The following is a 115,343-nucleotide window of genomic DNA, read 5'->3' as shown; positions in this document are numbered from 1 at the left end:
TTTAGATATCTTTGTTGTATCAACATTTTCTAAACTCAATTCACCATTTAAATGAGACCGTAGTGATTTTTTTCTCAGTTTTCTTAGATCCTCATATGAATTAACAAATCCTCCAAACCATAGCTCTAATTTATATATTTCTGTATAATCAAAACAATTTGCATAAGGTGGTGAAAAAATAATTCCACTAACTGACCCATCTTCTACATATTCCCTCGAATTCAAGCATGAGTCGTTAAAAATTTGTGCCTTAAATGTTATATCATTAGAAGTAATATCATCGAATATATTAGTATAGAAAGTAAGTAGTTCACTCCTCGCATCACTTACAGTAATGATACGTGGCTTTACATACTTTCGTTTCTTTAATCCATTTCCGCCTTTTCGATAGTTTGATAATGGTTCAATACTTGAAATCCATCCCAAAATCAGCAAGTTTTTAACTTCATCGCTATATTTCCCCTCTAATATGTTTGCTTTAACATTCATTAAATAATTTTCTACATCAGAATTAAATACGTTTTGACTTATGGATAATGCCGGTAACTTATATTCTCGCTCATACTTAACACTTAATACTTCTTGTGATGCATTTTTAAACTCCAAAGCAATCTCGGCACTGTAATTACGTAGTTTACATTTTGAAAGAAAATATGAAAATGGATTCACTTCAAATCCAATGCCATTAAGTCCTAATTGATTAGCAGCTATAATTGTACTTCCGCTGCCGAGAAATGGATCCATTATTGTACCATTTTTATTTTTGTTATATTCATTTATCAATTTCCTTACTAGCTCCAGTGAAAAACCTTCTTTATACCTATACCATCTTTGTCTAGGCCTATTTAAATCATCAGAATAGTTTAACAAACTAGAATATGTTGCATTTTCACTTTCTGGATATATAACTTTGAATTTTTGCTCTAACTCTCTATACATTATTGTCCCTCTGTTCTTCTGTCGAAAATTCTACAATATCCTCAATATTGCATTCTAATGCTGCGCAGATTTTTGCAAGTGTCTCCGTAGAAACATTTTGATTTTTTCCAAGCTTTGTTATTGTTCCTTTGCTTATACCTGCTTTCTCTTTCAAATCTTGCTTTCGCATATCGCGATCAATTAATAGTTTCCATAACTTTTTATAACTTACTTGCATTTCTTCACTCCCTAACTTAACCAGCATTCTATCACAAATAATAATTATACCACTCAATTCCCACAAAGTAAATCATTTTTCCTACATTATTAGGATAATTCCCTACAATCGTGTTCTCTGTAAAATTGTGGTACCATGGATAATATTATCATTTCTGCTTCACTATCTTTCTTCCATAAATAGTAAGTGACATTCTAATTATCTATCCTGTCTACTCAACCTCTATAAAAAATCTAATCTGTCAACTCAACCCTACACACATTTTTTTCAGTTGACCTATTTCCTCATAAACAAAAATAAGGATTTCCAAGGTTAAAAGGCACTGCCAGACATCAGGCAGAAAATCATCCAACCTTGAAAACCCTTTATTTATCAGTATTTTGAGCTCTCCTATTTCTCAACCCTTGACATCAATGTCACGCACTCAACGTGAGCAGTTTGAGGAAACATATCTACTGGCTGCACTTCTATAACTTTATAACCATCTTTTTCAATAATTCCAAGATCCCTTGCTAAAGTTGAAGGATCACAAGAAACATAAACTATTCTTTTTGGTTTCATCTCACTAATAGCTTCTAGTAACTTTTCATCACAACCTTTTCTAGGTGGATCAACAACTACTACATCTGCTTTTATCCCTTTTTTAATAAGTTCTGGAATAATTTCTTCTGATTTACCGACACTAAATTCTACATTAGTTACATTATTTTCTCTTGCATTAACTTTAGCATTTTCTATAGCTTGAGGCACTACTTCTACTCCATATACCTTTTTAGCTTTTTGTGATAAAAATAATGAAATTGTTCCTGCACCACAATATGCATCGAAAACCACTTCTTTCCCATTTAAATTAGCATATTCTAAAGCTTTACTGTAAAGTATTTCTGTTTGTATTGGATTCACTTGAAAGAAAGATAATGGTGATATATTAAATTTAAATTCTCCTATGTAATCACTTATGTAATCACTTCCATATAAAGTTATACATTCTTCTCCTAAAATAACATTTGTTTTTTTAGAATTTACATTTTGAACTATACTAGTTATTCCTTCTATATTTTCGCTTATAACTTTTACAAGTTCATCTTTATGTGGAAGCTTTCTTTCGTTTGTAACTATAACAACCATAACTTCACCAGTCTTAAACCCACGTCTTATCATTATATGTCTTACTAATCCTATATTTTTATCTTCATCATAAGCTTTAATATTAAATCTTTTCATCCAATCTTTAGTAAGAAATATAACTACATCACCTATTTCATCTTGTATATAGCATTTTTGCATATCTATTATATTGTGACTTCTAGGTGCATAAAAACCTATTTTTATTTCTCCTTCTTCTTCTCCTACAGGAAGTTGTACTTTATTCCTGTATCTATAAGGACTCTCCATACCTATAGTATCATGTAATATATAATCTTGTAATTTTCCAATTCTATCTAAGACATCTTTAACTCTATTTTTCTTAAATTCTAACTGAGATTCATAAGAAAAATGTTGGATACTACATCCTCCACACTTATTGTATATAGAGCAAACCGGTTCGATTCTATTTTTAGACGATTTTATTATTTCTAAAAGTTTTCCAAAAGCAAAATTTTTCTTAATTTTTACAACTCTCATTTTCACTTCTTCCCCACGAAGAGCACCTTGAATAAAAATAGGGTAATTCTCTATTCTAGCTACTCCTTCTCCTTCATATCCTTCTCCTGTTATTTGAACGATATACTCTTTATTTTTTTCAACAGGTACAACATTCTTCATTTTTCATACTCCATTCTCTTCTTGTATTTACTGTATTACATTTTATCAAAAAATCAGTAAAAATTAAAAGCTTTTCTGAAAAACAGAAAAGCTTTTAATAAAACTTTAAATTAGCCTTGTTTAAAAGTTTCACATTTTGTATCTTGACTTGTACTTGCTTGCATTCCATTTATTTGAACACTGCTAGCATTACAGACTCTATTTTGATTGTAAGTGCAATTTGTAGCATCACATAAAACCTTAGGAGTCATTTCAATAGAGTTTTGTGTAAACAATTGTTTTATTTCTCCAGGTATATTCATATTAGGTATATTAGTTACAGAATTTTTAAAACTTCTTTCTCCAAAAGTTTCACATAAAGTTTGATTACTTGATGTAGCTCCTTCTCCATTTACTTTTATTTCTCTTGCTGAACATAATCCATTTATATTATTAACACAATTTCCTACACCACAACTTAATTTAGTATCCATTTAAAGTCCCTCCTAAAATTCTGTTTTATCCGATCTCTACCGCCACTAATACTCAATATATATTAGAGCTAAGTGGCGCTACGACCTTGGATAATGGTTTCTAAGCTTCAAGTGAAATTTAAAACTACACCTGAAACCAAGAACCCTATTTATTAATATATTTTTTGAACTTTAGAAGTTTTTTATTCACTTTTGTTAAAATTATAATCTTTTAATAACAATAATTATATGTATAAAATTAAATAATTTATATTATTAATCATATAAATTACCCTATAAAAATATCATTTCCTCTAATTAGCATTCAATTGAACTAGATTATAAAAAAAGTGCACCCTTAATATTAAGGATGCTTGGAATGGAATCAGTTACTTTTATTTTATATTTTAACCAATTAAACATAAATTAAATCAAATAAAAAATAAATAATCATTTTTTTGATCATTTATTTTTTATTTACAATATATGCTTTAAAATCATAAACAACATTGAATTATTTTATCATATAAATGATAAATCGTCTATATATTTTTTTAATATATATAAATAAAATTGCAAGCTTCAAATGAAGTTTTACCTACATCTGAAGCTTAGGCAGTAAAGTAAAGTTTTTAACTTAATTATAAATCTTCTCTTCCACTATAAACAACGCCTCTTGAAGTATCAAGAGTTATAAATGAACCATCTTTTATAGATTCTGTAGCTCCACCAGCACTGCAAATTAGAGGTATTCCTCTTGATAAACACTCAATTGCCATATGTGAAGTAAGTCCACCTTCTTCTGATACAACTCCAGCAACTCTATCTAAAACGTCCATATATCCTCTATCTAAGTTTTTGACTACTAAGATATCATCATTTTCTACTTTTTCAAAAGCTTCTTTTGCATTTTTAACTACTTTAGCAACTCCGTATCCTGGAATTGAACCTGCACCCTTACCTTGTACTAAAAAATCACCAACTATATGAACTTTAAGCATATTCGTAGTTCCTGAATAGTGAACAGGAATACCTGCAGCTACTACTACTAGATCGCCATTTTCAACATATCCAAATTCTTTTGCTTTGTTTACTGATTCTGCTATCATTTCATCAGTTGACTCGAACTTTTTAGCAACTATTGGGAATACCCCCCAATTTAAAGCTAAATTTCTTGCCACATTATCATTTGGTGTAACTGCTATAATAGGACATTCTGGTCTATATTTAGAAACCATTCTAGCTGTAGTTCCTGATTGTGTAGCAGTTATTACAGCTGAAACATTTAATTCTCTAGCAGTTGTACAAGTTGCTAAACTTATAGCATTTGCAACATTATATAGTTCTTGTTCTTTTCTCTTATTTAAAGCTGCTTCATAATCTATTTGAGCTTCTGCAGTTCTAGCTATTCTTGCCATAGTTTTAGCAGCTTCAATAGGATACTTACCATTTGCAGATTCTCCACTTAACATTACTGCATCTGTTCCATCAAATATAGCATTAGCAACGTCTGAAGCTTCCGCTCTTGTTGGCCTTGGATTTCTCATCATAGAATCAAGCATTTGAGTTGCAGTTATTACAGGCTTTCCTGCTTTATTACATTTTTCAATAATCATTTTTTGAACTACTGGAACCATTTCTATAGGAATCTCTACACCCATATCTCCTCTAGCAACCATTATACCATCTGAGAATTTGATAATTTCATCTATATTATCAACACCCTCTTGGTTTTCTATTTTAGAGAATATTTGAACATCATTACCACCATTTTGTTCTAATACTTTTCTAATTGCTAAAACGTCTGCTGCTTTTCTTATAAATGAAGCAGCTACCATATCTATACCTTGTTCACATCCAAATATCAAATCTGATTTATCTTTTTCTGTAAGAGCTGGCAAGTTTATTGATACATTAGGAACATTTATTCCTTTTTTACTTGATACAACTCCACTATTTACTACTTTACAATGTATTTTATTTCCTTCTATTTCTTTAACAGTAAGTTCAACTAAACCATCATCTATTAATATAGTATTTCCTGGCACTACATCCTTATATAAATCATCATAAGTTATTGAACATTTTGTTTCATCCCCAACAACTTCTTCTTCGCAATAAATAGTAAATGTATTTCCTTCTTGTAATTCAACTTTTCCATTAAAATCTTTAGTTCTTATTTCCGGTCCTTTTGTATCTAAAACTATTGCTATAGGTTTGTTTAATTCTTCTCTTAGTTTTTTTATCGTTTTTATTCTAACACCATGTTCTTCATGATCTCCATGAGAGAAATTTAATCTTGCTGCATTCATCCCAGCTTTAATTAATTCTGTTAAAATTTCTTCCGTTTCACTTGTAGGTCCAATTGTAAAAATCATCTTAGTTTTTTGCATTATTTGCATACTTTACTCTCCTTTTGATTGTTTTAGTAAGATACTATATTGGCTATATTATATAGCTCATCATCAAACTTTCTTTTTACAGACAGAGCCTCTTCTATATCGTCATCATATACTTTTCCATTTCTTACTCCTACAACTCTAGAAGACTTACCTTCGATTAATAATTCAACTGCTCTATTTCCCATTCTAGATGCTAAAATTCTATCAAAGGCTGTAGGACTTCCTCCTCTTTGGATATGTCCAAGTACTGTAGCTCTTGTTTCTATGCCTGTAACTTCTTGAACTCTCTTGGCTAGTTTTTCTGCTCCCCCTACTCCTTCAGCTAAAATAACTAGGTTATGAAGTTTACCTCTTAGTTTTCCTTCTAAAATTTTTCTGCATAGCTCAGCTTCATTAAATTCCTTTTCAGGAATAATTACACTCTCAGCTCCACCTGCAACTCCTGCATAAAGTGCCAAATCTCCACAATTTCTTCCCATAACTTCTACTATACTAACCCTTTCATGTGAAGAAGAAGTATCCCTTAGTTTGTTTATAGCATCTAATACTGTGTTTGTAGCAGTATCAAATCCTATTGTATAGTCTGTATAAGCTAAATCATTATCTATAGTACCTGGTAATCCTATTGTGGATATACCTAATTTAGATAACAATCTAGCTCCTTGAAATGAGCCATCTCCTCCAATTACAACTAGGCCATCAATACCAAAAGCTTTTAGAATATTTTGAGCTTTTTTTCTACCTGCTTCTGTTCTAAATTCTTCACAACGAGCTGTTCTTAAAATTGTCCCACCTCTTTGTATTATATCCGCCACACTGTGGCGTTCCATCTCAAAAATCTCTCCATTGATTAGTCCACTGTAGCCTCTTTGCACACCCATTACTTTAAGGCCTTTGTCTAAACCAACTCTTACTACTGACCTAATTGCAGCATTCATTCCAGGTGCATCTCCACCACTTGTCAAAACAGCAATTGTCTTCATATACATTCCTCCCAAAAAACCTGGGACATATTGCATCCCGTTAAATCTATAAACTAGCTATTTTAATATTATTTTAACTTAAGGATAGTATATCATTTTATTAGATTTTTTTCATCAAAATTCTTATAGAAATACAAAAATAATACCATATAAAGTGAATATTCTCTCAAAACACATACTAATATTATTTTTGTACTCTCTTATTAATATTTTGTTTAACCTTAAGATAAATATACTATAAACTTTATATTACTTTAACATTTTCTTTTCCAAACTTATCTACTAAATAATTTAATAGTTCTTCCTCTTCCTGAATCCAAAATTCTCTACCTAACATATATTTTTTTCTACCTTTTCTAGTACATAAAAATACAGGTACATTTCCTCCATTTTTCAAAATCTTATTCTTAAGTTCATTTTTAGTTTTTACAACTTCTCTTTCATCTTCCACTAGTATATATAATTTTTTATTAGAAATTTTTATTAACTTCTCTATACTATCGCATATAACCTTAGGTTGTTCATCTTCTCTTTTAGTAACTCTACCTTTTACTAAAATAATCTCATCTTCATTTATAAGTTCATTAAATCTTTCCAAAGTTTTAGGAAATACTATTATTTCAATAGTTCCATATAAATCTTCTAGCTTGACAAAAGCCATTAATGTATTTGTTCTAGTTATTTTTCTTGTTACTTCACTTATTATTCCACCTAAAATAACTTTTTGACCATCCTTCACCTTTGCATTCTGCTGCTCTACATGTTTTGCAACTTCGTCTATAAGTTCTTCTTCTAACGCCTCATCTTCTATAATGTCTATACTTTTTATAGAAGTCATATTGTTTAACATTTCTTCATAGTCTTGTAGAGGATGACCTGATAAATAAATACCAGTCATTTCTTTCTCCATAGCTAGTAAATATTTTTTATCAAACTCCTTTATATTAGGATATCTAATTTCTACTTGCTTAAATTCCTCCTGAAAACCAGCAAATAAACTTACTTGTCCTTCTATATTTCTTTTTCTTTGAGTAACAATAGAATCAATTATTTTTTCATATACAGCTAATAACTGAGAACGATAAATACAAAAACAATCAAAAGCACCAGCTTTTATTAAACTTTCTATCATTCTTTTATTTATAAATTTAGAATCTACTTTATTACAAAAATCAACAAAGCTTGTAAATTTACCTTTTTGAATTCTGCATTTAACTATATTATCAATAACGTTATCTCCTGCATTCTTAATGGCAGTCAATCCAAATCTAATTTTATTATCTTCTACAGTGAATTTTGCAAAACTTTCATTTATGTCTGGAGGTAGAAGATCAATATTCATATTTTTTGCTGCTCTAGTATAAATAGCTACCTTTTCACTATTGCCTTTTACACTATTTAGCATAGCTGCCATATATTCTGTTGGATAATAGCATACTAAATATGCTGTCTGATATGCTATAACAGCATAAGCCGCTGCATGAGATTTATTAAAAGCATATGACGCAAAATCCATCATAGAGTCATATATTTTATTTGCAGACTTCTCACTTATACCATTTCTTACACATCCGGGAACTTCAATATTTCCATTTTTATCTACAATACCATATATAAAATTCTTTCTTTCCTCTTCCATAACCTTATGTTTTTTCTTAGACATAGCACGTCTAACAAGGTCACTTCTCCCCATAGAATATCCAGCTAAATCTCTAACTATTTGCATGACCTGTTCTTGATAAACCATACACCCATAAGTAACTTTAAGTATATCTTCAAGTTCAGGAGTTTCATATTCTATATTAGTAGGATTATTTTTATTTTTTATATATGTTGGTATCTCTGCCATAGGACCTGGTCTATAAAGACTTATCCCAGCTATTATATCTTCTAAGCTCTCAGGTTTTAACTCCTTCATAAAACTGGTCATTCCAGCGGACTCTAACTGGAATACACCTATGGTCTTACCTTTTCCAAGCATAGTATAAACATTTTTATCTTCAAAATCTATTTTATCCAGGTCTATTTTCATCCCGGTATCTTGTTTTATAAGTTCTACTGCATCTCTCATAACAGTTAATGTTCTAAGACCTAAAAAATCCATTTTTAAAAGACCAAGTTCTTCTAAAGTTGTCATAGTAAATTGAGCAACTATAGCCTCTTCATTTTTCAAAAGAGGAACATAATTTACAAGAGGTTCAGAAGCTATAACAACTCCTGCAGCATGGGTTGAAGTATGCCTTGGAAGTCCTTCTAAGTCTTTAGCTACATCTATAAGTTCTTTTACCCTTGTATCTGTATCATACTCGTTTTTCAGTTCAGGGTTCATCTCTAAGGCTTTTTCTATAGTTATTCCTAATACTGTAGGTATCATTTTTGCTATTCTATCAACTTCTACATAAGAATAATTCATAGCCCTTCCAACATCTCTTATACACGCTCTTGCAGCCATAGTACCAAAAGTTACAATTTGTGATACATTCTCTTTACCATACTTTTCAACAACATAGTCTATGACTTCCCCACGTCTCTCATAGCAAAAATCACTATCAATATCAGGCATAGATACACGGTCAGGATTTAAAAACCGTTCAAATATTAAATTGTATTTTATAGGATCAATTTTAGTTATACCTAAAGTATAAGCAACTAATGACCCTGCCGCACTTCCTCTACCTGGTCCTGTAATTATTCCATTTTCATTGGAAAACCTAAAAAAGTCCCATACAATTAAAAAATAATCCACATATCCCATTTGGTTTATAACATTTAATTCATATTCTAATCTTTCTTCTAAAGATTTATCTATTTGTGAATATCTCTCTTTTAACCCTTTATAACACAACTCTCTTAAATAATCATAATGTTTAGTACCTTCTGGCAAAGGGAAATTAGGTAATTTTGACTCATGGAATTTGTAATCAAAGTTACACTCTTCAGCTATTTTCACTGTATTCTTTAAAGCTTCTGGAGCATAAGAAAACAGCTCATACATCTCTTCGGTAGATCTTAAATAAAATTGTTCAGGTTCGTATCTCATCCTATCTTCTTCATCTATAGTTTTTCCTGTTTGTATGCAAAGAAGTACATCATGAGATTTATCATCTTCTTTTTTAATATAATGAACGTCATTAGTAGCTACTAGTGGAATATCTAATTCTTTTGATAAATCAACAATCATTTCATTAACTCTAAGTTGTTCCTCTAATCCATGATACTGAAGTTCTAAATAAAATCCATCCTTAAAGGTATTTTTATAGAAAATTGCTGCCTCTTTTGCTTTTTCCTTATTATTATTAAGTAAATTATGTTGAACTTCTCCAGCAAGACATGCACTTAAAGCTATCAATCCCTCGCTATGTTCTTTTAAATATTCATGGTCTACTCTTGGCTTATAATAAAATCCATCTATAGATGCTTTAGATACTATCTTCATTAAATTTTTGTAGCCTTCTTCATTTTTTACTAGAAGAACTAAATGATGATTCTTATTATCCTTATCAACATTTTTAATATACATTGATTTAGAAGCCACATATATCTCGCACCCTATAATAGGTTTTATTCCTTGTTCTATAGCTTGGTTATAGAACTCAACACAACCATACATAGCTCCATGATCTGTTATGGCAATGCTTTTCATTCCAAGTTCTTTTGCCCTTGCAATTAGTTTTTTTATTTTTCCAGAACCATCTAGAAGACTATATTCCGTATGTACATGCAAATGACAAAATTCTTTTGTATTTTCCAAAGAATTCCTTCCTCCTTTCGCTTTGTAATCTTTTTTAATATATAATTACAAATTTCATTGTGATTCAAATTATTCTTTATGTTACTGACTTACTATTTTATAATTCTTCTTCGCTTATATATTGTTAAGCGACATAATTACATAAAATTAGTAATCAAATACATATAATTATTTAATTATCAATATTTTAATATCTATATCATTAATTTTATACTATTATTAGTTAAGTGTAAATTTTACTTTAACTTAAATATACTTTCTATGAACACTGAGAATTATATTTAATCATATAATTTTATAACTATGTCGTTTCTTTCTATGCTTATTTTCCAACTTTTAATAAAATTTATACCAAACATTTCTTTTTTAGCTACTTGACAATACAAAGTAGTCATAGTAATATTTAGTCATAAGCTATTATGTAATACAAAGTAGGTGAAACAATGGCAAATACAACTCAAATGTTAAAAGGCTTATTAGAGGGATGTATTTTAAATATAATTAGCAAAAATGAGACTTATGGATATGAGATATGCGAAAAACTATTCAAATATGGATTTGAAGGAACTACAGAAGGAAGTGTTTATCCTATACTCATAAGACTAGAAAAAAAGAAATTAATATACTCAGTAATGAAAAAATCCCCATTAGGTCCTATGCGTAAATATTATTACATCTCAGAATTAGGAAAAGAAGAATTAAAAAATTTCATATTTTCCTGGAATGAAATAAAACAATGTATTAATAATGTATTGGAGGAATAGTTTATGTTATTGACATGGAAATTTAGAATATTAAGATTAAAAGAACAAAAAAAATTAAACCCTAGAAATTCTATGGTTTACAAAAGCATAGTAAAATATATTCAAAATAGTACTTTGACAAGCTATCAAAAAGAAGAAGCTTTACAACAAATCATGGATATGATTCTTCAAGCTCAGATAGAAAATAAAAATATAAATGCATTTATAGGAAATGACCTGGAAGAATTTTGTGATTCTATCATAAGTGAGTATAATTTAAATCTAAGCTTTATATATAAAACGTTAGATTTTATACAAAGTTATATGATTTTGACATTCTCAATATTATTTATTCCTCTAATAATAAAAGGATTTTTTAGTGGTTCTAGTTTTGATTTATCTACCTCAATAGATAATTTCATAATTATAAGCATTATCGTTCTTTGCTCATTGCACTTATTTAGAAGAGATCTACAAAAAAATGCTTTTATAGCCCCTCTTCCTTTAAAATACTCTATAAGTACTAATAACTACCATGGTAAAGGAATATTTACGTATATAATTTTATTCTTTATATATGGAATATCAAAGAATTATCTCTCTAACAACTTTGGTATAGACCTTTCTTCACAATATATATACCTATTTAACAATAAATTATTTTTGCTTATTTTATTCATTATAGTCTCAAGTATACAAATATATAAAAATTACTTTAATAGACAGAAATCCTAGATGAACATTATATTTTATAAGTAAAAAGATACATTAACTTATATAGTAACAAGACTTATATTTAAAAAATCCACAAAATAATATGCTCTAGATATGTATAATAATTTGACACCTAACTCATTTTATATTAAATAATAAATATTTAAATAAATAGTATTAGACGAAGATAAATGCTATATTTCGTAAAAGCCATCTCAACAAGCAATTAGTAATTCTTGCCCTAAAAATTTATTATTATGTTAATAAAAATTCATGTCTGAGCGATAGCGAGTTTGAATTTTTTAGTAATAATAAATTTTTAGGACTTAGAATTAGTTTGCAAAGTGAGTAGGCTTATAGAAATATAGCATTTATCGTAGCTTTTACTTTTTAATTATAATAAACTTATTCCTTGTTTTTCACAATCTTCTATAACATCTTCAGACCATATAGACGCTTGAACTTCTCCTATATGTGCTTTTCTTAAAAAGAACATACAAATTCTTGATTGCCCTATTCCTCCACCCATTGTCAAAGGTAGTTTTTCTTCTAAAAGCATTTTATGGAATGGAAGCTCTCTTCTATCCGTAGCATCTTCAGCTTTTAGTTGATATAATAGAGCCTCTTTATCAACTCTTATTCCCATAGAAGAAAGTTCCAACGCACTATTTAGAACTGGATACCAAAATAAAATATCTCCATTAAGTTTCCAATCGTCATAGTCTGGTGCTCTTCCATCATGCTTTTCTCCTGATGCCAATACATCACCTATTTGCATAATAAAAACTGCACCTTTTTCTTCAGCTATTGCATTCTCTCTCTCTTTTGAACTTAACCCTGGATACATGTCTTCTAATTCTTGAGAAGTTATAAAACTTATTTTCTCTGGTAATATCTTTTCGATATGAGGATATTTTTTGTTTATGAAGTCCTCTGTACTTTTAAATACTTCATAGATATCCTCTACAGTAGCCTTTAACATATCTACTGTTCTTTCTTCTTTTGTAATTACTTTTTCCCAATCCCATTGATCAACATATAAAGAATGAATGTTATCTAATTCTTCATCACGACGAATTGCATTCATATCTGTATATAAACCTTCTCCTGGTTCAAAGCCATATCTATAAAGAGCCATACGTTTCCACTTTGCAAGGGAATGTACAACTTGTATTTCTTCATCCTTTATTTCTAAAGCATCAAACGCAACTGGTCTTTCTATTCCATTTAAATTATCATTCATTCCTGAATTAGTTTTTACAAAAAGAGGTGCCGATACTCTTATTAGGTTTAATTTTTTAGCAAGCTCTACCTCGAAAAAATCTTTAACACTTTTTATAGCTATTTCTGTTTTTCTTAAATCTAAACTTGACCTATATCCCTCTGGAACTACAAATTTTTTTATCATATAATTACAAACTCCCCTTTCAAATTCTATAATTAATAGCCACCTTTTAATTGATAATTTAATAATTATTATAATGATAACATCACAATTTGTCAATTGTAATTTGTTTTATTTGTTAATTTAATAATTTATGCTCATTTTTAATATTATTTTATTAATATTACTTTCATAAACATCAATAAAAATTACACTTTGTTAAAATAGACTATGTTTTAGACCATTGTTTATTATAATAAATTTATAAATTTTTTAAAACAGTATTAAATGATATAATTAGTATATAAATAAATTATATTTTCATACACATTTGTAAAATACTTAAGGGGCTAAATATGAATGATAAGATAGTATATTTAAAGATATCTCCTATTGATTATAGGATACTAACAGAAATAATGACTTCAGCATTTAATGAAGATACTTCTTTGCACACTGATTTAAAAGAAGATGGTCCTACAGGATATAATGACGGTAGCTTAATTAAATGGCTTAATGAGCATAAAAGTTTTGAAAGCTATAAAATAGTTTATAATAATACTATCGTTGGGGCTTATACTATTGGAATTAATCCAAACAATAATTACAGCTTAGAAATGTTATTTATTGATCCAAAATACAGAAAAAATCACTTAGGAACTATAGTATGGAAGCATATTGAAGAAAAATATATTGATGCAAATAAATGGACTGTTGAAACACCAGACTATTCAAAAAGAAATCACTATTTTTACACTGAAAAATGCGGTTTTGTATTTCATCGAGAAAATGTATATAAAGATGGTTCTAAATCTTTCATTTTTGAGAAACGCAAATATTATCTATAAATATACATAATATAAAAATGTTGCGTCACAACATTATTTTATAGAATAATGAACAGAGAATAGTGAATAGTAAAGGAGGACTTTCCTCCTAGTGTCAGAAAATCTTTGAATTAAGTAAAAGAATAAGCTCATAATGAAAAATTAATTTTTCATTATCAGCTTTGTTTTTGACTTAAACAAAAGAGCTAGTAAGCTCTTAAAAGCGATATCTTATGGGCGTTATATTTAACTTAAGATTAAAATATAGTTGCTATAAACATACATATTACCACTGAAAGTGTGAAAAAGCGTTTTAGTTTAAAGATTTTCTGACGGTAGGAGGAAAATCATCCTTTAGTCTTCCTCTTCCTTCCCAATATACATTTTTAACTATATTAATTATAAAAAAATCAAGGCAGAGGGACAAGGTTTTCTTATATATGTAGTTAGCAGATTAAACTTTGAAGTAGCAATTAGAAGTACTTAAAGTGTAGAATTCTAAAAATCCGTAATTGCAGGAATGGACTTCTGCAGCCGAACTGCGTCATGGATGACATATAGTGAGGGTAGAATTTTTAGAAGGCTACGCCTTTAGTACTTCTTTGCGTGCTGAAGGTTTAATGGATAACTACATATATTTAGAAAACCTATTCCTCTGCCGTTATCCATTATTAAGTCGTAATATTATTCCATTGTGTAATCTACTGCGGCTGATTTCTCTAGCATCGGTTTTAATAGCTTTAAAACCTCATTTACATGATAAGGATGCACTTGATATTCATCCATGTCCTTATGAGAATTAAATTTAGTAATTAGCGCTAAGTCAAATGACCTATCTGAATGAACTACATCTACTCCAACTTCAACTTTCTTTAGCTGTGGAATTTTTCCACTCATAGATTCAAGTATATTTTTAGCCTTTTCAACATTCTCAGGAGTAGATTCTCTTAGCTTAAAAAATACAATGTGAGTAAACATAAACATTTCATCCCCTTATAATATAAATTATTATTTAACCATTTTAGCAGAAATAAGAGCTTTTGCAATTAAATCTTTCTTTTTATACATATTAATCTCTACCTTACAAAAACTTCTTCCCATATCAATTATCTCTGAACATATATTTATAACACTATCCATTTGAACTGGTTTCATAAAGTATGTCATTACACTATCTACAGTAATATTTATATTGTTTTTATGTCTTAATGTCATAATTCCTATAGTCGATAATAGCATATTTAACGAACTCCATGAAGCAGTTCCTAATTGATCAAGCATTTCTGGTATTATTTTACCTGTAAAATCCATCTTATTATCTTTAGCCTCATACCTAAAATTTTTAAGTATTAAATCTTCTAATGTTTCTCCAACTTGAGGTTGTCTAGATGCATATTGAAGCGCTTTTATAACATCTTGTCGCCCAACAACTCCTATTAGTTTTTTTCCTTCTACTACAGGACAAAGCTCAATATCTTCCCAACCCATAATATGTGCAGTATAAGATACTGTAGTCTTTGGAGTAACCGTAATAGGTTCCTTAGACATCAATTTTCCTATTGTAATATCATCATTACCATCATTAGGTAAATCTTTTATAGTTACAATTCCTACTACATTCATTTGAGAATCTACTACTGGATATCTTTGATGTTTTACTTGTTTAATCATCTTTTTTAATTTTTCTACATTATCATCAATTTTTAAATATTTTATGTTTCCCTTCATAATATCTTCAACAAGAATAATATCTTTTTTTATTAAGCTTTCTGATATAGCTTTATTTATAATACTTGCAACCGTAAAACTATCATAAGTTGTTGATATTATAGGAAGATGCTTTTCATCTCCTAATTTTTTTATTGAATCACTACACTTTAAACCGCCTGTTATTAAAACAGCACATTCATTTTCTAAAGCAACCTTTTGTATATCTTCTCTATTTCCTACAATAAGTAAAGAACCGGGATCAATATATTTCATAGCTTCATTTAGTTGCATTCCACCCATTATAAACTTTTTTAATCTCTTATGTATACCATCCTTACCTCCAATTAAAGTACCATCTACAATACTAACAACTTCGGCATAACTTAAAGACTCTATATTCTTTTTTTGAACTTTTTCAATTCTTACAGTACCAACTCTTGGTATAGTAGATACAATCCCTAAGGATTCTGCATCTTTTATTGCTCTATATGCTGTTCCATCACTTACTTTAAGTTCATTTGCTATACTTCTCACTGATATCTTAGTTCCAACATTTAAATTGGATATGTACTTTATTATTTCTTGATGCTTAGTCATATATATACCTACTTTCCTTCTTTTCTTAATTCCTCTGCTATCTTTTCTATTCTTCTAAGCCTATGATTAACTCCAGATTTTCCAACTGGTGGTTCGAGCATTTGTCCTAGTTCTTTTAAAGATTCATTAGGATATTCTAATCTAAGTTCTGCAATTTCTCTCAAGTTTTTAGGTAACCTTTGAAAACCTATTTCATGTTGAATAAGTTTTATACTTTCAATTTGCCTAACTGCTGCATTAACTGTCTTACTTAAATTAGCAGTTTCACAATTAACTAATCTATTTATATTATTCCTCATTTCTTTCATTATTCTAACATTTTCAAGTTCTAATAAAGATTCATGAGCTCCTATTATATTAAGTAAATCAACAATTTGTTCTCCTTCTTTTATATAGATAACATAGCTACTTTTTCTTTGAATAACTTTTGAATTTAAACCATAAGTATTAATAAGATTGCTGAATTCATTAGCATAATCTTCATGATGAGTAACAAATTCTAAATGATAAGTTTTCTCAGGGTTGCTTATACTTCCACCGCCTAAAAAAACACCTCTTATAAATAACCTTTTACATGTATCTGTAGGAATAACTTTATCTAAAATACTGTATTCCAATAAAATCATGTCGTTTTCTTCACCTAATACTCCAACTTCATTTAGTAATTCTTTGGCTCCCATTTCGTGTGATATCATAACCAAATAAATATTATTCTTTTTCAATGAATTACTTTTTTTAACAAAAAGCTTTGCATGAATATTAAAATGTTCTTTTAACAATTTAAACACAAGTCTTGCAATAGCCGGATTTTCTGTAGTTATTCTAAAGTTAATTTTTTTATCTCCACCAAATCCTAAAGTGCCGCTCACCTTCATTATCCCTGATAGCAAAGCAGTAGCTTCCTGTTTAGTAAATTCTACATATCTACAAATCTCATTCTTTACTTTTGAAGAAAATGACATATTGCTTCTACTCCTTACATTTCTTTTTTTCTTTTATTCTTTGAGACAAATAAAAATATTCTATTATCTTCTTTTTGTCATATAGTAATTTTTTATCCATGATTATTTCCATTAACAATTTAGCCAATTTATCTGGATCATGTCTGATAAATCCTTTATTTATAGTTATAAAGTCTCCTTCTACAACTTTTACATTTAATTTATTAATTTTATCTTCATCTACTACTACTTGTTTTGCATTTTGTTCCAAATATTTTTCTTTCAATTTATTGTCTATTATTTCAGTATTAGTTGCTACATAGTCTATTATTCCATGCCCACAATGACTATATATAGCTTGAATATGCTCTGCAACCCCGTAACCATCTGTTTCACCTTCTTGAGTCATAATATTGGAAATATATATTTTTATCGCTTTACTCTTTTTCAAAGCTTTGCCAATATCTTTAACTAGAAGGTTAGGTATTACACTAGTATAGAGACTCCCTGGCCCCAAAATCACTGCATCCGCTTCATTTATTGCATCTACTGCCTCTTGAAGCGCTTTCGCATCCTCTGGTTCAATAAAAAGTCTTTTTATTTTGCTCTTCTGTGTTATACATTGTTTAGGAATATTAGATTCACCTTCTACTATAACACCATTCTCTAATTCAGCCTTTAATATCATATCATCTAGAGTAACTGGTAAAACTCTTCCCGTTACAGCAAGAACAGAACTCATTTTTTGAACAGCTTCTTCAAAATTATTAGATACACCATCCATAGCAGCTAAAAATAAATTTCCAAAACTTTGATTTTTTAAATTCCCATCCTTAAATCTATATTGTAGTAGCTCCTCCATTAAAGGTTCTGTATCAGCTAAAGCTAGTATACAGTTTCTAATATCACCTGGAGGAAGTATTCCTAACTCCTCTCTTAAACTTCCAGAACTTCCTCCATCATCTCCAACTGTTACTATAGCTGTAATATTAGAAGTATAATATTTAATACCTCGTAGCATTGTTGAAAGCCCCGTTCCTCCACCTATAGCAACAACTTTAGGACCTTTTACTAATAATCTTTTTTCATATATTAAATTTTCTAGCTTATTAGAATCTAATGATATACTTAAATATCCTTTATTAATCAAGGACATTATTGAATGTATTCCCTGTGCAATTGAAATATATAATATAAAAATGCCACAAATTATTAGGAAAATATAAAAAAATGTGTATTTTGTATTTAAATCTGTTCTATTAAAAAATTCTACCGCAGCAAAAACTATAAACAAAATCCCCATGGCTCCAAGTGCAATCCACCTTTTAACCCTTATATTTGGTTTAAGCCATTGTATTAGTTTCATAATTTTATTCCACCTTTTTTCATATCTTCATTAATATCTCTATGCTCTTTAGTTACTTTATGATCCTTATCAAGTAACTTATCATAAATAGCATTTGTAATAGCAACAGAACGATGTCTTCCTCCAGTACAACCTATACCTATTATAAGCTGCCTTTTTCCCTCTTTTATATAGTTAGGTATTAAAAATTCAAGCATGTCAGATAATTTTTCAATAAATTTGTTAGTCTCTTTAAAACTTAAAACATAATCCCTAACTTGTTTATCATTACCTGAAAACTCTTTCAAATCTGGTATATAAAACGGATTTGGTAAAAATCTTACATCAAAAACTAAATCTGCATCTACAGGTATTCCATATTTAAATCCAAAAGATAAAACTGTTATCATGAGATTTTCTATCTGATCTTCATCTGCATATATTCTTGATATCCTATCCCTCAATTGTCTTGTAGACATATTAGATGTATCTATTATATTTGTAGCTTTATTTTTTACCTCTTCAAGCCTTTTCCTTTCAAGCTCTATGCCTTGAAGTATTCTACCCTCTGGAGCTAATGGATGTTTTCTTCTTGATTCTTTATATCTTTTTACAAGAACCTTATCACTTGCATCTAAAAATAATATTTCATATTCATATTGATTTTCTTTTAAATATTTCAAGTTTTCAAAAAGATCATCAAAAAATTCTCCACCTCTTATATCTATAACAAGAGCAATTTTATCTATTTTTCCATCTGTTTGATAGCATGCTTCTGCAAATTTAGCCATCAAAGTTGGTGGTAAATTATCTATACAAAAATATCCTAGATCCTCTAAACTTTTAATTGCTTGGCTTTTACCAGCTCCTGATAACCCTGTAACAATAACAAATCTCATAACCATTCCTCCTGTATTAATACAGCTTTATTTTTTTATTATAACACGAATTTATAATAAAATGTGTACTTACTTTATAGCTTGTACCATTTTTCCAACGTAAAAAGAGGCAAAATTCAGCTTTGCTGGTTTCTACCTCTTTGATATTATGGTTAAAATTTAAGTTCTATCATACTAAACTAAATCTGTTGTTTTTTCCATTAAATTTATAGCTAAACTATTTAATTCTTGTATAAAAGCAGAAATTTCTTCTATAGTACCTACTTGAGTTTGAAAAGAATCATTGCTTTTATTAATTTTTTCTGTAACTGACTCTATTGAGTTTCTAATCCCTTCAAGTCTGTCTGATATTTCTTTTGCAGAATCTCTACTTGATACTGCTAGCTTTCTTATTTCCGTAGCTACCACTCCAAAACCTTTTCCGAATTCACCCGCCCTTGAAGACTCTATAGAAGCGTTTAATCCTAATAAATTAGTTTGTTTAGCTACATTTGAAATAATATTTACTATCTCATTAGTACCTTTAGCTCTTTCGTTAGTATTAATTATCTGAGCTAATATATCATTAGTTCCTGCTGCTACTTCTTGTACATTAGTAGAAACTTCAGAAACTGCTTCTGTTAAATGTTGTATACTATTGAATATAGTATCTGTATATCCTTTTATTTCTTCTTGCAAATGTAGACTTTTTGCAATTGCCACACTTCCTATAACATTATGTTTTTCATCAAATACAGGGAAAGCAAATGTCTTAACAGCTATCCCCATAGCTTCTTTAGGAGTAATTTTTTCTAAACTTGCTCCTTTTTCCATACATTCATACGCTATCATTGTTTTAGGGATCTTCATTCCTGGTTCCATTTTAGCATTTATAACTTGGTTATTATAAAATTTTAAACACTTCTCTCTATCATAGATACCATATACTGTGTCTCCACCAATTGCCTTTTTCATAATGGGAATCATTTGTTCGAAAGATTTTACAAAATCATTTTCCATTAAATCATAATTTTCATCATATCCTGCATAATTTTCCATACACAACACCCCAAACCCTAATTGAATAATTTTGTTAATTAATAGTATTATCCCATATTTCTTAAAAAAAGTACACATCCTTTGTAAGAAATGTGTACTTTAGTAAATATTTCTTATTCTATTTTATCTTCTCCAATTACTCTAACTTCTGGAGCTAATTCTACATTGAACTTTTCTTTAACAACTTTTTCAACAATTTCTATTAAGTCAAGTATGTCTTTTGCAGTTGCATTTCCTTTATTAATTATAAAACCAGAATGCTTAATTGATACTTCTGCTCCTCCTACATTTGTTCCTTTTAATCCACTATCTTCTATAAGTTTGGCAGCAAAATGTCCCTCTGGTCTTTTAAAAGTACTTCCTGCTGATGGATACTCTAAAGGCTGTTTTTCTCTTCTTCTTCTGTTTAGATCATCCATTCTATTCTTAATAGTATCATAATCACCTTTTTCTAACTTGAAAGTTGCTTCAAGAACAATATAGTCATACTTAAGTATAGCACTGTGCCTGTAGCTTAGCTCTAGTTCATCCTTTGAAAGTTCTCTTATAATTCCATCTTTATTCATTACTACAGCACTTTCAATTACTTGAGATACTTCACCATTATAAGCTCCAGCATTCATGGCTACAGCTCCACCTATACTTCCAGGTATTCCACTTGCGAACTCCAATCCTTTTAACGTTTCTTTCAATGCTGCTTTTGAAACCAAAGAAAGAAGTGCTCCGCTTTGAGCTTTTATTCTTTGCCCAATCACCTGAACTAATTTCAGTTCTGAAAGGTTTATTATTATACCTCTGAACCCTCCATCCTTAACTATTAAGTTTGAACCATTACCTATTATAAAATAAGGTATACTATTCTTTTTACATAAATTTATAACATTTGCTACTTGTTCATAGTTTCTAGGTATAACCATAAAATCTGCAGGTCCGCCTACTTTAAATGAAGTATAATTTTTCATAGGTTCGTTTACTTTAATATAGTCATTACCTAAAACATTTTTTAAATAATTAATTACATCCCTACTCTGTACCATGTGATTCTCCTTAATGATTATTAAGATATGTAATTAGTATAATGGATATTTAACCATCTAATCAAGTTTTATATCCTTTATTTTTCCTTTATCTTTTAAATATCTAATTAATTTTTTCTCATCTGTATTAATTATTAGCTCTTCTGGCATTCTAATATCCCTCATAACTTCTTCCAATTTATCAAATTTACCTATTGAAAAACACATATGAGAATCACTTCCCAATATAACCTTTGTTCCGTATTCTTTACATAATTGTGCTATCTTAATACATATAGGTTCACTTCCTAATCGAGAAGTCTTAAAAGAACTATTATTTAGTTCAATTAAAATATTTTTTTCTTTTGCTTTCTTTACAATTTCTTCTTCATATATAGGATAATTAGGATTACCAGAATGCCCAATAATGTCTATATAAGCATTATCCATAGCATTAAGAAAAGCTTCTGTATTTTCCTCTGCAGTCCCTGGCTCAATACAAGGCTCATGTAAACTAGCTATAACTATATCAAGCTCTTTTAATATGTTTTCCGGGACATCTGTGTTCCCATTACGATCTATAATATTAACTTCACAACCATATAACATTTTAACTCCATATATATCTCTTGGCAAAACCTTATAGTTACCAAAATACCATATATGAGGTGCTGCGGGCATATTAGGACCATGTTCCGTTGTTCCTAAAAGCTTTAATCCGATTTCAGAAGCGTACTTTGCATTTTCTAGCAAAGTACTATACGCATGCCCACTAACTATTGTATGAGTATGAACATCAAGAACATATTTCATGTTATCACCTCATTCACTTATTTTTATGAAAATAATCTATTATGCTCTTTGCTGATTTTTCATTAATTGATTCTGTATCCAACAATTCATTATAAGAGGCTTTTCTTATATTTTCAATACTTCCAAACTTCTTTAATAATTCTTTTCTCCTTTTTGCACCTATATTAGGTATTTCTTCTAAAACAGAATGCAATATTCTTTTATCTCTTAAACTTCTATGATATGTAATAGCAAATCTGTGAACTTCATCTTGAATTCTAGTTACTAAATTCATAGCAGAAGAATTAGTACTAATTTTCAATTCCTTATTATTATATACTATACCTCTAGTTTTGTGTTTATCATCTTTTACCATTCCACATACAGGTATGTTTATCCCATATTTGTCCAAGACCTCTAATGCCACATTAACCTGACCTTTACCACCATCCATAAGAATAACATCAGGAAATATACTAAATTTTACTCCACTGAGTTCAAGTCTTCTTTGTTGTATATCTCTTATTTCTTTAATTCCATGTTCAAACCTTCTAGTTAATATTTCTCTCATACTATCATAATCGTTAGCGCCTTTAACAGACTGTATTTTAAATCTTCTATAATCGCTATTTTTAGGCTTCCCATTTTCAAAAACTACCATTGTTCCTACAGAGTCAACTCCCTGTATATTAGAAATATCATAAGCTTCTATTCTATGAGGAATTTCATCAAGCTTCAGTAATTCTGCTAATTCTTTAAGAGCTCCTTCATAAAATTCCTTTTCTCTTTTTAACTTTAATTTAAATTGTTCTAAAGTTATCTTAGCATTTTCTTCTACCATATTTAATAAGTTTATTTTTTCTCCCCTTTTAGGAACTTTAATTTGTACTAACGATCCTTTTTTATAAGACAACCACTTTTCTAATAGTTCCAAATCCTTTCCATCAGGAACATATATTGTTTTGGGTATAAAAGCTGTTCCTCCATAAAAATCTTTTATAAAATCACAAACTATATCCCTTCTATTATCCAAAATATTATTTTCTAAAATAAAATGTTCTCTTCCTATTATTTTACCATTTCTAATAAAAAATACCTGGCAACACCAATCTTCTCCATCCCCATACAAATTTATAAAATCCTCGTTATTAAAGTTACTTAAAATAATTTTTTGTCTTTCTCTTATTGTCTCAATAGCTTTAATTTTATCTCTGATTGCCGCGGCCTTTTCAAACATTAAATTAGTTGCTGCTTCATTCATATCATTATTTAAAGTTTTTATAACATCGTTACCTTTTCCAGTCAATAAGTCTATTATATCTTGAATCATTTCCATATAATTTTGTTTATCTATATAACCAGCACAAGGAGCTTTACATAAATTTATATGATAGTTCAAACAAGGTTTCCCTTTTTCTTCTTTTTCTTTAATCACTTTTCTACACGTTCGTATCGGGAAAATTTTTTTTAAAAGTTCTATAGTTTCATGAACTGCTGATACATCAGGATACGGTCCAAAATATTTAGCTCCATCTTTAGCTCTTATTCTAGTTACGAATACCCTTGGGAAATCCTCATTTATAGTAATCTTTATAAATGGATAATGTTTATCATCTTTTAGCAAAATATTATATCTAGGTCTATATTTCTTTATCAAATTACATTCTAAAATAAGAGCCTCAATCTCTGAATCTGTAACAATATATTCAAACTCTGCTATATTCTTAACCATAGCTTTAACTTTGCTAGTATGGTTTTTGGAATTTTGAAAGTATTGTCTAACTCTATTTTTAAGAAGTTTTGCTTTACCAACATATATAACTTCACCTAGATTATTTTTCATCAAATATACTCCAGGTCTATCTGGTAACATCTTAAGCTGATAATCAAAATCAAACACATTAAAACTCCTTTCAATATTCCTTGTCATAAAATTCCTGGCAATCTATATATAGTATATACAATACCTATAATCATTAAAAAATCTTCAAGTAAATTTCCACTTTTTGAACTTACCTTATAAGTTAGAGGGAACTTATACTTCTTTTTAATAAATGGATAAAATAATGGCACTCCCATCTTAGTACACATATCACATATCAAATGCATTCCATATCCAATCATAAAATAGTATACCACATTATTTACATGATAAACTTTACCTATATATCCCGCTATTAAAGTGAAAATAATCATTCCTACAAGACTATGAGTTAATCCATTTCTATGTGAAGATAGTGAAATAAATATAAATGTAATTCCTAAGGCTTTCAAAGCAGGCTCTCCTACATATAAATAATCAAGCCAAAGAACTGTTAGCCCAAGACATGAATATATAACAGTTTTAGTTTTTTTATTTTTAAAAGGTAATATATATTTGTTTATAATACTTTTTGGATGATCTATGTCTGGAATTAAAGAAGCAAACATTACCATAATAAGCCCTATAGCATTAAATTTTCCAGGAACTTTGTCGCATATTAGTAGAAAAGCACTTGCTCCAATACCAGCATGAGTTTTACCCTTCATATTATCTCCTTTATATTTAAAATAGCATAAAAAAAGCCAAGATTCGATTAATTATCTTGACTTAATTATACCATCATAAGTAAAAAAAGAAACATATGTTCAATATAATTGTTTGATTTTTCCTTATTTATTTACTTTTTAAATAAAATTTCATTATTTCCCCGGCAATTTCCGCCGCTTTTCCTCCTCCTACTCCACCATTTTCTACAATAACTGCTACTGCCACTTGTGGATCTTTGTAAGGGGCAAATCCTACAAACCAAGAATGAGGTTTTTTATTTCCTAATTCATTATCAGCTGTACCTGTTTTACCGCATACAGTCACATCATCGATTGAAGCCTTCCCACCTGTACCTTTTTCTACTACATCTTTCATAAACTCTTTAATTATAACTGCATTTTCTTTCGTTGTTATTTGCCCTAAACTCTCTGAAGATGATTTTTTAATTCTCTGTCCTTTATCATTTAAAACATCTTTGACTAAAATAGGCTTCATCATTACTCCATCATTAGCTATAGCTGATGTAACTAATGCCATTTGTAATGGGCTTACCAAAACACTAGCTTGACCTATAGCACTTTGAGCAATATTACCTTTTTCATAATTTTTTAAAGTAGGAAATCTTCCATTTTTTACGCTAAAATCTTTTATTGGAATATCCTTATTAAAATAAAATTTTTCTGCTGTAGTACGTAATTTATCATTACCTAATTCTAAACCTATAGTTCCAAAAACTACATTACTTGAGTGTGTAAAAGCCTCATTAAAGTTTATATTTCCTAAAACTTCTCCGTTGTAATTTTTTAAAGATTCCTTAGAATTAAACACTATTTTACCTTCATCTTGAAAAGTTTTTTGTTTTATACCATTAATATTCTCAAGTGCACTAACGGCAGTAATTACCTTAAAAACAGATCCTGGTGGATATAATCCATAAGTGGCCCTATTGTATAAAGGCTTACTTTCACTTGAACTTATATTTTTCCACTGTTCTTCAAGCTTATTTGGATCATAGGAAGGCTTTGATACAAGTGAAATTACCTCTCCATTCTTAGGATTTAGTAATACTACAGCTCCTCTTTGATCTCCTAATAAATCATAAGCTTTTTTCTGTACCTCTGAGTTTAAGGTCGTTCTTAAATCGTGTCCAACCTTCTCAGTTTCTTCATTAAAAAATTTAAAAACTTTAGAAATATCCATGGTGTCTAACCCTGTTAATTCTTTATCATATTGCTTTTCCAAACCAGTTATACCATATTGGGGACTAACATATCCCAAAACATTTGCAAAAATTTCACCATATGCATATGTTCTTTCCTGGTTTAACTTGCTAATTTTTTTACTTTTTGCAAGAGGTTTCATATTTACATCATAAATAGTTCCTCTCAATACTTCATTTCTTTTTGCCTGTAATCTCTTATTGTACTGACTTGACGAAATTTCTTCTGCTTTAAATATTTGAAAATATGTTATATATGATATTATACCTATAAAACATACTAAGAAAACTACAAGAACATTTTTAATATTTTTAGAAATATTATTATTTGGAATGTTACTCAACGTTCGTTGCCTCCTCAGAAATTTTTTGTAGTACACCTAATGCAATAAAGGTAGTAAGCATAGAACTTCCTCCATAGCTTATAAGAGGCAATGTTATACCTGTAAGTGGAATTAAATTTGTAACACCACCAATTATAACAAGAACCTGAGATGCTATCATGGCAGAATATCCTACAGCTACAAGAGCAGAAAATTTATTATCTGTATATACTGCTGCTCTCATACATCTATAAAATAATAAAAAGTATAGGATTATTACAGCAAATCCCATTAAGCCTCCCATTTCTTCACATAATACTGCAAAAATAAAATCTGTTGTATTTACAGGAATAAATTCAGGATGTCCAAGCCCTAATCCTGTTCCAAATAAACCTCCTGACGCAATAGCAATCATAGATTGAACAATCTGATAACCTTTGCCAGTAGCATAACTCCAAACATCTCTCCATATTAAAAATCTTACTCTAACATGTGAAAATAATTTATAACTTATAACAGAACCTACAGCAAATAATCCAAAACAAGCACCTACATATTTTACTTTTGAAGTAGCAATATACAACATAGTTACAGACATCCCAAAGAATATCAAAGCTGATCCTAAATCTCTCTGTAATACCATGAAGCCAAGAGAAACCATGACTGCTATAGCTGGTACAATAAGATCTTTAGACTTTTCATATTTTTCTAACGCTGCTGCTAGATAAACAACAAGAGATAGTTTTGCAAATTCAGAAGGCTGAAATCCATATCCACCAATAAATATCCAGTTTTTGGCTCCAGACTTAGTTTTTCCAAGTAGCGTTCCCATCGACATTAAAGCTATCGTAATAATTAAGTACCCCCATTTCCATTTGCTAAATCTTTTCAAATCAGGCAGTACAACTACTATAATTATAAATAACGTTATACCTACTACAAACCATACCACTTGTTTAACTGCCTCCATAGGTTTTATTCTATATAATACAACCAATCCTATAACAGTTAATATACAAGCAAAAATCTGAATATATTTATCTCCATCAGGGAAAAATTTTCTAATTATAAAATGTGCATAAGTTATAAGCCCACACACTACCAATGCTACTATAATAGCAGTTTTATCGAATCGTTCCTTTGGCCAATTAAGTATACTTAAATTAGTAAAACATAGTAAACAGAATATATAAGTATATAATAAAAGTTTTTTCTCCTCTCTATTACCTTTCATAAAGCTTTACTCCAATCCTTGAAAACTCAGATATTTTAACTAAGCAATAACCCTAAATAAATATTCACCAATCATTATTTCATCCCCAGCCTTTAAATATGTTGGCTTTTCTATAAGTTTATCATTCACAATAGTACCATTGGTACTATTTAAATCTTCTATAAAAAACTCATTATTCTTAACATAAATTTTCGCATGTTGCCCTGAAATATACTGATTGTGAAGTACAAGTAGATTATCCTCTCTTCTGCCTATAGAAAGTATATTATGAATAGGAATAAGAGAACCTACTTTTAAATTTTTATTTCCTTGTCCTATTTGAACCACTTCGAGCCCAAAAACTTTAGAACTTTTTCTCTTTCTATTTCCTCCTTTAATATCCTTGTACATTATTTTTAATGCCCAAAAGATAATTATATATATTACCAAAATAATCAAAACTCTTAAAACAAGTTTTATTAAAGGCATACCCATCACCTTCTCATTCTAATCTAAATTTACACTTAACTAATTTATTAAAGACTAGCACATGTAATATGCTAGCCTACTTATACTTCTTATATATTATAACATGTTTTTTATATAATATCCTGTATAGGAATTATTATTTTGTGATATTTCTTCTGGAGTTCCTGTACATACTACAGTTCCTCCTTTGTCTCCTCCATCTGGTCCTAAATCAATTATATAATCAGCACATTTTATAACATCTAAATTATGTTCAATAACTACAACTGTATTACCACCCTCAACTAGTCTTTGAAGTATAGTTATAAGTCTGTTTACATCATCTACATGTAATCCTGTTGTAGGTTCATCTAAAATATATAAGGTTTTTCCTGTACTTCTTTTAGATAATTCACTTGCTAATTTAATTCTCTGTGCCTCTCCTCCTGAAAGTTGAGTAGATGGCTGTCCAAGTCTTATGTATCCTAATCCTACATCCATAAGTGTTTGAAGTTTATTCTTGATTCTAGGAATATTAGAAAAGAACTCTAATGCTTCTTCTACTGTCAAATTTAATACATCATCAATATTCTTGCCTTTATATTTTATTTCTAAAGTTTCTCTATTGTACCTCTTTCCTTTACAAACTTCACAAGGTACATAAACATCAGATAAAAATTGCATCTCTATTTTTATTATACCATCTCCATGACAAGATTCACATCTTCCACCTTTTACATTGAAACTAAATCTTCCTGGCTTATATCCCCTCATTCTAGCTTCTGGAGTATTAGAAAACAATTCTCTTATCATATCAAATACACCTGTATAAGTTGCTGGATTAGATCTTGGAGTTCTTCCTATAGGACTTTGATCTATATTTATTATCTTATCTATATTCTCCCAACCTATTATGTCCTTATGAACTCCTGGTATTGCTTTAGACTTATTAATTTTTTTATTTAACCCTTTATAAAGTATTTCATTGACTAAAGTACTCTTTCCTGAACCTGATACACCTGTTACTGTTGTTAATACACCTAAAGGAAACTGAACCCCTATATTTTTCAAGTTGTTTTCATTAGCTTGTAAAATTTTTATTGTTTTGCCATTTCCTTTTCTTCTTGAAGCTGGTACTAACACCTCTTTTTCTCCTCTTAAATACTGACCTGTTATGGACCCCTTACATTTCTTTATATCTTCTAAGTCTCCAGCTACAATAATTTCTCCACCATGTTCTCCTGCTCTTGGTCCTATGTCTACAATAAAATCTGCTTCTTTTATGGTATCCTCATCATGCTCTACAACTACAAGAGTATTACCTAAATCTCTTAAATGCTTTAAGGTAGCTATTAATCTATCATTATCTCTTTGATGAAGTCCTATACTTGGTTCATCTAGTATATATAAAACTCCTACTAATCTAGACCCTATTTGGCTTGCAAGTCTTATTCTCTGTGATTCTCCTCCAGACAATGTTCCAGCTTTTCTGTTTAAATTCAAATAGTCAAGTCCTACATCCATAAGAAATTTAAGTCTGCTTTTTATTTCTTTTAATATCTGATTAGCTATTATGGTATTTTTCTCTGATAAATTTAGATTTTCTAAAAAAATAAACTCCTCTTTTATAGCCATATTGGAAAATTCAAATATATTCTTATCTCCTACAGTAACTCCTAAAGCTTCATCTTTTAATCTTGCACCTTTGCATTTTGGACAAGGTGTATCACTCATGTACTGCTCAATTTGTCTTTTTATATAGTCTGAGTTAGTCTCCATATATCTTCTTCTTAAATTATTGATTATTCCTTCGTATTTATGGTTATAAACTCCTTTTTTATCTTCTTTTACATACTCTACAATTATTTTATCCCCACCTAATCCATATAAAATAATATCAAGTACATTTCTAGACAAATCCTTTATAGGAGTATTAATGTCAAATTTATATTCCTTTGATAGAGATTTTAATATACTAAAGGTCCATGAATCTTGCTTTAATGAGCCTTCTCCTAAAGAAATTATAGCTCCTTCCATAATACTCTTTGATTTATCTGGTATTACTAGATCTTCATCAATTTCCATTAAACTTCCAATTCCATCACATTTATCACATCTACCAAAAGGAGAGTTAAAAGAAAATAATCTTGGAGCTAATTCATCTATACTTATGCCACATTCAGGACAAGCAAAATTTTCGCTAAATAAGATGTCTTCTCCATTTATAACACTTATTATTACTTGCCCCTCTCCTATTTTTAATGCCGTTTCTATAGACTCTGTAAGTCTACTACTTATTCCTTCTTTTATTATTAATCTATCTACGATTGCCTCTATACTATGTTTTTTATTTTTATCTAATTTTATTTCTTCTTCCTGAAGATCATATATTTCTCCATCTATTCTAGCTCTTACAAATCCATTTTTCTTAATATTTTCAAGGGTTTTAATATGTTGCCCTTTACGCCCCTTAATTATAGGAGCTAATACCTGAATTTTAGTTCTTTCTTCCAATTGCAAAACTTTATCTACAATAATATCAACACTCTGCTGAGTTATCTCTTTCCCACATTTAGGACAATGAGGCACTCCTACTCTGGCATATAAAAGCCTTAAGTAATCATAAATTTCTGTAACAGTGCCAACTGTGGATCTTGGGTTTCTGCTAGTAGTTTTTTGATCAATAGAAATAGCTGGTGATAGACCTTCTATGTAATCTACATCTGGTTTATCCATCTGTCCTAAAAACTGTCTTGCATAAGCAGATAAAGACTCCACATATCTTCTTTGCCCTTCCGCATACAAAGTGTCAAAAGCCAGAGATGATTTACCTGATCCAGACAATCCAGTAAAAACAACTAACTTATCTCTAGGTATTTCAAGATCTACATTCTTCAAATTATGTACCTTAGCACCTTTTATATATATACTATCCCTCATAGGTTCATTATTCTCCTTTCTCATTTTCGTAAAATTATATATCTTTCACATTAAAGTTATTTTCATGTATTACAGCTGATTTTTTAGCTCTAATATCTTATCCCTTAATTTAGCTGCTTTTTCAAATTGTAATTCTTGCGCAGCTTCTTTCATTTCTTCTTCAAATTTATCTATAAGTTTTTCTATATCATTTTTACTAAGTTTTTCTTCTATCTTAGAAGCCCTATACTTTTCTTCTGTTTCACTCACTTTTGTATTTTGTATAACTTCTCTTATTTCTTTTAAAATTGTCTTAGGTACTATTCCATGTTCTTCATTATATTTTATCTGTATTCCTCTTCTTCTGTTAGTTTCCTTTATAGCTTTATCCATAGCTTTAGTAATAGTATCTCCATACATAATAACTTTACTTTCCGAATTTCTTGCTGCTCTTCCTATAGTCTGTATAAGTGAAGTTTCAGACCTAAGGAATCCTTCTTTGTCTGCATCCAATATTGCTACTAAAGCAACTTCTGGAATATCAAGCCCTTCCCTTAATAGATTGATTCCTACAAGTACATCAAACTCACCTTTTCTTAAGTCTCTTATTATTTCCATTCTCTTAATAGTGTCAATACTAGAATGTAGATAATTTGTCTTTATCCCCATTTCTTTTAAATAATCAGTCAAATCCTCTGCCATCTTTTTAGTTAATGTAGTTACAAGTACTCTAAATCCTTTTTCTATAGTTTTTCTAATATTTCCATATAAATCATCAATCTGTCCATGTATAGGTTTAACTATTATCTCAGGATCTAAAAGCCCAGTAGGTCTTATTACCTGTTCTGCCACATTTGTTGAATATTCTAATTCATACTGAGCAGGAGTAGCACTTACAAATACTGTTTGATTCAATTTAGTCTCAAACTCTTCAAATTTAAGTGGTCTATTATCATAAGCGCTTGGAAGTCTAAAACCGTATTCTACGAGATTATTCTTTCTTGATCTATCTCCTCCATACATTGCTCTTACTTGTGGAAGAGTAACATGACTTTCATCAATAAAAAGCAAGTAATCTTCTGGAAAATAATCAAGCAAAGTTTGAGGTGGAGTCCCTGACTCTCTTCCATCTAAAATTCTCGAGTAATTTTCTATACCGCTACAATATCCTACTTCTCTCATCATTTCAATATCGAAGTTTGTCCTTTGTTTTACTCTCTGAGCCTCAAGAAGTTTTTCTTCTGAAACTAATTCTTTTACCCTTATTTCCAGTTCATCTTCAATCTTTTTTATAGCCTTCTCTAGCTTATCTTTAGAAGTTGCAAAGTGAGAAGCTGGGAATATAGATATATGCTTTCTTGATGAAATAGCATCTCCGGTAAGAACATCAAATTCTCTGATTTTATCTATTTCATCTCCAAAAAACTCTACTCTTATTCCTAAATTAGTTGATGAAGCTGGGAAAATATCTAAAGTATCTCCTTTAGCTCTAAAAGTACCTCTCACAAAATTTATTTCATTTCTCTCATATTGTATATCAACTAGCTGTCTCATGACTTCATCTCTATCTTTTTCCATTCCTTCTCTTAAAGATACAGTAAGTTTCTTATATTCTTCTGGATTACCAAGACCATATATGCATGAAACAGATGCTACTACTATAACATCTCTTCTTTCAAGCAATGCTGAAGTTGCAGAATGTCTTAGTTTATCTATTTCGTCATTTATAGATGCATCTTTTTCTATAAAAGTATCTGTTTGAGGTACATATGCTTCTGGTTGATAATAATCATAATACGATACAAAATACTCAACACAATTTTCCGGAAAAAATTCTTTAAATTCGGAACATAACTGAGCTGCTAAAGTCTTGTTATGAGCTAAAACTAAAGTTGGTTTTTGTACTTTTTCTATAATATTAGCCATAGTAAAAGTTTTACCTGAGCCTGTTATTCCAAGGAGTGTTTGGAATTTTTCTTTTTTTAAAATTCCTTCTGATATGCTTTCTATAGCTTTAGGTTGATCTCCAGTAGGTTTAAATTTTGAATTTATCTTAAAATTACTCATTATATCATCTCCTGTGAACATTCGTTCGATAATATTACATTAATAATATACTTTTATAATAAATATGTCAATAAACAGATTTGTTGCCTTAAGGTAGGATTTTTACTCTATCTTAGGGTAAGAACCGTTATTCAGAGTCATAGCCATCCTTAGTTTCAATTAAAAAAATATTGAAATCTTAGAAAATCTAAACATATGGTAAAAATCAATAAGCAGCTTAAATATATTTATAATTTAAGCTGCTTTAATTATATCCTTATTTCAAAGTAAATAACCCTATAGTAGTTACTTTAAATCCAGACTATTTTTTACGTTCATCTTTAATTTTTTGTAGAACATCTGAAAATTTATTTTCATTCATTTTTACAACCATACTATTTTCAGGAACAGATATTGGTACAAAAACTATTCCTAATTTTTTCAAATCAACTTCCCTTCTGTATCTTATCTCTTCTAGATTTCCTGCTGTTTTTTTTATTTTAAACCATACAGAACTTGAAGTTTCTTTGATTGTCTTAAATATATCATCTTCATTAACTATTTTTTTATTATTAATTTCAACGAAGACATCTCCACTCTTTATCCCCATCTTATAAGCTTGAGAATTTGGAGCAACTTCTAATACCATTATTCCTCTTTCATCACTTACATATTTAGGTTCTTCCTTTACTTCCATATATTTTTGAATATAAATCATAAACTCATGAGCCATAGGTGCATAAATTACTACAAATAATCTAAAGAAAATGTTTAGTGTTGCAAGCCTAGCAAAAATATATAAAGTAACACTATATAGCATTATCATAATACCTGACAAAGTTGATTTTTGTTTTTTGCTTTTTGTAAAAGTAATGCTTGTATACCCAAGAACTCCATAAAAAGGCATAAGCATTATTGCCGCATTCTTTATAACATTTAGTGGACTTGAAAAATCAATTAAAGCATCCCACTTATTCAACTGAATAATCTCACTTAATCCATGCATCTGAGAATTTACTATTAGAACAATACCTATTGGTATAGCCCAATACCTTTTAAAAGCAAACCCTCCAATTATTTTATTATCTTTCTTTGTAAATATGGGTATTGATCCTTTACTTCCATCAATCATAACTAATATACCCTCTACAAAATGTAAAATAGCAATTAATGTCATAAGAGCAACTATATCTAAATTTAAAAAGTTTATTGCCTTAACTTCTATCCCATACATTTCTCTCATAATTTCTAATAATATACTTACAAATCCAAGGAAAGCACCTGAATAAGAAAAACAAATGAGTCTCGGGTTTATAAACATAAATATAATAGATAATAAAAATATTAATTCTATAGAAGTATTTTCATTAAAAGCTACACCCAGATAGCTCAGCAAAATACTACCCACAATTCCACCTAATATTCCTAATACTATCTGAGATATTGTAAGTTCAAAAGTTGTATTCAGTTTATCTCCTATTATCATTTTTTGCATCAAAATTATTTTCTTATTCTGTTTATAAAACATTATAAAGAAAGCTAAAAGTATAAATACATAAGGAGGCTTTACTAAAGCATATGCTACCACCTTAAGCGTATTTAACATAATATTCATCTAAACTAAATTCCCCTCTCACTGTTTTTATCAAATGCCTAACTATTCTACTTATTTTAGCTTTTGCTTCATTACCTCAAGTGCTTTATTGAACTGAGGATCTTTACTTCTATCATAAGGCTTACCTAATAGTTCTTTTGGATATTCAACTTGAATATCTGGTTTTATTCCTATATGATGTATGTTTTCTCCATTAGGTGTATAATATTTGGAAGTAGTCACCTTCAAAGCTGTTCCATCTCCAAATCCATATTTCCTTTTATCTAATACACTTTGAACAATACCTTTTCCAAAAGTTTTTGTGCCTATTAAAGTTCCTATTTTATAATCTCTTACTACACCTGAAAAAATTTCAGAAGCACTAGCTGTGCCTTCATCAATCAATACTACAAGAGGCATACCTATTAAATTTCCTCCCTTAGAAGAAAATTTTTCTTCATAACCATATTTATCCTTAGTAGAAACTATTGATTTACCCTTTGGAATGAAATTAGAAGTTACTTCAATACATTGAGTTAACCATCCACCTGGATTCTGTCTTAAATCTAATATTAACCCCTTCATTCCTTCTTTCTTCAATTTATCAATCTCTTTATTAAACTGATCTCCAGTATGCTCATCAAACACTGTTATTTGAAGATAAGCAGTACTGCTATCTAGCATTTGGCCCTTTACTGTAGTTAAAGTTACAACATCCCTTCTAACCTTTATATCAAAAGGTGATTGCGTACCTCTTTTTATTGTAAGAACTACAGATGTGTTTTTCTTACCCTTCATCATAGAAATAGCTTTATCCAGCTCTTTTCCAGATACTTTATTTCCATCAATTTTTTCAATTACATCTCCTGCCATTATACCTGCTTCCTTTGCAGGAGAACCTTCAAAAGATGTTACAACTATAATTTTATTGTCTTTTACATCTACCTGTATTCCAAGCCCTACATAATTACCTCCAGTTTCAGTACTAAACGCCTTATAATTTTCTTCATTCATATATACAGTATAAGGATCATTTAGGCTTTCAGTCATACCTTTTATGGCTCCATCTATTAAAACTTTTTCATCAACTTTACCATCATAATATTTATTTATATTATCTTTTACTATAAACATCTTCTTAAATTTTAATATTTGATTATAACTATCTTCACTTATTCTAACAGTTCCCTTTATAGGTACTTTAAAAGTAACCATGAAAGTTATAAGATTAGTGATGATAATTATTAAAACAATTATTATAATTGATGAGGATTTCCTTGATTTTTTATCAATATTTTCATTAAAATTTTTTATTTCTTTTCCATCCAATTTATTCACCTCTTGCATACTGTATTCCCTTTATTCTTACGTTAATAATAATATAATTATTCCTTATTTACATGATTCTTAATTTCAGATTGAGTTTTTATTTAGTTAAATTTGAGCAGTAAACCACAATTTCAATTTTGTATGAATTTCTTACTCTTATGAATATATGAATATGAGTTCTTTTAAAGTGTTATATTCATACTTTATTTTAAATAAAAAAATAGGAACATTAGGCTAAATATACATTTAATTAATATAAGAATAAATATTAAGGCTGGCTCAATTGCCAGCCTATTGTATGTGTTTTTAAATTATACTTTTAAGAATTTTCTTATGGATATTATACTTCCCAATCCACCAATAATAATTCCTGATATAATAAATATCCACAATACATTACTTAAAATATATGAAGGTGTTACTAAGTTCAGCATCATTATAGCTGAAGATAGCTTGCTATAAACAATTTTATACGAATAATTAAGTAAAACACAAGAAAAAAGTGATCCTGTTAATCCTATTATAATCCCTTCAATTATAAAAGGCCATCTAATAAATCCATCTGTTGCACCAACATACTTCATTATTCCTATTTCTCTTTTTCTTGAATAAACTGCTAATTTAATAGTGTTGCCTATTAATAGGAAAGATATAGGTACAAGTATTACAAAAGCAGCAATACCAACCCACTTAATTCCCCTAGTAAGAGAATCTATTCTATTAATTAATTCTTCATTAGCTACTACATCCTCTATTCCAGGCTTACCTTTCATAGTTTTAACTACATTTTGAATTATCTCTGAACTGTTTACTTTAACTATATAAGATTCTGGAAGAGGGTTTGTTTTGTCCAATCCTTGAAGTAAATCTTTGTTTTCCTCACCTAATTGCTCTCTATATTTATTTAAAGCCTGTTCTTTTGTTTCAAATCTAACCTCAGCTATACCATTTATAGCCTTTATAGCTTGTTCAGCATTCTTTCTATCAGTTTCACTTATTTTATCTTTTAAGAACACTTGTACTTCTAACCTAGATTCAACATTTTTTACAACTTTATTAGCATTTAATACAGTAAATAAAAACATACCAAACATAAAAATTGTCAATGCTACAGTTATTATAGACGCTATACTTAACGTCTTATTTCTCTTTAAACTTTTTAGTGCATCTATAGAAAAATACTTTAATGTACTAATCCTCATATCCGTATCTACCTCTCTGTTCATCTCTTACTATTACGCCTTTTTCAATGGCTATAACTCTTTTTTTCATACTATCAACTATTCCTTTATCATGAGTAGCCATGATTACAGTAGTTCCTGCATGGTTTATATCATTGAGTATTTTCATTATCTCAATTGACGTTTCAGGATCTAAATTTCCCGTAGGTTCATCAGCAATAAGTACAGATGGATTATTCACTATGGCTCTTGCAAGAGAAACCCTTTGTTGTTCTCCTCCAGAAAGCTCGTTAGGAAAACATTTGTATTTTTTTGATAGACCAACCATAGCTAAAACCATAGGTACCTTTTTTCTTATCTCTTTACGACTACCTTCTACTACTCTCATAGCAAATGCTACATTTTCATATACATTTAATGTTGGTATCAATCTAAAATCTTGAAATACCATACCTATTTTTCTTCTATAATAAGGAATATTTTTTCTACTTATTTTTCCTATTTCCTCATTATTTACTATTATTCTACCTGTTGTGGGCTCTATTTCTTTCAGAAGAAGTTTGATAAATGTGGATTTACCAGCCCCACTTGGTCCTACCATAAATACAAATTCTCCTCTGTTTATTTCTAAATTTATATTAGAAAGCGCAAAAACATTATTATCATATATTTTTGTTGTATTCTTAAATTCAATCATGTTACAACTTTCTCCCATTCCAAGTTAAATTTTTGTACCTTTTTTATTATAACATAATATTAATGAGAATTTAATTAATCAATTATAAATATTTTTTAATCTTCGACTATATCTTTAAATCCTTCGCCTAAAACTTCATGAGCCTCATTAACTGTAATAAAAGCTGTAGGGTCTATTTCTTTTATATATTTTTTTAAAAGTATAAACTGCCTTCTATCAACTACAGTATATAATACCTCTTTTTCATCTCCACTATAAGCCCCTTTAGCTTGAAAAATAGTGCATCCTCTTTCTAAATTTTGTATTATGTATTCATTTATTTTTTCACTTTTACTACTCATAATTATAACTGACTTACATTTGTTTAACCCTTCAATTACTATATCTATAACAAATCCTAATATTATAACAGAAAATATAGCATACATTCCAACGTTTGCTTCAAAAATTATTCCTGCTGCTACTGCTATAACTAAATCAACTATCAGAAGTGACTTACCTATATCTATATGAAAGAACTTATTCATTATCTTAGCTGCTATATCTGTTCCTCCTGTGGATGAATTTTGATTAAACACTATACCCATACCTATTCCTGATATTACTGTCCCAAAAAATGTTGCTAAAAACAAATCTGTAGTGATTGGTGTTGGAGGTGGCATTAGTCTATCCATAATATCAATAGCTACTGACATAGCTAAACTTGCATATACCGTTTTTGCCCCAAAGCTAGGTCCAATAATAATAAATCCTATTATAAAAGATATAGCGTTCATTATTAACATTAAAATTCCTATTGATAAGCTTGGAATATAATATTTTATTATTATAGCTATACCCATTACTCCTCCACCCGCTATTTTATTAGGTGCTAAAAAAAATTTTATGCCAAATGCAACTATCAAAAAACCTACAGTGATCCACAAATATTCTTTAATTACATTTTTAGTCATACGCATACCCCTTTTTATAAAACTTTTATAATCTTAATACAATTAAGATTATTTTACCACGCATGATTGAATATATCCAAAATTTTATATAATAATTTCAATATGAGAAAAAAATGGAAGGAGAAAAACATATCTCCTTCCATTAATTAAACTTTAATTATTTAAGTTCTATAGCCTTTTTCACAGCCTTAACTATATCTTCAGCAGTTAGTCCATAAGCTTTTAATAACTGATCTGGTTTACCACTTTCACCAAAAACATCTTTAATTCCAACTCTTACTACCGGAATAGGGTAATTTTCACTTAAAGTTTCACAAACAGCAGATCCTAATCCACCCATTATAGTATGTTCTTCTGCTGTAACTGCTGTACCCGTTTCTTCTGCAGCTTTTACAATAGCATCAACATCTATTGGTTTTATTGTGTGTATATTAACAACTTTAACTTTTATTCCTTCTTCAGCAAGAAGATTATATGCTTCAAGCGCAGCATCCACCATTATTCCTGTAGCAAATATTACAGCGTCTTTTCCCTCTCTTAAAGTTACAGCTTTTCCTATTTCAAATTTATATTCTTCATTATCATTAATAACAGAAACCCCTGCTCTTCCAAGTCTTACATAACATGGTCCCTTATATTCTGAAACAGCTTTTATTGCCGCTTCAGTTTCAACTGCATCACTTGGAGATATTACAGTCATATTTGGTATACTTCTCATTAAAGCTAAGTCTTCTATAGCTTGATGTGAAGCTCCATCTTCTCCTACTGTAATTCCAGCATGTGTTGCACATACTTTTACATTTAATTTTGGATAACAAAGGGTATTTCTTATTTGTTCAAACGCTCTTCCTGCTGCAAATATTGCAAAAGTACTAGCAAATACTGTTTTCCCGCAAGATGCAATTCCCCCAGCAATAGACATCATGTTTCCTTCTGCTATTCCTATATTTACAAATCTTTCAGGACAAACACTTTTAAAATCAGCTGTTTTAGTTGATTTTGATAAATCAGCATCTAATACTACTATATTAGGATTTTCCTGTCCTATCTTAGCTAATGCTTTACCGTAAGCTTCTCTAGTAGCAATTTTTTTACTCATTATTCTTCACCCCCAAGTTCCTTTAAAGCTTCTTCACATTGTTCTTTACTAGGTGTAGAACCATGCCATCCTACTGCATTTTCCATGTATGATACACCCTTACCTTTTATCGTCTTACATACTATCATTGTTGGTTTCCCTTTTGTATTTTTAGCTTCTTCAATAGCATTTATTAAAACTTCAAAATCATGACCATCAGCTTCTATTACATGCCATCCGAAAGCCTTGAATTTTTCGCTTATAGGTCCAGGATTCATTACATCTTCACATTTCCCATCTATTTGTAATCCATTATTGTCTACAAAAGCTGTTAAGTTATCTAACTTATAATGAGCTGCACACATAGATGCCTCCCAAACTTGACCTTCTTCTAATTCTCCATCTCCAAGAAGTGCATATACTCTATAATCTTTTTTGTCTATCTTACCTGCTATAGCCATTCCTACAGCTGTAGATATTCCTTGACCTAAAGATCCAGTCGACATATCTACTCCTGGAACATAATTCATATTAGGATGTCCTTGAAGCATTGCACCCATCCTTCTTAATTTCATTAACTCACTTGGATCAAAGAATCCTTTTCTTGCTAATGTACTATATAAAACAGGAGCTGCATGACCTTTTGAAAGTACAAATCTATCTCTATCTGGATTATGTACATCTTCAACATTTATATTCATTTCCTTAAAATATAAAGTTGTTAAAATTTCAACTGCTGAAAGTGAACCACCTGGATGACCTGATCCTGATTCAGTTAGCATGGTTACTATATCTCTTCTTATTTGCTTAGCTACGCCTTCTAAGTTCTGTATATCTTTTACCATTTCTAACGCCTCCCTATCTTTTTCTTTATTTATTATATCAATTTATATTAAAAAATACACTAATTAAAATATAAAAAAGGGCAATTATGCCCTTTTTTGCTATAAACCAACACTTATTAGAAGTGCTTCATCTACCTTCCTCATATCTTTCTCAGACATATGACCAATTTTTTCTTTTAACCTTTTTTTATCTAAGGTCCTAATCTGTTCTAGTAAAACAACTGAATCCTTATTCAGACCATATTCTTCTGAAGATATCTCTACATGAGTTGGAAGTTTTGCTTTATTTATCTGCGATGTTATAGCAGAAACAATAACTGTAGGACTATATTTATTTCCTACATTATTTTGAATAATAAGGACTGGTCTTATTCCACCCTGTTCTGAGCCTACAACCGGGCTTAAATCAGCATAAAATATATCTCCTCTTTTCACTATCATTGTCATCAGGCAAATCACTCTCCGCAAGCTTGGCTTCATATTCTTTTAACTGTGACATATCCTCTACAAAGCCCACTTCACTTAAGCATAAGTTAATTTGTGCCATTTCTATATATCCTTTTTTTAACTCTTCTATTTTGCTTATTTTTTTTTGCTTCTCTATATATAGTATTAATCTATCTTTAATAAATTCACTCTTTTTTTGATATTCTTTATTAATTTTTTTTCTAAATTCCTTATTGAGTTCATCTGCTAAATTTGTCACAAATTTCTTTGAGTTTGACATATAGCTATTAATACCTCCTAATTTATCATAAAGCGCATATGTATATACCACTAATTATAGTTTAATATTTGTCAAATTGTCAAAGAAAAATACTGTTTTTAACGAAATTTTTCTTATGTAATTTTAACCATTAATACTAAATTGCTTAAAATTATTGCAATACATCTAAATTATTCTTTATATTTTTATTATTTATTTTAATATTAAAATAACTTAAATATAATTTCTTATCTTGATAACTTTCCCATTCCTTACATATACCCTAGGTACCCTCTTACTTATAGCACAAATAACTTCATAATTTATTGTTCCTAAAGCTTTAGCGACGTCATCAGCATCAAATTTAATCCTATCAGATCTTCCCATTAATGTAACTTCATCTCCAACTTTAACTTCTGAAGATATGTCTGTAATATCTATCATGCATTGATCCATACATATGCTTCCAATAACTGCTGCAAACTCATTATGTAATATCACTTTCCCTTTATTAAATAATGCTCTTGTATATCCATCTGCATAACCTACCGGCAAAGTGGCTATCACACTTTCTCTGTCACTTTTAAATCTTCTTCCATAGCTTATATATTGCCCTGATGTTACACTTTTTATGTGAGCTATATTAGCTTTAAGTTCCATAACAGGTTTTAATTTTATCTTTTCTTTATTAACTTCTTCTGACGGATAATATCCATATAAAATTATTCCTGGTCTTACAGCTTCAAAATGAGCTTCTGGTAAATCTATTATAGATGCACTATTAGCTATATGCCTCATCTTTATATCTATACCTTTATCTTGTAACAACTTATAAAACTCATTAAATTTTTTTAGTTGACCATAAGTATATTCTTTATCCCTTTCATCAGCAGTAGAGAAATGAGAGAATATCCCTTCTATACATACATTAGGGAGATTACTTATTTTATAAATCTCTTCTACACTGTTTTTATTAGGCAAAAAACCTATTCTGCCCATTCCTGTATCTACAGCTATATGTATTTTTCCAATTTTGTGCTTTTTAGAAGCTACTTTTGAAAGTTCTTCTGCGTATTCATAAGAAAATACTGTTTGTTCAATATCGTATTTTAATAAATCACCTATAAGACTTGGTGATGTAAAACCTAAAATTATTATAGGGCAATCTATCCCTTCACGCCTAAGCTCAACTCCTTCACTAAGTACTGCAACAGCAAGCCTAGTAGCTCCATTTTCTAAAAGCACAGGTGCTATATCCACAGCTCCATGCCCATAAGCGTCTGCTTTGACTACCCCAATAATTTCTTTACTTTTTGAAATTTTTCTTATCTCTTGCATATTAAATGCTAGATTATCTAAATTTACTTCCGCCCATAAAGGCCTCAAGTGCTTGAACATTTTATTTCCTCCTTAGCTATTTAATCAAGACTAAATCTTAATTATTATTCATTAGTATCTTTATCTGCAAAAATTTCTTTTTCCAACTTTGGATTTATAGTAAAATTTTTATATACAAAACTAATTACTTCGTTCCCTTTTACATCACATATAGTTGTTCTTTCTGGTAAATTATTTTCAATATTTACATACATAATAGCTTTATTTATATTTCTATTATTTCCAGGTATTATTAAATGAATAAGTTGGTATCCTTTATCCTCTATAGTTTGAGTAGAATATTTTATTTCTTCATTAGTATATAATAAATTTATATACTCTTTTATAAAACTTAGTTTATATACAGAATCAAACTTTCTATCTACTACATATTCTTTATCATTCTTTAGATCATTTACTAATATGTCATTCTTTCTATATATAAATCTTCTATCGCTATTAATGTCTAATCTTCCACCATATCTTTTATCATAACACTGTTTACATTCAAACTTTATATCCTGCCTAGTATTTTTTATATTTATATCAACATCACAGGTATAACTATCCAAATTTTTTAATGATTTAACAACTCTATTAGGATCCACCTCTTTCTTACCACATCCATATAAACAAAATGCTACAAACAAACAAATAGTAAATAGTAATAATAATTTTTTCTTCATAAATTCCTCCAAAATATTTGTAATCATTATTAATACTATTCTGTTAAAACTTTCAATATTCTTATTAAAATAAATATGCCATTACCTTGTTAAATAATTTGTAGTTAAATATACCTACTAAGCATATTAAATTTTAGTTTTGACTATTTGTTTTCAATTTCTTTAATGTAATAAGGCAAATTTTCTAAGACATGATTAGCATTTACACAAAACATTTTTTCTGATAATTTATCTCCACAATATCCGTGTATATATGCTCCTACATAAGTTGCCTGAAATGGTTCAAGTCCTTGTCCTATTAGGGATGCAATAATTCCTGTTAGGCAATCTCCCATTCCTCCTGATGCCATAGCACTATTTCCAGTAGGATTAACTAATAGCCTTTTTCCATCAGTAATTATCGTATTATACCCTTTTAATAGTAATACTACCCCATATTCTTCAGCAAATTTTTTTGATATCTCAATTCTATTTTTTTTAATTTCCTCTATTGATTTGCCAGTAAGTCTTGACATTTCCCCAAAATGAGGAGTCAACACAATTTTGCATTTTGTATTTTTTAATAAACTTAGTTTACCATTTAGCACATTTATTCCATCTGCATCTATTACTAATGGACATTCTGCAATATCTAATACATTAGAAAGAGTTTTAAAAGTGGCTTCACTATTTCCCATTCCAGGTCCAATAGCTATAACATCACTTTTCTTCAATAAGTCATTTAAACTTTTACTATCCTTATAAGATACAGTCATAGCTTCTGTGAGCTTAATACTCATAGTATGTTGTATATTTTCCATACAACATAACGTAACAAGTCCAGAACCACTCCTCACTGCTGCTTGAGTTGTTATGTATGCTGCACCTGTTAATCCATTTGAACCTGCTATAATATTTACCCTTCCAAAACTACCCTTATGATCGTATATTCTCCTTTTAGGTATACATTTTCTTATTTGCTCCATTTCTGTTATGTAATCCTCAACTCCCAACTTATCAGCTACTGATTGAGGAATTCCTATCTTTTCGATTATTATCTCTCCAGTTACATTATCCGCTTTATTAAATAAAAATCCTTTTTTATAAAATTCAAAAGAAACTGTTCTATTTGCTTTTACAGAAACTCCTAGAATTTCTCCAGTATCACCATCTAGCCCTGATGGTATATCTACAGAAACTATGAATTTATTGCTATTGTTCATAATATGTATGATTAATTTTTGAATGCCTCGTATCTCTCTTGAAAGCCCTGTACCAAATATTGCATCTACAATTACATCAGATTTACCTATAGCATCTCTTATAGGATCTAAATCATTTACATCATTTATCAATTTTATATTAATACCCATACTATTTAAAATGTCATAGTTTATTTTACAATCTTTACTTAATCTATCATCTTGTCCTATTAAAAACACTTCTACTTTTTTATTTAAAATTATGAGATGTCTTGCCAAAGCAAGACCATCCCCTCCATTGTTTCCATTTCCACATATAATTATAAAATATTCATTTTTTTCTATATCCAAATTTTTCAGTATCTTCAATGCAGCATTTTCCATAAGAACAATACTGGGTATATTTAATTTTTCTATACAGAATTTATCAACTTCCCTCATTATCTGTGAAGTTACTATTCTCATTGTCATAAACCTCCAAGACAGCATAAGCTATAGCATTTTCCTTGCCATGAGATATACTTAAATGTATTTTATACTTTCCCCACTTCTTATCTAATTTTTTTGCCTTTCCCTTTAAAAAAACAATAGGTTTTCCTAATGTAGTTCTATCAATTTCAATATCTTTAAAATCAAATTCTAGGAAACCTGTTCCTAATGCTTTGGATACAGCTTCTTTAGCTGCAAATCTGCCAGCTACACTTTCTGCTCTCATATTTCTACTTTTTAAATATTCAATTTCATTTTTACTAAACATTTTAGTTATAAAATTAGGGCTCCTATTCATTGCCTTCTCTATTCTATTTATCTCTATTATGTCTACGCCTATACCAACTATCAAACTAAAATCACCCCCATGAAATAATATTTTTCAAAATAAAATTAAGTTTATTTTACACCTAAACTATATTTTTATAAAGAATAAAGAGTCTATTTAAGCAAAAGATAGTTCTTAATCATAAAAAAAGGAGGAAAATCCTCCCTTTAGCATATATATATATCTTTTAATACATCATCAAAATCAGTAACATAATTATCTATGTATTCCCCCAAAATGTCTATTAGATGGATAGGTGAAACTAAATTATCATATAATATCTTTAATAAACTATGTACTTTGTGTCTATGAGGACTTATAGATTTTACAGCCTGTCTTTCTATTTTAATAATCTTACCATCTACTACATCTTGTCTTTCTACTTCTATTCCATAGGATTGTATTTCTAAGTTATCCTGCTCTTCGAAAACCAGTTTATCCTTAATTATTCTATAAGAATAATTGTACACTACATTTTCATACTTTTCACTTCTACACAAGTTTTCTACTATTAACATTATCGTACTCCCCCCCGAACATTCTTTATTATTATACTACCACTTCTTTTTTAAAAATTCTGTCATTTTATAAACCTTATATACTTAAATTTATCTCTACTTTATGACAATAATATACCCTAATTTACTATACATGTATTGTTTAATCATTCTGCATCGCTCATTATTTGGAATATATACTTATATTTGTCGAATCTTTATAGATTATTAGAAAAAATTATTTCATCAATACTTGAAAAAAGAATCCCATCATTTATTTCAATATATTTACATATATCTTCTAAAATCAATAACACAATTACTATTGCCGTAGAATCATTTCCTGCATATTTCTTTAAATTATACTTATCCATATATTTATCTTTAAGCTCTTTTTTGCATCTTATCTCTTTATATAATTCTTCAATACCTTTATATAATATTGAATAAGAAATTTTTACAAAGTCTATTTTAACCTTATCTCCTCCACATTTTATATTTTTTATAACTTTCTCAAGCTTTACTCCTTTATAATATCGTTCAACTAATATACTATAATTGTCGCTTATAAATTTTCCTAATACACCAGCGTCAATTAATGCAATTTCTCCTTCAGTATTAAATAATACACTTAACTCTGCATCTTTTTTCCCTTCTTTTTCAACTGCTCGGATTATTTCCTTCACTCTATAATTAAAAGCACTTGTAAATTTCGAATCTAAAATAAAATATTCTAATTCTCTAGAAACTGCTATAGATAAAAAATCTGTAAACCTAATATAACTTCTATTCAAATAGTCTTCATTTTTCACAATATCACCACCCTTAAAATATACTTTCTTATTTTATGAATTTAAATAAAAAATATACTCAATAGAATAATATTACGACTTAATGGATAACGACAGAGGAATAGGTTTTCTAAATATATGTAGTTATCCATTAAACCTTCAGTACGCAAAGAAGCACTAAAAGGGTAGCCTTCTAAAAATGCTACCCTCCCTATACGTCGTCCATGACGCAGTTCGACTTCAGGAGTCCATTATTTTATAGCAACTATCTTTTAATCTTAAGTTAAGAGATGCCTCCCATAAGCTATCGCTTTTAAGAGCTTACCAGCTCTTTTGTTTAAGTCAAAAACAAAGCTCATAATGAAAAATTAAATTTTCATTATGAGCTTATTCTTTTATTTAATTTAAAGATTTTCTGACACTAGGAGGAAAATCCTCCTTTACTATTTACTATTCTCTTTTCACTATTCTCTAAAATAATATTGCGATGCAACATTATTATATTCCTTCACTTATCTCTTTATTTGCTTTAACTTTCTTTGCAACAACTAAGAAACATATTAAACTAGCTGCAGCTACTGTTACTCCTGCTGGTGCTCCGATGCTCATTGATAATTTAAACCCTTCTGGAGCAACCAAGATATAAGTGGTACATACTGATGTCATAAATGTAGCTGGCACTACTGCCATTAAAAAATTCTTTCCATTCTTAACTAAATACATTGCCGCTGTCCAAAGTACTATAGTTGCTAATGTTTGATTTGACCATCCAAAGTATCTCCAGATAACAGCAAAGTTAACTGTAGTTAAATAAAATCCTATTACAAATAATGGTATAGATATTAAAAATCTATTCTTAATTGAATCTTGTTTAAACTTTAAAGAATCCGCTATAGTGAGTCTAGCGCTTCTAAAAGCTGTATCTCCTGATGTTATAGGACAAGCTACAACTCCCAAAATTGCTAAAGCTCCTCCTACTTTACCAAGTAAACTGTTACAAACTTCGTTTACGACCCATCCTGCATTATTACCATGCTGAGCCATAGCATTTGCTAATCCATCAACTCCACCAAAGAATGTCATTGCTGCTGCTGCCCATATTAAAGCAACTATTCCTTCAGCTATCATAGAACCTAAGAATACTCTTCTTCCCTGTTTTTCATTAGTTATGCATCTAGCCATAAGTGGTGATTGTGTTGCGTGGAAACCTGAAATAGCACCACATGCTATAGTTATAAATAGCATAGGATATAATGGATACTGATCAGGTTTCACATGCATATTATAGAGATTTCCGGCAACTTCTGGTATATGATATCCACCAATTATCAATACTCCTCCAACTCCAATTGCCATTATCAATAAGCATACTCCAAATATAGGGTATATTTTTCCTATTAACTTATCTACTGGAACTACAGTTGCTATTAAATAATAAGCAAATATAATATACAAGAATATATTTTTGGTTACAGATGGAACTAATCCATTTAATATTCCAGCTGGTCCACTAACAAATACAACTCCTACTAACACTAATAAAATGACTGAAAAAACCCTCATAAATTGTTTAAATCCATTTCCAAGATACTTTCCAACAACCTCTGGTATACTTGAACCATCATGTCTTACTGATAACATACCAGAAAAATAATCATGAACAGCTCCTGCAAAAATACATCCAAATACAATCCATAAAAATGCAGACGGTCCCCACATAGCACCTGCAATAGCTCCAAATATAGGTCCAAGTCCAGCTATATTTAAAAATTGTATTAAGAATATTTTCCATTCAGGCATTGGAACAAAGTCAACTCCATCTTCAAGTCTAATTGCGGGCGTTTCTTTACTACTGTCAGCACCGAAAACCTTTTCTACAAACTTACCATAAATAAAATACCCTACTATTAAAGCAATAATAGAAACTATAAATGATACCATAATCTTAACTCCTCCCCTCAAATATCATAAATATATCGATCATTACTTCAATTATAATTAACATCTATACACTTAAGCTTATAATTAACATGAGATAACAAAAAAAGCACATAAAGTGCATTTATATGCCCATTAGGTGCTTAAATTTATTTATATTATTTCTACTAACCGGTATATCTGTTTCCATTGCTTTAAGCTTTAACATGTAAGTATTGTTAAACCAAGGAGCTATTTCTGTAATTTTTTCTATATTTACTATATATGATCTATGACATTTAAAGAAACTTTTTCTAGGCAACTTTTTATAAAATTCTGATATACTACTATGTTCCACAAATTTTTCCTTAGCTATATAAATAATTGTTTCTCTTTCATGAGCTTCACAATAACAAATATCATAGATATTTATTACTTTAAGTTTATTATCTTGTTTTAATGTAATTTTATTCGACATACATTTATCTATAGATTTCTCTTGTCTTTCTAATCTTTTTAATGTTCTTACAATTCTTTCTTCTGAATAAGGTTTCAATATATAATCAAAAGCCTCTATTTCAAAAGCATTAACTGCATACTCTTTATATGCTGTTATAAAAACTATTATTATTTTCTTCTCAAAATTATTTAGTATCTTTCCTAATGCCATGCCATCTAATTTAGGCATACTAATATCTAAAAATATAATATTAGGCTTATTGCTTTCTATATATTGTAAAGCCTCTACTGAATCATCAAACTCTTCTACTATATCTATCTTACTAAACTCTTTAATAAAATATTTAAGCTCTTCTCTTGCAGGATACTCATCATCAACAATTATACAATTCATAAAAATCATCCTTTCAATTGATGAATAATAAAAGTTGTTCTGGTTCCTTTATCTAACCTCTCTATCTTAAGTCCTTTTCCATATAAACATTTTAATCTATTGTTTACATTTGAAATACCTATTTTATTTTCTTTCATATTTCCTTGATATACTTTGTTAATTATATTTTCATCGATACCTACTCCATCATCCTCTATAGTAACTCTAGCACTTTCTTTATCAATTTCATTTATACTTATTTTTATCGTTCCTTTTTTATTTTCTTTTAAAATACCATGCTTAACTGAATTTTCTACTATAGGCTGAATAATTAAACTAGGTATTTTTATATCAATTTCCTCATCTATGTCATATATAACATTTAGTTTATCTTTATATCTAGCTTTTTCTATATCTATATAAGCCTTAACTTGTTCTATCTCCTTATAAATATCTACAGGTTCGTCTCCAATTTCTAAATTATATCTTAAATATGTGGATAAATTTAAAATTAATTCTCTTGCTTTATTTGGATCTATTCTTATAAAAGAAACTATTGTATTTAATGCATTAAACAAGAAGTGTGGATTAATTTGGGCTTGAAGAGCCTTTATTTCAGCTTTATTGGCCATATTTTTTAATTTTTCAATTTTACTAATCTCTAATTGAGTTGATATTATCTGTGATAAACCTATTGCTAAATTTCTATTTCTAAAAGGTATATCTCCTTCTGTATCGTAATATATCTTTAATGTACCTATTACCTCTTTACCATATTTCAACGGAGCTACAATAGCTGATTTAAGCGGACAGTTTTCATAACTACAATTTATTTCTTTTGCACTAGTCATTTCTAAAATACATCCCTGATTAATAACCTTTTCCGTTGCTCCTGTTTGTATTTTAGAACCTTTTACATGATGATCTGATCCAATTCCTACATGAGCAAGAACATATTCTTTATTAGTAATTGAAACCGCATCTGCTTTTATAGAATCTTTTATAATCTGACATATCTTTATAAAAGATTCTTCATTAATTTCCCTGAAATATGGTAAAGTTTTATTTGCTATCTCTAATGCTAATTGTGCTTGTTTAGCAGCTATCTGTTCTTTTTCTTCAAATATATTCTGAATTAGTAAAATAAGAACCGCTATACCTATAGCATTAGTAAATCCCATAGGTATATATATGCTTTTTACAATCATAATAGCATCTGAAAAAGGCTTGGACATAATAATAATCAGCAACATTTCCAAACTCTCCATTATTACTCCACCAATTAAACCATATACCCACCTATTTTTATTATTGGATTTTTTATAAAGTACACCAGATACTATACCAGATATAATTGTAGCTATGGTACATGGTATCGTAGTTATAGTAACAGCACCCACTACAAATCTATGAGCACCTGCAATTATCCCTGCTAAAGCACCTACAAATGGTCCACAAAGTATACCACCGGCCATAACCCCTATTATTCTTGTATTAGCTATTGCACCATTTACTTCTGTTCCTACATAAGTTCCTAGTATTCCAAAACATCCAAATATTACAGATAAAATAAACAAATCCTTATTTTTAAACTTGTCCTTTTGAATGATCTTTTTAAAACTTCTAGATTGAGATATTATAAATGCAATAAACCAAATGTAACCTAAATTATTAATAAGATTTTTTAAGATTTCTATCAATGTTATCACCCTATTCATAATTAGTTATGAATTATTATATTTAAAACTAATTAGAAATCTATTTTAAATAAGACTTGGGAAAAACATACATGCAAAAGTAAGTAAAGTTGCTGAAATCAATGCACCTACTGCAGCACAAAAAATAGATTTTTTAAAATCAAGCTTTAAGAAAGCAGCCACTGCGCTTCCTGTCCATACTCCTGTTGTAGGCAATGGAATTCCTATAAAAGTTATTAGACCTATTTCCTTATATTTTTCTAGATGTACTGAATTTTTATTTATTTTTTTCTCAATAAATCCTGTAATTTTGCTAAAAAATTTATACCTTTGCATCAATGAAAAGATTTTATTAAACATTAAAAGTATAAAAGGCACGGGAAGCATGCTTCCTAAAAAACTCACTAAAAATACTATCTGTGGACTCATATTATACTTTAATATGCCTAATGGTATTGCTCCTCTTTGTTCTATTATAGGAACTGCTGACCATAAAAAAATTTTAAGTAAATTGCTCATAAACTTCTCCTCATACTATACTAAATATAATCTTTATTTACTGTGCTTTACTTTACTTATATTATCATGTATTGTCATAATAGTTAAGTATTTTGTTTATAATAAATCATTATAATCATTGAATTTTATTCACAATATTCTATAATATATTTTGTGAGGTTTTTAAATATATACTCTAATTTTAGGAGGGGATTATAATGAGTAGTGTTTTTGATATAGTAGGTCCTATAATGATAGGTCCATCTAGTTCTCATACCGCTGGAGCAGCTAGACTTGGTAAATTTGCTGCTATAGTTGCTGGTGGTAATATAAAAAAAGTAGAATTTCTACTACATGGCTCTTTTGCTAAAACCTATAAAGGACATGGAACAGATAAAGCTTTAGTTGCGGGGATTTTAGGAATGGATCCATGGGATGAGAATTTAAAGAATTCTTTTTCTATAGCTAAAGAAAGAGGAATAGAAATCATTTTTACTGAAACCGATTTAGGTGATGTTCATCCTAATACTGTTAAGTTTATTGTTACAAAAAAAGATAATAACATTTCTGAAATTACAGGTTCTTCTATCGGTGGAGGAAATATACTAATATTTGATGTTGATGGTCAAAGCGTCCAATTTAGAGGAGACTATCCTACCCTTATAACTAATCATAAAGATACACCGGGGGTTATATCTAAGATCACTGCACTTCTTTATGCAGAAGAAATAAATATAGCTTCTATGCAAGTTTATAGAACTGGTAAAGGCTGTACAGCAACTATGGCAATTGAAACTGACAACATAATACCTGATCATATACTTGATAAGATAAAGTCAATTCAAGAAATTTATAGTATAAAAATGTTAAACCCACTTATTTAAAGGAGATGAACTATTATGTTTGCTAATACAGGAGAACAGCTTATACAGGCTTGTAAAGAAGAAAATTGTACTATTTGGGAATATACTTTAAATGCTGAAATTGAAAACAGCAATTCTAGCCGAGAAGAAGTATTTGAAAAAATGAGAGATAGCCTTAAAGTTATGCAAAATTCAGCGACTCAAGCACTTGAAAACGATATCAAATCAGTAAGTGGCCTAATTGGAGGAGATGCTTTAAAATTAAGGAAGTATTCTGAAGATAGTAGTACATTAACAGGAGATTTTATGGTAAAAGCTATGGCAAGAGCACTATCTTGTTCAGAAGTTAATGCGGCAATGGGAAAGATAGTAGCGTGCCCTACTGCCGGTTCTTGTGGTATTTTACCTGCAGCTATAATATCAGCTGGTGAAAAGCTACATAAAAGCGAAGATGATTTGGTAAAAGCATTATTTACAGCATCTGGAGTAGGAATGATAATAGCTAAAAACGCTACAGTAGCAGGCGCAGAAGGTGGTTGTCAAGCTGAATGTGGTTCAGCAGCAGCAATGTCTTCCGCAGCTATAGTAGAACTTATGGGTGGCTCTCCAGAGCAAGCTTTAAATGCTGCCGCTATAGTTATTAAAAATATATTAGGCTTAGTATGTGACCCTGTAGCTGGGCTAGTAGAAGTTCCATGCGCTAAAAGAAATGTAGCCGGAACTGTAAGTGCTCTAACTACAGCTGATCTTGTAATGAGCGGGGTTGTTAGTAAAATTCCTTTTGATGAAACTGTATGGGCAATGTACAAAGTTGGTAAGCAACTACCACCTGAACTTAGAGAAACTGCTTTAGGTGGAGTAGCTGTAACTCCAACAGGTCTTAAATTAAAGAAACAAGTATTTAACGAATAACATTTTACTATTAATTAAATATAAATTAGAAAAAAGTAAGCTTAATCAACTACTTTTTTCTAATTTTATAATATTATATTCATTTCCCAATAAATCTATAAAAAGTACCTTTTTTCTAAGTAATTCACCTTTTCCAACACAAAGCTTGATTACTTCGCTAACTTGTATCGATGCTATCAAAGAAGGTATACAAGAGTAGCTTACTTTCCATTTTTCTACTCCATCTATATTATTATTTTCTTTATCATCATAGTTGTTATAGATAAAGTTAAAAGTTCTATCCCCTGGCAAAATAGTACATATTTCACCATACCATTCCCCTATTCCTCCATGTACCAATGGTATATTTAGCTTTTCACAAGTATCTTGTAAAATCAATCTGCTATTTATATTATTTAAAGCATCTATAACAACATTACAATTGCCAATTATTTTTTCTGCATTTCTTTTATTAAATTCATCTACAACTGGATTTACTTTTACAGACTCATTTATCTTCTTCATACGTTTTGCTGCTTCCACTGATTTATATTTCCCAATAGAATTACCATCATAAAGTATCTTTCTATTACAATTATCTTTTGTAAATATATCATAATCTACAACTTTCATATAGCCTAGTCCGATTTTCCCAAGCATATCTATTACATATCCACCTATTCTTCCACATCCTATAACGCATACCTTATAGTTTTTTAACAATTCTAACTCCTTTCTTGTTAAAGTATTCATATTCCTAATGTACTTTTTTAACACAAAACCACCTCCTTGGTTAAAATATAAATTATAAATCTTCAGCCACCATATTTTATCTTCTTGTATAATATTATCTTTATTTTGATATAATCTATTGTTATTTTACATATATACTTAAATGTTTAAAGAATAATTGTATAATATATACTATAATCAATTCTCAAATCCTTTAATTTATTTTATTTTTTTCCATTTTTCTCATATTAAGTGGAATATTTAAGATTAAAGAAGATTTCTAAAATTAAATTAATTATTGCCCTTGAATAATAACTATAAAGATTATATACTGTTATTGCTATTATTTACTTGCCCAGGAGGAATTTGTCATGAAGTTAACAACAAAAAAATTAACTCTTTTATTATTTATCATTTATGGACAAATCTGCTTCACTTTATCACTAAGAAGCAATATATTTTCTATTATTCAAACTGAACATAACCTTCCTTTTAGTCATATTGCTACTTTAGTTCTAATTTCTGGCATTGTGATGCAAATCTCTACTTACTTAACAGGAATATTAATAAAAAAGTCAGGATACAATATGACTTTAATCTTAGGATTAATCTCTTTAGGAATAAGTATTTTATTGATGATTTTTGCTAAAACAGTTTTTGTTTTTGACTTACTTTTTACTATATTCATGTTTGGACTTGGTGTTTCTAGTTTGGTATTAAATATGTACACTGGCTTTCTATGTGACAATAATTTAAGAGGTAAAACCATTATGAAACTTCATGTTGGAGCAGCAACAGGACTTTGTTTAGGTCCTACTGTTATGAGTAAACTTTTAACTTTAGGTATGTCTTGGCAAATAATTATTAGTTTATCAAGTATACCAATATTTATATTCATAATTATACTAATTGTTTATAATAAAACCAAAGATGGAGTAGTTTCTATTAATATAAATAAGAAATCTTGTAATAAAAACAACTTACCTTATAAAAGCTTAATTGTTTGGACATTTATTGTAATATTTTTATGTTCTCAAATATGGGAATATGGAATGGGGACTTGGTTTATAATATATGCAAAACATGCAAAAAATCTATCAGAAGCAGAAGCTTCAAAATATTTAACTATATTTCTTGTAAGTTTTCCTATAGGAAGATTATTGTGTAGTAAAATATTAGATTATATAAGTTATTATCAAAGTATTTTAATTGCCTTTGCTGCTGATTTTATATTAATATTCTTGGGCATAACTACAAAACAATTAATCTTTATATCTTTAACTGGATTATTCACCTCACTAATGTACCCAATTACAATGTCTATGATGCAAGAACAATTTGGAGAATCAAGTTCAGATTTAATTGGTTGGATTTGCATGATTGGAGGTATACTACAATACATATTTATATGGACTGTAGGAAAAATAGGTGATAAATTTGGAATAACTATTGGTTTTAGTAGCTTAATTATATACATATTGATTGGGAATATAGCTGTTTTATTGATAAAAAGCTTATTATCTCAAAGCAAAACCACTCTTGAATCTCGTTCATAATAAATGGGTTTATCTCAAAATAAACTTTAGACACAATGTATTGAATTTTCAATATGAAAATTCAATACATTGTGTTATTTTTCTATTTTGAGATAATTACTACTTGTTTGCTACTGCTTATTTTCTTCTTCAAACAACTTATACCTAAATTCTAAAGGCTCCTTTTTTTGAAGAATTAAATTTTGAAATTCAGTTAGACCTTTATCTTCCTTAAAAATTTTTATTTCTTTATAAGTCTTTTCAGGATAATGTTCTATACCCTTAACAACCATCTCTGTTTTTATTATATTTTTATTCTGATTATCCTTGGATATTTCAACTATTTTAGTTGTTGCAGTATATTGTTTATTGTCTATTTTAACACTTTCATTCCACACACTGCCTTCTTTAATAGGCAACTTTAAAACCGTCTGTTCTCTAACAATAGACTGAGAATATCTCCTTTTTACATTTTTCTGCATTTCTTTAACAGAATCTTTGTTAATTATATACTGAGTTTCCATTATTAAATCCTCTTTTGAAGGACCTTCACCATCACTTACATCATGTATTTCACCTTTTAAATCTAATATAACTGAATCCTGTTTATTAATAATCTTATTTAAAGTTAAATTATGGCTATATTCAGCTGTTCCAGAGTATTTCAACACCATTCCCTCTACAGAAGGGAAATACTTACGGAGCTCTTTACTATATGTTTCTTCATTCTTAGGCTTATTGTCACTTTTAGCTTTAACTTCCCCTTGATTATCACATGCTGTAAATCCTAAGCTTAACGATAACATCAATATTAAAGTGGATATTTTCTTAAAAAATAAGTTCATATTCATCTCCTCCATTTTTAATCAGCTTGCCTAATACTATTGTAATTTATAAATTTTCTTAAATCTTTACAAATAGGTTAATGTAATGACTCTCATTTACCATTAATCCTTTAATTATTCATATTTTCTTGGAATACATATAGTAACGGATGTACCTCTTCCTTTTATACTATCTATTACTAATTTACCGCTATGAAGGTTTACTATTTCATTGCAAATAGACAATCCTATTCCACTTCCAGACTTTCTAGACTCGCCTTTATAAAATTTTTCTGTAACCCTATGTAAATCATCTTTTTCTATACCTATACCACAATCTTCAATTTTAATAATTATGTTTTCATTGTACAAAAATGTACTTATAGTTATTTTTCCATTTTCCTCAGAAAATTTTATAGCATTATCTATTATATTTATAAGTACTTGTTTAAACCTATTTTCATCTACTTGAGTAAAAAAATTTTCTTCCGCTATATTTAACTCACATTCTACATTTTCATTTTTAAATCTACTTTTAAAATAATTATAAACTTCTATTACTATATTATTTATATCAGCATTTTGTAAATTTAAGCTAATTTTACCCATCTCTAGCTTAGAAAAATCAAGAAGTTCTTCTACTAATCCTGTTAGTCTTTTAGTTTCACTTAATATTATCTCTAAACCTTCTCTTATTTCTTCTTCATCTTTTATTTCTCCTGAATTTATTATCTCACTCCATCCTCTTATAGCTGTTAAAGGTGTTCTAAGTTCATGGGAAATAGACGAAATGAATTCATTTTTAACCGAATTACTCTTTTGAATTTCCTCTGCCATATAATTTAGCGTATCAGACAATTTTCCTATTTCATCATTATTTGCCTTTTTTATTCTTTTTGAAAAATCCCCCAATGCCATTGTTTCTGCAGCTTTTGTTAAATTCTCAATAGGATATACTATTTTATCAGCTAGAATAGAACTAACAGAAAAAGTTATTGCTATAACAACTCCTCCTATTAAAAGTGCTCCAATAATAATGTTTGAAATCGTTTTTTCTATTTGGGAAATAGAAATAGAATATCTTAAAACTCCTGAAATTTCATTGAGATGATATACTGGAACAGATACAGACATAATACTTTCTTTTGTAAATTTATCATTACTCCTTATGGTTTCTGTTTGCCCATTTAAGGCAGCTAAAATATCTTTTTCCTTTATATCATCATGAGATTTAAATCCATTGGAATCTATAATCATTTCCCTATTTAAATCAAAAAATTGCATATAAAAAGTACTATCTCTTGACTCATTTTCTAACATATATCTGGCTTTCTCATATATATTCTCATTTATTAAATACTTATTATAAAAATTACTTGAAACTTCTGCCTTATTTATTAATTGATATTCTGCACTTTTTATGTAATAGCTTTTTACTGAAAAAATAAATATAATCTCTAAAATAATAACTATGCTTACAATAATAATACTGTTTTGTGTATATAATCTTTGTTTAATTCCTTTCATTTATCACAACTCCACATATATCCATATCCCCAAACAGTCTTTAAATACTTAGGATTAGACGGATCCTCTTCAATTTTTCTTCTTATTCTTCTAACATTCACATCTACAATCTTTACATCCCCAAAATAACTACTTCCCCATATTTTATCTAATATCTCATCCCTACTTATGTTTTTATTCACATTGCTTATGAGTAATCTTATAAGCTCATATTCTGTTGGAGTAAGAGAAATCTCTTGGCCATTTTTCATTAAATTCTTTTTATTCATATCTAATGTAAATGGCTCCATATTAATCTTATTTTCACTATGAACTTCATTATTTGAATTTATATTAATCCGTCTTAATAATGCTTCTATCCTAGCTTCTAACTCTTTTGGGCTAAATGGTTTTACAATATAATCATCAGCACCACATCCTAACCCTTTAACCTTGTCATCTTCTTGTCCTTTAGCAGTAATCATTATTATTCCAATTCTAGGGTATATTTCTCTCAATCTCCTACAAACCTCAAAACCATCTATATCTGGAAGCATAACATCTAAAAGAGCTATATCAAATGTTCCATCAACTTTTTTCAAAGCCTCGTTACCATTTTCAGCTTCCACGACTTCATAATTTAAAGCTCTTAACTTAATCTTTATAAAACTTCTTATAGATTTTTCATCTTCTAAAATTAATATTTTGTTTTTCATATTAATCCCCTTCTAATCGCCTTTTTTTATAATGTAAAAGCTTTTTCTTAAATTATCTTCATCCATAAAATACTTAGAGTTTTCAACCTTAATATTTGGAAATACACCTAATATTACATTATTTTCATCCTCTTTTAAAACTATATATTTTTTGTTTTTTAATATATCTTTCTCTTTATCCCACTCATCTTTACTTAAATTTTCAATTGAAAAAATGTGATTCTCTATCCTTTGCTTTGAATCTAAACTAAAAAATTCTACTTTATTAACCTCACTATTTTCCTCGTAAGATGCAGAAATAGTAAATTCATTTCCCCATTTTTCAGGAATAACAATCTTATACCCTAAATCATAATTACAGTATTCTCTCAATACTAAATTAATACCTTCTTTTCCGTTCCATTGATACCATCCATTAACTACTGGTAATTTGTTCTTATTAATTAGGTGATACGTCTTCTCATCCTTAGTTGGGTACAAAAGTTTTTCTGTTAAACCTATTTCTATTATGCCATCATTATTTACATCTTTTGATTTAATAAAATCTCTTTTTAAGGTTTTAGGCTTATCTAATGATTCATTTTTAAAAATATCAACAAGTTTATTATTTTGAAGAACTAATAAATCTGTATAAGATAAAAGTGTTCCCATATCAAAATCTATAAATATCCCCTTCTTATTATTAATTACATTTCCTATCTTCATTGTATTATAATAATTTTTATTCTTTATAATAAATTTATCAATATTGTTTATTTTTTCATTAAAATATTTAAAAACTTCTAAACTAACAGCATCACTTTTAGCAACTTTTTTTAATAAAACCACTTCATTTTTACCATCATTATCCAAATCATCAATTCCTATTTCTTTATACATATCTTTATACAAAAAGTGAAAATATCCTTTACTCCATGAATATACATTTAGGAGCTTCTCATCTTCTTTTTTTCCATTCCATCCAATAATAATATCTGGTTTTTTATCTCCAGTTACATCTTTGCACTCTACCAAATCCACTCCATAAGCTTTTTGATAAATTCTATTTATCTCATGCCATTTCCCATTAAGCTGTTTTAATATGATTATTCCATACTTATTTTCACCTCTAAAAACGTCCTTATTTTCTTTAAATAAAACAATTAATTCATCTTTTCCATCTTGATCTAAATCAATACTTCTTATAGATTCCATATCTTTTTGACTTAACGATAATGTTAAAGTTTCTTCTTTTGACAAAATTTCAGATAGTATATATTCTTCCTTTATATTTTTAGATATTACTTTAGGCTTTTGTATAAGTTCAACTGGCGATTTCATAACAGAACACCCTGATAAAAATATAAAAATAAATACTATTAGTCCAATACCTTTTATACGTTTATTCATAATCTTTTCACCTTCTTTTACAAATATATTATACCTTTTAAAATTAATAGTATTATTACAGATTAGTTAAAATAATAAAATATTCAATAATAAGATCACTTCATTAAAACACATAATTAGTATTTAACCATATAATCAAAAAAGCCATCATTATGATGACTTTTCTAAATTAAATAAAGAAAATGGAATTTCTTTATTTGGTTTTAATTCAAAACTACAAATAGACTTATCTTTTGGATGTTTAAATGAAATATACTTTGACCACAAAGCAATTTGTGTCCATTCTTTCATCTTAACAAAAGCTTTATTATATTTGTTATCTCCCCATAAGGGTAATTCTGCATTAGCAAATTGAACGCGTATTTGATGATGTCTTCCCGTTTTAAGCTTGATACTTACAAGACTTAAGATTCCAAATTTCTCAGTTTTGATACTCTCTAAAACCTCATATTCTAAAATAGCCTCTTTAGCACCTTTTGTTCCTTCTGATACAACTTTAGACATATTAATAGTCCTTAACTTCTTTAAGTAGTCTTTTAATTCTCCATTATCTTTTTCTGGCTTACCACAAACAACAGCATAATACTCTTTTCTAAATAATTTTACTCTAATCTGATCAGATAACTCTCTATTTGCTTCCCTTGTCTTTGCAAAAACCATCAATCCTCCAACAGGTCTATCAAGTCTATGTACAAGTCCTATATAAGGATCTCTTGCTGATGGACATTTCTCCTTAAGATAGTTTTTTAACATAGTTATCATGTCAATATCCTCTGTTTTATCACTTTGAGATGGAACTTTAGGTGGTTTCTCTACAATTATAACATGTTTATCTTCAAATATTATTTTTAAATTCATACAATCACCTTTACTAATAAATTATTAATCAATTTAGCTTATCTTTTAATATATTATGCAAAATAGGTTCCTTAATTAAGGAACCTATAAAAATTATACTATAACAACATCTTATTGTCTTTATTTTGTTTTAATTCTTGTATGCAAAAAACAATATTTTTAAATTTTGTCTTAAAAAATATATTTTTTATCATTTTAAAACTTTTTACTATATTAAAATACTATTGATTTGCCATCATAGTAACTAATTCAAGTAAATTCTTGCTCTTAACTTCCTTATTAGTTGGAATTTTTATATCAACTTTTTTATCAATATCAAATATATTCATAGTAACAGCCAAATTAACTTTTTCTTGTTTTTCTTTTAGTACTATGTTGATTTTTGTGTGAACTATATGTCCATCCTTTAACCCTATTTCCATATAAGTTGAAGTTTCATCTAAAAGTTTTAAAAATTCATCTACTCCTTTTTTGACATCTTCAGCTTTTAAATTTTTATCATTTGACATTGCTAAACTTACAATTTTATTTAATTCTTCTTTTGACACCTTTACATTGTACATTTCAACTGTTTCTTTTACATTGTTTATAGATACTTCTTGTTTTCCTTTGTTTTCTATAACTTTATCTCCATCTTTTTCAAGATAAGCTGTTATTTCTTTATTAGTTTCTTCTTGTAATTTATAAGGATTATTAGCTAGTGAATCCATTTTAACCGTAGGAGCTTGTACTTGTTTAGACATCTTTTCTAAATCTTCTAAACTCTTAGTATCAATATTCAAATACTCTACATCCTTAAATAACGGTCCCATTTGCGCTTTCAAAAACTCAGGTATTTGTATCATTGCATTTACATTAACCTTACCATTTTCATTTATAACTTCTTCGAAAAATTTTGTTTCAACATTTATACCTGATACACTAGCCTTTATATTAGCTTGCAATTTTTGATTTTTGTCACTTTCTTTAGCTGTTTTACCATTTAATTCAAGGCTCATGTTTTTAACTGGATATTTTCCATCTTCAGCGCCTTCTACTCCAAAATCTATCTTGCTTTCAAATGCTGCATATTTTACATTTTTGCCCTTATTTAATGCATCTATTAATTTAGTTTTATCAGAAGAACCACATCCTGATAAAACCAACATCATAACGCTTGAAATAATAGCTATAATAGCAAACCCTTTAATTTTCTTCATAATATCCTCCCTTTATTAACAATTTATTCACTTAATGTTAACATATTACGCAATATAAGTATAGTTTTTTTAATCATTATTTAATTATTTTATATTTAAAATAATATTTTCTTAATTTTCAAAATTTTCTTGTAGAATTAGTACCTTTTTATATAACATATAGTTAAAAAATAGGTTGAGTTCATTATGATGAACTCAACCTACTTTTTAAGACATAAACAAATTCTTATTTGCTACAGACAGCATTAATTTTATACGATTAAGTTGATTTACTTCACTAGCTCCAGGATCATAATCTATAGGAGCAATATTGGATAAAGGATACGCACGTCTCAGTTCTTTTATCATACCTTTTCCAGTAATGTGATTTGGAAGACATGCAAATGGCTGTAAGCAAACAATATTATTTACTCCACTTTCAATAAGTTCAACCATCTCTCCTGTTAAAAACCATCCTTCTCCTGTTTGATTTCCAAGAGATAGAAATCTTTCTGCCCCTTTTGCTATTTCTTCTATTGATTTAGGAGCTTCAAACCTTTTACTATTTTCTAGCGCTTTTTTCATATCTTTTCTATAGTGTTCAATAACCTTTATTGAAAGATTTGAAGTAAGCATTGACCAAAAACTTCCTGACAAATCTCTATACTTAATTTTATCGTCATATGCAGAGTATAAAAAGAAATCTATTAAGTCAGGAACTACTGCTTCTGCTCCCTCTGTTTCTAGGAGTTCCACTATATTATTATTTGCAGTAGGATGAAATTTAACTAAAATTTCTCCAACAACACCAACTTTAGGCTTAATCAAATCTTCATAAATCTCTAACCTATCAAAATCCTCCACTATCCTATATATATTTTCTTTAAATTGTCTTTTGCTTCCACTTTTTAATGAGACGTGACATCTTTCTACCCATTTATGGTACAATTTATCGGCTGAACCTGACACCTTCTCATAAGGCCTTACTTTATATAAAACCCTCATCAAAAGATCTCCATATACAACTGACATCACTAAATTTTCAAGCATTGAAGAAGTAACTTTAAAACCTGGGTTTTTTTCTAATCCAGCTGCATTTAGTGATATAACAGGTACTTGTTCCATCCCTGCATCCTTCAGTGCCTTTCTTATAAAAGCAATGTAATTTGTTGCCCTGCATCCTCCCCCTGTCTGAGATATCATGACAGAAGTATTATTTAAATCATATTTCCCAGATTTTAAAGCCTCCATTATTTGTCCAATTACAATAATAGAAGGATAACATGCATCATTATTAACATATCTCAAACCTTCATCAATTGAATCTTTATCTACAGATGGAAGAATCTCAATTCTATATCCCTCTTTTTCAAAACCTGTCTTTAAAAACTGAAAATGTATAGGTGACATTTGTGGCGCAAGTATTGTGTGTGTTTTTTTCATTTCTTTTGTAAATATAACCCTTTCAGTACTTTGATACATCTTTCTTGGTTGAAAATTTCTTTTATCTCTCTCTTTTATCGCTGCTATCAAAGAACGTACACGAATTCTTGCTGCCCCTAAATTATTAATTTCATCTATCTTTAATACAGTGTAAATTTTTCCATATGACTCTAAAATTTCTTTTACTTGATCAGTTGTTACAGCATCTAATCCACATCCAAAAGAATTAAGTTGAATAAGTTCAAGGTTTTTTTGCTCGGCAACATAAGTTGCAGCAGCATACATTCTTGAATGATATACCCATTGATCTACGACACGAAGAGGTCTTTCGACTTTTGCAAGATGTCTTATAGAATCTTCACAAAGCACTGCAAATCCAAAGGACTTTATCATTTCAGGCATTCCATGATTAATCTCAGGATCAACATGATAAGGCCTACCAGCAAGAACTATTCCTTTTATATTGTTTTCATTTATATACTTTATTGCTTCTTCCCCTTTAGTTCTAAGGTCTGCTTTATACTTTTCTAATTCTATATAAGCTTTTCGCATGGCATCTAAAATTTCTTTTTTAGGTATATTTTCTGAAGACAATTCTTGAACTAACCTTTTTCCCATCCTACTAGGCATATCAATTGGTAAAAAAGGTTTATAAAATATAATATCATTTTCTTTTAAAATATCCATATTAGCCTTAATAGTTTCTGGATAAGACGTAACTATAGGACAATTGTAATGATTGTTTGCCCCTTCATCTTCCTTTTGATTATATGGAATACATGGATAAAATATTTTTTTAACTCCTTTATTAACCAAATCAGTAATGTGACCATGTACAAGCTTTGCAGGATAGCAAACTGATTCAGATGGTATAGTTTCCATACCAATTTCATATATTTTTTTAGAAGAGCGGCTTGAAATAATAACCCTATAGCCTAATTCATTAAAAAAAGTAAACCAAAATGGATAATCCTCATACATATTTAACACTCGAGGTATCCCTATACTACCTCTTTTAGCCTCTTTTTCTAAAAGTGGTTTATATCCGAATACTCTCTTATACTTATATTCATAAAGATTTGGAATATTATTTTCCACTTTCTCTAGTCCCGCTCCTCTTTCACACCTGTTTCCAGATATAAATTCTCTTCCATCAGCAAAATGCTTAACCGTTATTAAGCATTTGTTTCCACAAAACTCACATCTTCTCATAGATGTTTCTGTCTTAAAATCTTTAAGATCTTCTTCTTTAATAAGACTTGTACTATTTTCTTCTACATATCTATCTTTCGCAATTAAAGCTGCTCCAAAAGCTCCCATTATTCCAGCAATATCTGGACGTATAACTTCTCTTCCTATTATTTTTTCTAACGCTCTAAGTACTGAATCATTATAAAAAGTACCACCTTGAACAACAACTTTTTCACCCATCTCTTTCACATCTCTAAGCCTAATAACCTTAAATAGAGCGTTTTTTATAACAGAAAGTGATATTCCCGCTGATATATCACTTACATCAGCTCCTTCTTTTTGCGCTTGTTTTACTTTAGAATTCATAAATACAGTACAACGAGTTCCAAGATCAACTGGACTTCTTGATTTCACTGCTTCTAAAGCAAAGTCTTTAACATTCATATTTAAAGACTTAGAAAATGTTTCTATAAATGAACCGCACCCTGAAGAACATGCTTCATTTAACATAATAGATTCAATAACACCATCATTGATTTTTAAACTTTTCATATCTTGTCCACCAATATCAAGAACAAAGTCTACACCTGGAAGGAAAAAATCAGCAGCTTTATAATGAGCTACAGTCTCAATTTCTCCTATATCAACTTTCAAAGCAGCTTTAATAAGATGCTCTCCATACCCTGTTACAGCTGAATTAACAATCTTTGTATTTTCATTTATTCTCTTATATAATTCTCTTAATACCTGTATTGTAGATTCTAATGGGCTTCCCATATTACTTCCATAATAAGAGTATAATAATCCTCCTTCTTGATCTATAAGAGCAATCTTAGTAGTGGTAGAACCTGCATCTATACCTAAGTAAGCCTTCCCACTATACTCATCTATATTTACACGTTTTATTTTATTTTTAGAATGGCGTTTTTTAAATTTTTCGTACTCTAAATCACTTGAAAATAGAGGCTCTAATTTTTCAGATTCTTCATTGTTCATTTTATATATGCCAGGTGCTCTTTCATATAAACATTCGCAAGAAAAAGCTTCTTCTTCCTTTGATGCTAAAGCGGCTCCTAATGCAACGAAAAACTGAGAATCCTCTGGGAAAACCACATTTTCCTTATTTAAATTAAGAGTTTCTATAAACCTGTTTCTAAGCTCTGATAGAAAATGAAGTGGTCCTCCTAAAAATGCTACATTTCCATTTATGGGTCTGCCTTGTGCAAGTCCACTTATTGTTTGATTTACAACAGCTTGAAAAACTGATGCAGCTACATCCTCTTTTGCAGCTCCCTCGTTCAATAATGGTTGTATATCTGTTTTAGCAAATACACCACACCTTGAAGCAATGGGATAAATATTTCTATGTTTTTTAGCTAATTCATTTAATCCTAAAGCATCCGTTTGCAACAATGAAGCCATTTGATCTATAAACGCTCCAGTACCACCAGCACATGTACCATTCATTCTTTGTTCAATAGATTTTCCCAAATATGTTATTTTAGCATCTTCACCACCAAGTTCTATAGCCGCATCTGTTTCTGGAATCATATTTTCAATTGCACTAGTACATGCGATTACTTCTTGAATAAAAGGCACGTCTAATTTTTGCGATATATTAAAGCCACCTGATCCAGTAACCATTACTGTTAATAAATTTTTTTGTAATGTTAATTTTGCATCTTCTAACATAGAAACAACTGTATTTTTTATGTCTGAAAAATGTCTTAAATACTTTTTATAAATGACATTAGTATATTCATCTAATACAACCATTTTTACAGTTGTTGAACCTACATCAAGTCCAACATTTAAAACCTTTTTCATTTTTTCTCCTCCTGCGTTTTTTATTATTTAAACTATATATGAGTTATCAACAGTAGTTCCACTAAAAAAACTAAGAGGCTATCCCCTTAGTGAATATTCAAATACGTAAAATTCAATAAATTTCTACATAATATTAAATTTTTCCTATTTAGAATTTACAGGTAATATTCACCACTTCCCCCATGGTTTCTAAAATCATCTTCTTACATTTCTCACAAGAACATACGATGGTATGTATTTGAATTTTTAATTAAATTTATTAGATATTGTTTGAATTACATATATTAATAATAAACCAATTTTTTTGTTTGTATCATAGTAACAGTATAATATCCCTTTTTGACAAAAAGAGCAATACCTAATTTGAAATTAAATAAAAAAATCACAAACCCCTTTAACATAAGGGTTCAAGCCATTATGTAAGAAGTTTATGATTATTTTTTTACATTGTATATTCTCAAGTATTATGGAATTTTTTTTACCACATTTAAATGTTAATTATGCTTCGTCAGGAATATATCCTTTAAATTGTGCTTTATAAAGTTTAGAATATATTCCATCTTTTTCTATAAGATTTTCATGATTACCTTTTTCCTGTATACCATTGTTTGTTAAAACTATTATTTCATCTGCATTTTTTATAGTTGAAAGCCTATGAGCTACTACAATAGTAGTTCTGTTTTTAGATAACTCTTCCAATGATTTTTGAATTATTATTTCGGTAGCATTATCTAAAGCTGATGTAGCTTCATCTAAAATTAATATTGGAGGATTTCTAAGAAAAACTCTAGCTATAGAAATTCTCTGTTTTTGACCACCAGACAGTTTTATTCCTCTCTCTCCTACATAAGTATCATATCCGTAAGGTAAACTCATTATAAACTCATGTATATTTGCATTTTGTGCAGCTTGTACAATTTCTTCATCTGAAGCATTTGCATTACCATATAATATATTCTCTTTTATAGTACCTCCAAATAAAAATATGTCTTGCTGTACTATACCAATATTTTGTCTAAGCGACTTCAATGTAACATCTTTTATATTTTTTCCATCTATAAATATATTTCCTTCTGTAACTTCGTAAAATCTAGGAATCAAATGACACAATGTTGTCTTTCCACCTCCAGAAGGTCCAACAAAAGCCAATGTTTTTCCCTTCTCCACTTCCAAATTTATACTAGACAAAATAGATTTTTTGTCATCATAATTAAAACTTACATTATTAAAAGATATATATCCCTCTACATCTTTTAATTCAATAGCATCTTCTTTATCCTTTATTTCAGGCTCTACACTCATAATTTCTACGAATCTTTCAAACCCAGTCATTCCTGATTGGTACTGTTCTACAAAAGCAGTTAATCTTCTTATAGGTTGCATAAACGAACCTATATATAAAAAATATGCTACTAAATCTCCTACAGTTATAAGTCTTTTATAGGCAAATATTCCTCCTGCAAAAATAACTATTAAATTTAGCATATCTATCAAAAATCTGATTCCAGAAAAAAATTCGGCCATTGTTTTATAAGCATATTCTCTTGATTCTCTAAACTCAGTATTTCCTTCATCAAATTTTTTCATTTCATATTTTTCATTTGTAAAAGACTTTGCAACTCGGATTCCAGATATACTATTTTCAATTTTAGCATTTACATTAGCAACTCTTTTTCTAACATCCTTAAATGCATTATTCATATTAACTCTCTTTTTTATAGCAAACCAAAACATAACTGGAACAAATATAAATACAATAAGCGTTAATTTAAAGTTTATTGTGCAAAGAGCTAAAAAAGATCCTAAAATCATAATTAAAGATATGAATAAATCTTCTGGTCCATGATGTGCTAATTCTGAAACTTCCATTAAATCATTTACTATTCTTGACATAATATGCCCTGTTTTATTGTCATCAAAATAGCTAAACGGAAGTTCTTGAAGATGAGCAAACAGTTCTTTTCTCATATCATACTGCATTCTTACACCTACAACATGTCCCCAATAGTCCACTACATAATTACATAACAATTTAACTATGTATAATACCCCTAAAATAATAACTATTCTATAAAGCCTTTGTAACTGATAATTAGGTATAATTTCATTAATTATTTCTCTAGATATCATAGGATAAAATAAATCTATCCCAGCTACCATAAACGCACAAAAAAGATCTAATACAAATAATTTCATATGCGGTTTATAGTAACTTATAAATTTTTTCAACATCAAAATCCCCCCATGCCTACATATATACAAATTATTCTATTACAATTATGAAATATATGCAAAATTTTTCAAAGAACATTTTTAAATATATTTTTTGTACTATCTAATCCTAATTTAAATATATCACTTTCTTCTTCGAAAATTCTATCTAAAGCATATAGCAAATAGTCTATTTGTACTTTATCTACAATTAAAGGAGGCTGTATCCTTAAAACAGATGGACAATTTATTGTAAAACCAGATATTATACCATATTCGTTCATAAGCTTTGAAATTATATTTGCCATAGCTACTTCTATAATCTTAGTAGGAATAATTTGATTGAATTGTCCTATTTCTATTCCTATCATAAGCCCCATTCCTCTTACATCTTTTATAATTTTATGCTTCCTTCTTAGTTCTAAAAGCTTACTTATTGTATAATTTCCTAATACTTCAGCCCTTTTGTATAATTTGTTATCTTCGATTATGCTTAATGTCTTTATAGCGGCTGCACAAGCAAACGTATTTCCACCAAAAGTTGAGCTTGGAAGTCTTGCATTTTTAATTTTGCCATAAGTGTCTTCCCATAAAATTTCTTCTACTGCTACACATCCGATTGGAATAATCCCACCACTTAAAGATTTTGCTAAACACATAATATCAGGAACAACCCCAAATCTTTCATAGCAAAACATACTTCCACATCTGCCAAGTCCGGTTTGAATCTCATCAAAAATTAAAACTATATCTTTTTTATCACATATAGCTCTAAGCTCTTTTAAAAAACTATTTTTAGAAACTATGATTCCTCCTTCACCTTGAATAGGCTCAATTATAACACCAGATATATCATAGTTATTTACTACTTCCTTAAATTTATCAATATTGCCATAAGGTACTTCTATAAAATTTGGTAAGGTAGATTTATATTTATGCTTAATCTTATTCCCAAGAGTTGAAAGTGAGCCTAATGTCTTTCCATGATAAGCCTTTGAAAAGTAAACTATATTTCCTCCTTTTTTATAAAAAAGAGCTAGTTTTAAAGCTTCTTCAACTGTCTCAGTACCACTATTAGTAAAAATAGAATATTTTAACTCACCTTTAGTTAAATAACTTATATTATTTGCTAACACAGATGCGTATTTATTTTTTGAAACTTGTAGCATATTAGGTCTAGAACTAACTTTCTGTATTGTTTCTATTACTTCTCCATTGTTGTGCCCTAAATTCAAAGCTCCAAATCCACTTAAGAAATCTATATACTCATTTCCTTCATCATCATAAACATGTATGCCAGAAGCTCTTACAAAATTCTTATTCATATCACTTAACTTAAATAATTTATACAACCCTGGATTGTAATTCTTTTTATACATCTTATTAATTATTTTTTCATCTAAATCATTTGCTTCTTCAATACTAATAAATCTCATGTATACACTCCTCTTTAATACTACCTTATTTTTCATTAGTATTTGATATAAAAAAAATTTAATTCTTATTATAAAATTAAGTGACTATGCTAAAAAAAGTTTATTAATTTTATGGTAACACTATAACTAAAAAAGCTATTTAGACATTAAAAATATCATATCTAAATAGCTTTAACTTTTACAAATTACAACTTAAACACATTTACCACATCTAACATTTCTCTTGTAATATCTCTTAAAGATTGTGCAGTAGACGCAACCTCCTCTGTAGATGCGTTCATCTCTTCTGATGACGCTGCTATTTCTTCTGCCGATGCCGAAACCTCTTCTGCAATTGCAGAAGTATTTTCTATCTTCTCTAAAATAGTTCTATTATTTTTACCTGTATTTATAAATAAATTATTAGCTTGTTCAATTTTAGGATTTATATTTTCCAATTGGCTAATTATATCGTTAAATGAACCTATTGCAGTATTTACAATAGTATCTTGATTACTTAACTCTTCATCCATTACTTCAGTGGTTTTTATAATTATGCTTGTATCACTTGATATAGTGTTAATCAATAAATTTATATTTTGAGAAGATGCTTTAGATTGTTCTGCAAGCTTTCTAATTTCATCAGCAACTACAGCAAACCCTTTTCCCGCTTCACCAGCTCTGGCTGCTTCAATAGCTGCATTTAATGCTAATAAATTTGTTTGATCCGCAATCCCATTTATTACATTCGTTATTTCATCTATTTTGTCTACATTTTGTCCAAAGTTTAAAATTCTAGAAACAAAAGAATCAAATGATTGTGCTGACTGCTTTATAGAATTCATAAGTTTTTTCATATTATTATTGCTTTCATCTGCTATACCCTGAATTTGTTTAGACTTTAAATCAACTTCTGCTATTGCTTCTGCTACATTATGTAATTCTACACTAAAATCATTTAATATATTGGTAATTTCCACCAAATCTTCTGCTTGACTTCCTGTGCCTTGTGCTACATCTTGTATCGCATTTGTAACATTTTCAGATGAAGATGCCATCTCTTCAGATATATTGGATAATTTACTGGAATCTTCATCCATATTTACGGATTTTTCTTTAACCATGTATAAAATCTTTGAAATATCTTCTACTGTATTATTAAGAGATTTTTTCATCATACCAAACTCATTTCTGCTATCCACTTCTATGTTAACTGTAAAATCACCGCTAGAAATTATATCCAACGTTTCTGTCATTTGTTTTGTTTCTCTTTTTATAGCTTTAATTATATAATACGAAATAAATAATAATATTCCTAATCCTACTGCAAAAACAATTATAAACAATCTTATACCCGTATTATACAAATTGACCGATTGTTCATTTAATTGTTTTGCAACCTCCAAGTCATGATCCTTTAATTGTTTTAGGGATGCTTCTATTTTAACTCCTAAATTCTTGAAGTTTTCAGATTCCTTCTGTTCTATAGTTTGTCTTTTTATTAGTGTATCTCTGACCTTTTTCCATGTATTCATATACTCGGCATAATCATTTTTAAAATTCTCTATTTCTTTTGCTTCAACTTCATCTAATTCATTCGATTCATAATTTTGCAATCTTTTAGCTATTCTCGCATCATAATCACTTATTCCTGTATCATGAGTACTATTATAATTTTTTAATGCCTCATTAATTAGCACTCTTATATTTAAAAAATCTGCTCTAATTGAAGTTGAATCTGTAATGGGTACTAATTTATTTTCATACATTGTCATCATATTATCTTTAATTTTTCCCATCTCTCTAAAGCCAATTGCTGCTATTAATGAACTTAGTATACCTGCTATTATTACTATTATTATTATATTTGTTACTATTCTCACATTCTTAAATTTCTTAAACATAGCATTTTCCCCCTTTTAACTTCAAACATACAATCATAAAATAATTAACCTAATATGTTTAATCATAGTTTCTGAAATCATACCCTAATTTTATATCACCATTCAAATTTAGTCAATATTCTACATTTTTCGTCATTTTTAATATTTTATACATTTTTATTAATATATTCATTTTTATATATAATTTTACAAAATAAAATAACCCCAAACGAAAAAATTTCCATTTAGGATTATTTTATAACTTAGCTATATTCTAATTTGACTTTACTTCCACCATCTCCTTGTTTTGCAGGAGTAACTATAATCTTAATAGGAACTCTATTTTTAAGCTCTTCCACATGACTAATTATACCTACAGATAACTTATCACTATGAAGTTTTTCTAAAGAATTCATAACTGTATCTAGTAAATCTGAGTCCAAAGTCCCAAACCCTTCATCTAAAAAGAAAAATTCCAATGGTGCACTTCCCTTTAATTGAACTTGTGATGAAAGAGCTAAAGCTAATGATAATGAGGTTAAAAATGTTTCTCCTCCTGATAAAGTACTTGTCTCTCTTATCTCTCCACCATTAAAATCATCTCTTATCGTAAAATTGCCTTCACTATCTATTTCAATAGCATATCTATCTCTTGTTATATTCTTTAATCTCCTTGAGGCTTCTCTTGCAATATATTTAAGTTGATTCATAGATACAAACTCTACAAATTTATTTCCCTCAATTAGTTTCCCTATATCATTTAAAATACTTAATCTATGATTTATATCCTTTTCTTTATTTCTAAGTTCTTTTAAATCATTTAAGTCTTTTTCCATATCTTCTATTATTTTTTGAATTCCAGCTATTTCTTTTATTTTAGAACTTAGCACTTCTTCATTTTCAATTCTTTCTTTTTTAATTTCTTCCCATCTATCTTCTTCAATATGCTCTCCATCCAACTTTTTATCTATTCTGCAAATATTATTATTTACATTTTTTAATTGCTCTTCATATGTATCTATTTCTAATTCTAGTTCTAGCATAGCTTCTTCTTCTAGTAAAAATTTCATTGCTTCTATTTCATTATTAAAATTATTCTGCTTCAATATTCCCTGAAGCTTTTCTATATTTTCTTTTTGCAAATTAATTAGCATTATAACTGTTTGACTTACACTTAACTTCGCATTCCATATTTCCTGCCTCTCACTTCTATACTTATCTACCTTTGCCCTAAAAATATTGTATTCTTCATTAATACTATTAATTTTCTGTTTAACTACTTTTATATCTTCTTCAGGACTTTTACCCTCTGTTAGCTTTTCAATCTCTTCCTCATTACTTTTTATAATAGATGCTTTTTCCTTTCCACTTTGAAGTATCTTTGATAACTCTATATTTAGACCTTTGAGTTTTTCATTCAGTTCCTCTATAGTTTTGTCTATATTATCAATATCTTTTCTTAATTCTTTCTCCTCATTTTGAAGATTTCTGCTTTCTTTTTCCATATTTTTTACTTTTTCAATTTCAGAATTTATATCTTCTATACTTAACTTATTTTTTAATTCAAAATATTCCATAGAAATATTTTTTAACTCTTTATTTTGACTAAATAACTCCTCCTTTAAATCTCTCAAAATATTTTTTTCATTTTTAAGTCCTTCACCAAATCTAGCTTCTAACATATCTATGTTAACTTTTTCTTCATTTTGCATTTTTATTTGATTATATAATTTCTCTTTTTGTTTATTGTATTCATTTGATTTCTCCTTAAAAACCAGAACACTTCTTTGTAGAACTTCTTTTTTGTCCTTTAAATTGTTTAAATCAACATCTTTTAATATTTTTTCTATTCCTTTTAATTCTACTTTTAAATTTTCTTCTTCTTTTTCTATAGCTATTAACTTAATAGAAAAATTATTTAAGCTTTCTCTAACATTCTTTAAAAGTACTTCTAAATGAGTTTTCTGTTCTTGCTTTTCTTCTAATATGTTTCTATCTATTTTCTCTATAGAAATAACATGGTGAGTAGAACCGCAAACTGGACAAGGTATTCCTTCTTTTAAATCTACTGCAAGAATATTAGCTAAATTTTTTTTATTTATTTTCTCTATTTCTTCATCTATAATATTTAATTCTTCTTCTCTTCTTTTTAAGTTGCTTCTTATAATATTTAGATTGTCTTCTATAGTTTTTTTATCCGCATAGAGTTCCTTTAACCTTTTGCCTATATTCTGTTTTCTTTCCTTATTTTCTAATACCTTTTCTATTTCTTTTTCATAAAAACTTACTTGTTGTGATTTTTCTAAAAGTAACGAAGTATCTCCTGGATTCAATTCTTCAAGCTTTTTATTTTCAATTTCTAATTCTAAAACTATATTATTTTGAATCTTTTGCTTTTCTAGAATTCTTTTATATTCCTCTTCCTTTAGTATAATTTCTTTGTCCTTAACATTAATTTTAAAATTTAACTCTTCTGTTTTGTTTTTTAATTGTTTATATTCTTTTTCCTTTTCAAAGCAAAACTGAAGTCCTTCTTTATAATCAAAATCAATTCTTATTTCCTTTAACTTATTATATATTTTTTCAATACGTTTTAGCTTGGTATTCTTGTTATTAATTATTAGATTTAACTCTTTATCAAAAATATTTATTTTTTCCTTTATACTATTATATTGTTTAAGTAATATTGCCCTTTCTGTCTTAAAACTTTGAACTCTCTTAATAATTTCAGCTGCTTGTATGAGGTTGGTTTCTTTTTTTATAAGTTGTGGAATTTCTTTTTCTTTTTCCTCTAATGTAATATTATATTTTTCTTCTGTTATTTTTAATTCTTTATCTACATAAGCTAATTTTTCTTCTAATCCCTTTAATTTAGATTCAGCATCCTTTATGTCCATTTTGTTTTTATCTAGATCATCTATAAACGGCTTTACAATTAGAGCTCTTCTAGCTTTATCTACCCTTTGTTTTTTTAATAGATATTCTTCCCTTTTCATTTTAAGTTCATTTTCTATAGTTTTATACTCCCTAAGCTCTTTCTCAAGCTCATAAATAACCTTGTATTTTTCATAGTCTTTATCTAGTTTATCTTTTTTGCTTCGTAAAGTTTTTTCTTCTTCAATTAATTTCTCAAGCTGATTATTTTTCTCTTTAAAAACCTCTTCTGATAATCCCTCATATTTTTTAAGCTCACCCATCAATATATTTTCTTCTTTTATTTTTTCATTTCTAAACTTTTTTACCTTATCCACTAAATTTTTCCCATATTTTTCAAGTGAAAAGATTCTCTCTAACATATCTCTTTTTTCTTTTCCACTCAGTTTTAGAAATTCACTAAACTTTCCCTGTGGAAGAACAACTGAACGAGTAAAATCATCTGCAGTCAATCCTATAATTTTTTCAATTTCTTTTTGAACTTCTTTAGGTCCCTCTGCAATTACATTATCGTGAGAATGATTTTTTTCAATAAGTCTAGCATACTTTGTTTTATAAGATCCATGCTTATCTTCTTTTAAATTTCTTTGGGCTATATATATTTTTCTCTCTCTTCCTATTCCAATTTCAAATTCATAACTTACACTTAGATTTTTAGTAACTGTATTTATATACCCTTTATTAGTTCTAGTTACTTTTCCATACAAAGCTATAGTTATAGCATCTAAAATAGTAGATTTTCCACTTCCCGTTGGTCCAAAGATCCCAAACAACCCTTTTTCGGTAAGCTTATTGAAATCAATTTTCTGCTCTTTTTCAAAAGAATTTAACCCTTCTATTTTAAGCATCTTGGGCTTCATATTCTTCACCATCCTCTTCACCAGCTATGTCCAAAAATAACTCCATTACTTCTTCATCTGGTTTCACCATTCTTTGTTTTATGTAAAATTCTTCAAAAAATTCTCTCATACTCTTCTCTTTTATATTATAAAAATCTTGACTATCTTCATCTTTTCCTTGTATTAAAGGTTTTATCTCTAAAATATCATCCTTTAAGCTTTTCATTGTTTTTATATCTTCTTGGCTTATATATTTATCAGTCTCTATTTCTAAGTAAACCCAGATATTTTTATCACTGTTCTCTTCGCATTTTTTGATTGCTTCTTCTACCGATTTACATCTCCAAACTTCTATAGGTTTATAATTTTTCAAATGTATCTCTTCTATTACCGCCTCCTGTCCTGCCTTTACATCTACTAAATAACAGCTCTTAGTATATCCAATTTCACTTTTACTGTATTGTAGTGGTGAACCCGAATAAACACATTTTGTCCTTGCTTTTATATATTGAGGCTTATGTAAATGTCCAAGTGCAATATATTGAGCTCTTTCCGGTAACGCTGTTGCACTTACAGCTAAGCTTCCACCTAATTGTATAGGTCTTTCTGAATCTGTTTCCTCTCCCCCTAGCACAAAAAGATGAGTAACTGCTAAATTAATAGTATCATCTCTATATTTTTTAGACAGATGTTCAAATAATTCAGATATCCTTTCAGAATAATTTTTCTGTCTTTCATCTTCTTCAATGCCTTCTGAAAGAATCTCATTTAATCTTTTTTCGCTAGGATAAGGCAATGTTATTATTACTGCTTTCTCTTTATTTATATTAATTTCAATAAATCCTTCTCCTGAATCTAATATTTCGTATTCTCCACATTTTCCTATTTCAGCACAACTTTTAGGTCTTCCTAAAATTATAACTCCTTGTCCATAAGCTAACGAACTAGCTGCTTCAAGTCTTTCTGGATTATCGTGATTTCCTGCTATTACAAGAACTAATCTTTTTCCTTTATTACATATTTTCTTTAAAGCAGTATAAAACATTTTTTCTGCTCGAGCAGGAGGATTACTATTATCATATATATCTCCAGAGATTATAACCATATCTATCTGCTTTTCTTCTACTATATTTATAAAATCTTCTAAAAATTTTTCTTGTTCATCCATTCTGCTTGCCCCTTCTAGCATCTTTCCAAGATGCCAGTCTGAAGTATGTAATATTCTCATAATTCCACCCTCTCTTATTAAAATTACATTTGATTTTTTCAACAATTCAAAATACTAAAGTTACCTACTATTGTTTATATAACCTATAACAATACCAGATATATATTAACTTCATAAATTATTTTTGCATATTTATATGAAATTAACAGTTTATTATAATACATATTTTATCATTATGTTTATTAACAACTCAACTTTCATAGAACACAAACAGCCTGAAACCCAGAATAGGGTTAAGTCATAAATAGACTTAACCCTATCATTATCTCATAAATGAATAACCCATATTAAATTTTAATTATTATTTACTCTTTAGAACTTTCCCTTTTAACTTTCAAGAATCTTAATGCAACTACCCCTAGAAATACTAATATTGCCCCTATAAAGTATAATACACTAGAACTCATTCCTTCTGCACTTTCACCTTTAAAGTAATCCATTATTCCTGTAGAATGTACAAAAATAACCATTATTGCTACTGGTGCAAGAAATTTTACTGCAAAATTATATACTCTAGTCCACCTAAAAGAATGTAATCCATCACTCTCAATTTCTTTAACAGCATTTTTTGTACCCCATATCCATCCCGCAAAAACAGAAACTAAAACTCCACCTGCAGGTAAGAATATATTTGATGTTAAGAAATCAAGAAAGTCAAAGAAGTTTTTGCCAAAGATTTTAAACTCTGCCCAAGGTCCCATAGACATATTACTAGGTATAGAAAGAGCAAACAATGCTAAAGCTATCATTATTGCAGCTTTCTTTCTACTAATATTAAATTGTTCTGTAACAAATGCAACCACTACTTCCATTAATGATATAGTTGAAGTTATTGCAGCTATAGCAACTAATATAAAGAATAAAGTTGCAAAGAACCCTCCTAATGGCATAGCTTTAAATACAGCTGGAAGAGTTATAAATATTAGTCCTGGACCAGAACTTGCCTTAAAACCATAAGCAAATACTGCTGGGAATATAACTACCCCTGCCATTAAAGCAATCAATGTATCTGCTATAGTTACTTGAACGGCTAACTTAAGAAGATTTTCCTTTTTATTTATATAACTACCATAAGTCATTATAATACCCATGCCTAAGCTTAAAGAGTAAAAAGAATGTCCTAATGCTTCCAGAACTCCATCTTTAGTTAACTGTGAAAAGTCAGGTTTAAACAAAAATTCTAATCCTTTTGAAGCCCCATCTAAAGTTACTGATCTTATCATTAATGCTACTAATATTAATATTAATACAGGCATTAAAACTTTACTACATTTTTCTATTCCTGATTTAACACCAGCTAAAACAATAGTGGCAGTTAATGCGATTACCATAAAAGTCCAAATCATCGGTTCACTAACACTTGAGATTATTCCACCAAAATAATCACCTAATTGCTCTGGTGCTACTTCCATTAGTTTACCGGACAAACCTCTTGATATATAAGCAAATACCCACCCAGCTATGATTGCATAAAAAGATAATATAATAAATGCTGTAGATACTGCTAAAAATCCAGATAGATGCCAAGGTTTATTAGGTTCTATTTCTTTATATGCTCCAACTGCATTTTTTTGAGTTTTTCTACCTAATGCGAATTCTGTAAGCATAATAGGAACTCCAACTAAAGCAATACAAGCTAAATAAACTAATATAAATGCTGCCCCACCATTTTTACCTGTAATATATGGAAATTTCCATATATTACCCAAACCTATTGCAGAACCTGCTGCTGCTGCCAAGATACCCATTCTCGACCCGAAATTATCTCTCTTCATATTATAAAGCCCCCTTAATAATTTTACTATATAATACTTTTTTTGATTTTTTTTACTGTTTTTGTGTTCACTTTTGCCCCTCTATTAATTAACTTAATAATAAACACAAAAACATTTTTTTATTTGTAAATAAAAAACTCTCGACTCTATGAAATATATTATATATTTCATAGGGACGAGAGATTATCTTCGTGGTACCACCCTAGTTTACATTTCTATTGAAATGACTCATTATTCAGGTCGACGTAAATTTCTAGAAATTTACCTAACCATAGTCAGATATCGGTGACTACCGGCCTTATTTACTCAAAACTTTCTTTCAATTTGGCAGCTCAGGAGTGATCATTATATACTTATATTAACACCAACTTCCAGCATATGTTGGCTCTCTGTAGTTAAAAACAAAGTATTTTTCTCTCCGTCTTCACTTTACTATAATGAATTATTAAAATTCTTATTAACATTATATATACAAAAATTTCATTTGTCAATAGCTTTCGCAAAGAAATTTAGTATATTTTAAAAATTGTTTATTTAGTTAATATAAAGATAATTCTCACTATGAGTAGGTAATTTTTTCAAAAATCTTATTTTTAAATTATATATAACTAATTTTAAGTAAAATGTGTATTTACATTAAGACTTTGTAATAAAAACTAGTACCCTAAAAAAACTTTTATTTTTTCTATAAGCATCTCAGTATCATCTTCATATTTAGCCATTTTTTCTACAGGACATGAATCTGTTTTATCTCTATTTAATATATAAGGAACTTTCAACTCATATTCTACAGGTATACCATTATCATTTAAAACTTGAATGGCACTTTCACTAATCATTTTTGCATATATATTTTTTATATTCCCTTTTACAGCTAACATAGCTGCTGCTTTTCCTATGACCTTATCTGCAAGTGCTCCACCATCAATAAATTCAGCTTTTTCTAAAACAGCTTTGAATAACGGCTTTATTCCTCTATCTACCTCTTCTATAATAACTTGTCCATCTTTCACAATTACTAAAGATACTCTATTTTCTATTAAATATCCTTTTGCCATTTTTATATCTTCTGTTTTTATGCCTATCAATCTTACTCCTCCAAAAATTCACTTCACCAATTCTTTTACACACTTTATTACATAAATAACATCTTCTCTAGTAACCCAGTAATTAGTTACAAATCTTATCTCCCCATTTTCTTCTCCGTTAATTTTTATTCCCTTTTCAAGTAGACCATCAACAAATTTTTCACTACTACAACCAGTATTCTTTATTGAGAAAAATACCATGCTTATGTGTATATCCTCTTTTCTAACCTCTATTCCTTTTATCCTTGAAAGCTCTTCTCCCATGAAGATTGCATTTTCATGATCATTCTTTAGGCACTTCACTTGTTCTTTTAGTGCCACAAGACCTGCTGCTGCTAAAAAGCCAGCTTGACGAAGTCCTCCCCCCATCAATTTCCTCTTTTTTCTTGCCTTATCTATAAACTCTTTACTACCAGCTAATATAGAACCTACAGGAGCGCATAGTCCCTTTGATAAACAAAACATAACAGAATCACAGCATTTTGCTATTTCGCTAGCATCAACTTTTAAGTACTCTGCTGCATTAAATAACCTAGCTCCATCTAAATGAACAGGTAAGTTATGTTTCTTAGCTATATCATATATCTCCTTCATATTTTCTAAAGATATAACTCTTCCATTCGAATGTGCATTTTCTAAGCAAATAAGACCGGTACCTGGAAAATGTATATCTTCATCTGCCCTTCTTATCCTTTTTTCTACCTCTTTTGGATCTAACTCTCCTTTGTTACTCAATATTGTTCTAAGTTGAACACCCGCAATCACGGAAGAAGCTCCAACTTCATGAGCTACAATATGACAATCATCGCCAAGTATAACTTCTTCTCCTCTATTACAATGAGTAAAAAGAGAAAGTTGATTTCCAAACGTTCCACTTGGAACAAATAAGGCAGCCTCTTTTCCTACTATTTTTGCTCCATATTCTTCAAGTTCTTTCATAGTAGGATCATCACCATAAACATCATCACCTACTTCTGCCTTAAACATAGCTTCTCTCATTTCGTCTGTAGGATTTGTGACTGTATCACTCCTTAAATCAATATATCTCATATCATACTCCACCCCCGTGTTTATTTTTATATTAATGCAATATTATTTTCGATTTGCATTAATTTTTATCAATCCACTTTGATTCTATCAAACTATTCAAACAACTTCAATTAATATAGTATTTATTTGTTTTTTATGCCTAAAAAACTAAACATAGTATAAACATTTCGCTCTATATTTTATCAAACTTTAGTTTGCCTACAATTAATACAAAAGAAATAATTCCAAAAGTCATAACAGTCCAAAGAGTTCTATAAGTTGCTTGTGAAAGCAAGCATCCACTAAAAGCAGTACCTAATCCTCCGCCACTAAAAAGACATAATCCAATTAATCCCGAAGAAATTCCTCTACTTTCTGATACTATATCAAAAGCTATAGTTGCTAATGTAGATTGAATAAAAATATATCCAAATCCCAAACTAACTGTTGATATCCATACAGCTTGCCAGCACGAAAAAAACATTAATAGTAAAGATGAGCATAGAGCTAAACATCCTCCTATTAAAATTACTTTCTTTTGTCCAACCCTCTTCACTAATTTACCTACTTGAGAACCTGCGATCACACATGCAAAACCGTAAAACATTATTATAATTCCAACTTGAAAATAATCTAGCCCTATAACATCATGTATAAAAGCACCCAAATAACTGTATAATCCAAGTAATAGAAATCCTGCTAATAAAGCCGATGGAAATACTATCCTGCCCTTATTCGTAAATATTACTTCTTTGGCTTGGGAAAAAAATCTATGTTGCGCGGAAATAGGAGAATCATTAGGAAGCTTATATAAAAAAAACACGGTACATATGGCTGCCCCGGTAAAAAAAACAAAGGCTGTACGCCAGCTAAAGTATTTGGTCAAAGCTCCACCTAGTCCAGAACTTAATCCTTGCCCAAGAAAAACAATACCCATAAATTTTCCAACATAAACTTGACGTTCACAATTTGGCATTGTATCACCAATTAAAGCTAATGATACTGCTATAATTCCAGCGGCAAAAAAGCCTGCAATTACTCTCCAAATTAATAATATACTTAAAGAACTGGAAAGTGCACAACCAGCAGTACCTACAGCAAGTCCACACACAATCCATCTAAGTACTTTAGCTTTACTGCACATGTCACTTAAGAAACCATATACAGGTTGCATTATTCCATAAGGTATCATATATGCTGTTAATATAATCCCGGCCTTAGAAATTGGTACATGAAATCCATCTGCAATTGCAGGAAGTGAAGGGGATATAAACCAATTATCAGCAGCAGAAATAAAACCAGCAAGCCCTAAAATAAAGGTCAATTTAGTATATCTTAAATTAGTATCATTTTTTTTTGATATAATTTGTCTTTTATTTTTAATATATAAATATTTCATACCCAATACTCCTTTTAGTGATTATTAAAGCTAATTTTCATACTTGCTTAATACAACGAAAATCTTTATAAATTAGTGTTTATTAAATTTATATATGATTAGCTAATCATTAAGTTTGTTTATGTAATATTTTTATAGTACAGTTAAAGTATAAAAAAAATATATATTTCAAGCAAGAATAAAAATTTTAATGTGGGCTAGTACAGATTGTAGAAAGAGGATTCCTTTATGAAATATAAAACCATTCTAAACTATATGAAAAAAGAGATATTAATAAAAAATATTAAGCCAGGTGAAAAGTTACCATCTATAAGAAATATTTGCAATAAATTTCAATGTAGTAAAATCACTGTTGTTAAAGTATATGATTTATTAGAAAAAGAACACATAGTATACTCAATACCTAAAAGTGGACACTATCTTATTAAAAATAATTTAAATTTAGACAATAATAGTTTAAATAGAAATATAGATTTTTGTACATCTGCACCTGATGGTAGAATTTTGCCCTATGATGAACTTCAGCATTGCTTAAATCAAGCAATTAAATTGTATAAAGAAAATCTTCTTTTTTATTCTAATACACAAGGACTTGAAAATTTAATAGATGTCATAGTAAAACAGCTTCAAGACTACCAAGTATTCACAAATAAGCATTGTACATTTATAACCTCAGGTTTACAACAAGCTATCAATATATTAACGATGATGCCTTTTCCAAATTCTAAAGACAATGTACTTATAGAACAACCTACATATTATGGAATTATTAAATCATTAGAACTTAACAATATAAATACTATCGGTATAAAAAGAGATTGTAATGGAATAAATTTTGATGAACTTGAAAGAATATTCAAAGATTTTAATATTAAATTTTTTTACACTATCCCAAGATTTCATAATCCAACAGGTTTTTCGTATTCTAAAAATGATAAAAAGCAAATATTAGAATTAGCTAAAAAATATAATGTTTATATAGTTGAAGATGATTATCTTGCTGATTTAGAAGTTAACAAAAAGTGTGACCCTATATATTCCTTAGATTTTTCATCAAGGGTGATATATTTAAAAAGTTATTCAAAAATAGTATTTCCTGGGTTGAAAATTTCAGCAGTTGTACTTCCAAAATTATTATCAAAAACTTTCGAAAAATATAAAAGATGGAGTGATCTAAATACATCCTTACTTTTACAAGGTTCCTTAGAAATTTACATAAAAAGCGGCATGTTTAATTCCCATATAAAAAAGCTTAGAAGAATATATTATGAAAAAATGAATTGTCTTAATCACGCAACAAAAAATTCATGTAACCCTAATATAATATGGCATGTTCCCGACTCAGGTTTTTTTGCAAGCTTTGAAATTACTAATAGAATAAACACTAAAGATATTATGAAAAGACTAAATACTAAAAATGTATTACTTGAAAACCCAAAGATATTTTGCTTAAATAACTATATAAATAATAATTTATTACGATTAAGTGTAAGTAATGTAAATACTCATGAAATAAAAAAAGGAATGTCTATTCTTTTAAAGGAAATATATTAATAATTAGATTGTAAATAAAAATATCAGTAAACTAATTGTATTGAAATACATTCAACTCCAATATTATATTACTTAATTAAAAATATGATTTCTTCAATTATTTTCATTATTCTGCAATTAACTATGTAAAATGTGTTAAAAAATGAGGAGGTACTTATGATAAAACTTATAGCAACTGATATGGACGGTACTTTGGTAAATAATAAAGGCACTATCAATGAAAAAATATTCAGTTTAATAAATGTTCTTAACAAGAAAAATATACAATTCGTAGCCGCTAGTGGAAGATTTTATTCTCAGCTGAACAAAAATTTTAATAAAGTTAAAACCGATATGTTATTTATTGCTCATAATGGAGCACTTATTAAGTATAATAATAATGGGAAAACTCTTTATTCAAATAGTATTTCTACAGAAGACCTAAAAGATGTGCTAACCCTCAACTGCGGAATGGACGAGCTATTATTTTTAGCAGGAGAAAATGAAGCATATCTAATAAATCCATCAAATAACCTTATAGATAAATTTAATTTCAATGAGGTACCCTTAGTAATTTTAAATTCTTTTAGTGAAATAAGAAGTCCAATATATAAGATGTCTTATTATATAGCTGATGGTGTAAATTCAACCATATTAGAATATTTAAAGAAAAATTTAAATGATAATCTTGAGTTTGTTGTGTCAGGACATAATTGGATAGATATAATGAATAAAGGCATAAATAAGGGATCTGCTGTAAAAATACTTCAAGAAAAATTTAAAATCACCCCTCAAAACACAATGGTCTTTGGAGATTATTATAATGACTTACCTATGTTTAAAGTAGCACATCATAGTTATGCCATGGAAAACGCTCCTGAAGATGTGAAAAAAAATGCTAATTTTATTACACAAAGTAATGACAATGACGGAGTATATAATGTACTTTATAAATATACAAATGCTCTTTAATTCTTTATACATAAGATACTAGCTCATTCTTGTGTACTGCTTATCCATTGATTAAACACATTAGGAACATGTTTATAACAATAAATAGTAAAGGAACCTAACTACAGATAAACTCTATAATTAGGTTCCTTTATTTTATAATTTAAATTTTTTATTACTAAAGTCTTTTAACTATCTATTATATATTAAAATAATTTTAACTTTTTAATTACAATGCAGTATCAAATGATTGTGTTCTATACTGAACAATATCCTCAATAGTAACCACAGACATATCATGCTTATTAGCAAAATCAACAATTTCAGGCAACCTTGCCATAGTTCCATTAGGATTTGTCAATTCACAAAGAATTCCTGAGGGTGTATATCCTGCAAGACTCATCAAATCAACTGTTCCTTCTGTATGTCCACGTCTAGTTAAAACACCATTTTCACGGGCACAAAGAGGGAAAACATGGCCAGGACGAGAAATTTCCTCCGCTTTACATCCTTCTTTTACCGCAGTGCGAATTGTAGTAACACGATCAGCAGCAGAAACTCCTGTAGTTACTCCTTCACATGCTTCAATTGAAACAGTAAATGCTGTCTGATACTTACTTGTGTTATTAGTTACCATCTGAGGCAACTCAAGTTGACGTAACTTTTCAGATGTAAGGCAAAGGCATACAATACCGCTACATTCTCTAATTAACATTGCCATTTGAGATTCTGTGATAGTTTCAGCTGGGAAAATAAGATCACCTTCATTTTCACGATCTTCGTCGTCAACTAAAAGTACCCCTTTTCCTTGTTTAAGATTTTGTAGTGCTTTTTCAACACGTTGAATTGGTTCACCAAATTGGGATAGTAATGATTTTTCCATCATAAAACTCCTCTCTAAAAATATAATTTTTATCAGGACTTATGATAAGAGAAAGAAGTGCATCAAAAAATGATTAGATAAAAGCGTACAAAATACACATTACCTAAATAAAAGATTCATTTCGCCTCTCCCATCCGGACTATACCGTCGGCCTTGGATTCACACCAAGTCAGCTAACCTTACTTACTAAAGTAAGTGCTCGCGGGCTTATTTGCATATAGCAAAATCACCGCCGGTGGGGAATTTCACCCCGCCCTGAGTACAATAACATACACATTATATCATTAAATCTATATATTTTCAACTATGGCTTTAATTTCATCATTTTTTATTTACATAAAACATTATATAATTACATACTTTGCATTAGAATAATATTACAACTTAATGAATAACGGCAGAGGAATAGGTTTTCTAAATATATGTAGTTATCCATTAAACCTTCAGCACGCAAAGAAGTACTAAAGGCGTAGCCTTCTAAAAATCCTACCCTCACTATACGTCGTCCATGACGCAATTCGGCTGCAGGAGTCCATTCCTGCAATTACGAATTTTTAGAATTCTCCACCTTAAGTACTTCTAATCGCTACTTCAAAGTTTAATCTGCTAACTACATATATAAGAAAATCTTGTTCCTCTGCCTTGATTTTTTATAATTAATATAGTTAAAAATGTATATTGGGGAGGAGAGGAACACTAAAGGATGATTTTCTTCCTAACGTCATAAAATCTTTAAACTAAATAGAAAAACTATTTTAAAATAAGGCGCTATTTTTCAAGCGTTCAACATTTGAAATTAAGATTTTGTTTACAAAATAAATAGTAAACAAAACCTTAAAATTAAAAGGTTTGTAAAACATAGTTTAAATGCTGTAATTATGCAAATGATATCTGTTTATAACGTTAATATTTATAAAAAAAGAGTCTATGCTCCAGCTTATAGTTTAACTTTTTAGATAGTTAAATAAACATAAAACTTCATATAAATCCGCAAGCTACCGCTTTTAAGAGCTTATCAGCTCTTTTATTTAGATTAACAACAAAGCTCATAATGAAAAATTAATTTTTCATTATGAGCTTATTCTTTTACTTAATTCAAAGATTTTCTAACACTAGGAGGAAATTCCTCCTTTACTGTTCACTCTTCTCTAAAATAATGTTGCATCGCAACATTATTACATTGTTCTACTATCTCTTTCTATAGAAAGGCTTCTTCTAATCCCATATACAATTAATGGTATTAGAATCAACTGTATTGCTATCCCTGGAAATCCTTTTATAAATAGCCCTGTAGCAACTACTTTAAATTTAAAAGGTTTTCCCATAATCATATGCATTATTGTATATACTCCTGCTATGTTAAAACCTCTTCCTACTAGCATAGCTAATATTAAAGATGGATACATTCCCAATTTTATACGATTATAAAATAGTGATGTAAAAAATCCATATGCAGCAAGTTCTAATATCATTACATATACAATTGGAAACGGAGGCATACCTGTAAATAAATGACTTAATAATGGAGTAATTATTCCTGTTAGTAAAGCATATATTGGACTAAGCATAAATCCACCAATCAAAATAGGTATATGCATCGGTAAAAAAACTGCTCCTGCATTTTGTCCAAATACATGGAAAAATATAGGCAGTACTATTCCTAATGCTATTATTACGGCTGCTCTAACCATTTGATTAATATTTGTATTTTTTCTCATAAGCTTTCTCTCCTTTCCTATTTATCTATATTGTTATAAAATACGTCAGCATTTTCCATGCCATTTTAAGAAATGAGGATTTTCAAGCCTTTATGAAAAAACGCAAAAAACTTTCTCATTATGATACATTTTTTATTCTCGAAATGAGAAAATTTCATATTTATTCTCATTTCGATACATCTTATTATAATATATCTATTCCATATTTATTGATCTTTCTATAAATGGTAGCTCTACTTATTCCTAAAGCCTTAGCCGCTTCCTCAACATTACCATTAAGTATCTTAAGTGCATTCTCTATACTTTGCTCTTCTAAAATTTTAATAGGTACTATTTCTTTTTCCTGTTTAAATGCTATGCTATTTATATCTAATTTAAAATATTGTTCCATTTTAGGCTTGTCCTTCAATAAAGTAAGTAAGTATTCCCTAGTTATACTATCTTTATCACACAAATAATATGCTTTTTCTATTACATTTCTTAATTCCCTTACATTACCGCACCATTGATATTTCTGTAGTTCTTTCATGGCTCTCATTTCTATATTTTTTATTGAATTTTTATTGTTTAAATTTAGCTTATTCATAAAATATCTTACCAATATCTCTATATCCTCATGTCTATCTTTAAGCTCCATAAGTTGTATTCCTATCACATTTAATCTATAAAAAAGATCATACCTAAAATTTTTTTTATTAACTTCTTCTGATAACTTCTTATTAGTTGCTGATATCACTCTTACATCTATTTTTTTTTCATAAGTAGACCCTACCCTTACAATTTTGTGATTATCTAACACTCTTAATAGCTTAGATTGTATATCAAAAGGTAATTCCCCTATCTCATCTAGAAAGATTGTTCCACCTTCTGCTAATTCAAACTTTCCAGGATAACCGCCTTTCTTAGCACCTGTAAAAGCTCCTTTTTCGTACCCAAAAAGCTCACTTTCAAATAGTTCTCTTGGAATAGCTGCACAATTAACAGCCACAAAAGGGCCTTTAGCTCTACTACTATGATTATGTATAGATTGAGCAAAAACCTCTTTTCCTGTACCACTTTTACCTTCTAATAATATATTGCAATCTGTATTAGCGGCCTTTCTGGCATATTGAATAATTTTTTTCATATATGGATTTTTGGTTACTATATCTTGAAATGTATATTGGGCACTATATCCTATTACATTGTTTACCACTTTATGAATATGTCTAGTATCTCTAAAAATTATTACAATACCTATTTTCTCTACTTTACTTATTATTGGACATACATTAGTAACACAACGAATTTTGTTTTCTTTAATAGTAAATGTGCAATCTTGATTCTTGTAACTTCTGTTCTTTTTAAAACACTCTTCCAATAGTATATAATCATCAAATATATCTTTTATATATTTACCCATTAAAATGTTATCTAGTAAACCTAATATATGAACAGCCATTTTATTAAATTTTATTATATGTAATTTATCATTTAAAACAAGAATTCCATCAGAAATACTATTAAATACAGCATTTAACAATTCTTTTTCCATAATAGTATCACCCCCTAGTTCCTTATGCATCTCATTATACTTATATTTTATACATTATCTCATATATATTTAAAATATAAAATGTCTATCTATTTAAAAATACACCTCTAAACTCATATTTTATTATAAATAATCCCAAAATAAAAACACCCTTTACAGAAAACTATAAAGGATGTTTTTATTTGGATAACTTGGAAACTTGGGATTTATTTATTTTAAATTGATAATTAACTAAAATTTATAATAATTAAAGTTTATAATAAACTATAATTAGCAATAAGATGTTCCTAACAATATTCTATCAAAATCTCTTTTATTGGTTAAATTTTTAACTTTTAAATTACTAATAACCTTTTCTCTTCCTCTTTTATACATTATATCTGTTAATAAATTAGCAAAGAATGCACAAGGTAAACTTTGTAATTCAGAAAAATCTAGTGTGATGCTCTCATCTAAGCTATCGTTTATCATTTCTTTTAAAATTATAGCGTCTTCTATACTTGGGTTCACTCCTAATACTTCTTTAACTACTATCTCTTTCATACCCAATCCCCCCACATAATAACTAAAAAATTTTATTATTTTTTCTTTCAATCTGTTTCATTTATTTTATTTTTCTTTGTAACTGTAATATAACACATTTTTATTTTTTTGTCAATCATTTAACAAACTTTTTTTATATTTTTTTAACTATCCAGAAAATTTTTAGCTATAACATAATTTTTCTAGCATTTAAGCATTATACTTACGATAAATACATATTATTCTTTTTATGGTATTTGATATAAACTAATTATTGTGTATAAAATATACTATGTTCATATTAAATTATTCATCAAAAGGAGTTAATAAAAAATGCAAATTAATATAGAAAAAATAGGAATGAGAAATTTTAAAACTGCTCTTTCCGTTTTTTTATGTATCATTATTTTAAAATTATTTAGTGTTAATTACCCTTTTTATGCTTGTATCGCTGCTGTAATTTCTATGCAGAGTTCAATGTTTGATTCGTTTAATGTTGGAAAACATAGAATGATCGGAACTTTTATAGGAGCATTAATGGGACTTGTCTTTGCCCTTATACAACCAGGAAATGCTTTATTATGTAGCCTTGGAATAATATTAATTATATACATATGTAATTTTATAAGCAAAAAAAAATCTACAACCATAGCTTGTATTGTTTTTTTGGCTATAATGACAAATCTAATGGATAGAGCCCCTCTAACTTATAGTATAAATAGGCTTTTGGAGACATTTTTAGGCATTATTATCTCTGTATTGGTTAATTATTTTGTTTTTCCACCAAAACACTTAGATGATTTAAATGAAATGAAAGAAGATATTATAATTACTACGTCTAAAATGTTAAAAAACAAGATTTATGATAACATATCTCTTAATTTATATGATTTAAGAAAAAAAATTTTTCTTTTTGATAAACATCTTGATTCTTACTGTTTAGAAGTTAATTATCTAAAAAACAACGAAGTAGCAATAAAAAATTTAAATTCCGCTCTCAAACTATGTCAAAATATTTATAGTCACCTATATACTATAAATTCTATAAACTCACCATGTAACCTTAACTTAAATAACCAACTTCAATTAGAAAACCTATATAATATAAAAATAAAAAATACTTGTTATAATAATACAGATGAAACTATAGTATATAACTATCATATTAATGAACTAGTTAAGATATTAAAGACATTAAAAAATAAATAGCACCCTGGATCTTTAAAATTTAGAATATATATCAATATTTATGAGCTGTTTTATACAGCTCATAAATTATTATTGATTATGTTTAGCATTATATGCTTCTAATACTTTCTTAAATTCTGCGCCTCCACCTATAGAAGCATACTCTATTTCTTTTTCATTTTTAGTAACTTCCTTATATGCATTAGCTGTATCTGAGCCTTTTTCTGAAACTATAACATACTTATTGTCTCCAACTTTTAAGGCATCAACTATTTCTAATTTTACCATTTTTCCAAATTCATTTTTCACGGTTATAGTATTATTTTCCATACAAATTACCTCCTTTTATGCAATAATTAATTCTATTCTTGTGTTTTATTATCCCTCAATAATTAACTAATTAATCATAAATCAAAATACTTATAAAAAATCTCTACCATATTAGTTTGAAAATCCCCTTCTATATATGATGTTCTATCAAGAAGTTCCTTTATCTTTGAATAAAATTTTCTTTCAAGCCCTTTCTTAAAAATATAATTTAACGCTTTATCAAAAGTTCCTTCTACACTTATATAAAATTTTTCTCCAATATCTCCATATAGTTTAGTAAAATCCAGAGCTATTTCCACATAATACAGCATTAACTCGATAGAGTTATCTGGTATTAACGCTCTCCTTTGAAAATCGATTATTGTTTCACTAACCACAGAATATCTCATCTTAATATCTTCTTTTTCTGGGAAAAATTCATTTTTTATAACTTTCTTGTATCTATCTAACATATTCTTCTCTAATTCAGGATCTATTCTTAAATCATAATATTCTCTGACCTCCGGAAATAACTTAATTAATTCCAATATTTCTCTTTTTAACTCATCCTCTTTTATAGATCCAATATATTGTATATATTTACTATTCACTATTTAACCTCCAACTAAAATAAAGTACAATCAAATAACTTTTAGTTTAAGACAAGATTTGATTTAAAAGAATTTTAATATATATATCCATTTAACAATTTATTAGTATGAGAAAAATTATACCCTAATTGTAAAATAATTACAATTGAAACAAACAAAAAATTTTAAAAGTGAAGTAGCATTTACTAATCTACTCATTCTGCAACAGTATCTTGCAATAAATAAATAAGAGCTGCTTAACTTGCAGCTCTATTTGTCGTTAAATATATTCTTTATTTTATAAAACTATATATTTTGCAAACTGTATAGCTAAATGCAATTTTCTTATTTAGTATTTTTATTTTTAGGTAGTTATTTTAAATCTATACCTGCTAATTTAATTAAATGTAGAGCATTTCTAGTAGTTGATACTCCTTCTCGAATTTTATAGTCAAATTTCAATTCATTATTTGAATAATACTCTTGAAAGTGATAATTTTTAATTTTAGGGTATTCATGCTCTAAATCACATAATTCTAAATCATGAGTAGAAATAAGCCCTGATGCTCCTTCATCACCTAGTTGTTTTATTAACGCCTTAGCTCCATCATGTCTATCAATAGAATTGGTTCCTTTGAATAATTCATCTAAAAGGAAAAATACTTTTTCGTCTCCTTTCACACCTTCAACAATCATCTTTATTCTTATTATTTCAGCATAGAAAGAAGATATATTGTTTTCTAAATTATCACTTGTTCGCATACAAGTAAAAATTTTCATGAGTGAACATTCAAATTGTTTCGCACATACTGGAGCACCAATATAACTTAATATTAAATTTATACCTATAGTTCTCAAAAATGTACTTTTACCAGACATATTTGAGCCTGTGATTATTAAGATATTTTTTTTGTTATTTATTGTGATATTATTATGCACTCTATTATCACCTAAAAGTGGGTGTCCTAATTTGGTAGCTTTCACTATAAAGTCTCCATCTGAAATGGAAGGCATGCTCCATTGTGGATTATCATAAATAATATTTGAAATACTGTTTAACGCTTCAAATTCCCCTATAACATCAAGCCACTTTTCTAAATTCTTGCCTGAATTAATTCTCCATTTTTCAAACTCTATTATACATTGATAATCCCATAAAAATAATATATTAACTATTATAAAAAGTAGATTGTTTCTATTAGACACTTTATTATATATAGTAGACAATCTTTTTATTGAGTCCACTGCACATTCATTTTCAGAAACTACTAAATTATTTTTTATATGTTTTAAATAGTCACTTTTAAAATTTTTCTTCATAATTAAAGTTAATAACTTAAAATATACATTTACACTCTCTTTGTATTTATAAATGCTATCAAATGTTTCATTTCTTTTCTTTGAACCTATAAACAAAATAGAAAATTGAACAATAAACATAAGTCGTAAAACGCTAAAATTTATTAAGGAAGTAACAAGTGACAAAATAATTAATATTATAGTTGTAGCTGGTAATAATCTAACCAATAAGACAAGCCAAAACTTAGAATATAATTCATTTCTGTCTTTTGCCCATTCATATAAATTCTTAGGATTAATGCTTTTATTAGAAATAATCATCCCTTCTGCTTCAAATTGTTGTCTCCAATCTAAGTCCATGGACAATTCCTTCAACGATTGCTGTGTCATACTTATATCCAAATGAGTTTTTAGGGGGTTTAGAAGTCTGTTTTTTAATTTTTCTTTTCCCATAAATGTTTTACTACTATTAATCCATTGAAATAAAGATCCTTTCCCAAATATATCTAAATCATTTGAATAGTTATGTTTTTCATCTTTAAATTCGCTACCATCATCCTCAAATTTTTTCCAACCACCATTTAGTTTATTTATCGCTTTTTCATTTATATCTTTTAACGCTATTGAGTGCCTTCTTTTTTTAAATTCTTTATCATGCTGTATAACTAAATAAACAAAAATAGCTAATTGAAGTATAAAAACTCCCAAACTTATATAACAACTCTTAATATACAAAGTATAGAATGTAACACCTAAACCAATTATGGCAGTAAAAAGTCTTAAATATCCTATAATTGATATTGATTTATTTTTTTGCTCAATTAAATTTTTATATGTTTTCAATCTATTAATATACTCATTATATGAATTACTCAATATTTTCCTCCAATCTGTTTTTTAATATATTAAAATATACAATACCTGTTATATAAATACCATTGAAATAAAATTGCTTTTGTGTTTTAACCACTTACAATTAGATTATTCAATACCAATATATGTTTAATTATAACATATTTCATCTTATACTCATGTGAATAGTATATACTTTAAAACTAGCAAATAAAATATTACGGATATAATATATTAATAGTTAAATTTAATCAAGGTATGAACTATGGTGAATTCTACTATAAAGGTAATTATTATGTAGCTAAAAGATTAGTATACTTGAATAACGACGCTGAATACTAAAAAGGCTTGTATTGAAATATACTTTCAATACAAGCCTCTTTTATCTTTACAAATATATTTAAAATACAGCTAATTCAAGAAGTAATCATTACCCTCTTAAAAAACTTTCTCCCATTAGATATTCATCTACATTTTTAGCAACCATTCTTCCATCATGAATACATTTAACAACTAAAGACTGCCCCGTCCTCATATCTCCAGCTGAGAACACTCCATCCATACTTGTCATTCCGTCTTCATTTGTAAAAACATTTCCTCTTTCATCAAGCTTTAGTCCCAATTCTTCAATCATACCTTCTTTATCTGGATGTAAAAATCCCATAGATAAAAGCACTAACTCTGCTTCTATTTCGAACTCACTATTAGAAACTTCTTTCATACTCATTCTTCCATTTTCATCTTTATTCCATTCTACTTTAGCACATAATAGCTTTTTAATATTACTATCTTCTCCTAAAAAAGCTTTAGTTAAAATATTCCATTGTCTTTCACAACCTTCTTCATGAGAAGTTGTACTCTTCAATACATTAGGATATGTTGGCCACGGCATAGTGTCATCTCTTTCTTCTTTTGGCTTTGGCATTATTTCAAATTGATATACTTTTTTAGCCCCTTGTCTTATAGCTGTACCAACACAATCCGAGCCCGTATCGCCTCCACCTATAACTACTACATTTTTATCTCTAGCATTTATATCTTCTTCTTCAAATTTTTCGCTAGATACTTTTTTATTTTGCTGAGATAAATATTCCATTGCGAAATAAACACCTTTAAGCTCTCTTCCTTTAACTTCTAGATCCCTTGGAACGTTAGAACCTCCTGTTAAAACTAACGCATCAAAAGTATTTAAAAGTTCTTTTGCTTTAATATCTACTCCGATTTCAACTCCTGTTTTAAATATTACTCCCTCTTCTTCCATAATAGTTATACGCCTATCTATTACATTTTTCTCTAGTTTAAAATCAGGAATACCATATCTTAAAAGTCCACCTATTTTTTCATTCTTTTCAAAAACTGTGACCTTATGCCCTACAGAATTAAGCTCTGAAGCCGCTGCAAGCCCAGCAGGGCCTGAACCTATAACCGCTATTTTTTTCTCTGTCCTTATTTTAGGTGGATTTGCTTTTACTAATCCTTCTTTAAAAGCTTTCTCTATAATAGTAAGTTCTATTTCCCTCACCGAAACTGCTTCTCTATTTATGCCAAGAGTACATGCAGCTTCGCATAAAGCGGGACAAACTCTTCCTGTAAATTCAGGAAAATTATTTGTTAAAATAAGCCTTTTATATGCCTTTTCTTTTTTTCCTTTATAAAGCATATCATTCCAATCTGGTGCAATATTTCCGAGTGGACATCCCCAATTACAAAAAGGTGTACCACACTCCATACACCTAGCTGCCTGCTCCTTCATTTCTTCTTCACTTAAATGTATATAAATCTCTTTATAATCTTCTATTCTTTCTTTAACCGGTCTCTTTTTGAAATTCTTTCTTTCAAACTCCTTAAATCCAGTTATCTTTCCCATCTCTGCACCTCCTTACTATTAAGCTAGACTTTCGTCTTTATTTATTTTTTCTAAAATGGCCTTGTATGCTATTGGAATAATTTTTTTAAATTTAGTCTTGTAAGAATCCCAATTATCTAAAATTTCTTTAGCTTTTTTGCTATCTGTATATTTATAATGATTATTTACAAGTCTATAAACAATATTTTCATCCTCTTTGCTATTTAATTCTTGTATTTCTAACATTTTTTCAGTACATTTATCTTGAAAGTTATTATCTTGATCAAAAATATAAGCTATACCACCGCTCATACCTGCTCCAAAGTTTCTACCCGTTTTTCCTATAACAACTACAATTCCTCCCGTCATATACTCACAACAGTGGTCTCCAACACCTTCAACTACAGCCTTTGCTCCACTATTTCTTACAGCAAAACGTTCCCCAACCATACCATTAATATATAGTTGTCCTGAAGTTGCACCATAAAGAATTGTATTACCTGCTATAAAATTTTCCTCTGCTTTAAAACTAGCTTCTTTAGGAACTTTAATTATTATTTTTGCCCCAGACAGTCCTTTACCAACATAATCATTGGCGTCTCCTTCAAGTACAAGAGTAAGGCCTCTTGCTCCAAAAGCTCCAAAACTTTGACCTGCTGAACCTTTGAAATCAAATATTATAGTATCCTCTTCAAGCCCCTTTTCTCCATATTCCTTAGCAATTTTACCACTAAGCATTGTACCTACCGTTCTATCCGTATTCTTTATTTCAAAACTGCCTATAACTTTCTTTTTACTTTCAAGCGCTGACTGTGCAACTTCTATTAAATGATGGTCCATAGATTCATCAATCCCATGATTTTGAGCTACTACACAGTACGGTTTTATCCTCTTTGGCATATCTGGTCTATATAAAATATTAGATAAGTCAAGTCCTTTTGCTTTGAAATGATCTACCGCTTTCTTAACTTCTATCTTATCTACTTGTCCTATCATTTCATTCATTGTCCTAAATCCGAGTTGTGCCATATACTCTCTAACTTCTTCTGCTATGAAAGTAAAGAAATTTATTAAATACTCTGGCTTTCCCTTAAAACATTTTCTCAATTCTGGATCTTGTGTTGCTATTCCCATATCACAAGTATTACAGTGACATTTACGAAGCAAAGTACATCCTAAAATTACTAAGGCAGTTGTTGCAAATCCAAACTCTTCGGCACCAAGTAAAGCTGCAATCACAACATCTCTACCAGTTTTTATTTGTCCATCCGTTTGAAGTCTAACTCTACTTCTTAAATTATTCAGCATAAGAACTTGATGAGTTTCTGAAAGACCAATTTCCCATGGTATTCCAGCATTTCTTATTGATGATAAGGGAGCTGCCCCAGTTCCTCCATCATGTCCGCTTATTAATATTACATCAGCATGTGCTTTTGCAACTCCTGCAGCAACAGTCCCAACTCCAACCTCCGACACAAGTTTTACACTTATTCTACTGCTTGAGTTTACAGATTTTAAATCATAAATTAACTGTGCTAAATCCTCTATAGAGTATATATCATGATGAGGTGGAGGTGAAATCAAATCTACCCCAGGTGTAGAATGCCTTATTTTCCCTATATATTCATCAACTTTTTTTCCTGGAAGATGTCCTCCTTCACCTGGTTTAGCTCCTTGAGCTACTTTAATTTGAAGTTCATCTGCATTAACTAGATAGTTAGTTGTAACTCCAAATCTTGATGATGCTACCTGCTTTATTGCACTTCTTTTGCTTTGTCCTTTGCTATCAACTCTATATCTCTCTTCATCTTCTCCCCCTTCACCTGAATTACTCTTAGCTCCAAGTTTATTCATGGCAATAGCTATAGTTTCATGTGCTTCCCTACTTATTGAGCCCAATGACATAGCTCCAGTACAGAATCTCTTTACAATTTCAGATACTGGCTCTACTTCATTTATAGAAATTGGGGTTCCTTTCTTAATGTTAAATAAACCTCTTATAGTACATAAATTTTTGCTCTGGTTATTTATAAGTTCTGCATATTCTTTGTAAATTTTATAATTATTTGTTCTTGTAGCCAATTGAAGCTTATATATTGTTTCTGGATTAAATAAATGAAATTCTCCATCCTTTCTCCAAGAGTATAATCCTCCACTATGAAGTTCTGATACAGGTTTTCTAAGTCTATTAAATGCTATCTTATGTCTTGCCAACACCTCTTGTGCTGTATCTTTTATATCAATTCCACCTATTCTAGATGGAGTACCTTTAAAATATTCTTTTATAAATTCCTCACTTAAACCAAGCGCTTCAAATATTTGTGCTCCATGGTAACTTTGAATTGTACATATTCCCATTTTAGATAGAATTTTTAATAAACCATTACAAATAGCATTTATATAATTCCTGATAGCTTCTTTAGCAGTTACTTTTTCAATCTCTTTTTCATTAACCATATTTTCTATACTTTCATAAGCAAGATATGGATTAATAGCAGTTGCTCCATATCCTATAAGGAGTGCAAAGTGAGTAGTTTCTCTCGGTTCTCCAGTTTCAACAATTATTGAAACTTTTGTTCTGCTTTTTTTATCTATCAAATAATGATGTACAGCAGATACAGCGAGAAGACTTGGTATCGCAGCTTCATATCCATCTACCTTTTTATCACTTAAAATTAAAATATTATATCCTTCTGAAACACGTTTTGAGGCTCTCTCACATATTAATTTCAATGCCTCTTTGAAACCTTCTACTCCACTATCTGCCTTAAATGTTATAGGTATTGTTGTGGACTTAAAATCCTTAGTTCTAAGATTTTTTATTATTGACATTTCTTTATTAGATAAAATAGGTCTCTCTATTTCAATAAATGGTTTACTAGAAGTTTCCTTACTTAAAATATTTTCCTGTGATCCTATATAATTAGCAAGAGACATAACAACTCCCTCTCTTATAGAATCTATAGGTGGATTTGTGACCTGCGCAAAAAGCTGCCTAAAATATGAGAATAAAAGCTGGGGCTTGTCTGATAAAACTGCAAGAGGGGTATCATTTCCCATAGACCCTATAGGTTCTTTTCCGTTTTCCCCCATATACTTTAATATAACCTCTAAATCTTCTATAGAATATCCAAAAGCTTGTTGTTTTTCTCTTAATCCTTCTGAACTTATTTTTATATTTTCTTCTACAATGTCAAAACAATTCAAATTAAGTCTATTTTTATTAACTACCTCTTTATAAGATTTATTTAAACAAAGTTGCCTTTTAATTTCTTCATCTTCTAATATCTTATTTTTCTTAGTATCTACTAGAAGCATTTTCCCCGGTTCTAATCTTCCTTTTTTAACTATTTCTTCTGGACTAAATTGAAGAACACCTAGTTCCGATGCCATTACGATAAGCCCATTTTTTGTAATTACATATTTTGCTGGTCTTAATCCATTTCTATCAAGAGTTGCTCCTATTTTTTCTCCATCTGTAAAAAATACAGCAGCAGGGCCGTCCCATGGTTCAATGAGTGATGCATGATATTCATAGAACGCCTTCTCATCCTCTGTAATAAATTCATTTCCATTCCATGCTTCTGGAATAAGCATTCTCATAGCATGTACTACATCTCTTCCATCATTTGTAAGAAGCTCAAACACATTATCTAAAGATGCTGAATCACTTCCATTTGGATCGATTACAGGAAATATTTTTGATATATCTTCTCCAAATACCTCTGATTTTAACACTCCTTCTCTTGCATTCATCCAATTTCTATTTCCTCTTATAGTATTTATTTCTCCATTATGAGCTAAATATCTAAAAGGCTGCGCTAAATCCCAAGTAGGAAAAGTATTTGTACTAAAACGCTGATGAACAAGAGCAATAGCTGTTTTAAAATTTATATCATTCAAATCTAGATAAAAACCACTTATCTGATCGGCTAAAAGCAATCCTTTATAAATTATAGTCCTACTTGAAAAACTACATATATAAAAATATTCACTATTTCTTTCTACTAATTTTCTTACTTCATTTTCTGCTCTTTTTCTTATGATATAAAGCTTTCTTTCGAATTCTTTTTGTGAACAGTCGGATTTTTGTACAAAAATCTGTCTAATTATTGGTTCAGTTCCCTTTGCTGTTTCCCCAATACACCTATTGTCTGTAGGAACATCTCTCCACCCTAAAGCCTTTTGCCCTTCTTCTTCAATTATTCTTTCAAAGATACCTTCACATTGATACCTCAAAGCAGGTTCTTTAGGCAAAAACGTCATCCCAACTGCATATTCACCAAATTTAGGAATCTCAATACCTAAATTATCACAATTAATTCTAAAAAACTCATCTGGTATTTGAAGCATAATTCCTGCCCCATCACCAGTCTTAGGATCTGAACCAACTGCACCTCTATGAGTTAAATTAACCAATACTTGTAGAGCTTTTTTTACTATTGAGTGTGTTTTTTCACCTTTTATACTAGCAACAAATCCAACTCCACAATTGTCTTTTTCAAACTGAGGATCATATAATCCTTGCTTTACAGGCAAGCCTCTTTTATTTTTCATTTATTTGCCCCTTTCTCCATTTAAAATTATCATTCTATTTTAAAAGAATGTTATTTTTTAATTTATTTAAACTAAATATTTTACTGAAATATAATTAAAATTATATTTACTTATCTTGCTTTCATAAATATAAATTTTTATTAATATTATATATAGATTTATGCAATTCTTCAAGGATTTTGTTGCATTTTCCTATATATTTCCTTTATTTTGTATGTACATATATCTGATTTATGAATTTTTTGTTTTTATTTCTTGCTTTGAATTTGTTTTAAATAATCTTTAGTAACAATAAGAGCCTGCACTAAAACAATCTTGAAAACCAATATTTTGACGTTTTAACCTAACAATCAGCTAATATTATTGATTATTCCTTGTTTTTATACAGCCTCTTATATCTAAATCATTACTCCTAAATTCTAATTTTTTTGTATAAATTAATTCTAATATTATTACTATTTTATATTAGTAACGTCTTCTGTATTAACTAACTCTTTTGCATACACACCTTTTACTTGTTTAGTATCTAACATCCTTACCTGAACTGTCTCTGCATCGCTATCAATTCTTTCGATCCACACTGGGTGTCCCTCATATAGTATCTTTACATCTTCATTATTTGTTACTATTTCACGAAGTCTTTTCATATCCACAGCATTAACCTCCTTATTAACTTCCTTACATAAAAGTTTCTCTTAAACCATACTAAAATATGTATCATTTTTATAGTCAATTGATGTATGTTTTAAAATTTATTGTTTTACTATATTTTATAAAAATATACTTTTTTTAAATAGATATATGTTTATCTTCATTAAAAATAAATTAATTAAAATAAATAATATTTTTTATACAAAATGTATTAAAAATAAAATATTTGTTAATAATTAGAAATAAATCTAGTTTTATGAAGGGAGTTTAAAACATGAATTATAAATTAAAAAAACCGTTAATAATTATTTTTTCAGGTATCATTCTTTTTGTAGGAGTATTTTTTATGACTAGGAGTATCAGTAACTTAGTAGATACTGCAAACAATTCCACCGCCACATCTATAGATGATACAAATAGCCAAACTGACAATAACAAAGATCTTCAAAATACTTCTCAATCTACAGATGAAAATAGTACAAAATTAACTAATAATGAGCAAGAAGGTTCTAATGAAGATTCTGACACTTTAGATAACAAAAGTAAAACTTCTAAAACAGAAGGAACGCATGTGGAATATGTTGTTAAATCGGGAGATGCACTCTCAACTATTGCCGAAAAATTTATGCCTTGGAGTTCAAAAAAACAAGCTATAAAAACTCTCATTGAAATAAATAAATTAAAAAATCCAGAAATATTACCTGTAGGGTCTCATTTACTTATCCCTGAAAATCCTATAGATACTTCTAGTTGTATTGAACATAAAGTAACTAAAGGAGAAACTTTATATAAGATAGCAATAAAATATTTTCCTGGTATAGATACAAATAAATCTATAAAAATGATTATGGAAAAAAACAATATATCTGATGCTAAATTAGTTTCAGAAAATATGGTAATATATATTCCTAAAAATGATATTTCAACTTCAAATAATTCAAATAACAATTAAAAAAACATAATATCCCACATAATTATGATATGCTCTCATTTTGATGACAGATAAAAAAATAAAAATTCGTCATCAAAATGGGAGCATTTTTTTGTTTTACTTTATTGTGTTAAACTTTAATTCATAAAAATAATAACTATAAAATAACACCTTACATCTATAACTTTAATTTTCTTTTAATGTTTATATAATTAATATATCTTTACCTTCTTGGCATTCCATATTTGTCTAGCATATTTTAAAATTGTATTATCACTAGAAAATTCTCCTGAATGAGCTATATTAGTTATACTCATTTCAACCCATTTTTTTCTATCTCTATATAATCCATCTACTATTTCTTGAGCTTTTACATAAGAATCAAAATCTTTCAATACAAAATACTCATCATTCTTTTCTATTAAATGATTATATATATTTCTAAATTCTCCAGACGATTCTCCTAAATAACCACTCATTATTTGGTTTACTATCTTATGAATCCTATTATCATTATTATATATCTGTGATGATGAATATCCTCTATTTTTTTCTAACTCCATAACTTCTTTTGCACTCATACCAAAAGTTATGATATTATCATCACCAACTTCATCCCTTATCTCAATATTTGCTCCATCTAGAGTTGCAATAGTTATTGCTCCATTCATCATAAATTTCATATTACCTGTTCCAGAAGCTTCTTTAGATGCTGTAGAGATTTGTTCACTTATATCTGCACAAGGAATTATTTTTTCAGCTAAAGATACTCTATAGTTTTCAAGAAATAAAACTTTTATCTTATTTTTTATGCTCTTATCATTATTTATTTTCTTACCAACAGTATTTATTAGCTTTATTATGTCTTTTGCTAGATAATAGCTTGGAGATGCCTTTGCTGCAAAAATAAAAGTTCTTGGAAATATATCTAAGTTAGGATTTTCTTTTAATTTATTATATAAATACATTATATGAAATAAATTTAATATTTGCCTTTTATAGGCATGAAGCCTCTTAACTTGAACATCATAAATTGATTCAGGATCAATAATGATTCCATATCTACTTTTCACTGTATTAGCGAATTTTATTTTATTATCTTTCTTTATCTCATCCATCTTATCTTGAACTGAACTATATTTAGAATATTTCAATAACTCAATTAATTTTTTAGGGTGTTTTCTCCATCTATCTCCTATAGTTTCTGTTATAAATTCTGCTAATCTAGGATTGGCTTGAATAAGCCATCTTCTATGAGTTATTCCATTTGTTTTATTATTAAACTTTTCAGGATATAATTCATAAAAATCTGAAAGTTCTCTCGATTTTAGTATTTCTGTATGCAACTTTGCTACTCCATTAACTGAATGGCCTCCAACTATAAGCATATTAGCCATTCTTATTTCCCCATTATTGATTATTGCCATCTTAGTAATCTTACTTGATTCATTTGGATAACTTAAACAAAGTTTTTCCACAAATCTTCTGTTAATTTCCTCAATTATCATATAAATTCTCGGGAACAAATTTTTAACCAAATCAACAGGCCACTTTTCAAGCGCTTCGGCCATTATAGTATGATTTGTATATGAAATAGTTTTAGTTGTTATATTCCAAGCTTCATCCCATTCTATTTCCTTTTCATCTAATAGTATTCTCATAAGTTCTGGTACAGATAGTGATGGATGAGTATCATTAATGTGTATAGCTACATGCTTATATAAATCGTTTATTGGTTTACCTGTCTTAAGGTAACTCCTAATTATACTTTGTATACCAGCACTCACAAAAAAATATTGTTGTTTCAACCGTAAAATTTTACCCTGAATATGAGAATCATCAGGATATAATACTTTTGAAATAGACTCAACAGCAGATTTATATTGTACAGCTTTTGAATAATCGCCATAATTAAAAGATGAAAAATCTAATTCATCATCACTTTCAACAGTTTCTGCGCTCCATAACCTTAATGTATTAACTGTATTATTATGATACCCTATAACAGGCATATCATAAGGTACCGCTAAAACTTCGTCATAGTCCTTATATTCAAAATTCAGCCTATCATTTTTCATAACAGGATTAACTTTACCGCCAAATCTTACAATTACTGCTTTATCGTCCTTTCTAACTTCCCATGCATTACCGTCTTTTAACCAATTATCGGGTATTTCCACTTGATATCCGTCTATAATTTTTTGCTCAAATAAACCATACTTATACCTAATCCCACATCCATGTCCTGGCATTCCAATTGACGCCATAGAATCTAAAAAACAAGCTGCTAATCTTCCAAGTCCTCCGTTCCCAAGTCCAGCATCTTTTTCCTCTTCTTCTAAATCTCTCAAATCTACTCCTAATTCCTTTAGTGCTTCTTCACTCTCTTTTTCTATACCTAAATTTAATAAATTACTTCTTAAAAGTCTACCTATTAAAAATTCCATAGAAAAATAGTAAACCTGTTTCTCGGCATTTTTCCTATATTGCTTATTTGATTTAAACCAATTTTCTGAACAATATTCTTTTATAAGACTTGAAAAAGCTAGATATTTATGAAAATTTGAAGCATCTTCTACATCTTCTGAAAACATATGCATTAATTTTTTATTAAAGTCTTTTTTTATAGCCTCTTTATTTAAAGTCACCTCTTTCACCCCTAAAACATTTAATTTAATACTAGCCTATTATATATATTTATATATTCTTGAGCAGATTTGTTCCAACTATTGTCTTCTTGCATAGCTTTTCTACATAAATTATTCCAAAGATCTTTATTCCTATAGAATCCAAGAGACCTTCTTATAGTATATAACATATCATGAGCGTTAAAATTTTTAAAAGTAAATCCATTACCTTCTCCTGAAAATTCATTATATGCTTTTACAGTATCGTTTAATCCCCCTGTTTCTCTTACAATTGGAATACTTCCATATCTCAAAGCTATAAGTTGCCCTATTCCACATGGTTCAAACTTTGAGGGCATTAAAAACATATCTGATGCAGCATATATTTTCTGTGAAATAGATGAATCAAAATATATATTTGCAGAAACTTTATGTGGATATTTCCATGCAAAAAATTTAAACATATCCTCATATTTTCTGTCACCAGTACCTAAAACCACAATCTGTACATCTTCCTTAAGTATATCCTCTATAATACATTGTACTAAATCTAATCCTTTCTGCTCTTCAAGCCTTGTTACCATACCTATCATAGGTATTTCTTTATTTACAGGTAATCCTAATATTCTTTGCAATTCTTCTTTATTATATTGCTTGTTTTGTAAATTTCTTTCATCGTAATTAAAAAATATATTTGAATCTCTTTGAGGATCATTAATTTCCATATCTATTCCATTTAATATTCCATATAATTTATAATCTATTCCTGAAAGAAGTCCATGCAACCCTTCTCCATAATACTCCGTTTTTATTTCTTGAGCATAAGTTGGACTTACAGTAGAAACTACATCTGAATACATAATACCTCCCTTCATAAAAGAAATGGCATCATAATATTTTAGCTTATCCTCTGCATAATAATCCCTATTCAAGCCAACTAAATCTTCTAAAATTTCTTTTCTAAATACACCTTGATACTTCAAGTTATGTATTGTATATACAGTTTTGATATTTCTAAATTTAAAATTATCTCTATAGTTATCTTTCAGTATAGGAATGCTTATAGCTGTATGCCAATCATTACAATGAAGTATATCAGGTACAAAATCATCTAAGTGATTTATAGCTTCTAAAACAGCTCTTGAAAAATAAATAAATTTCTCCCCATCATCATAGTCTCCATAAGCTCTTATTCTTTTAAAATAATATTCATTGTCTATAAAATAAAATGGTACACCTTGTTCCTCTAATTTTAAAAGTCCGCAATACCTATCCCTCCATCCTACTTTAACAGTAAATTCACTTATTCTCTCCATTCTATTTAAATACTTAATATCTATACCACTATACTTAGGTATAATAACCCGAACATCTACACCGAGCTTTCTTAAAGCTTTTGGTAAAGCATACGTAACATCCCCCAGTCCCCCTGTTTTTATAAATGGATATGACTCTGAGGAAACAAATAAAACCTTCATTAACTATCCCCTCTTTCCCCAAAAATATAATTAATATTTTTGGATTATATTACATTTTTTTCCTTTATAAATTATAACATATTATTCAGGTTTTTAAAAACAAATTTACAAAACTTGAAATCAATTACATATTTTTCAAATAAAAAAGTGTTGGCTTATTTATAATAAATCAACACTTTAACACATATTTATATTTATTTTATATTCTGTCTTATATTTGTTAAATCTAATTCTTTATAGCGACTAAGAAATTCAATTAAAGAAGATATTATAAACTTTACTCCTCCATTAGAATTAGATTCTATGTTTAAGGGCATTACAGGGTCATGCAATGATATTCTAAGCAAAAACCATCCACACCCATATCCTTTATCACACGAAACTCTAATCCCTTCATAATTGTCTGGGACAATTGCCCAACCTTCTTTTTGTTCTAAATATTCTCTTAGATCTTTTATTATTTTATCTCCATACTCATTGAAGTCATCACACTTTATTTTCAATCTAAATTCATCACTTTCTAAAGGTTCCTCTAGATCTTCTATTAATGAATGTAGAACTTTGTTTTTTTCTAACTTTAGCTTTGCCATTTTTATTAAAATCTTTGATACTAAATAAGCTCCATCATCAAGAAAATAATTTTCCTTTAAAGCTCCGTGCCCTGAGGTTTCTATCGCAAGCCAACTTTGTTTATTCTCATTATTTAAACGAATAGCTTCATTTATTACATTTTTATATCCTCTTTTAAAGCGATGATGTATTCCACTTAATTTATTTTCTATAAAAACTTTTAATCCATTCGAAGTCACTGAATCTGTAACAATAACAGATTGCGGGTGTTCTTCTAACACTATTGACGCCATTAAAGCAATTAACCTATTTCTATTAATCTCATTTCCTTCTCTATCAACTACAGCTGCACGATCTACATCAGTGTCAAAGATAATCCCCAAATCTGCCTTATTTTTTAAAACAGCATTTTTTATAGATTCCATAGCCTCTTTATTTTCTGGATTCGGTATATGGTTTGGAAATCTACCATCTGGTTCAATAAATTGGCTACCCTCAGTATCAGCCCCCAAAACTCTCAATACTTTATCTACAAAAAAACCACCTGCTCCATTTCCAGCATCAACAATTATCTTAAAATCTCTAAGAGGTTTCAATTTATCAATAGGGTCGTTAACTTCTCTTCTAATCTTCTTTACTAAAACATCGGAATATTCAGATATAAAATCTATTGACTTAATCTCCCCTTTTTTCTCTTGCCAATTAAAATTATTTAATTTCGCTATAGATACTACTTCTATTATATCTTCTTTTTGTATTCCTCCATCTCTTGTGAAAAATTTCATACCATTTTTATTGAAAGGCAAATGACTAGCTGTTACCATAATTGCTCCATGAAACTTATAAGCATCTATAATTGTAGTCATAAACATAGCAGGAGTTGATGCCATTCCACAATCATAAACCTTACATCCTAAACTACTTATACCATCTATAATTGCATTCTTGATTTTATCTCCTGATAACCTAGAATCAATTCCAATAGATACCTTTAACTTGCTAAGATTCATTTTTGTTTTTTCTGATAGCCAAACCGCAAAAGAAGCCCCTAAAATCTTAGCTACATCTTCAGTTAAATTTATTTTTTCACCCTCTACACCTTCTAAAGCTACTCCTCTTATGTCTGTACCATTCCTAAGTTTATCCCAATTAACACTCACCTTCATTCCTCCTCGTAGAAAAATCGCTCACTTAAATTATATATTAGTTAATTTAATTAATATATACCAGGGTTTACATGAATCGATACATTATTCTAACTATTTCACGTTTTTCAATAGCTTATTGATATAATAACTATTATTATGCTTATTATTTCCATTTGCAATTAGCTAAAATATTAACTTTAATTTTAATTTAGATTATGCAAAACTACAATATCTTTAATTAAAATAATTATATAAAGCCAACATTTTTTCAACCCTTAATCTAAAAAGAGCTGTTTCCTTTTTATGAAAACAGCTCTTCACTCTTTAACAAAATTATATTTTAAAATTAAGCTTTTACCTTTTGTTCGGCACGTCTTCTTAATACGTCTACATAAACAGCTCCGATGATAACCAGTCCAATAGCAACTGTTTGTATGTCGGCTGATACACCTAGTAAGTTCAAACCATTTCTTAATACTGAAATTATCAAAGCTCCAATTAATGTACCCCAGATAGTACCTGCGCCTCCCATGAATGATGCTCCTCCTATGATACAAGCAGCGATAGCATCTAAGTCAAAATCAAGCCCAGCTAGTGGGAAGGCTGCATTAACTCTTCCTACTAATACTATACCAGCAAGTCCTGCCATAGTTCCGCATAATGTATAAACAATAATTAAAGTTTTGTTAACATTAACTCCTGATAACCTTGCTGCTTCAGGATTACTTCCTACAGCATAGATGTGTCTACCTTGTTTTGTTCTGTTTAAAAATATATGATATCCTACAAAAACCATAATTACTAATATAACACTTACAGGTACAGGTCCTAAGAACTCTCCTCCTAAAAATTGAATAGGTTTTGGAAATCCTGATATTGGAGAGGCAGCTGTAACCATTAATGCAAGTCCCCTAGCTACGTTCTTCATACCTAATGTTGATATAAATGGGTGTGGTAAATGTAACTTAGTAAGAAGTAATCCGTTTATTAGTCCTAAGAAAGCTCCTGAACCTATGCCTATAATTATACATAGATAAGGATTAACTCCTGATTTCATAGCTACTCCCATTATACATGTTGATAATGCTAATATAGAGCCAACCGACAAGTCAATTCCTGCTGTCAATATTGCTAAAAGCATACCTGAAGCAATCAAACTATTTATAGCTGATTGTCTAGCTACATTCATCATATTTTTAAATGTTAAAAAGTTTGGAGAGGCTACACTTAATACTATACAAAGTAATATTAATCCTAATAAAGGTCCGAATTTACTTAAAATATCTCTAAATGTATTTTTGTCTTTAGTAGTAGCAAATCTTTCATTTTTAATTTCTGTATTTGGCATTTACTTCTCCCCCCTAATGGCCTGCAGTTGCAGCTTTCATTATATTTTCTTGTGTTAAATCTTCTCTAGCTATCTCAGCAGTAAGCTTTCCTTCACTTATTACGAGAACCCTGTCACTCATACCAATTACTTCTGGAAGCTCCGATGAAATCATTATAACTGCTGCCCCTTTAGAAATAAGATCATTCATAATATTATAAACTTCTACTTTTGCACCTACATCAATACCTCTTGTAGGTTCATCAAATATAAATATATCTGCATTAGTATTAAGCCATTTACCTATAACTACTTTTTGTTGATTTCCTCCACTTAATTTTCCTGCTATAAATGAAGGTACTGGTGGACTAATCTTTAATTTTTCAATATTATCTATAGCTGCTTGTTTCATCTTCTTTATATCTATTAGAAATCCACTCTTGAAATCATCATAACAACTTATTGACATATTGAAATCTATAGTATTTCCAAGGATTAATCCTTGCCCTTTTCTATCTTCAGTTAGGAAAGCTATCCCATTCTTCATGGCATCTGATGGAGATTTTATTTTAACTTCATTGCCTTTGATATATATTTTTCCACTATTTATTGGATCTGCTCCAAAAATAGCTCTTACAATTTCAGTTCGTCCCGCTCCAACAAGACCTGCTATTCCTAATATCTCTCCTCTTTTTAAGTTGAAATTAACATTCTCAAATACACCTTCACTCGTTAGATTTTCAACTCTTAATATTTCTTCTCCAATTTTTGTTTCTATCTTAGGAAATTGTTGTTTCAAACTCCTTCCTACCATTAATTTAATTAATTCGTCTTCTGTCAATTCTTCTATGCCTAAAGTCTTAACTTTTTTACCATCTCTCATTACAGTAACTCTATCACATATTTCAAAAAGCTCTGGTAATCTATGAGAAATAAAAATTATTGCAATACCTTTTTCTTTTAATCCTCTTATAGTTTTCATTAACTCCCTTACTTCTTTTTCACTTAAACTAGAAGTAGGTTCGTCCATAATTAGTAGCTTTGTTTCTACAGTAAGAGCCTTAGCTATTTCCACCATTTGCTGATGTCCCATGCCTAAGTTAGCAATGCTTGATTTAGGGTCGATGTTTTGTCCCAAATCTTTAAGTAACTCTTGAGCTTTCTCTGTCATCATTTTTTTGTCTAATAATCCATTTTTACCTTTTACTTCTCTTCCCATAAAAATATTATCTAGAACCGTTAATTCGGGCATTATATTAAGTTCTTGATAAATAGCATTTATGCCTAAACTCATCGCATGCTTTGGATTTTGAATAACTGTTTCTTTACCTTCTATAAAAAGCTTTCCTTCGTCGTTTGTATAAGCTCCTGTTAATATCTTTATTAAAGTAGACTTTCCTGCACCATTTTCACCTATTAGACCATGAATTTCTCCTGGAAGTACATCTAAATCAATTGAATCAAGTGCCTTTACCCCCGGGAAAACTTTAGAAACACCCTTTAATTCAATAAGTGGTTGTTTCATTAATAAACCACCTCCGTTTATTAGCTGTAAAAATTATTATATTTTTAAGTTAGATCACTTTACAGCTCCAAATTTTGAACCTATAAAGTGATCTTTTAGCTGTATTTTTATAAATTATCTATTTAGTTCCTAAAATCTTATTTAATTCTTCTTGTGCTTTATCTACGTTTGATTTATCTATTAAATTTGTTCCTGTGTCTACTCTTGCTTCAACTTTTTCACCTTTAATTATTTTAACTGCTGTTTCTACTCCCATTTTTCCTATATTATAAGCGCTTTGAGCAACAGTTCCTGTAAGTTCTCCTGCTTTAATAGATTTTAATGCATCTGGGGAACCGTCAAATCCTACAACAGTTACACCTTTTTTATTTGTTTGTTTAAGTGCTCTAATTGCCCCTAATGCCATTTCATCATTTGAACAGAATACACCTTTTACATTTGGATGAGTTTGAAGAAGATTTTCCATTACTGACATAGCCTTATCTCTATCACTGTCTGCTGGTTGAATTTCTACAATTTTTAATCCCGCAGCTTCCATCTTCTCTTTTGCCCCATTTACACGTTCATCATGAGTAGCATCACCAAGGGCTCCTCTGATTATAACTACTTCATCACCCTTCTTTAATTTCTTACCTATATATTCTCCGCCTAATTTTCCACCTTCAAGGTTACCTGTTCCAACAAAAGCTTTCTTCTTATCCCATTTAGCATCTGTATCTATTAATATAACTGGTATTTTTTCACTATCTGCTTTATCAAATGAAGCTATTGCAGCACTTGGTTGTGATGGTGCTACAACTAATGCAGAAGCACCTTTTACTATTTGGTCTTCCATAAGAGATGTTTGACCAACTATATCAGTTTCCGCATTTGGTCCTAATACTTCTACTTTAACCCCAAGTTCTTTTTCTGCAGCTTTAGCTCCAGCTTGAACTTGTTTCCAATAATCACTATTAAGTGCTTTTAAAACTACAGATACACTTATATCTGATTTTTTAGCATCTTTATTAGCATCACTTTCTGAACCACTTTTTCCACATCCTACAAATAATGACCCTACCATTGTTAATGCAATAATTGTACCTAGTATTTTTTTTGACTTCATTTAAATTTCCCCCTAACATTTAATTTTTAAAATTAGAAACATTTTGCATAATTGCTTTATACTTTTAATGTTCCTCCTTCCTTTGCTTTTATATTATGAAGAACATTTTAAAGAACTGAAGCTATACTATGTTACTTTTCTAAGTACTTTTCTATATTTAATCAACTTTAAATTTTTACTTTTGTGATCAAATATATTAAAATTTAAATTAGATAAATTTCAAATATGTTAACTTAATATTTAAACCAACATATATTATCTAATTTATTCTGTTGTGAAAAGGTTTTCTCTTATGTTCTAATTATATAAAAAATTCTAAATATTTAAATTTTACTTTTTAAATATTTGTTTACTTTTTGAAAGTTTCATGTTTAAATATTAATTAAACCTATGAATTTTAACATTTACTATATAGTTTTTACTAAAATAATATATATTTAAGGTGGTAAAATGAAAAATTTCAAAAGAAGAAGATTAAGTAATACCTTTACAAAACTTTTAAGTTCATATTTAATTATTATCTCAGTTATACTTTCTTTATCTTCTGTTGCCTTTTATGTAAGTTATAAAAGGATACTAGTAAAACAAGGTTCAGAAAATTCTTCAACTTTACTTCAGCAAGCTAACTATTATACAAATTTTAATTTTAATTGGGCAAAATCCTTATTATATAGTTTATATTTAGACGAAGGTGTACATACCCTACTATATAGCTATAATCAAAAGGATACTTTATCTGCTCTATCTAAAATAGATAATATAAGGAATTTCTCCCCTTATATAGATTCGGTATATATATATAATAAAAACAATAATTCTTTTTATTCTTCTGAACCTAATTTAGCTTCAAAATCCAAATACGAGTACGTTTTACGAAATATACTAAAAACAAATAATGAAACTTTCACTAACGATTTTATCGCCAATAAAATAGAAGTTTCTTCTAATAATAGAACAATAAGCAAAAATATCTTTTCCATTGTTTTATCTAATGTAAAATCTACTAAGGATTCTCTTCCTCATGGGGCTCTTATTTTAAATATTGATGCAAATGAACTTAGTAAATATTTCAAACAAAGCCATGATATATCTAAAAATCTATTTGCCATAAATAATGATGGTCAAATTATACTAAGCTCTGATTCAAATGATTTCTTAAAGGATATTTCAGATAAGCCTTATGTTAAACGTATACTTAATTCTTCCGATAAAAAAGGTAATTTTATTACTTCTATAAATAATGCTACTTTTTTAGTTACCTATATATCTTCTGAAAATAATAATGTAAAATTTATAAATATAGTACCTTACAAACAACTTATGGGAGAAATACGTGAAAAAGTAAAATATTTATTTTTACTTGCTTTAATTCTGTTTTTAATCGGAATAATACCTTCATATTTTATGTCAAATAAAATATACACTCCTATTAATCGAATAATGGAACAAGTGGAGTCTACAAGCGCTTTTGATGATATTTTAAAAAATAATAACTGTAAAAATGAATTAGAATATTTGTCTGCAGCTATAGATTATATAGCTTCAAAACCCTCATATATAGATGAATTATCATTAGATGAGTTAGTTTTTATAAGAAAGATTGTTTTAAAAGATTTATTAAAAAACAGGACAAGTAGTATAACATCAAAAAATGATATATCTATATTTGATAAATTAAATATAAATATAGACAAGAGTAACCTAATTGCTATAATCTTTAAAATAGATTTTATAGATGATTTTTATAGAGACTACTCCTCTAAGGATGACCGAAACTTAATAAGGTTTAGGTTAAAAAATATAATAAATGATAGTCTATCTTCCGACTTTCTAACAGAATCTTTAATAGAAGAAAACCTTATAATATCTATTATTAGCTTTGATGAACAACCTTATAATAGTTTTTTACCACAAAATCTCATTGAAAATATTGAAAATATACAAAATAATACCAAGCCCAATTTAAATGTTTCAGTTTCGGCTAGTATAGGCGATTGTATAAATAATTTAAATGATTTATTTAAATCTTTCGATAGTGCTAAGAAGTATATGCGTTATACTTTTAAATATGGATCAAGTTCAATTTTGTATAACAAAAAAATTTTAAGGGATGTCTCATACAAATATAATTATGATGAAAAACTAGAAAGCTCCTTGTATGAATCTATAAAGCTAGGAAATCTAGATAAACTACAACTTTCTTTAGATAATTTATTTATGCAAATTTCAAATTACTCTTATGACGATATGATATTAGCTATAACTAATTTATTTATAAAATCTGAAAAGGTAATAAATGACCTATGCAGCATATATAACGAAGCTGATGCTATTGAAACTAAGGATTATTTAGATAACTTGAAAAATTTCCAATCTATCTCTTCTGTAAAAGAATTTTTATTTGAATTATATAAAGAAGTTATAGAAAGCTTAAATTTAAAGAAACTTAATAAAACAAATGCTTTGATTAATGATGTAAAAGAGTATATAGATACAAATTTTGCGGATACATCATTATCTATACCAGAAATTGCTGATAAATTTAGTATTTCACCAAATTATCTAAGATCTATTTTTAAAAATACCACAGGTGTATCTCTTTCAAAATATATAAATAATTGTAAATTTGAAAAAGCACAAGAACTTCTCATTAATACAGATCTAACCATCAATGATATCGCCATTAAGGTAGGTTATGTTAATACTAATTATTTCTTTACTGCTTTTAAAAAGATGTATGGCATATCCCCCGCTCAATATAGAAATATAAACAAAAAATAATTAAAACTCCTATGAATTTCACAATTCATAGGAGTTTTGTTAATATTCTAATAAGCTATTCATCCTCATTCATTACTTTCATTTTATATACTCTTCTCTTATCTAATGAATAAATACTATTTGAGAACTGGCCTTCCTTTGTCTCACTTAAAGCTTTCTTCATATCATAAAGACTAGCATCTAAAATATCTAGGTAATGAAGCATTTGAGCTTCTGGAATCATAGGCTTTTTAGGACTTCCAAATTCAGCTTCATAATGATGAGATAATATCATATGTTGAAGTAGCATAGAGATTTCCTTATCTGCATTAACCTTTTTTGCCACTACCTCTATATTTTTAACTCCTTGGATAATATGCCCTAGCAATTGTCCTTCCACGGTATAATCACTTACTATTCCAAGTTCGCTAGCATCCATCTCATCAATTTTAGCAATATCGTGAAGAATTATTCCACCATATAATAAATCCGTATTTATAAATTTATATATCTCACTTAATTTTTCTCCTGCTTTTAGCATAGTGGTTGTATGATATAAAAGCCCTGCCCTTACAGCATGATGATTCTTTTTAGCTGCTGGATAATGCATAAGCTTCTCTGATTTTTCATCTATAATAGTTTCAACAATCTTTCTTATATCATCATTTTCCATTCTTGATATATAATGTAAAATTTCCTCGTACATTTCTTCTGACGAATTAGGAGCTGAAGGAACAAAATCAGATATCTCTACCTTATCGTGTTTATTTGTAA

87 protein-coding genes, 1 riboswitch and 1 other annotated feature (2 of these 89 running past the window's edge) are annotated in these 115,343 nt (G+C 28.9%); of the genes, 11 read left to right on the top strand and 76 right to left on the bottom strand.

Going from position 1 to position 115,343, the window contains the following annotated elements:
• From OW729_RS03015 to OW729_RS02985, 7 genes are all read right to left on the bottom strand, one after another.
• On the bottom strand, positions 1-939 hold the 5' portion of the coding sequence (locus OW729_RS03015; protein ID WP_035150280.1) for a DNA methyltransferase. 342 nt of this gene lie to the left of the window's left edge; 939 of the gene's 1,281 nt are visible here — the first part of the coding sequence; the start codon lies at positions 937-939; its stop codon lies beyond the left edge, outside the window.
• Entirely contained in the window at positions 932-1,156 is a 225-nt protein-coding gene (locus OW729_RS03010) for a helix-turn-helix domain-containing protein (RefSeq protein ID WP_035150496.1), read from the bottom strand. Before OW729_RS03010 ends, OW729_RS03015 begins: the two co-directional genes overlap by 8 nt.
• A 390-nt stretch (positions 1,157-1,546) precedes the next feature.
• On the bottom strand, positions 1,547-2,923 hold the full coding sequence (rlmD, locus tag OW729_RS03005) for a 23S rRNA (uracil(1939)-C(5))-methyltransferase RlmD (protein WP_268059954.1): 1,377 nt from the start codon (positions 2,921-2,923) through the stop codon (positions 1,547-1,549).
• 110 nt (positions 2,924-3,033) lie between these two features.
• Complete coding sequence (locus tag OW729_RS03000; RefSeq protein ID WP_268059953.1) at positions 3,034-3,396, bottom strand: DUF1540 domain-containing protein; 363 nt, start codon at positions 3,394-3,396, stop codon at positions 3,034-3,036.
• Between the two features lie 620 nt (positions 3,397-4,016).
• Complete coding sequence (gene pyk, locus OW729_RS02995; RefSeq protein ID WP_268060034.1) at positions 4,017-5,768, bottom strand: pyruvate kinase; 1,752 nt, start codon at positions 5,766-5,768, stop codon at positions 4,017-4,019.
• A gap of 32 nt (positions 5,769-5,800) precedes the next feature.
• Positions 5,801-6,760: a 6-phosphofructokinase gene (pfkA, locus tag OW729_RS02990; protein ID WP_268059952.1), complete on the bottom strand. Its 960-nt coding sequence runs from the start codon at positions 6,758-6,760 to the stop codon at positions 5,801-5,803.
• A gap of 244 nt (positions 6,761-7,004) precedes the next feature.
• Complete coding sequence (locus tag OW729_RS02985; protein ID WP_268059951.1) at positions 7,005-10,511, bottom strand: DNA polymerase III subunit alpha; 3,507 nt, start codon at positions 10,509-10,511, stop codon at positions 7,005-7,007.
• Between the two features lie 443 nt (positions 10,512-10,954).
• Here OW729_RS02985 and OW729_RS02980 point away from each other — a divergent pair, with 443 nt between their 5' ends.
• Positions 10,955-11,275, top strand: coding sequence for a PadR family transcriptional regulator (locus OW729_RS02980; protein ID WP_268059950.1), 321 nt, complete (start codon positions 10,955-10,957; stop codon positions 11,273-11,275).
• 3 nt (positions 11,276-11,278) lie between these two features.
• Positions 11,279-11,989, top strand: a complete 711-nt coding sequence (locus OW729_RS02975) for a DUF1048 domain-containing protein (RefSeq protein ID WP_268059949.1) — start codon at positions 11,279-11,281, stop codon at positions 11,987-11,989.
• A 373-nt stretch (positions 11,990-12,362) separates the two neighbouring features.
• On the opposite strand, the gene asnA is transcribed toward OW729_RS02975, so the two are convergent.
• Positions 12,363-13,376 (bottom strand): aspartate--ammonia ligase, encoded by a 1,014-nt coding sequence (gene asnA, locus OW729_RS02970; RefSeq protein ID WP_268059948.1) that lies wholly within the window; start codon positions 13,374-13,376, stop codon positions 12,363-12,365.
• A gap of 332 nt (positions 13,377-13,708) precedes the next feature.
• Between asnA and OW729_RS02965 the strand changes: the two genes are divergently transcribed.
• On the top strand, positions 13,709-14,200 hold the full coding sequence (locus OW729_RS02965; protein WP_268059947.1) for a GNAT family N-acetyltransferase: 492 nt from the start codon (positions 13,709-13,711) through the stop codon (positions 14,198-14,200).
• A gap of 663 nt (positions 14,201-14,863) precedes the next feature.
• On the opposite strand, the gene OW729_RS02960 is transcribed toward OW729_RS02965, so the two are convergent.
• The 34 genes from OW729_RS02960 to OW729_RS02795 form a co-directional block, all read right to left on the bottom strand.
• Positions 14,864-15,157: a Dabb family protein gene (locus OW729_RS02960; protein ID WP_268059946.1), complete on the bottom strand. Its 294-nt coding sequence runs from the start codon at positions 15,155-15,157 to the stop codon at positions 14,864-14,866.
• A 30-nt stretch (positions 15,158-15,187) separates the two neighbouring features.
• Positions 15,188-16,486: a DRTGG domain-containing protein gene (locus OW729_RS02955; protein ID WP_268059945.1), complete on the bottom strand. Its 1,299-nt coding sequence runs from the start codon at positions 16,484-16,486 to the stop codon at positions 15,188-15,190.
• 8 nt (positions 16,487-16,494) lie between these two features.
• The gene (gene whiA / locus OW729_RS02950; protein ID WP_268059944.1) at positions 16,495-17,448 is read right to left on the bottom strand and encodes a DNA-binding protein WhiA; all 954 of its coding nucleotides are present in this window, start codon (positions 17,446-17,448) and stop codon (positions 16,495-16,497) included.
• 7 nt (positions 17,449-17,455) lie between these two features.
• A complete protein-coding gene (gene yvcK, locus OW729_RS02945; RefSeq protein ID WP_268059943.1) occupies positions 17,456-18,793 on the bottom strand; it encodes a uridine diphosphate-N-acetylglucosamine-binding protein YvcK in 1,338 nt (445 codons plus the stop codon).
• Complete coding sequence (rapZ, locus tag OW729_RS02940; protein ID WP_268059942.1) at positions 18,790-19,671, bottom strand: RNase adapter RapZ; 882 nt, start codon at positions 19,669-19,671, stop codon at positions 18,790-18,792. Before rapZ ends, yvcK begins: the two co-directional genes overlap by 4 nt.
• Before the next feature lie 174 nt (positions 19,672-19,845).
• Complete coding sequence (locus tag OW729_RS02935) at positions 19,846-20,709, bottom strand: methyl-accepting chemotaxis protein (RefSeq protein WP_326498348.1); 864 nt, start codon at positions 20,707-20,709, stop codon at positions 19,846-19,848.
• A gap of 113 nt (positions 20,710-20,822) precedes the next feature.
• The gene (gene murB, locus OW729_RS02930) at positions 20,823-21,746 is read right to left on the bottom strand and encodes a UDP-N-acetylmuramate dehydrogenase (RefSeq protein WP_268059941.1); all 924 of its coding nucleotides are present in this window, start codon (positions 21,744-21,746) and stop codon (positions 20,823-20,825) included.
• A gap of 57 nt (positions 21,747-21,803) precedes the next feature.
• Entirely contained in the window at positions 21,804-22,538 is a 735-nt protein-coding gene (locus OW729_RS02925) for a phosphatase (RefSeq protein WP_268059940.1), read from the bottom strand.
• A gap of 13 nt (positions 22,539-22,551) precedes the next feature.
• Positions 22,552-24,417, bottom strand: a complete 1,866-nt coding sequence (uvrC, locus tag OW729_RS02920) for an excinuclease ABC subunit UvrC (RefSeq protein WP_268059939.1) — start codon at positions 24,415-24,417, stop codon at positions 22,552-22,554.
• Between the two features lie 26 nt (positions 24,418-24,443).
• The gene (locus tag OW729_RS02915) at positions 24,444-25,046 is read right to left on the bottom strand and encodes a metal-dependent hydrolase (protein ID WP_268059938.1); all 603 of its coding nucleotides are present in this window, start codon (positions 25,044-25,046) and stop codon (positions 24,444-24,446) included.
• Positions 25,047-25,173: 127 nt separating this feature from the next.
• Complete coding sequence (locus OW729_RS02910; RefSeq protein WP_268059937.1) at positions 25,174-26,610, bottom strand: peptidoglycan D,D-transpeptidase FtsI family protein; 1,437 nt, start codon at positions 26,608-26,610, stop codon at positions 25,174-25,176.
• Positions 26,603-27,823 (bottom strand): FtsW/RodA/SpoVE family cell cycle protein, encoded by a 1,221-nt coding sequence (locus OW729_RS02905; RefSeq protein ID WP_268059936.1) that lies wholly within the window; start codon positions 27,821-27,823, stop codon positions 26,603-26,605. The genes OW729_RS02910 and OW729_RS02905 overlap by 8 nt, the downstream gene beginning before the upstream one ends.
• A gap of 39 nt (positions 27,824-27,862) precedes the next feature.
• On the bottom strand, positions 27,863-28,297 hold the full coding sequence (locus tag OW729_RS02900) for an FHA domain-containing protein (protein WP_268059935.1): 435 nt from the start codon (positions 28,295-28,297) through the stop codon (positions 27,863-27,865).
• Positions 28,298-28,387: 90 nt separating this feature from the next.
• A complete protein-coding gene (gene uvrA / locus OW729_RS02895; protein WP_268059934.1) occupies positions 28,388-31,210 on the bottom strand; it encodes an excinuclease ABC subunit UvrA in 2,823 nt (940 codons plus the stop codon).
• A gap of 69 nt (positions 31,211-31,279) precedes the next feature.
• On the bottom strand, positions 31,280-33,256 hold the full coding sequence (gene uvrB / locus OW729_RS02890; RefSeq protein WP_268059933.1) for an excinuclease ABC subunit UvrB: 1,977 nt from the start codon (positions 33,254-33,256) through the stop codon (positions 31,280-31,282).
• 301 nt (positions 33,257-33,557) lie between these two features.
• Positions 33,558-34,850: a PDZ domain-containing protein gene (locus OW729_RS02885; RefSeq protein ID WP_268059932.1), complete on the bottom strand. Its 1,293-nt coding sequence runs from the start codon at positions 34,848-34,850 to the stop codon at positions 33,558-33,560.
• 51 nt (positions 34,851-34,901) lie between these two features.
• Positions 34,902-36,176: a S41 family peptidase gene (locus tag OW729_RS02880; protein WP_268059931.1), complete on the bottom strand. Its 1,275-nt coding sequence runs from the start codon at positions 36,174-36,176 to the stop codon at positions 34,902-34,904.
• Positions 36,177-36,469: 293 nt separating this feature from the next.
• Positions 36,470-37,360, bottom strand: a complete 891-nt coding sequence (gene ftsX / locus OW729_RS02875) for a permease-like cell division protein FtsX (protein WP_268060032.1) — start codon at positions 37,358-37,360, stop codon at positions 36,470-36,472.
• Complete coding sequence (gene ftsE, locus OW729_RS02870; RefSeq protein ID WP_268059930.1) at positions 37,350-38,036, bottom strand: cell division ATP-binding protein FtsE; 687 nt, start codon at positions 38,034-38,036, stop codon at positions 37,350-37,352. Before ftsE ends, ftsX begins: the two co-directional genes overlap by 11 nt.
• A 95-nt stretch (positions 38,037-38,131) precedes the next feature.
• Entirely contained in the window at positions 38,132-38,989 is an 858-nt protein-coding gene (locus OW729_RS02865; protein ID WP_268059928.1) for a YitT family protein, read from the bottom strand.
• Between the two features lie 157 nt (positions 38,990-39,146).
• Entirely contained in the window at positions 39,147-40,088 is a 942-nt protein-coding gene (locus OW729_RS02860) for a transketolase family protein (RefSeq protein WP_268059927.1), read from the bottom strand.
• On the bottom strand, positions 40,088-40,912 hold the full coding sequence (locus OW729_RS02855) for a transketolase (RefSeq protein WP_268059926.1): 825 nt from the start codon (positions 40,910-40,912) through the stop codon (positions 40,088-40,090). Before OW729_RS02855 ends, OW729_RS02860 begins: the two co-directional genes overlap by 1 nt.
• A 99-nt stretch (positions 40,913-41,011) precedes the next feature.
• Positions 41,012-41,359: a type II toxin-antitoxin system PemK/MazF family toxin gene (locus tag OW729_RS02850; protein ID WP_308151817.1), complete on the bottom strand. Its 348-nt coding sequence runs from the start codon at positions 41,357-41,359 to the stop codon at positions 41,012-41,014.
• A complete protein-coding gene (locus tag OW729_RS02845) occupies positions 41,319-41,639 on the bottom strand; it encodes a CopG family transcriptional regulator (RefSeq protein ID WP_268059925.1) in 321 nt (106 codons plus the stop codon). The genes OW729_RS02850 and OW729_RS02845 overlap by 41 nt, the downstream gene beginning before the upstream one ends.
• Before the next feature lie 213 nt (positions 41,640-41,852).
• Positions 41,853-43,016: an alanine racemase gene (gene alr, locus OW729_RS02840; RefSeq protein ID WP_268059923.1), complete on the bottom strand. Its 1,164-nt coding sequence runs from the start codon at positions 43,014-43,016 to the stop codon at positions 41,853-41,855.
• Positions 43,017-43,060: 44 nt separating this feature from the next.
• Entirely contained in the window at positions 43,061-43,681 is a 621-nt protein-coding gene (locus tag OW729_RS02835) for a germination lipoprotein GerS-related protein (RefSeq protein WP_268059922.1), read from the bottom strand.
• Between the two features lie 143 nt (positions 43,682-43,824).
• Positions 43,825-45,327, bottom strand: a complete 1,503-nt coding sequence (locus OW729_RS02830) for an NAD(P)H-hydrate dehydratase (RefSeq protein WP_268059921.1) — start codon at positions 45,325-45,327, stop codon at positions 43,825-43,827.
• Positions 45,290-45,703, bottom strand: a complete 414-nt coding sequence (gene acpS / locus OW729_RS02825) for a holo-ACP synthase (RefSeq protein ID WP_268059920.1) — start codon at positions 45,701-45,703, stop codon at positions 45,290-45,292. Before acpS ends, OW729_RS02830 begins: the two co-directional genes overlap by 38 nt.
• A gap of 143 nt (positions 45,704-45,846) precedes the next feature.
• Positions 45,847-46,197: a DUF6514 family protein gene (locus OW729_RS02820; protein ID WP_268059919.1), complete on the bottom strand. Its 351-nt coding sequence runs from the start codon at positions 46,195-46,197 to the stop codon at positions 45,847-45,849.
• A gap of 197 nt (positions 46,198-46,394) precedes the next feature.
• Positions 46,395-46,988: a hypothetical protein gene (locus OW729_RS02815; protein WP_268059918.1), complete on the bottom strand. Its 594-nt coding sequence runs from the start codon at positions 46,986-46,988 to the stop codon at positions 46,395-46,397.
• A gap of 477 nt (positions 46,989-47,465) precedes the next feature.
• Positions 47,466-48,908, bottom strand: a complete 1,443-nt coding sequence (locus OW729_RS02810) for a carbon starvation CstA family protein (protein ID WP_268059916.1) — start codon at positions 48,906-48,908, stop codon at positions 47,466-47,468.
• 121 nt (positions 48,909-49,029) lie between these two features.
• Entirely contained in the window at positions 49,030-49,737 is a 708-nt protein-coding gene (locus OW729_RS02805) for a LytR/AlgR family response regulator transcription factor (protein ID WP_268059915.1), read from the bottom strand.
• A gap of 5 nt (positions 49,738-49,742) precedes the next feature.
• Positions 49,743-51,416: a sensor histidine kinase gene (locus OW729_RS02800; RefSeq protein ID WP_268059914.1), complete on the bottom strand. Its 1,674-nt coding sequence runs from the start codon at positions 51,414-51,416 to the stop codon at positions 49,743-49,745.
• A 63-nt stretch (positions 51,417-51,479) separates the two neighbouring features.
• Positions 51,480-51,932: a COG2426 family protein gene (locus OW729_RS02795; RefSeq protein ID WP_268059913.1), complete on the bottom strand. Its 453-nt coding sequence runs from the start codon at positions 51,930-51,932 to the stop codon at positions 51,480-51,482.
• A gap of 197 nt (positions 51,933-52,129) precedes the next feature.
• On the opposite strand from OW729_RS02795, the gene sdaAB reads away from it, so the two are divergent.
• Together sdaAB and sdaAA are read left to right on the top strand one after the other, a co-directional pair.
• A complete protein-coding gene (gene sdaAB, locus OW729_RS02790) occupies positions 52,130-52,795 on the top strand; it encodes an L-serine ammonia-lyase, iron-sulfur-dependent subunit beta (protein WP_407647624.1) in 666 nt (221 codons plus the stop codon).
• A 15-nt stretch (positions 52,796-52,810) separates the two neighbouring features.
• Positions 52,811-53,686 (top strand): L-serine ammonia-lyase, iron-sulfur-dependent, subunit alpha, encoded by an 876-nt coding sequence (gene sdaAA / locus OW729_RS02785; RefSeq protein WP_268059912.1) that lies wholly within the window; start codon positions 52,811-52,813, stop codon positions 53,684-53,686.
• 45 nt (positions 53,687-53,731) lie between these two features.
• On the opposite strand, the gene OW729_RS02780 is transcribed toward sdaAA, so the two are convergent.
• Positions 53,732-54,442, bottom strand: coding sequence for a HesA/MoeB/ThiF family protein (locus OW729_RS02780; RefSeq protein WP_268059911.1), 711 nt, complete (start codon positions 54,440-54,442; stop codon positions 53,732-53,734).
• A gap of 326 nt (positions 54,443-54,768) precedes the next feature.
• Between OW729_RS02780 and OW729_RS02775 the strand changes: the two genes are divergently transcribed.
• On the top strand, positions 54,769-55,953 hold the full coding sequence (locus OW729_RS02775; RefSeq protein ID WP_268059909.1) for an MFS transporter: 1,185 nt from the start codon (positions 54,769-54,771) through the stop codon (positions 55,951-55,953).
• A 110-nt stretch (positions 55,954-56,063) separates the two neighbouring features.
• Here OW729_RS02775 and OW729_RS02770 read toward each other — a convergent pair whose 3' ends face one another.
• From OW729_RS02770 to OW729_RS02695, 16 genes are all read right to left on the bottom strand, one after another.
• A complete protein-coding gene (locus OW729_RS02770) occupies positions 56,064-56,777 on the bottom strand; it encodes a hypothetical protein (RefSeq protein ID WP_268059908.1) in 714 nt (237 codons plus the stop codon).
• A 114-nt stretch (positions 56,778-56,891) separates the two neighbouring features.
• The gene (locus OW729_RS02765) at positions 56,892-58,283 is read right to left on the bottom strand and encodes a sensor histidine kinase (protein ID WP_268059906.1); all 1,392 of its coding nucleotides are present in this window, start codon (positions 58,281-58,283) and stop codon (positions 56,892-56,894) included.
• Positions 58,280-58,978, bottom strand: a complete 699-nt coding sequence (locus OW729_RS02760) for a response regulator transcription factor (RefSeq protein ID WP_268059905.1) — start codon at positions 58,976-58,978, stop codon at positions 58,280-58,282. The genes OW729_RS02765 and OW729_RS02760 overlap by 4 nt, the downstream gene beginning before the upstream one ends.
• A gap of 12 nt (positions 58,979-58,990) precedes the next feature.
• Positions 58,991-60,367, bottom strand: a complete 1,377-nt coding sequence (locus tag OW729_RS02755; RefSeq protein WP_268059904.1) for a hypothetical protein — start codon at positions 60,365-60,367, stop codon at positions 58,991-58,993.
• 150 nt (positions 60,368-60,517) lie between these two features.
• Complete coding sequence (locus OW729_RS02750) at positions 60,518-61,225, bottom strand: RluA family pseudouridine synthase (RefSeq protein ID WP_268059903.1); 708 nt, start codon at positions 61,223-61,225, stop codon at positions 60,518-60,520.
• Between the two features lie 221 nt (positions 61,226-61,446).
• Positions 61,447-62,424: a hypothetical protein gene (locus OW729_RS02745; protein ID WP_268059902.1), complete on the bottom strand. Its 978-nt coding sequence runs from the start codon at positions 62,422-62,424 to the stop codon at positions 61,447-61,449.
• Positions 62,425-62,631: 207 nt separating this feature from the next.
• Positions 62,632-66,864: a 2-hydroxyacyl-CoA dehydratase gene (locus OW729_RS02740; RefSeq protein ID WP_268059901.1), complete on the bottom strand. Its 4,233-nt coding sequence runs from the start codon at positions 66,862-66,864 to the stop codon at positions 62,632-62,634.
• Positions 66,865-67,362: 498 nt separating this feature from the next.
• Positions 67,363-69,096, bottom strand: coding sequence for an ABC transporter ATP-binding protein (locus tag OW729_RS02735; protein WP_268059900.1), 1,734 nt, complete (start codon positions 69,094-69,096; stop codon positions 67,363-67,365).
• A gap of 68 nt (positions 69,097-69,164) precedes the next feature.
• Positions 69,165-70,511 carry an aspartate aminotransferase family protein gene (locus tag OW729_RS02730; RefSeq protein ID WP_268059898.1) on the bottom strand — a complete coding sequence of 449 codons (1,347 nt, stop codon included), beginning with the start codon at positions 70,509-70,511 and terminating at the stop codon, positions 69,165-69,167.
• A 185-nt stretch (positions 70,512-70,696) separates the two neighbouring features.
• The gene (locus tag OW729_RS02725) at positions 70,697-72,394 is read right to left on the bottom strand and encodes a methyl-accepting chemotaxis protein (protein ID WP_268059897.1); all 1,698 of its coding nucleotides are present in this window, start codon (positions 72,392-72,394) and stop codon (positions 70,697-70,699) included.
• A 242-nt stretch (positions 72,395-72,636) separates the two neighbouring features.
• Positions 72,637-76,167, bottom strand: a complete 3,531-nt coding sequence (locus OW729_RS02720; protein ID WP_268059896.1) for an AAA family ATPase — start codon at positions 76,165-76,167, stop codon at positions 72,637-72,639.
• Complete coding sequence (locus tag OW729_RS02715; protein WP_268059895.1) at positions 76,148-77,374, bottom strand: exonuclease SbcCD subunit D; 1,227 nt, start codon at positions 77,372-77,374, stop codon at positions 76,148-76,150. The genes OW729_RS02720 and OW729_RS02715 overlap by 20 nt, the downstream gene beginning before the upstream one ends.
• 305 nt (positions 77,375-77,679) lie before the next feature.
• Positions 77,680-79,149, bottom strand: coding sequence for a sodium-dependent transporter (locus OW729_RS02710; protein WP_268059893.1), 1,470 nt, complete (start codon positions 79,147-79,149; stop codon positions 77,680-77,682).
• 168 nt (positions 79,150-79,317) lie between these two features.
• Positions 79,318-79,583, bottom strand: a binding site (T-box leader).
• A 222-nt stretch (positions 79,584-79,805) separates the two neighbouring features.
• Positions 79,806-80,237, bottom strand: coding sequence for a DUF1893 domain-containing protein (locus tag OW729_RS02705; RefSeq protein WP_268059892.1), 432 nt, complete (start codon positions 80,235-80,237; stop codon positions 79,806-79,808).
• A gap of 18 nt (positions 80,238-80,255) precedes the next feature.
• On the bottom strand, positions 80,256-81,287 hold the full coding sequence (gene ltaE, locus OW729_RS02700; protein ID WP_268059890.1) for a low-specificity L-threonine aldolase: 1,032 nt from the start codon (positions 81,285-81,287) through the stop codon (positions 80,256-80,258).
• Between the two features lie 172 nt (positions 81,288-81,459).
• Positions 81,460-82,665 (bottom strand): MFS transporter, encoded by a 1,206-nt coding sequence (locus tag OW729_RS02695; RefSeq protein ID WP_268059889.1) that lies wholly within the window; start codon positions 82,663-82,665, stop codon positions 81,460-81,462.
• A 228-nt stretch (positions 82,666-82,893) separates the two neighbouring features.
• Between OW729_RS02695 and OW729_RS02690 the strand changes: the two genes are divergently transcribed.
• Together OW729_RS02690 and OW729_RS02685 are read left to right on the top strand one after the other, a co-directional pair.
• Positions 82,894-84,219 carry an aminotransferase-like domain-containing protein gene (locus OW729_RS02690; protein WP_268059888.1) on the top strand — a complete coding sequence of 442 codons (1,326 nt, stop codon included), beginning with the start codon at positions 82,894-82,896 and terminating at the stop codon, positions 84,217-84,219.
• Between the two features lie 156 nt (positions 84,220-84,375).
• Entirely contained in the window at positions 84,376-85,170 is a 795-nt protein-coding gene (locus OW729_RS02685) for an HAD family hydrolase (RefSeq protein ID WP_268059887.1), read from the top strand.
• A gap of 208 nt (positions 85,171-85,378) precedes the next feature.
• On the opposite strand, the gene ribB is transcribed toward OW729_RS02685, so the two are convergent.
• The 4 genes from ribB to OW729_RS02665 form a co-directional block, all read right to left on the bottom strand.
• On the bottom strand, positions 85,379-86,032 hold the full coding sequence (ribB, locus tag OW729_RS02680) for a 3,4-dihydroxy-2-butanone-4-phosphate synthase (protein ID WP_268060027.1): 654 nt from the start codon (positions 86,030-86,032) through the stop codon (positions 85,379-85,381).
• Between the two features lie 119 nt (positions 86,033-86,151).
• Positions 86,152-86,299: riboswitch (FMN riboswitch) on the bottom strand.
• 908 nt (positions 86,300-87,207) lie between these two features.
• Positions 87,208-87,750, bottom strand: a complete 543-nt coding sequence (locus tag OW729_RS02675; RefSeq protein WP_268059886.1) for an ECF transporter S component — start codon at positions 87,748-87,750, stop codon at positions 87,208-87,210.
• Positions 87,751-87,934: 184 nt separating this feature from the next.
• A complete protein-coding gene (locus tag OW729_RS02670; RefSeq protein WP_268059885.1) occupies positions 87,935-89,284 on the bottom strand; it encodes a sigma-54 interaction domain-containing protein in 1,350 nt (449 codons plus the stop codon).
• 270 nt (positions 89,285-89,554) lie between these two features.
• Positions 89,555-89,827: an STAS-like domain-containing protein gene (locus OW729_RS02665; RefSeq protein WP_268059884.1), complete on the bottom strand. Its 273-nt coding sequence runs from the start codon at positions 89,825-89,827 to the stop codon at positions 89,555-89,557.
• A 312-nt stretch (positions 89,828-90,139) separates the two neighbouring features.
• Here OW729_RS02665 and OW729_RS02660 point away from each other — a divergent pair, with 312 nt between their 5' ends.
• On the top strand, positions 90,140-91,015 hold the full coding sequence (locus OW729_RS02660) for an FUSC family protein (RefSeq protein ID WP_268059883.1): 876 nt from the start codon (positions 90,140-90,142) through the stop codon (positions 91,013-91,015).
• A 69-nt stretch (positions 91,016-91,084) separates the two neighbouring features.
• Here the strand turns inward: OW729_RS02660 and OW729_RS02655 are convergent, their stop codons facing one another.
• The 6 genes from OW729_RS02655 to OW729_RS02630 form a co-directional block, all read right to left on the bottom strand.
• Positions 91,085-91,324: a DUF1292 domain-containing protein gene (locus OW729_RS02655; RefSeq protein ID WP_268059882.1), complete on the bottom strand. Its 240-nt coding sequence runs from the start codon at positions 91,322-91,324 to the stop codon at positions 91,085-91,087.
• 74 nt (positions 91,325-91,398) lie between these two features.
• Positions 91,399-91,914: a DUF6155 family protein gene (locus OW729_RS02650; protein WP_268059881.1), complete on the bottom strand. Its 516-nt coding sequence runs from the start codon at positions 91,912-91,914 to the stop codon at positions 91,399-91,401.
• Between the two features lie 351 nt (positions 91,915-92,265).
• Positions 92,266-94,068, bottom strand: coding sequence for a MutS family DNA mismatch repair protein (locus OW729_RS02645; RefSeq protein WP_268059880.1), 1,803 nt, complete (start codon positions 94,066-94,068; stop codon positions 92,266-92,268).
• Between the two features lie 406 nt (positions 94,069-94,474).
• Positions 94,475-95,911: a glutamate synthase subunit beta gene (locus tag OW729_RS02640; protein WP_268059879.1), complete on the bottom strand. Its 1,437-nt coding sequence runs from the start codon at positions 95,909-95,911 to the stop codon at positions 94,475-94,477.
• 18 nt (positions 95,912-95,929) lie between these two features.
• The gene (gene gltB / locus OW729_RS02635; protein WP_268059878.1) at positions 95,930-100,447 is read right to left on the bottom strand and encodes a glutamate synthase large subunit; all 4,518 of its coding nucleotides are present in this window, start codon (positions 100,445-100,447) and stop codon (positions 95,930-95,932) included.
• A 455-nt stretch (positions 100,448-100,902) separates the two neighbouring features.
• Positions 100,903-101,094 carry a small, acid-soluble spore protein, H family gene (locus tag OW729_RS02630; RefSeq protein ID WP_268060026.1) on the bottom strand — a complete coding sequence of 64 codons (192 nt, stop codon included), beginning with the start codon at positions 101,092-101,094 and terminating at the stop codon, positions 100,903-100,905.
• A 278-nt stretch (positions 101,095-101,372) separates the two neighbouring features.
• On the opposite strand from OW729_RS02630, the gene OW729_RS02625 reads away from it, so the two are divergent.
• Entirely contained in the window at positions 101,373-102,050 is a 678-nt protein-coding gene (locus OW729_RS02625) for a LysM peptidoglycan-binding domain-containing protein (protein WP_268059877.1), read from the top strand.
• A 191-nt stretch (positions 102,051-102,241) separates the two neighbouring features.
• Here OW729_RS02625 and OW729_RS02620 read toward each other — a convergent pair whose 3' ends face one another.
• The 6 genes from OW729_RS02620 to OW729_RS02595 all read right to left on the bottom strand — a co-directional run bounded on the left by OW729_RS02620 (position 102,242) and on the right by OW729_RS02595 (position 111,809).
• On the bottom strand, positions 102,242-104,677 hold the full coding sequence (locus OW729_RS02620; protein ID WP_268059876.1) for a glycogen/starch/alpha-glucan phosphorylase: 2,436 nt from the start codon (positions 104,675-104,677) through the stop codon (positions 102,242-102,244).
• A gap of 20 nt (positions 104,678-104,697) precedes the next feature.
• Positions 104,698-106,134 carry a glycogen synthase GlgA gene (gene glgA, locus OW729_RS02615; RefSeq protein WP_268059875.1) on the bottom strand — a complete coding sequence of 479 codons (1,437 nt, stop codon included), beginning with the start codon at positions 106,132-106,134 and terminating at the stop codon, positions 104,698-104,700.
• Between the two features lie 194 nt (positions 106,135-106,328).
• Complete coding sequence (locus tag OW729_RS02610) at positions 106,329-107,870, bottom strand: phosphohexomutase domain-containing protein (protein ID WP_407647621.1); 1,542 nt, start codon at positions 107,868-107,870, stop codon at positions 106,329-106,331.
• A 328-nt stretch (positions 107,871-108,198) separates the two neighbouring features.
• The gene (locus OW729_RS02605; RefSeq protein ID WP_268059873.1) at positions 108,199-109,200 is read right to left on the bottom strand and encodes an ABC transporter permease; all 1,002 of its coding nucleotides are present in this window, start codon (positions 109,198-109,200) and stop codon (positions 108,199-108,201) included.
• Positions 109,201-109,213: 13 nt separating this feature from the next.
• Positions 109,214-110,704, bottom strand: coding sequence for a sugar ABC transporter ATP-binding protein (locus tag OW729_RS02600; protein WP_268059872.1), 1,491 nt, complete (start codon positions 110,702-110,704; stop codon positions 109,214-109,216).
• A gap of 118 nt (positions 110,705-110,822) precedes the next feature.
• Positions 110,823-111,809, bottom strand: a complete 987-nt coding sequence (locus OW729_RS02595) for a sugar ABC transporter substrate-binding protein (RefSeq protein ID WP_268059871.1) — start codon at positions 111,807-111,809, stop codon at positions 110,823-110,825.
• A gap of 450 nt (positions 111,810-112,259) precedes the next feature.
• On the opposite strand from OW729_RS02595, the gene OW729_RS02590 reads away from it, so the two are divergent.
• Positions 112,260-114,590: an AraC family transcriptional regulator gene (locus OW729_RS02590; RefSeq protein WP_268059870.1), complete on the top strand. Its 2,331-nt coding sequence runs from the start codon at positions 112,260-112,262 to the stop codon at positions 114,588-114,590.
• A gap of 55 nt (positions 114,591-114,645) precedes the next feature.
• Here the strand turns inward: OW729_RS02590 and OW729_RS02585 are convergent, their stop codons facing one another.
• Positions 114,646-115,343, bottom strand: the 3' portion of a protein-coding gene (locus OW729_RS02585; RefSeq protein ID WP_268059869.1) for a 3'-5' exoribonuclease YhaM family protein. It continues 274 nt past the right edge of the window; only the last 698 of its 972 coding nucleotides appear in the window; its start codon lies off the right edge, out of view; it ends in the stop codon at positions 114,646-114,648.

The organism is Clostridium brassicae, from assembly GCF_026738875.1.
GTDB lineage: Bacteria > Bacillota > Clostridia > Clostridiales > Clostridiaceae > Clostridium_H > Clostridium_H brassicae.
The sequence above is the reverse complement of the archived record's forward strand: the minus strand, read 5'-3'. Positions and strand labels throughout refer to the sequence as shown.

Bases quoted from the DNA above. Each gene is read 5' to 3' on its own strand.
- OW729_RS02795 (WP_268059913.1), bottom strand. From the start codon at position 51,932: ATGAGCAATTTACTTAAAATTTTTTTATGGTCAGCAGTTCCTATAATA.
- murB (WP_268059941.1), bottom strand. From the start codon at position 21,746: ATGGTACAGAGTAGGGATGTAATTAATTATTTAAAAAATGTTTTAGGT.
- OW729_RS02730 (WP_268059898.1), bottom strand. From the start codon at position 70,511: ATGAGATTTATTAGTATTGAAGAAGCAAATGATTTAGATGAAAAAATA.
- OW729_RS02805 (WP_268059915.1), bottom strand. From the start codon at position 49,737: ATGAATTGTATAATTGTTGATGATGAGTATCCTGCAAGAGAAGAGCTT.
- OW729_RS02695 (WP_268059889.1), bottom strand. From the start codon at position 82,665: ATGAAATATTTATATATTAAAAATAAAAGACAAATTATATCAAAAAAA.
- OW729_RS02710 (WP_268059893.1), bottom strand. From the start codon at position 79,149: ATGAAGAGAGATAATTTCGGGTCGAGAATGGGTATCTTGGCAGCAGCA.
- OW729_RS02900 (WP_268059935.1), bottom strand. From the start codon at position 28,297: ATGGGTATGCCTTTAATAAAACTTGTTTTAAGAGTTTTGATTATTTTG.
- whiA (WP_268059944.1), bottom strand. From the start codon at position 17,448: ATGTCATTTTCTTCAAAAGTAAAGAATGAGATTTGTAGATATGTAGAA.
- sdaAB (WP_407647624.1), top strand. From the start codon at position 52,130: ATGAGTAGTGTTTTTGATATAGTAGGTCCTATAATGATAGGTCCATCT.
- OW729_RS02735 (WP_268059900.1), bottom strand. From the start codon at position 69,096: ATGTTGAAAAAATTTATAAGTTACTATAAACCGCATATGAAATTATTT.
- ribB (WP_268060027.1), bottom strand. From the start codon at position 86,032: ATGGAAAAATCATTACTATCCCAATTTGGTGAACCAATTCAACGTGTT.
- OW729_RS02885 (WP_268059932.1), bottom strand. From the start codon at position 34,850: ATGAATATTATGTTAAATACGCTTAAGGTGGTAGCATATGCTTTAGTA.
- OW729_RS02715 (WP_268059895.1), bottom strand. From the start codon at position 77,374: ATGAGAATATTACATACTTCAGACTGGCATCTTGGAAAGATGCTAGAA.
- OW729_RS02600 (WP_268059872.1), bottom strand. From the start codon at position 110,704: ATGAAACAACCACTTATTGAATTAAAGGGTGTTTCTAAAGTTTTCCCG.
- sdaAA (WP_268059912.1), top strand. From the start codon at position 52,811: ATGTTTGCTAATACAGGAGAACAGCTTATACAGGCTTGTAAAGAAGAA.
- OW729_RS02860 (WP_268059927.1), bottom strand. From the start codon at position 40,088: ATGAGTAAAAAAATTGCTACTAGAGAAGCTTACGGTAAAGCATTAGCT.
- OW729_RS02685 (WP_268059887.1), top strand. From the start codon at position 84,376: ATGATAAAACTTATAGCAACTGATATGGACGGTACTTTGGTAAATAAT.
- pyk (WP_268060034.1), bottom strand. From the start codon at position 5,768: ATGCAAAAAACTAAGATGATTTTTACAATTGGACCTACAAGTGAAACG.
- OW729_RS02850 (WP_308151817.1), bottom strand. From the start codon at position 41,359: ATGACAATGATAGTGAAAAGAGGAGATATATTTTATGCTGATTTAAGC.
- uvrA (WP_268059934.1), bottom strand. From the start codon at position 31,210: ATGAGGGATAGTATATATATAAAAGGTGCTAAGGTACATAATTTGAAG.
- glgA (WP_268059875.1), bottom strand. From the start codon at position 106,134: ATGAAGGTTTTATTTGTTTCCTCAGAGTCATATCCATTTATAAAAACA.
- pfkA (WP_268059952.1), bottom strand. From the start codon at position 6,760: ATGAAGACAATTGCTGTTTTGACAAGTGGTGGAGATGCACCTGGAATG.
- OW729_RS02760 (WP_268059905.1), bottom strand. From the start codon at position 58,978: ATGAAAAACAAAATATTAATTTTAGAAGATGAAAAATCTATAAGAAGT.
- OW729_RS02630 (WP_268060026.1), bottom strand. From the start codon at position 101,094: ATGAAAAGACTTCGTGAAATAGTAACAAATAATGAAGATGTAAAGATA.
- OW729_RS02955 (WP_268059945.1), bottom strand. From the start codon at position 16,486: ATGACTAAGCATCAAGAAATAATAAAGTACATATCCAATTTAAATGTT.
- OW729_RS02975 (WP_268059949.1), top strand. From the start codon at position 11,279: ATGTTATTGACATGGAAATTTAGAATATTAAGATTAAAAGAACAAAAA.
- OW729_RS02980 (WP_268059950.1), top strand. From the start codon at position 10,955: ATGGCAAATACAACTCAAATGTTAAAAGGCTTATTAGAGGGATGTATT.
- OW729_RS02810 (WP_268059916.1), bottom strand. From the start codon at position 48,908: ATGGTATCATTTATAGTTTCTATTATTGCTTTAATAGTAGGGTATTTT.
- OW729_RS02660 (WP_268059883.1), top strand. From the start codon at position 90,140: ATGCAAATTAATATAGAAAAAATAGGAATGAGAAATTTTAAAACTGCT.
- OW729_RS02675 (WP_268059886.1), bottom strand. From the start codon at position 87,750: ATGAGAAAAAATACAAATATTAATCAAATGGTTAGAGCAGCCGTAATA.
- OW729_RS02665 (WP_268059884.1), bottom strand. From the start codon at position 89,827: ATGAAAGAGATAGTAGTTAAAGAAGTATTAGGAGTGAACCCAAGTATA.
- OW729_RS02855 (WP_268059926.1), bottom strand. From the start codon at position 40,912: ATGGTAAAAGATATACAGAACTTAGAAGGCGTAGCTAAGCAAATAAGA.
- OW729_RS02595 (WP_268059871.1), bottom strand. From the start codon at position 111,809: ATGAAGTCAAAAAAAATACTAGGTACAATTATTGCATTAACAATGGTA.
- ftsX (WP_268060032.1), bottom strand. From the start codon at position 37,360: ATGAGGATTAGTACATTAAAGTATTTTTCTATAGATGCACTAAAAAGT.
- ltaE (WP_268059890.1), bottom strand. From the start codon at position 81,287: ATGAGATATATTGATTTAAGGAGTGATACAGTCACAAATCCTACAGAC.
- alr (WP_268059923.1), bottom strand. From the start codon at position 43,016: ATGTTCAAGCACTTGAGGCCTTTATGGGCGGAAGTAAATTTAGATAAT.
- OW729_RS02610 (WP_407647621.1), bottom strand. From the start codon at position 107,870: ATGAAGGTGAGTGTTAATTGGGATAAACTTAGGAATGGTACAGACATA.
- uvrB (WP_268059933.1), bottom strand. From the start codon at position 33,256: ATGAGTAATTTTAAGATAAATTCAAAATTTAAACCTACTGGAGATCAA.
- OW729_RS02845 (WP_268059925.1), bottom strand. From the start codon at position 41,639: ATGTCAAACTCAAAGAAATTTGTGACAAATTTAGCAGATGAACTCAAT.
- OW729_RS02755 (WP_268059904.1), bottom strand. From the start codon at position 60,367: ATGAATAAACGTATAAAAGGTATTGGACTAATAGTATTTATTTTTATA.
- OW729_RS02765 (WP_268059906.1), bottom strand. From the start codon at position 58,283: ATGAAAGGAATTAAACAAAGATTATATACACAAAACAGTATTATTATT.
- rapZ (WP_268059942.1), bottom strand. From the start codon at position 19,671: ATGAGATTTGTTATTGTTACAGGGTTATCAGGAGCTGGTAAAAGCCAA.
- OW729_RS02830 (WP_268059921.1), bottom strand. From the start codon at position 45,327: ATGAGAATAGTAACTTCACAGATAATGAGGGAAGTTGATAAATTCTGT.
- OW729_RS03000 (WP_268059953.1), bottom strand. From the start codon at position 3,396: ATGGATACTAAATTAAGTTGTGGTGTAGGAAATTGTGTTAATAATATA.
- OW729_RS02835 (WP_268059922.1), bottom strand. From the start codon at position 43,681: ATGAAGAAAAAATTATTATTACTATTTACTATTTGTTTGTTTGTAGCA.
- OW729_RS02625 (WP_268059877.1), top strand. From the start codon at position 101,373: ATGAATTATAAATTAAAAAAACCGTTAATAATTATTTTTTCAGGTATC.
- OW729_RS02880 (WP_268059931.1), bottom strand. From the start codon at position 36,176: ATGCAAGAGGTGAATAAATTGGATGGAAAAGAAATAAAAAATTTTAAT.
- OW729_RS02775 (WP_268059909.1), top strand. From the start codon at position 54,769: ATGAAGTTAACAACAAAAAAATTAACTCTTTTATTATTTATCATTTAT.
- OW729_RS02670 (WP_268059885.1), bottom strand. From the start codon at position 89,284: ATGGAAAAAGAATTGTTAAATGCTGTATTTAATAGTATTTCTGATGGA.
- OW729_RS02960 (WP_268059946.1), bottom strand. From the start codon at position 15,157: ATGTTTACTCACATTGTATTTTTTAAGCTAAGAGAATCTACTCCTGAG.
- OW729_RS02820 (WP_268059919.1), bottom strand. From the start codon at position 46,197: ATGTTAATAGTAGAAAACTTGTGTAGAAGTGAAAAGTATGAAAATGTA.
- OW729_RS03010 (WP_035150496.1), bottom strand. From the start codon at position 1,156: ATGCAAGTAAGTTATAAAAAGTTATGGAAACTATTAATTGATCGCGAT.
- OW729_RS02915 (WP_268059938.1), bottom strand. From the start codon at position 25,046: ATGAAGGGTAAAACTCATGCTGGTATTGGAGCAAGTGCTTTTCTACTA.
- OW729_RS02770 (WP_268059908.1), bottom strand. From the start codon at position 56,777: ATGAACTTATTTTTTAAGAAAATATCCACTTTAATATTGATGTTATCG.
- OW729_RS02605 (WP_268059873.1), bottom strand. From the start codon at position 109,200: ATGCCAAATACAGAAATTAAAAATGAAAGATTTGCTACTACTAAAGAC.
- OW729_RS02655 (WP_268059882.1), bottom strand. From the start codon at position 91,324: ATGGAAAATAATACTATAACCGTGAAAAATGAATTTGGAAAAATGGTA.
- OW729_RS02725 (WP_268059897.1), bottom strand. From the start codon at position 72,394: ATGTTTAAGAAATTTAAGAATGTGAGAATAGTAACAAATATAATAATA.
- asnA (WP_268059948.1), bottom strand. From the start codon at position 13,376: ATGATAAAAAAATTTGTAGTTCCAGAGGGATATAGGTCAAGTTTAGAT.
- gltB (WP_268059878.1), bottom strand. From the start codon at position 100,447: ATGAAAAATAAAAGAGGCTTGCCTGTAAAGCAAGGATTATATGATCCT.
- OW729_RS02640 (WP_268059879.1), bottom strand. From the start codon at position 95,911: ATGGGAAAGATAACTGGATTTAAGGAGTTTGAAAGAAAGAATTTCAAA.
- OW729_RS02865 (WP_268059928.1), bottom strand. From the start codon at position 38,989: ATGACTAAAAATGTAATTAAAGAATATTTGTGGATCACTGTAGGTTTT.
- OW729_RS02720 (WP_268059896.1), bottom strand. From the start codon at position 76,167: ATGAAGCCCAAGATGCTTAAAATAGAAGGGTTAAATTCTTTTGAAAAA.
- OW729_RS02925 (WP_268059940.1), bottom strand. From the start codon at position 22,538: ATGAAATATGTTCTTGATGTTCATACTCATACAATAGTTAGTGGGCAT.
- OW729_RS02690 (WP_268059888.1), top strand. From the start codon at position 82,894: ATGAAATATAAAACCATTCTAAACTATATGAAAAAAGAGATATTAATA.
- OW729_RS02750 (WP_268059903.1), bottom strand. From the start codon at position 61,225: ATGAATTTAAAAATAATATTTGAAGATAAACATGTTATAATTGTAGAG.
- ftsE (WP_268059930.1), bottom strand. From the start codon at position 38,036: ATGATTGAATTTAAGAATACAACAAAAATATATGATAATAATGTTTTT.
- OW729_RS02745 (WP_268059902.1), bottom strand. From the start codon at position 62,424: ATGAAGAAAATTAAAGGGTTTGCTATTATAGCTATTATTTCAAGCGTT.
- yvcK (WP_268059943.1), bottom strand. From the start codon at position 18,793: ATGAAACTAATACAATGGCTTAAACCAAATATAAGGGTTAAAAGGTGG.
- OW729_RS02965 (WP_268059947.1), top strand. From the start codon at position 13,709: ATGAATGATAAGATAGTATATTTAAAGATATCTCCTATTGATTATAGG.
- OW729_RS02590 (WP_268059870.1), top strand. From the start codon at position 112,260: ATGAAAAATTTCAAAAGAAGAAGATTAAGTAATACCTTTACAAAACTT.
- OW729_RS02905 (WP_268059936.1), bottom strand. From the start codon at position 27,823: ATGAAAGGTAATAGAGAGGAGAAAAAACTTTTATTATATACTTATATA.
- OW729_RS02935 (WP_326498348.1), bottom strand. From the start codon at position 20,709: ATGGAAAATTATGCAGGATATGATGAAAATTATGATTTAATGGAAAAT.
- rlmD (WP_268059954.1), bottom strand. From the start codon at position 2,923: ATGAAGAATGTTGTACCTGTTGAAAAAAATAAAGAGTATATCGTTCAA.
- OW729_RS02740 (WP_268059901.1), bottom strand. From the start codon at position 66,864: ATGAAAAAGGTTTTAAATGTTGGACTTGATGTAGGTTCAACAACTGTA.